98 protein-coding genes and 2 tRNA genes (2 of these 100 running past the window's edge) are annotated in these 115,343 nt (G+C 41.1%); 46 read left to right on the top strand and 54 right to left on the bottom strand.

Features of this window, described 5'->3' with window-relative positions:
* The 7 genes from U0R10_RS02155 to U0R10_RS02125 form a co-directional block, all read left to right on the top strand.
* Window positions 1-1,855 carry the 3' portion of a DUF4116 domain-containing protein gene (locus U0R10_RS02155; protein ID WP_377982043.1) on the top strand. Its footprint begins 236 nt before the window's first position, so 1,855 of the gene's 2,091 nt are visible here — the last part of the coding sequence; its start codon lies off the left edge, out of view; the stop codon is at window positions 1,853-1,855.
* A gap of 147 nt (window positions 1,856-2,002) precedes the next feature.
* Entirely contained in the window at window positions 2,003-2,278 is a 276-nt protein-coding gene (locus U0R10_RS02150; RefSeq protein ID WP_377982042.1) for a hypothetical protein, read from the top strand.
* 20 nt (window positions 2,279-2,298) lie between these two features.
* On the top strand, window positions 2,299-3,090 hold the full coding sequence (locus tag U0R10_RS02145) for a GIY-YIG nuclease family protein (RefSeq protein ID WP_377982041.1): 792 nt from the start codon (window positions 2,299-2,301) through the stop codon (window positions 3,088-3,090).
* Window positions 3,091-3,230: 140 nt separating this feature from the next.
* Window positions 3,231-4,736 carry an ATP-binding protein gene (locus U0R10_RS02140; RefSeq protein WP_377982040.1) on the top strand — a complete coding sequence of 502 codons (1,506 nt, stop codon included), beginning with the start codon at window positions 3,231-3,233 and terminating at the stop codon, window positions 4,734-4,736.
* A gap of 96 nt (window positions 4,737-4,832) precedes the next feature.
* Window positions 4,833-5,528: a hypothetical protein gene (locus tag U0R10_RS02135; RefSeq protein WP_377982039.1), complete on the top strand. Its 696-nt coding sequence runs from the start codon at window positions 4,833-4,835 to the stop codon at window positions 5,526-5,528.
* Between the two features lie 3 nt (window positions 5,529-5,531).
* Entirely contained in the window at window positions 5,532-6,311 is a 780-nt protein-coding gene (locus U0R10_RS02130; RefSeq protein ID WP_377982038.1) for an 8-oxoguanine DNA glycosylase OGG fold protein, read from the top strand.
* Between the two features lie 63 nt (window positions 6,312-6,374).
* On the top strand, window positions 6,375-6,824 hold the full coding sequence (locus tag U0R10_RS02125; protein ID WP_377982037.1) for a hypothetical protein: 450 nt from the start codon (window positions 6,375-6,377) through the stop codon (window positions 6,822-6,824).
* A 234-nt stretch (window positions 6,825-7,058) separates the two neighbouring features.
* Here the strand turns inward: U0R10_RS02125 and U0R10_RS02120 are convergent, their stop codons facing one another.
* From U0R10_RS02120 to U0R10_RS02110, 3 genes are all read right to left on the bottom strand, one after another.
* Window positions 7,059-7,370 carry a hypothetical protein gene (locus tag U0R10_RS02120; RefSeq protein ID WP_377982036.1) on the bottom strand — a complete coding sequence of 104 codons (312 nt, stop codon included), beginning with the start codon at window positions 7,368-7,370 and terminating at the stop codon, window positions 7,059-7,061.
* 3 nt (window positions 7,371-7,373) lie between these two features.
* Window positions 7,374-7,856: a hypothetical protein gene (locus U0R10_RS02115; RefSeq protein WP_377982035.1), complete on the bottom strand. Its 483-nt coding sequence runs from the start codon at window positions 7,854-7,856 to the stop codon at window positions 7,374-7,376.
* Between the two features lie 216 nt (window positions 7,857-8,072).
* Window positions 8,073-8,903: a helix-turn-helix transcriptional regulator gene (locus U0R10_RS02110; RefSeq protein WP_377982034.1), complete on the bottom strand. Its 831-nt coding sequence runs from the start codon at window positions 8,901-8,903 to the stop codon at window positions 8,073-8,075.
* A 125-nt stretch (window positions 8,904-9,028) separates the two neighbouring features.
* On the opposite strand from U0R10_RS02110, the gene U0R10_RS02105 reads away from it, so the two are divergent.
* Entirely contained in the window at window positions 9,029-10,225 is a 1,197-nt protein-coding gene (locus U0R10_RS02105) for an FtsW/RodA/SpoVE family cell cycle protein (protein WP_377982032.1), read from the top strand.
* Window positions 10,226-10,229: 4 nt separating this feature from the next.
* Here the strand turns inward: U0R10_RS02105 and U0R10_RS02100 are convergent, their stop codons facing one another.
* The 6 genes from U0R10_RS02100 to U0R10_RS02075 all read right to left on the bottom strand — a co-directional run bounded on the left by U0R10_RS02100 (window position 10,230) and on the right by U0R10_RS02075 (window position 13,475).
* Entirely contained in the window at window positions 10,230-10,499 is a 270-nt protein-coding gene (locus tag U0R10_RS02100; RefSeq protein ID WP_377982031.1) for a hypothetical protein, read from the bottom strand.
* Window positions 10,500-10,570: 71 nt separating this feature from the next.
* Window positions 10,571-10,906, bottom strand: coding sequence for a hypothetical protein (locus U0R10_RS02095; RefSeq protein ID WP_377982030.1), 336 nt, complete (start codon window positions 10,904-10,906; stop codon window positions 10,571-10,573).
* A gap of 138 nt (window positions 10,907-11,044) precedes the next feature.
* The gene (locus U0R10_RS02090) at window positions 11,045-11,314 is read right to left on the bottom strand and encodes a hypothetical protein (RefSeq protein WP_377982029.1); all 270 of its coding nucleotides are present in this window, start codon (window positions 11,312-11,314) and stop codon (window positions 11,045-11,047) included.
* Window positions 11,315-11,438: 124 nt separating this feature from the next.
* A complete protein-coding gene (locus U0R10_RS02085; protein WP_377982027.1) occupies window positions 11,439-12,077 on the bottom strand; it encodes a hypothetical protein in 639 nt (212 codons plus the stop codon).
* A gap of 38 nt (window positions 12,078-12,115) precedes the next feature.
* Complete coding sequence (locus U0R10_RS02080) at window positions 12,116-12,466, bottom strand: hypothetical protein (protein WP_377982026.1); 351 nt, start codon at window positions 12,464-12,466, stop codon at window positions 12,116-12,118.
* Between the two features lies 1 nt (window position 12,467).
* Window positions 12,468-13,475 (bottom strand): gamma-glutamylcyclotransferase family protein, encoded by a 1,008-nt coding sequence (locus U0R10_RS02075; RefSeq protein WP_377982024.1) that lies wholly within the window; start codon window positions 13,473-13,475, stop codon window positions 12,468-12,470.
* 1,151 nt (window positions 13,476-14,626) lie between these two features.
* Here U0R10_RS02075 and U0R10_RS02070 point away from each other — a divergent pair.
* Window positions 14,627-15,358 carry a hypothetical protein gene (locus U0R10_RS02070; RefSeq protein WP_377982023.1) on the top strand — a complete coding sequence of 244 codons (732 nt, stop codon included), beginning with the start codon at window positions 14,627-14,629 and terminating at the stop codon, window positions 15,356-15,358.
* Window positions 15,358-17,811 carry a DGQHR domain-containing protein gene (locus tag U0R10_RS02065; RefSeq protein WP_377982022.1) on the top strand — a complete coding sequence of 818 codons (2,454 nt, stop codon included), beginning with the start codon at window positions 15,358-15,360 and terminating at the stop codon, window positions 17,809-17,811. Before U0R10_RS02070 ends, U0R10_RS02065 begins: the two co-directional genes overlap by 1 nt.
* On the opposite strand, the gene U0R10_RS02060 is transcribed toward U0R10_RS02065, so the two are convergent.
* From U0R10_RS02060 to U0R10_RS02045, 4 genes are read right to left on the bottom strand one after another with little or no spacing between them, the layout of a single operon-like run.
* Entirely contained in the window at window positions 17,808-18,776 is a 969-nt protein-coding gene (locus U0R10_RS02060) for a PD-(D/E)XK motif protein (RefSeq protein WP_377982021.1), read from the bottom strand. The two genes, U0R10_RS02065 and U0R10_RS02060, sit on opposite strands and share 4 nt — an antisense overlap.
* Window position 18,777: 1 nt before the next feature.
* Window positions 18,778-21,804 (bottom strand): Z1 domain-containing protein, encoded by a 3,027-nt coding sequence (locus U0R10_RS02055; protein ID WP_377982020.1) that lies wholly within the window; start codon window positions 21,802-21,804, stop codon window positions 18,778-18,780.
* A gap of 10 nt (window positions 21,805-21,814) precedes the next feature.
* Window positions 21,815-22,210 carry a hypothetical protein gene (locus tag U0R10_RS02050; RefSeq protein ID WP_377982019.1) on the bottom strand — a complete coding sequence of 132 codons (396 nt, stop codon included), beginning with the start codon at window positions 22,208-22,210 and terminating at the stop codon, window positions 21,815-21,817.
* Window positions 22,207-22,836, bottom strand: a complete 630-nt coding sequence (locus tag U0R10_RS02045; protein WP_377982018.1) for a MutH/Sau3AI family endonuclease — start codon at window positions 22,834-22,836, stop codon at window positions 22,207-22,209. The genes U0R10_RS02050 and U0R10_RS02045 overlap by 4 nt, the downstream gene beginning before the upstream one ends.
* Before the next feature lie 185 nt (window positions 22,837-23,021).
* On the opposite strand from U0R10_RS02045, the gene U0R10_RS02040 reads away from it, so the two are divergent.
* Window positions 23,022-24,332, top strand: a complete 1,311-nt coding sequence (locus U0R10_RS02040) for a DNA cytosine methyltransferase (protein ID WP_377982017.1) — start codon at window positions 23,022-23,024, stop codon at window positions 24,330-24,332.
* Window positions 24,333-24,554: 222 nt separating this feature from the next.
* On the opposite strand, the gene U0R10_RS02035 is transcribed toward U0R10_RS02040, so the two are convergent.
* Window positions 24,555-24,628 (bottom strand) — tRNA-Arg (locus tag U0R10_RS02035).
* 289 nt (window positions 24,629-24,917) lie between these two features.
* Between U0R10_RS02035 and U0R10_RS02030 the strand changes: the two genes are divergently transcribed.
* The gene (locus U0R10_RS02030) at window positions 24,918-25,439 is read left to right on the top strand and encodes a hypothetical protein (RefSeq protein ID WP_377982015.1); all 522 of its coding nucleotides are present in this window, start codon (window positions 24,918-24,920) and stop codon (window positions 25,437-25,439) included.
* Window positions 25,440-25,500: 61 nt separating this feature from the next.
* On the opposite strand, the gene U0R10_RS02025 is transcribed toward U0R10_RS02030, so the two are convergent.
* Together U0R10_RS02025 and rpoN are read right to left on the bottom strand one after the other, a co-directional pair.
* Window positions 25,501-25,752, bottom strand: a complete 252-nt coding sequence (locus U0R10_RS02025; RefSeq protein ID WP_377982014.1) for a HigA family addiction module antitoxin — start codon at window positions 25,750-25,752, stop codon at window positions 25,501-25,503.
* A 20-nt stretch (window positions 25,753-25,772) separates the two neighbouring features.
* The gene (gene rpoN, locus U0R10_RS02020) at window positions 25,773-27,209 is read right to left on the bottom strand and encodes an RNA polymerase factor sigma-54 (RefSeq protein WP_377982013.1); all 1,437 of its coding nucleotides are present in this window, start codon (window positions 27,207-27,209) and stop codon (window positions 25,773-25,775) included.
* A gap of 104 nt (window positions 27,210-27,313) precedes the next feature.
* Here rpoN and asnS point away from each other — a divergent pair, with 104 nt between their 5' ends.
* The 5 genes from asnS to U0R10_RS01995 are packed head-to-tail and all read left to right on the top strand — an operon-like array spanning window position 27,314 to window position 32,453.
* Entirely contained in the window at window positions 27,314-28,744 is a 1,431-nt protein-coding gene (gene asnS / locus U0R10_RS02015) for an asparagine--tRNA ligase (protein WP_377982012.1), read from the top strand.
* Between the two features lies 1 nt (window position 28,745).
* Complete coding sequence (locus U0R10_RS02010) at window positions 28,746-29,117, top strand: diacylglycerol kinase family protein (protein ID WP_377982011.1); 372 nt, start codon at window positions 28,746-28,748, stop codon at window positions 29,115-29,117.
* Window positions 29,118-29,120: 3 nt separating this feature from the next.
* Entirely contained in the window at window positions 29,121-29,780 is a 660-nt protein-coding gene (locus tag U0R10_RS02005) for a DUF4290 domain-containing protein (protein ID WP_377982010.1), read from the top strand.
* A gap of 5 nt (window positions 29,781-29,785) precedes the next feature.
* The gene (murA, locus tag U0R10_RS02000) at window positions 29,786-31,093 is read left to right on the top strand and encodes a UDP-N-acetylglucosamine 1-carboxyvinyltransferase (RefSeq protein WP_377982009.1); all 1,308 of its coding nucleotides are present in this window, start codon (window positions 29,786-29,788) and stop codon (window positions 31,091-31,093) included.
* The gene (locus U0R10_RS01995) at window positions 31,071-32,453 is read left to right on the top strand and encodes an MATE family efflux transporter (RefSeq protein WP_377982008.1); all 1,383 of its coding nucleotides are present in this window, start codon (window positions 31,071-31,073) and stop codon (window positions 32,451-32,453) included. The genes murA and U0R10_RS01995 overlap by 23 nt, the downstream gene beginning before the upstream one ends.
* A gap of 202 nt (window positions 32,454-32,655) precedes the next feature.
* Here the strand turns inward: U0R10_RS01995 and lpdA are convergent, their stop codons facing one another.
* The 4 genes from lpdA to U0R10_RS01975 form a co-directional block, all read right to left on the bottom strand.
* Window positions 32,656-34,062 (bottom strand): dihydrolipoyl dehydrogenase, encoded by a 1,407-nt coding sequence (lpdA, locus tag U0R10_RS01990; RefSeq protein WP_377982007.1) that lies wholly within the window; start codon window positions 34,060-34,062, stop codon window positions 32,656-32,658.
* 45 nt (window positions 34,063-34,107) lie between these two features.
* Window positions 34,108-35,637, bottom strand: a complete 1,530-nt coding sequence (gene odhB, locus U0R10_RS01985) for a 2-oxoglutarate dehydrogenase complex dihydrolipoyllysine-residue succinyltransferase (protein WP_377982006.1) — start codon at window positions 35,635-35,637, stop codon at window positions 34,108-34,110.
* A gap of 9 nt (window positions 35,638-35,646) precedes the next feature.
* Window positions 35,647-38,376 carry a 2-oxoglutarate dehydrogenase E1 component gene (locus U0R10_RS01980; RefSeq protein ID WP_377982005.1) on the bottom strand — a complete coding sequence of 910 codons (2,730 nt, stop codon included), beginning with the start codon at window positions 38,374-38,376 and terminating at the stop codon, window positions 35,647-35,649.
* A 249-nt stretch (window positions 38,377-38,625) separates the two neighbouring features.
* A complete protein-coding gene (locus U0R10_RS01975) occupies window positions 38,626-39,501 on the bottom strand; it encodes a type IX secretion system membrane protein PorP/SprF (protein ID WP_377982004.1) in 876 nt (291 codons plus the stop codon).
* Window positions 39,502-39,590: 89 nt separating this feature from the next.
* Here U0R10_RS01975 and htpG point away from each other — a divergent pair, with 89 nt between their 5' ends.
* Window positions 39,591-41,411, top strand: a complete 1,821-nt coding sequence (htpG, locus tag U0R10_RS01970; protein ID WP_377982003.1) for a molecular chaperone HtpG — start codon at window positions 39,591-39,593, stop codon at window positions 41,409-41,411.
* Window positions 41,412-41,582: 171 nt separating this feature from the next.
* Here the strand turns inward: htpG and U0R10_RS01965 are convergent, their stop codons facing one another.
* Window positions 41,583-41,960: a T9SS type A sorting domain-containing protein gene (locus U0R10_RS01965; RefSeq protein ID WP_377982002.1), complete on the bottom strand. Its 378-nt coding sequence runs from the start codon at window positions 41,958-41,960 to the stop codon at window positions 41,583-41,585.
* Window positions 41,961-42,053: 93 nt separating this feature from the next.
* Window positions 42,054-43,577 (bottom strand): OstA-like protein, encoded by a 1,524-nt coding sequence (locus U0R10_RS01960; protein ID WP_377982001.1) that lies wholly within the window; start codon window positions 43,575-43,577, stop codon window positions 42,054-42,056.
* 32 nt (window positions 43,578-43,609) lie between these two features.
* Between U0R10_RS01960 and tilS the strand changes: the two genes are divergently transcribed.
* Window positions 43,610-44,932: a tRNA lysidine(34) synthetase TilS gene (gene tilS / locus U0R10_RS01955; protein ID WP_377982000.1), complete on the top strand. Its 1,323-nt coding sequence runs from the start codon at window positions 43,610-43,612 to the stop codon at window positions 44,930-44,932.
* Window positions 44,933-45,019: 87 nt separating this feature from the next.
* Here tilS and porD read toward each other — a convergent pair whose 3' ends face one another.
* Genes porD through U0R10_RS01915 form a run of 8 tightly spaced genes read right to left on the bottom strand, consistent with a single transcriptional unit; the run spans window position 45,020 to window position 52,763 of the window.
* Entirely contained in the window at window positions 45,020-45,928 is a 909-nt protein-coding gene (gene porD / locus U0R10_RS01950) for a type IX secretion system protein PorD (protein WP_377981999.1), read from the bottom strand.
* Between the two features lie 22 nt (window positions 45,929-45,950).
* A complete protein-coding gene (locus tag U0R10_RS01945) occupies window positions 45,951-46,277 on the bottom strand; it encodes a DNA-directed RNA polymerase subunit omega (RefSeq protein WP_377981998.1) in 327 nt (108 codons plus the stop codon).
* A gap of 52 nt (window positions 46,278-46,329) precedes the next feature.
* Complete coding sequence (locus U0R10_RS01940) at window positions 46,330-47,220, bottom strand: outer membrane protein assembly factor BamD (RefSeq protein WP_377981997.1); 891 nt, start codon at window positions 47,218-47,220, stop codon at window positions 46,330-46,332.
* Between the two features lie 19 nt (window positions 47,221-47,239).
* Window positions 47,240-48,994 carry an ABC transporter ATP-binding protein gene (locus U0R10_RS01935; RefSeq protein ID WP_377981996.1) on the bottom strand — a complete coding sequence of 585 codons (1,755 nt, stop codon included), beginning with the start codon at window positions 48,992-48,994 and terminating at the stop codon, window positions 47,240-47,242.
* Window positions 48,991-49,137: a FeoB-associated Cys-rich membrane protein gene (locus U0R10_RS01930; protein WP_377981995.1), complete on the bottom strand. Its 147-nt coding sequence runs from the start codon at window positions 49,135-49,137 to the stop codon at window positions 48,991-48,993. The genes U0R10_RS01935 and U0R10_RS01930 overlap by 4 nt, the downstream gene beginning before the upstream one ends.
* Window positions 49,125-49,925 (bottom strand): inositol monophosphatase family protein, encoded by an 801-nt coding sequence (locus U0R10_RS01925; RefSeq protein ID WP_377981994.1) that lies wholly within the window; start codon window positions 49,923-49,925, stop codon window positions 49,125-49,127. The genes U0R10_RS01930 and U0R10_RS01925 overlap by 13 nt, the downstream gene beginning before the upstream one ends.
* Before the next feature lie 2 nt (window positions 49,926-49,927).
* Complete coding sequence (locus U0R10_RS01920; protein WP_377981993.1) at window positions 49,928-52,012, bottom strand: carboxy terminal-processing peptidase; 2,085 nt, start codon at window positions 52,010-52,012, stop codon at window positions 49,928-49,930.
* Between the two features lies 1 nt (window position 52,013).
* On the bottom strand, window positions 52,014-52,763 hold the full coding sequence (locus U0R10_RS01915) for an FKBP-type peptidyl-prolyl cis-trans isomerase (RefSeq protein ID WP_377981992.1): 750 nt from the start codon (window positions 52,761-52,763) through the stop codon (window positions 52,014-52,016).
* Window positions 52,764-52,987: 224 nt separating this feature from the next.
* On the opposite strand from U0R10_RS01915, the gene atpA reads away from it, so the two are divergent.
* The 6 genes from atpA (at window position 52,988) to U0R10_RS01885 (ending at window position 59,032) form a co-directional block, all read left to right on the top strand.
* Window positions 52,988-54,568, top strand: coding sequence for a F0F1 ATP synthase subunit alpha (gene atpA, locus U0R10_RS01910; protein ID WP_377981991.1), 1,581 nt, complete (start codon window positions 52,988-52,990; stop codon window positions 54,566-54,568).
* 14 nt (window positions 54,569-54,582) lie between these two features.
* Window positions 54,583-55,461, top strand: a complete 879-nt coding sequence (gene atpG, locus U0R10_RS01905; protein WP_377981990.1) for an ATP synthase F1 subunit gamma — start codon at window positions 54,583-54,585, stop codon at window positions 55,459-55,461.
* Between the two features lie 2 nt (window positions 55,462-55,463).
* Entirely contained in the window at window positions 55,464-56,285 is an 822-nt protein-coding gene (locus U0R10_RS01900) for a DUF2911 domain-containing protein (protein ID WP_377981989.1), read from the top strand.
* Window positions 56,286-56,347: 62 nt separating this feature from the next.
* A complete protein-coding gene (hflX, locus tag U0R10_RS01895) occupies window positions 56,348-57,622 on the top strand; it encodes a GTPase HflX (RefSeq protein ID WP_377981988.1) in 1,275 nt (424 codons plus the stop codon).
* A 58-nt stretch (window positions 57,623-57,680) separates the two neighbouring features.
* Window positions 57,681-57,752 (top strand) — tRNA-Arg (locus U0R10_RS01890).
* 149 nt (window positions 57,753-57,901) lie between these two features.
* Window positions 57,902-59,032 carry a GNAT family N-acetyltransferase gene (locus U0R10_RS01885; protein ID WP_377981987.1) on the top strand — a complete coding sequence of 377 codons (1,131 nt, stop codon included), beginning with the start codon at window positions 57,902-57,904 and terminating at the stop codon, window positions 59,030-59,032.
* Here the strand turns inward: U0R10_RS01885 and U0R10_RS01880 are convergent.
* The 4 genes from U0R10_RS01880 to U0R10_RS01865 form a co-directional block, all read right to left on the bottom strand.
* The gene (locus U0R10_RS01880) at window positions 59,029-60,288 is read right to left on the bottom strand and encodes a purple acid phosphatase family protein (protein ID WP_377981986.1); all 1,260 of its coding nucleotides are present in this window, start codon (window positions 60,286-60,288) and stop codon (window positions 59,029-59,031) included. The genes U0R10_RS01885 and U0R10_RS01880 overlap by 4 nt on opposite strands.
* A gap of 11 nt (window positions 60,289-60,299) precedes the next feature.
* Window positions 60,300-61,733, bottom strand: coding sequence for a Gfo/Idh/MocA family protein (locus U0R10_RS01875; RefSeq protein WP_377981985.1), 1,434 nt, complete (start codon window positions 61,731-61,733; stop codon window positions 60,300-60,302).
* A 122-nt stretch (window positions 61,734-61,855) separates the two neighbouring features.
* Window positions 61,856-63,532 (bottom strand): RagB/SusD family nutrient uptake outer membrane protein, encoded by a 1,677-nt coding sequence (locus U0R10_RS01870; protein ID WP_377981984.1) that lies wholly within the window; start codon window positions 63,530-63,532, stop codon window positions 61,856-61,858.
* Window positions 63,533-63,551: 19 nt separating this feature from the next.
* Complete coding sequence (locus U0R10_RS01865; RefSeq protein WP_377981983.1) at window positions 63,552-66,566, bottom strand: SusC/RagA family TonB-linked outer membrane protein; 3,015 nt, start codon at window positions 66,564-66,566, stop codon at window positions 63,552-63,554.
* Window positions 66,567-67,083: 517 nt separating this feature from the next.
* Here U0R10_RS01865 and U0R10_RS01860 point away from each other — a divergent pair.
* Both U0R10_RS01860 and U0R10_RS01855 read left to right on the top strand, forming a co-directional pair.
* Window positions 67,084-67,710: a transcriptional regulator gene (locus U0R10_RS01860; protein WP_377981982.1), complete on the top strand. Its 627-nt coding sequence runs from the start codon at window positions 67,084-67,086 to the stop codon at window positions 67,708-67,710.
* A complete protein-coding gene (locus tag U0R10_RS01855; protein WP_377981981.1) occupies window positions 67,691-68,041 on the top strand; it encodes a hypothetical protein in 351 nt (116 codons plus the stop codon). The genes U0R10_RS01860 and U0R10_RS01855 overlap by 20 nt, the downstream gene beginning before the upstream one ends.
* On the opposite strand, the gene U0R10_RS01850 is transcribed toward U0R10_RS01855, so the two are convergent.
* Complete coding sequence (locus U0R10_RS01850; protein WP_377981980.1) at window positions 68,031-68,726, bottom strand: 6-phosphogluconolactonase; 696 nt, start codon at window positions 68,724-68,726, stop codon at window positions 68,031-68,033. The two genes, U0R10_RS01855 and U0R10_RS01850, sit on opposite strands and share 11 nt — an antisense overlap.
* 92 nt (window positions 68,727-68,818) lie before the next feature.
* On the opposite strand from U0R10_RS01850, the gene U0R10_RS01845 reads away from it, so the two are divergent.
* From U0R10_RS01845 to U0R10_RS01820, 6 genes are read left to right on the top strand one after another with little or no spacing between them, the layout of a single operon-like run.
* Window positions 68,819-69,538, top strand: coding sequence for a hypothetical protein (locus tag U0R10_RS01845; RefSeq protein ID WP_377981979.1), 720 nt, complete (start codon window positions 68,819-68,821; stop codon window positions 69,536-69,538).
* A 13-nt stretch (window positions 69,539-69,551) separates the two neighbouring features.
* Complete coding sequence (locus U0R10_RS01840; RefSeq protein ID WP_377981978.1) at window positions 69,552-74,306, top strand: beta strand repeat-containing protein; 4,755 nt, start codon at window positions 69,552-69,554, stop codon at window positions 74,304-74,306.
* Window positions 74,296-75,081 carry a fibrobacter succinogenes major paralogous domain-containing protein gene (locus U0R10_RS01835; RefSeq protein ID WP_377981977.1) on the top strand — a complete coding sequence of 262 codons (786 nt, stop codon included), beginning with the start codon at window positions 74,296-74,298 and terminating at the stop codon, window positions 75,079-75,081. The genes U0R10_RS01840 and U0R10_RS01835 overlap by 11 nt, the downstream gene beginning before the upstream one ends.
* A 40-nt stretch (window positions 75,082-75,121) precedes the next feature.
* Window positions 75,122-76,204: an efflux RND transporter periplasmic adaptor subunit gene (locus U0R10_RS01830; protein ID WP_377981976.1), complete on the top strand. Its 1,083-nt coding sequence runs from the start codon at window positions 75,122-75,124 to the stop codon at window positions 76,202-76,204.
* The gene (locus U0R10_RS01825; RefSeq protein WP_377981975.1) at window positions 76,204-77,457 is read left to right on the top strand and encodes an ABC transporter permease; all 1,254 of its coding nucleotides are present in this window, start codon (window positions 76,204-76,206) and stop codon (window positions 77,455-77,457) included. Before U0R10_RS01830 ends, U0R10_RS01825 begins: the two co-directional genes overlap by 1 nt.
* 2 nt (window positions 77,458-77,459) lie before the next feature.
* Window positions 77,460-78,149 (top strand): ABC transporter ATP-binding protein, encoded by a 690-nt coding sequence (locus tag U0R10_RS01820; protein ID WP_377981974.1) that lies wholly within the window; start codon window positions 77,460-77,462, stop codon window positions 78,147-78,149.
* Here the strand turns inward: U0R10_RS01820 and U0R10_RS01815 are convergent, their stop codons facing one another.
* The 15 genes from U0R10_RS01815 to U0R10_RS01745 form a co-directional block, all read right to left on the bottom strand.
* A complete protein-coding gene (locus U0R10_RS01815; RefSeq protein WP_377981973.1) occupies window positions 78,150-78,656 on the bottom strand; it encodes a T9SS type A sorting domain-containing protein in 507 nt (168 codons plus the stop codon).
* Window positions 78,657-78,693: 37 nt separating this feature from the next.
* Complete coding sequence (locus U0R10_RS01810; protein WP_377981972.1) at window positions 78,694-79,701, bottom strand: acyltransferase; 1,008 nt, start codon at window positions 79,699-79,701, stop codon at window positions 78,694-78,696.
* Window positions 79,701-81,785, bottom strand: a complete 2,085-nt coding sequence (locus U0R10_RS01805; RefSeq protein WP_377981971.1) for a xanthine dehydrogenase family protein molybdopterin-binding subunit — start codon at window positions 81,783-81,785, stop codon at window positions 79,701-79,703. Before U0R10_RS01805 ends, U0R10_RS01810 begins: the two co-directional genes overlap by 1 nt.
* Window positions 81,782-82,243, bottom strand: coding sequence for a (2Fe-2S)-binding protein (locus tag U0R10_RS01800; protein ID WP_377975026.1), 462 nt, complete (start codon window positions 82,241-82,243; stop codon window positions 81,782-81,784). Before U0R10_RS01800 ends, U0R10_RS01805 begins: the two co-directional genes overlap by 4 nt.
* A gap of 3 nt (window positions 82,244-82,246) precedes the next feature.
* Window positions 82,247-84,805, bottom strand: coding sequence for a 3-keto-disaccharide hydrolase (locus U0R10_RS01795; RefSeq protein WP_377981970.1), 2,559 nt, complete (start codon window positions 84,803-84,805; stop codon window positions 82,247-82,249).
* A gap of 5 nt (window positions 84,806-84,810) precedes the next feature.
* Window positions 84,811-86,067 (bottom strand): Gfo/Idh/MocA family oxidoreductase, encoded by a 1,257-nt coding sequence (locus tag U0R10_RS01790; protein ID WP_377981969.1) that lies wholly within the window; start codon window positions 86,065-86,067, stop codon window positions 84,811-84,813.
* A 76-nt stretch (window positions 86,068-86,143) separates the two neighbouring features.
* Window positions 86,144-86,641, bottom strand: coding sequence for a LutC/YkgG family protein (locus U0R10_RS01785; protein ID WP_377981968.1), 498 nt, complete (start codon window positions 86,639-86,641; stop codon window positions 86,144-86,146).
* A complete protein-coding gene (locus U0R10_RS01780) occupies window positions 86,638-87,981 on the bottom strand; it encodes a lactate utilization protein B (protein WP_377981967.1) in 1,344 nt (447 codons plus the stop codon). The genes U0R10_RS01785 and U0R10_RS01780 overlap by 4 nt, the downstream gene beginning before the upstream one ends.
* Entirely contained in the window at window positions 87,974-88,687 is a 714-nt protein-coding gene (locus U0R10_RS01775; protein ID WP_377981966.1) for a (Fe-S)-binding protein, read from the bottom strand. The genes U0R10_RS01780 and U0R10_RS01775 overlap by 8 nt, the downstream gene beginning before the upstream one ends.
* Before the next feature lies 1 nt (window position 88,688).
* Entirely contained in the window at window positions 88,689-89,972 is a 1,284-nt protein-coding gene (locus tag U0R10_RS01770) for an FGGY-family carbohydrate kinase (RefSeq protein WP_377981965.1), read from the bottom strand.
* A 1-nt stretch (window position 89,973) separates the two neighbouring features.
* On the bottom strand, window positions 89,974-91,233 hold the full coding sequence (locus tag U0R10_RS01765) for a sugar isomerase (protein WP_377981964.1): 1,260 nt from the start codon (window positions 91,231-91,233) through the stop codon (window positions 89,974-89,976).
* Window positions 91,234-91,238: 5 nt separating this feature from the next.
* A complete protein-coding gene (locus tag U0R10_RS01760) occupies window positions 91,239-93,317 on the bottom strand; it encodes a bifunctional aldolase/short-chain dehydrogenase (RefSeq protein ID WP_377981963.1) in 2,079 nt (692 codons plus the stop codon).
* A 72-nt stretch (window positions 93,318-93,389) separates the two neighbouring features.
* Window positions 93,390-95,720, bottom strand: coding sequence for an alpha-L-rhamnosidase-related protein (locus U0R10_RS01755; protein WP_377981962.1), 2,331 nt, complete (start codon window positions 95,718-95,720; stop codon window positions 93,390-93,392).
* Between the two features lie 87 nt (window positions 95,721-95,807).
* On the bottom strand, window positions 95,808-97,130 hold the full coding sequence (locus U0R10_RS01750) for an amidohydrolase (RefSeq protein WP_377981961.1): 1,323 nt from the start codon (window positions 97,128-97,130) through the stop codon (window positions 95,808-95,810).
* Between the two features lie 140 nt (window positions 97,131-97,270).
* Window positions 97,271-98,194 (bottom strand): sugar phosphate isomerase/epimerase family protein, encoded by a 924-nt coding sequence (locus U0R10_RS01745; RefSeq protein WP_377981960.1) that lies wholly within the window; start codon window positions 98,192-98,194, stop codon window positions 97,271-97,273.
* Window positions 98,195-98,269: 75 nt separating this feature from the next.
* On the opposite strand from U0R10_RS01745, the gene U0R10_RS01740 reads away from it, so the two are divergent.
* Entirely contained in the window at window positions 98,270-99,514 is a 1,245-nt protein-coding gene (locus U0R10_RS01740; protein ID WP_377981959.1) for a replication-associated recombination protein A, read from the top strand.
* Here U0R10_RS01740 and U0R10_RS01735 read toward each other — a convergent pair.
* Window positions 99,489-100,142, bottom strand: coding sequence for a thiamine diphosphokinase (locus U0R10_RS01735; protein ID WP_377981958.1), 654 nt, complete (start codon window positions 100,140-100,142; stop codon window positions 99,489-99,491). The genes U0R10_RS01740 and U0R10_RS01735 overlap by 26 nt on opposite strands.
* A gap of 1 nt (window position 100,143) precedes the next feature.
* Complete coding sequence (moaC, locus tag U0R10_RS01730; RefSeq protein ID WP_377981957.1) at window positions 100,144-100,617, bottom strand: cyclic pyranopterin monophosphate synthase MoaC; 474 nt, start codon at window positions 100,615-100,617, stop codon at window positions 100,144-100,146.
* 82 nt (window positions 100,618-100,699) lie between these two features.
* Here moaC and U0R10_RS01725 point away from each other — a divergent pair, with 82 nt between their 5' ends.
* Genes U0R10_RS01725 through U0R10_RS01710 form a run of 4 tightly spaced genes read left to right on the top strand, consistent with a single transcriptional unit; the run spans window position 100,700 to window position 105,091 of the window.
* Window positions 100,700-101,836, top strand: a complete 1,137-nt coding sequence (locus tag U0R10_RS01725) for a molybdopterin molybdotransferase MoeA (protein ID WP_377981956.1) — start codon at window positions 100,700-100,702, stop codon at window positions 101,834-101,836.
* 6 nt (window positions 101,837-101,842) lie between these two features.
* A complete protein-coding gene (locus U0R10_RS01720) occupies window positions 101,843-102,862 on the top strand; it encodes a dipeptide epimerase (RefSeq protein WP_377981955.1) in 1,020 nt (339 codons plus the stop codon).
* A complete protein-coding gene (locus U0R10_RS01715) occupies window positions 102,862-103,857 on the top strand; it encodes a PLP-dependent aminotransferase family protein (protein ID WP_377981954.1) in 996 nt (331 codons plus the stop codon). Before U0R10_RS01720 ends, U0R10_RS01715 begins: the two co-directional genes overlap by 1 nt.
* Window positions 103,844-105,091, top strand: coding sequence for a serine hydrolase (locus U0R10_RS01710; protein WP_377981953.1), 1,248 nt, complete (start codon window positions 103,844-103,846; stop codon window positions 105,089-105,091). Before U0R10_RS01715 ends, U0R10_RS01710 begins: the two co-directional genes overlap by 14 nt.
* Window position 105,092: 1 nt before the next feature.
* Here the strand turns inward: U0R10_RS01710 and lgt are convergent, their stop codons facing one another.
* The gene (lgt, locus tag U0R10_RS01705; RefSeq protein WP_377981952.1) at window positions 105,093-105,932 is read right to left on the bottom strand and encodes a prolipoprotein diacylglyceryl transferase; all 840 of its coding nucleotides are present in this window, start codon (window positions 105,930-105,932) and stop codon (window positions 105,093-105,095) included.
* A 373-nt stretch (window positions 105,933-106,305) separates the two neighbouring features.
* Here lgt and U0R10_RS01700 point away from each other — a divergent pair, with 373 nt between their 5' ends.
* The 8 genes from U0R10_RS01700 (at window position 106,306) to U0R10_RS01665 (ending at window position 114,515) form a co-directional block, all read left to right on the top strand.
* The gene (locus U0R10_RS01700; RefSeq protein ID WP_377981951.1) at window positions 106,306-106,875 is read left to right on the top strand and encodes a hypothetical protein; all 570 of its coding nucleotides are present in this window, start codon (window positions 106,306-106,308) and stop codon (window positions 106,873-106,875) included.
* 69 nt (window positions 106,876-106,944) lie between these two features.
* On the top strand, window positions 106,945-107,688 hold the full coding sequence (locus U0R10_RS01695; RefSeq protein ID WP_377981950.1) for an NIPSNAP family protein: 744 nt from the start codon (window positions 106,945-106,947) through the stop codon (window positions 107,686-107,688).
* 42 nt (window positions 107,689-107,730) lie between these two features.
* A complete protein-coding gene (locus U0R10_RS01690) occupies window positions 107,731-108,636 on the top strand; it encodes a glycoside hydrolase family protein (RefSeq protein ID WP_377981949.1) in 906 nt (301 codons plus the stop codon).
* Between the two features lie 2 nt (window positions 108,637-108,638).
* Window positions 108,639-109,667 (top strand): glycosyltransferase family 2 protein, encoded by a 1,029-nt coding sequence (locus tag U0R10_RS01685; protein ID WP_377981948.1) that lies wholly within the window; start codon window positions 108,639-108,641, stop codon window positions 109,665-109,667.
* 79 nt (window positions 109,668-109,746) lie between these two features.
* Window positions 109,747-112,743 (top strand): PVC-type heme-binding CxxCH protein, encoded by a 2,997-nt coding sequence (locus U0R10_RS01680; RefSeq protein WP_377981947.1) that lies wholly within the window; start codon window positions 109,747-109,749, stop codon window positions 112,741-112,743.
* A gap of 1 nt (window position 112,744) precedes the next feature.
* Window positions 112,745-113,647, top strand: coding sequence for a hydroxypyruvate isomerase family protein (locus U0R10_RS01675; RefSeq protein ID WP_377981946.1), 903 nt, complete (start codon window positions 112,745-112,747; stop codon window positions 113,645-113,647).
* Between the two features lie 45 nt (window positions 113,648-113,692).
* The gene (locus U0R10_RS01670) at window positions 113,693-113,980 is read left to right on the top strand and encodes an autorepressor SdpR family transcription factor (protein WP_377981945.1); all 288 of its coding nucleotides are present in this window, start codon (window positions 113,693-113,695) and stop codon (window positions 113,978-113,980) included.
* A 37-nt stretch (window positions 113,981-114,017) separates the two neighbouring features.
* The gene (locus U0R10_RS01665) at window positions 114,018-114,515 is read left to right on the top strand and encodes a hypothetical protein (RefSeq protein ID WP_377981944.1); all 498 of its coding nucleotides are present in this window, start codon (window positions 114,018-114,020) and stop codon (window positions 114,513-114,515) included.
* Here the strand turns inward: U0R10_RS01665 and U0R10_RS01660 are convergent, their stop codons facing one another.
* Window positions 114,516-115,343, bottom strand: partial view of an MFS transporter gene (locus U0R10_RS01660; protein WP_377981943.1) — the 3' portion only. Its footprint extends 429 nt past the window's final position; only the last 828 of its 1,257 coding nucleotides appear in the window; its start codon lies beyond the right edge, outside the window; it ends in the stop codon at window positions 114,516-114,518.

Raw genomic sequence — 115,343 nt, 5'->3', positions numbered from 1 at the left:
TATACCTGATACATTAATCAATGACCAAGATGTTTTAAAACTCGTTATTCAAAACCTTGGTTCTCTAAAGTATTTATTTGAAAAACTTGATTTGAGTCAAGAATCAAGCCAATTTCATGTTCTTGAAAGTCTAAAAAAGGATGTAAATCGTTTCAATGATATTCCCGATGTATTAAAAAATGATAGAAGTTTTTTTATAAGGGCGGTACAAAGTAATGGTGAAGCAATGCATTATGCAAATGATTCTTTTAAAGATGATGAAGAAATTGTGTCAGAAGCAGTTAAAACAGATGGTAATGCGTTATTTTATGCAACAGTTAGGGTGCAAAAAAATAAATCAATCGCAATGGCAGCTGTTAAAAGTGCTGCGACCGATAAGAATGGTGCGTATCAAATATTTAATAATATACAATATCTTAGAAGTGATAAAGATTTAATTAAAGAAGCAATAAAAAATGGAACTGGTCCGCAAGGTGCTAAAGGAGTTTTTGAATTTATTATAGATGAATATAAAGATAATATCGATTTTGGCATCGAATTATTAAACCTAAATCCTAATTTAATTAAAGATGATAAGTTTATTAATGCATACATAACTCATACCACTTTTATTACATTTTTATTAAATAATTTGATTAATAATTACGATGGTACATTTTCCACAATCCCACAAACAATAGTTTCTAAAAATTCTAGTAACATAGATGTAATTCTTTTAACACTGGAGTTCATTAAAAATCAAAATAGAAATTATTTTCAAAAAACTTTTCAAGTTATTGATCAAAAAATAAAAAATGACCTAGAATTTTTTAAACGTGCCGCTGCTATAAATGGCTTGTTTTTAGAATATGGTGGTGTGAATGTAAAAAATGATTATGAAATTGCTTTAGAAGCTGTTAAAGAAAATGGGATTGCTATATATTTTGCAAGTGAGGAATTACAGAAAAATGAAACTTTGATTTATGCTGCCATAAATAATGGGGCTGGAACTAAAATTTTAAGTAAAGAATTATCTACGAAAGATAATCTTACTGTTGCATTATTGAACCTACCAGACCCCTTTCAAAAAAATTCGAATCAAAGATATTGTTCTATTAGTAATGCAAGTCCAACTTTAAAAGATGATAAAGAGTTCTGTTTATTTGCTGTTAAATCAGACGGTTCAAATGTTCAGTATATTTCTGATAGATTACTTGAAGATTCTGAATTAATTGAAGAAGCCTTTGCAAATTCAAGAGGTTCAAATCTATTCTTTTTAGATCATCGATTAAGTGTTTTTAATGATAAAAAGGAATTAGTTTTAAAAATAATTAAAAATGGAGCAGCACCTTTAGATTATGTTTCAAATAATTTAAAAGATGACATTGATGTAGTAATAAATGCAGTTACAAATAATGGTTCACAACTAAAATTTGCTTCCGATCGACTAAAAGATAATCAACAAATTATATTAAAAGCAATTGAAAATGATTCAAAATACTTTGAATATGCATCAAATAATATTAAATCAAATGTAGAATTCATATCTAATGTAATTATTAACACTAAATATCATATTCGAGGTAGAACTAGCCCAATTTTAATAAGAGAAAATCCAGATGATTATAGGTTCATGCCAAATCTCGAATACATTTTCAAATATTGTTCGGAACAAATTCTATCAAATAAAGAATTGATGATTCAGGCGGTTAAACAAGAAGGTTCACTTCTTGCATTTGCCTCAGAAGTACTGAAATCAGATAAAGAAATTGTTTTGGCAGCCCTACAGAATAGACCTACAAAAGAAATATTAATGTTGGCATCTAAAAAGTTACAAGAAGATTTAGATTTATTAATTTTAACATTAGCGGAATAAAACATGAAGCAGAACTTTGGGCGATGGTTATCTTTTGGTTGTATTGGAAAAGTGCCCATAGATAATTATTTTTTGTATTGAAGAATTATTTTTTTTAAAATTGTTTTATGTAAATTATTCATTTTAAAGTTAAAAAATATAAAAAAAATGTTAGAGCTTAATTTTTTAAACGAACTAATTGGTTCAGAACATGATTGGTTTAAGATAAATGAAATAGAAATTGTAGAAGAAGAGTTCCAAATAAAGCTAGTTGATAAACACAACAAATTAAGTGAAACAGTTGTATATCTAAAAAGAGAAGTTGATGAAAATTGGGGCGGATATCTTTGTTACATAAAAAGTCCAATAAGTAAAACATATTTATTTGAAGAATATCTTGAGACTCCGCAAATGTTTATGGTTGGAATTTCTTCATTATTTTAATTTTAAACAGAAGGAAAGTTATGGCAACATCACAGGATTTATTGGAAATCCAATTTATTAAGGTTGGTAATTGGAGTTTAAACGATAATAATGAGCTTGGTTATTCCATCGATAATTCATCGTCTTTAATAATTAATTTCCCGAATATTTTATATGCTTTTGTTCACGAGATGGAAGTAGGAGATAAATTAATGTATTTAGGAAAAACAACAAAAAGTTTAAAGCAACGATTTAGTGGGTATCTAAAACCTGGTTCTGGACAGCAAACAAATATTCGGGTAAATGATAGGATTATAGATTTGTTGAACAAAGGAAATAAAATTTCAATATATGTTTTTAAAGATATTGAATGCCTACAATGGTCTGGTTATAACTTGAACCTTCCAGCGGCTCTTGAGGATTCTTTGGTTAATAAATTTTCGCCTGAGTGGAATATACATGGTAAAAATAAAATTTTATCTTCAACAGCCGAATTGGAAAATTCAAATATTGCTAATGTTGAAATTGATTCGAGTTCGAACTATGAATTTATATTTGAGATAATATTGGGTGAAACCTATTTTAATAAAGGATTTGTTAACCCCGGTATAAAAGCTGATGAATATTTTGGTGAGCATGATCAAATTGTAACCTTACATTTAAAAAATGGTGAAATCTTAAAATCTAAAATCGATCGAAATGCTAATGCTAATAAAACAACAAGGTTATTTTTTAAATCTGATCTCGTTAATTATTATAAAAAGCATTATGAATTAGGGCAAAAAATCAGTTTTGGCATTATTTCAAAAAACCAATTAGTTATTCTTTCTTAAATACCTTTTATAAATAAAAAAATAAAAGACGACTGTTTCATATCATTCGATAGAAAAATATATATTCAATTATCATTTTTCAAATTGCCACTTTTGGGCAGTCACATATCTTTCCTTTGTGATATTAAAACAAAGAAGATATGTCCAAAGATCATTTACAAGAATCTAATACCCTTATTTTTTTAGAGGAATTAATAAAATTAGACCAAGATGTCCTTGTTGAAGGGGATAATGTTGGGCTAAATTTTAAAGATTTCATTACCAGATTCGCAGGCTCACTTCCTATCAACCCATCTGAGACTTTAGTGTTTCTACTGAGTCTTCATCTGAATAACAAGATATCTTTCTACCTAGATGATGATTCGAGACAAAAAGAAGTTTTAGTTAAATTGAAGCCGGATAAACTTTCTGACTCATCCCTGATAGAATTCTTTTCATTCATGCCAATTTTGGATCGTATGGCAAAAGAAGTGGGTGTTTTAAAAGCCATGCCTTCAGCAGTTGTTGATTTTTTCTTAAATAAATTTTACGAAGAGCCATGTTGTAAAATACTAAAGGAATATAATCTATCAGTGGTTGAGTTATTTGCCTATCTACATTCACTAGGCAATTTTATTTCCTTTAATACTAAGACATTTGAGCTTAACCTTCTAGCTAGATACATGTCCAAAGTATCTTTTTTAGAGTTCTTTCATTACGTTTCAAATGGTTCTTCACTGTTAATAAATGAAAAGCTATGGATTGCAAAACCTGATCGATTTTCTGATGAAGTTAGTGTCAAATTGACTAATAAGAGTTTATCTATATTGTTTCCTGAATGGGAAATAGACCAGGATCCAAGTAAAATCAAGGTTACAAACGATAAATTTCAAGAAGGTTTTGTCCTCTACCAGCCTGAAGAGCTTTCAAATATTCCACTTTACTATAACGCCCAAAATCAAAAGTTTAAAGATAGAATCGATTTAATTCTAAATAATACCACTAAGGATAAGTTATCAGTGAATTCTATAAGTATGATGATATCTGGTTATCCTGGGACTGGTAAAACTGCTTTTGCAAAGAAGCTCTGTAGAGATTTAGGTTTAACATTGATGTATGTTGAGGTTAGTGAAGTTCAAACTAAATTCATTGGAGAGACAGAACAAAATGTTCATAAATTATTTACCCAGTATCGGAAGCTGTGGGAGAAAAGTGAAAAACCTATTGTTTTACTTTTTAATGAATGTGATCAACTATTTGGAAAGAAGATTCAAGTGGAGAAATCATCGGATATGTACTTGAACGCCATCCAATCACAATTATTGAATGAGATGGAGAATTTCACAGGTATCCTTATTGCCACCTGCAACAGTACAGATAATTTTGAAGAAGCTTTTAAGCGACGTTTTTTATTTCATACAGTTTTTGAAAAGCCAGATTTTGAAACACGAAAGAAAATTTGGTTGGGTTTAGATGGCGCTTGGAATAATAACTCAAAAATGCTAGATACAATATCTCAATATGAACTTACGGGTGCTCAAATAGATAATGTACTCAAAAAAATGAGCCTCTTATCAACCATAGATAATTCTGTACAAGATCAATTACTATTTGATTTAATTGAGGAGGAGGACAATATTTTTGTAGGTAATAAAATCGGCTTTTAAGTTCAATTTTGTACTATTTACCTTTAAATAATTATTTACTCAAGGAAAAGATAATTTATCTTAAATTAACTTATTCGATACTTTTAAAATTATTGAATGACAAATATTAAAATCAAATCACTCTATTACCCAGGTTCCGGCGTAGACTTTTCTACTGTTAAGTACTTTATTGAAAACTCTAGTATTGAGACATTTTATTATAGCGATTATTTAAATCGAGATATTAGACCAGAATCGATTCTCAGTCAAATGAGAGAACAATTGAGTGGACATAACATCAAATATATTGCTTCGCTCCATCCATCATATTTTAATCAAACAGATTGGGAGGATTATTGGTGTCAAGAATCAGATGGCCAAACCTTTTCTGGTCGGAAAGAAAACTCATTCATTTCGCTTTTTCGAATCGAGTTTTTAGGTAAAGTTTTTGAGCTATATTATTTTGGTACAGAAGCAATCGAAACTTACCGGGTATTAGTTGAAAATAATATCAACATTGATTTAGTCATTACTCAAGATCATGGTTTGGGAGGACTTTGGACCACTTTTTGCAAAGGCTCTTATTTAGAGGCAATCGCTCGTGTAAATGACAAAATGCCTAGTTATCTATTGGTAGGAGAACATATGCCCGCTTGGGAGGGATATAACAGAATATCAGAACCATTTGGTGTTTTTGGCGTTCATGAGCATCCACGAATTATGTATGAACTAGATTCAAAAAGTGTTGATTTTTTTGAATTCAAAGAAAGATATACTCGGCTTTATAGAAGAAATTTAAACTCAAATAATTAACAAATGAATAACTCAACTGCTTTTTTTCCAGAAATTGATTACAAATATTGGTTGTCTAAGTATGATTGGAATATAGTGTCTTCTATCAAACGTAAAATAACATTAATGCAAAATAAGGGATGTATAAGTACAGAAATAACAACTGCAAATATTTCAAGTGTAATTGAATCAGAAATAGATGATTATTTAAAAAAGAAAAATAACACCAACCTAAAAGATATTTGTGCGCTAATTCAAACATGGGGAGGTTCTTCAGCAAGACAATATTCGCCACTTATTTATGATAGCTGGGAGCTTAACTCTTATGAGGACAAATACTTACATTTCGTGGAGTTGATAATAAAAAATAAGCCAGCAGACGCTTATTCCTATTTAATTAACGGAGGAAAGCCAATTATTAAAGGACTTTCATATTCATTCATTCCTAAACATATTTGTTTTTGGACAGGTAAAGGTGATAGAACTAATGGAACACCAATTTTGGACGATGTTATATCCAAACTAGTCTACTCAGAAAAAAATTCAAGCAAAGTTAATTATAGTGCGTTCTTAACTGGTTTTGAATCTTTTGCTCATTCAAAAGGTATGAAATCCTCAGAAGTTGAAATGGCTTTATTTGCATTCTCAGGATATTATTGGGGAACAGGAAAAACAGCAACTAAATCATTCAATCCTCAAATTGATAATAAATCAAAAGATTTTGAACAGGCTAATCTAATTGCAGAACGTTATCTGGCTAATTTGAAGTCAAAAAGAAATAGAAAAAAAATCTCTGACTTATAAAATGAATGCCACTTTCTGGCAGTCTTATTTAATAACATCGTACTGTTAAACAAAAAGTCATAAATGACATTTCATAGATTTTTACCTGAGAAAGATTCAATCGAGCTTTATATAGGCTTTATAAGAGCTGGTAGTGGCAGATCAGATGTTTTGATTGACTCAAATACTTATTTACAAACAGTTCAAAAACATGAGATGGATATTGAAGCCTACCTAAATGATGTATTAGATAAACTGGGGATTTTTGCTGTGGTAAAAACTAACAGATATTCTCTTCCATACGATAAAGAAATCTCTAATTTTCAGAAGAGACGTGGGCTTAATTATAACACCTTTGATTTGCAACAATTTGTTCGGCAAGTCGTAATGGAATTGTTAACGTTAAATGTAAAAAAGCTCCGCTATTACGTCATTGGAGATCTAATTTTAGAGAAAGATAGTTCAGCGTATGGCTATTCAAATTCAATTTTGGTCAAATTTCGTTACACTATTCATGATCAATTTGAAAATTAAGGCTAAAAAAATAAAGCTGCGTGCCTATCAAAATCAGATTTCCAAATTGCCCACTAATTTGTCAAGAAGCACATCTCCGAGAAAAAAGGATATGATTCATCAATAACATGATGATTCCAGATTAAGAAAAAGGTGTTGAAAGAAGCGTGATTGGCAAAATGAATGTACCGCTACCTTGCATTGATAGATTTAAATCATAGTTACGTTTCGCGAATGTAGCCTTATTTCGCGTTTTCAGAGATTAGTGAAAGTACACGTGTTTTTTTCGCAGGCCAACCAGCCCACTTGCCAAGTCAATCCACGCAGGGGTTCAATAACGGTAAAGTCATCACTGCGCCCATCCGAAAAAGCAAGGCCCTTAGTGATAATCAGTTCCGTCACGTTTTCAATGACATTCCAATTCATCGCCCCGAAACGAATTAAATGTTCGTCCTCCGTGAGTGAGTTCGCAGGCATGTCTAGGCGATATTGCGCTAAGCCACCCGAATATTTGGCATCCAAAATGGATTTGGGAATGATTAGATTAATGAATTCGAGGTGGATCATAATTTAACCTACATAGTGTTGTTCTACTTCCGGAAGTATCTCAAACTCTTCCCCATTCCAAATGGCAAGACCACCTTCTCTACGTTTGGTTTGTTGACCACTTAAGTTTTCGAGTAAATCAGGGATGTAAACGAGTTCGCCCACTTCAATAGCTGCCGGTACGACATAAGCACCCCAGCCCGACCGATTTCTATCCACATCCATGGGAGACCAGGGAATAATCATCTCGTACCCTTCTTGAAGATAACTGTGGATAAAGCTTCGTTGATAAACCTCAATCGTATGCCCCCGCTTATCCTGCAATAGCGCATAGGTATGAAACTTAGCGTTTCGATCGACGTGTTTAAACAACAATTTCACCCCACAACTAATGAGGGAATTCGCTTGATCAAGATCTCGAACGGTAGCGATGTTTCGAAAAGGTTTATCCAACATGGTGTGTGAGTCTAATATTTTTTTGCCCCACATGAATGTGGATACAAGCATTAGGATGACTTTTTAAATGTGAACGAAGACTCTCCGAGGTTTCAAAAACCGTCTCCATGATCTCAGAATCACAACTAGTACACAAACGATTTTTAGTTCCTATCAGGAAACCAAATTCATCCCATTGTTTGTTTAACTGGCATTCCAGTCGTTTAATTAAACGACCTTCCTCATCAAAGAGCTCTTTGGTTTTGGGATTAAATTGCATCATACGTTTTATACTAAAGTTACCTCGCCCGGCATACTGCGAATAATCCGATGCACCGGATCCATCGAATGAACGGTCACATCTAAACGCCAGCTCCCATCCGCCTGCTCCGTTAAGTACTTAACCGTATCCGGATAATCATCCCGCAGCCAAAGCTGCGCACGCATCGATAAACGCAATTGAATCGGGAACGACTCCTCCCCTTCATTGAAACCAAACACATCGGGATTCAACAACTTATGCATCGACGTAAATTGAAAGGAATCTGCCAACACCTCTATCGACCCCATCCGCTCAATCTTGAAATACTTATTCTGCTTCGACTCCACCTCAAACGCACACAAATACTGATAATTCGAGGTAAAACCAATGGGTTCCACGAGGCGGTCGGTAATGGATTCGGAGCTGGCCGACTGGTATTTCAGCAGCCGTAATTGATGCTGAGAAGCGATGGACTCATTAATCTGTGCGACTAATTTGGCCAAATGCCCCGATACAATGTTGTTAGAAAGGATATTGGACACCTCCATCGAAGGCAATTTAGCCTTGATGGAAGCAACCAATGGGTTATTTTTAACAGAAACAGAGAGTACTTCATGAATGAGCTGGGCTTCTTCCTTCGTAAAAGGATCCACGATTTGGTCGCCGCCCAACGAGAATTTATTGTGCATATCCTTCGTCACTTCAAAACCGAGTTCAGCCAATAAATCCAAATACCGGTAGGTAGAACGCTCGGAGACTTCGAGAGATTGGGAAAGCCGACGAATCGTTTTGGCTGGGTACGTTTTCAAGAGTGTAATCAGCTTGAAAACGCGAAGAATGCGGTGTTGATTAAACATAATTACCTGTTAATGAGCTAAAGCTAGGTATATTTTTGATTCACAAGGAACGCATGACTCTATATGACAAAACAAATTATCTAGCGGTGACCTTATTTGACAAAACTATTTATCTATTTCGAATCATGAAGTCGAAAACATCCCCCAGCGAAGCAGTTGCCCCATCAAAAACAGCCTATATCCGCTCACTCATGGCCGGTGATTACCAGCTGTGGTGTATCGTGCTCATCTTAAATGCCATTGGGTTTTTGGTGCAGTTTTCAGCCAAGAGCAAGTACCACCTAGGCGGAGCGATGGAACCCCTCTCCTATTTAGTCAAGAACGGCATTATATTGATTGCCTCCTTACTCATCATGTCGTACATATCGCGTCAAGATTATGTCCGACTGACACGTTTCAACAATCTAGTACTTTTTGCCTCGTGGTTGCTGATTGGTTTTGCGTATGTGTTTGAACCATCCAAAGGCGGTGCGAGCCGGTGGATCGACATCGGACCTATCAGTTTCATGCCGTCCGACATGGCGAAACTTGCCTTGATCATTAGTCTGTCTAAACTATTCGCCACCAAACAAGCTAGCCCAGATGCCTACAGCAAATGGACTTTGGCGACTATTTTATTCCAAGTAGGAACTACGTGTTTCCTTATCATGCTTTCCAATTTCTCTACCAGCATCCTCATTGGCGGCACCAGCTTCGTATTGATGCTGTTTGGACGCGTGCCCTGGCGATCCATTTGGATTGTGGTCAGTGTCATGGTGGGACTGGGTATAGGCGTGGTGGTACTAGGTATAGGCCAAAGAGCCGAAACGGTGCAGAGCCGGATTAAATCCTACATCAAACGTACCGTAGGAAATGAAAAAGGCAAGGAAGAATCGTCCGATAAAGATGAGGGCGAAAACTACCAATTGCATCAAAGCCAAATGGCCATCGCCACAGGCGCCCTGCAACCCCTCGGCCCCGGAAAATCACAGTTTAGGTACTTGCTCTCTCAAGCCGACTCAGACTTTATCTATGCGACCGTGATTGAAGAATATGGAATCATCATGGGCCTATTTCTCCCCTTTGTGTATTTGTGGTTACTCATGCGGGGCATCCGTGTCATTCAGTACAGTGCCAAACCCCTCGGTGGTTTACTCTCCGCCGGGCTCGCGTTCTCCCTGGTGGTACAGGCGTTTATCAATATGTTTGTGTCGGTGGGTGCGATTCCGGTGACAGGCCAACCGATGCCCATGATTTCAGCGGGAGGAACGTCCTTGATATTTACGGCGATTAGTATGGGTTTGATTATGTCGATCAGTAAAGACAAGGAATTGCATGCTTAAATAATCAATCACAAAAATGCACCCCACCCAGAATCTTCCCTGCAGCATCCGCCTCTCGAATTTGTTTAATCAATCCGGGATCATCACTTGGCGAGATAATTACACGACCACCAATAAAGTTTAATCTGGAAGGTAAATTCCGGAACCCTGAATGAGCTAGTATAAAATCGCCTTTAATCACTTCTAGATTGGGAACACTTCCTTCATTAATGGACAAATTGCCATACACATTAAAATCACCACCAATGTGCGTTAAACTAGGTAATTGAATCATAGGACAAAGATTGTGAGGATCTTTGTCACATGGAGTCATTGTGATGATTCTGACCTGAATTGTCAACTAATTTAGCAGATTTTGCCAAAATGCAGATCTTCAATTGGATGATGTAATCGCTCAAATGAATCGTATGAAACACTTACCCAGCGACCATGCTCGAAACGAAAAGTATAGATTGTTCTTGCATGATAATCTGACAAATTATGCATGACTATTTCCAATTTATCTCTTTCTCGAATTTGCAGGTCCACGTCAAATACATCTGTTTCTTGAAGGCGAGTTTCGAGTATTTGTTTATTGGAAGTATAATCCGTAAGTACATAATCAAATGGAATCATCGCCTCCCCCACCACTGGAAATGGATATTTTTTCCCAACACGATAAAGTAACCAATAGTGAGGCAACTCATTGTATGATTTATTGGTGCAGGTACAAAATTTGATTTTATTACTTATTATACACACGTGAACAAAAAAATATTGAACAAAATCATCGAAACAATTAATTTAAAAGTCAAATGAAAAAATTGAATTGAACCTTAACTATCTTTTATTACCCATGGGCGTATAAATTATTTTAACCCATTTTTTATTTTTCTTATTTTTCAACTTTTTGTCATAGCCCTTCAATTGATTTAATTTGTTATTTTTTTTTGATTCTTTTGATTTTGATTTACTAATAAACCAATCAGTCATTTTATCAGGGCTTATATCATTATGCATTTGAATAAAATGAATTGATAACTCCTGAGGTGTGTATATTGATTTATCCTTACAAAATGGACATTCGTATTTAAATATTAATTTTTCCATCCAATTTCTATAATTATAACTTGTATTTAAAGAAGGATTCGGTTTAAATACCACTTAATTTTAAAAATGGTCCAAGGATTTTAAATTTAATTATTTCAGAGATTTATTTCTCTTGAAAAACAGACTACTTTGACCTAATATAAATTAATTTACCTAGACCATGTTTCGCTATTTCATCATAAACATCACCGCTGTAGGTACTCATATGCTTTTTATGTTTATTGAGCAAGCCCACTTTTCTTTTCGCTTCTTTTTGCTCAACTTCTTTACGTTCTTGCGCTTTAATTTCACCCAATCTTTTTTGAAAGAGGGGGAACAGCTTTTTGTATTCTTCATCACTTAATTTTGCTTTACCCTTTATACTTATTTCTTTTTTTGAGCAAATTGTCATCAATTCTAAACGTGTCAAATTCAATTTTATACACAAATTTTCAATGTTAGTGGGGAAAGTTGTTTCATATGTAATTTGAATAAGTGGCTTTGATACCTTTTTCTTCTTTTCTGATTTAGGATATGGATTTCTGATTTTTTCGAGTTGGAACTTCTTTTGTTGTAGTGGAACAACCACACGCTGCTCAGGGTGCTCTTCTAAAATTTTAAATTTCAATAATTCTAAATTCAGCAATGAAAATGCCTTTTTTCTTATCTCTTTATCAGGATAATTAGCCTCGATAGTAAGTTTAAGGAACTCTAATTGCTCCGAATCAAATTGATTTTTTAAGAAAAAATTATGAAGCTCAGGAAATCCTTGAAGCAAATTCATATTAAATGATTTTAAATTATATTATTATTCAAATGGAATTACCACTCACTATTTACCTTGGAAGCTACAGTCAACATGATTTCAATTATATCATCACTATTCTTTAAATCTTCAATTAACAATTCTCCTATACGAGGATAAAATTCATATTTAACTGAGTAATTAAGTTGAGTACTTTTAATTGCCGCAAGTTCTTCTACTAACCAACTTAATGCTGATGCATGTATCGAATAAACAACAATATCCCCACTATAAAATGGCCTATCAGGCTCATCTGTGATAATTAGATTGGCTCCGCCAAAATGCTGAAATTCATTTGGAAATTGTCCTTTAGAAATTTTTGTTTCCAGTTCAAATATGTCTTTAGATTTTAATCCCTGATAATCCATTTTAAATTGTTTTTTGATTTAATAAATTCTTATAATAGCTAGCACTCAAATAATCTTTTGCTTTTAATAAATGATCTAAATAATCTTTTTTAGGAAAAATGCCATCTGCAATTTTATCTTCAAAGGCAAAATACACATATGCAAGAACCTCAATTCCATTGAAATCAAGACTTGTCAATTTTCTAAAGTAGTGTTTTCCTTCAACTCCTTCACATTTATCTAATTTTTCAAGAATTTCAGAATTACTTGCATCAAATTCATATAAAATTCCTTCAACTACAGAATATCTTTTCTGCATAACATTAGCCGCTGCGGATTTGTCAAGTTTTAATTTATTAAATTTTAGCTCATGATTCTTCAATATTGCTCTTCCTAAAATAGAAACATTGGTTGCACCAACTCGATTTTCCAATCTAACTTGGTTCATATTAGATCCATAAGCAAAATAGTATGATGAACAATTTAAAAGTATTTGCCTTATCTTCTTTATACAATTGACCCAAATAACATCTTCCCATTCAGCATTAAGTAAAGCGGACTTATAATTTTCCAAAACCACGATAATTGATTCTAAAAACTTATTAGCATTGATTGTAAAATCATTATAAAGTTGGGCATCATTTTTTCTGGTGATTCGCCAATTACCTGTTGTCTCACCTTGATGAAGGATCCCACAACGAACATGTTTGTAAAATTCGACTGCGTATTTTTTTAGACTTTCAAAAGTTGCCTCACGTTCAAAAAAAGACTCAAATACTTTTTGTGATCTAATACTATCAGTGCGTCCAAGACGAAAATTTTCATAAGACTCAATTAGCAAGCTACAATTAGCTAAAATATTAAATCCATTTTTATATTGAGATTCTACATGAATTAATGGCAGAATATACCTTTCTGATAATCTATCGAAAACAAAATTGGCCAATTCAACCTTATCTTTAGTATGCAAAAAGGCTTCCAATTCCCCTAAAGTTGTTTTACTGTTTAATTTAAAAGTTGACTTATTCATAGTTATTTTTTTGTATAAAAACCAAATGGAACTCAAAATAATAGTTTTATGATAAAAAAAATATAAATGTGAAAGGCTAGTACCAAATTGTAAATTAATGGTGCCTGATTGAAATCCATCTAAATTGCTCGCACTTTAAGAACTTCCGGGTCTCAAGTATTCTTTTTAAAAACTTGATTCCAAAGTAATTCAACTTCAGCATACTTTTCATCCTCAATTTATTGAAGTTCTTGAATAAGCATAAGAACTTTTTGCTGAGCCAAAACATCAAACATAAAACAAAGACAAATAGCAAGAATAATTCAGCGCTTAAGAAACATTTAGATAGGACCGTTTACTAATTATTTTAGAAATATTCCAAATCGCAAATGGCAGTCGCAAATTAAAGAGATTGTGAGATTGTCAAATAAAATAAAATCCCAAATGGCAAGATTTCTCTGACAGTTAAAGTCAAAGTAGGAATATTTAAATCAACAAGAGTGCAAATTTGAGCCAATGAATTGAATAAATGGAAGAAAATCCTAAATTTAACAATACTAACTAGTGGATATAAAAGATAGGTAGTTAAGCGATGTTTTAGTAAAAGTTTTAGAATTATAATACCAAATTCGAAGATTTGATTCTAAAGCTATTGAAAAATTGATTTATCGGTATAATCTGGTTTATTCAATAACAAAAAGTATAATTATAGAATTAGAAGAATTAAGCGGAATAATTAATATAAGTTTCAATTAAAAATAATATTTATATACAAATTATTTTAAATGAAATATGACTTAAATTCAAGTAGATCATTATTGAAGCCTTTTTATGGAGAAAATGATAGAACTCTCAAGTTAGAGACAATCAAAATCATTAGTAAACCTTATACGACCCAAAAACCGTTTCAAGGAATAAATGAAAAATCCTCAAAGCAAACAGTTCAAATTGAAATTCGTCGAGTAACCTTTAAGCTGAAATTATCAAAGTCAAAAGTTCTGAAAATCCTGAAAGATAAGTTAAAGATTGATGGCATAGACCTCCAAAACTTATATTTTTTTTCGTTGAGAAGAAACGTGAAAATAAAAAAAAAGATAATGAACTTGAATTGATTAAAAACAAAAATTTACATTTTAAATAAATCATCATATATACTTGCAGATAGCCAATCAATGAAAAATTCAAATATAGTCGATGAAGAATTTCAAGGATTAGATTTATACGTAGTTGAGAATACATACGTACTTTCAGCATTTTATTCTTTTTCCAATAAAATAAATTCCTTGCACAGATTTTGGATTAGATCTCAAACATTAATCCAGCAGGATTTCTCACAGCAACTAAATAATATTAAGAATTTAGAATCCGAAATATTAAAAAACAAAAATGATATTCCTGATTATATAGATGTTGAAGAATTAATATTTAATCAAAAAGAGTCATTAACTGAAGAATTAAATTTTGATCAAAATTATTTTGTTCAACACATAAGAGCCTCAATAATTGTTTTTACCTTAAGTCTTTTGGAGGATATTTTAAATGAAGTCGCAAATGGCGTAGCTGAAGAATTAAAAATTAAAGTACAAATACCAGAAGGCAATTATTCCACAATAAATAAATATTTGGATTGGCTTAAAATAAATAGCTTGAATATAGATTTAACAGAATCAGAAAAATTAAAAATTGACTTAATAAGAAGAATAAGAAACAACTTTATTCACTCCATCAATAAAAAATTGCCTTATTATTTGCAAAATTCCCTTAAAGAACTGTTTGATGATTATGCGAGAGAAGGGTCAATTACATCAGATAAATTGGTCGAAAAAACATTAGAGCAGGTTTGTCAAATTGTTAAAAAAATTGAAATCGAATACATTAAATTCTATAAAACTTCAAAGAAATAATGGAAATACGATTAGAAGGTAAAATTAAAGCTATTGTTAAAGACTTCGGCTTTATTCACTGTGAAGCCTATAACTTCGATTATTACTTTCACAATTCGAGTTTAACTGAAGATGTGAATTTTCAAATTGGGGATTCTGTTAGTTTTAGCTTAAGAGCAAATAGAGGCCGAGAGGGTAACCACGCCCACCAAATAATAAAAATTGAGAGTTCTAAAAAATACAACGATAAAGTTTATGAGAAACAGAAATTGAAATTTTATTTTGATTCTCGTGATGATATGCTTTTGGGTTTAAAGCACATCAGAGAAAAGCTGACTATTCAAAAATCTAAGTGTCAATCAAATTATAATGAACCAGAGTTTGTAATTGAAGAAATTGATAATCTTTTAAATGTCATTAACGATTTATTCGATGGGCCATCTCCAAATATAAATGATATTTCATTTGAGGAAATTAATCTTTCCACTGACAAGGGATTAACTACAAATAGATATGATAAAAATTATTGGAAAAATTCATTTAATCTTCAAAATTTCGGAAACGATGTTCAGGCAATATCAGCTAGAGAAATAGAGAAAGGCAAGTTTAATGATTTCTCTATTATATGGCATGAATGGAAAAATAACAAAAGACAGGTTTTTAATTCTGGCTACATAAAAGGTTTTTTCAATTATTCATTTTTGGAAAAAGGAGCAACAACTCAAACTTCTGTTTATGACACTCCCCCTCCAGTCGCCAAGTGGAAATTGAATAAAATAGAACAAAAAGGATATTATTTTTTTATAACCTCAGCACCTGTTAGAGAGGTAGCACAATCAAGTTCAGTCCCTGCTTTACCACCTAAATTAGGTGTTTTAGAAACGGTTGAAAGAATATTAGATAAAAATAGAAATAATACAGAATGGCAAAGGGAAATTGATCCAGCCAGGGTAAATAAAATCAAACAATTCATTGGTGAATCCACAAATATAGTAGCGAATACACCTATGTTATTTATTAATGACGAGTCCGCTATTTCAATAAATGGAGATTATTTAGAAATTGATTTTGGCAAATTTTTACAAAAACAAACTTCAGGTGAATTTAACGGTCAATATATAGATCGAAAAGCCCGTGAAGAAAAAGATGAGTTTGGCAATATAGTATATGATGATTACAGGCCATTTTGGATTATTGATGGACAACACAGAGTTAGGGGAATACATTTAAATGAAGATTCACAAGAATTGCAAATTCCTTTAATTGTATTTCCTAGAGACTTTAGTATGTCTAATACAGCTAAAGTATTTGCAGAGATAAATACATTGCAAAAAAAACTCGATCCACTTCATGAGCTTTTTATGCAACATAGGTTTTCTATAGATCATCCAACAAATATTAAAAGAAAATTCAAAGATTATAAATCAGTTTCAAGAGAAGAAGCTGAATTAAATGGGTGGTCATTGGATGATTGGGATCACTCAAGAGCAAATCATTTAGCTTATGAAGTGCTTGCTAAACTTGCAAAGAATGGACCACTAAAAGACAGGGTTCAATTCCTTCCTCAAAATACTGATAGTCAGTCATTTTATATTTCTGCAGACCAATGGGTTAATTATGCGAGAACATTGTTTGAGAGAAAATGTTATAAATACAAGTATGGAATAATAGAAGATTATATAGTTAACCCAACTGAAAATGAAAAATCTTTAGATATTGTTGAGTTTTTTTATTTAGAATTAAATAATTATTTCAAAGCATGGGTTGAAACATGTAACCATAATGAATGGCCAGATAAAAGAAATAGATGGGTTAATGAATCAAAAGGAAAGGCATTAATTCAAAAAAAGACTCACTTTATTTTATTAATTGAATTATATAGTTTGATTAGAGACTTGGCCCAAGAATATAAAATTAAATTTTCTTTGTTTGGCGTCATCAAAGTTGAAGAATTTATGGAAATATTAAAGCCATTTAAATGGGTAGATTGGCAATCAAAAGAGCTAGAAGATACATATCCCGGGAGTGGCGAAAAAGGTAGACGTTCACTAGAAGTTTGGATGGCTGATGCAATTTTAAATAAAGAACAATTTTCTAATTTTGAAATCTTTGATTCAACAATAAAGTCATTACCTGGTAGAGGAATTAATTCAGTTTTAGGAATTCCATCTTTATCAATAGTTTCTAAAAATTTATGGCCCACTAAATCAGAACCAGTCATTTTTAAATCAATTAGACCGTGGAATGCAAGATATGAATCATCTTGGAAGGTATCTGATGATAATCAAGATATAAAAGCTGAAATGAAAATTTCAACTTCAAAACATTTAAGTCCAACTGAAGTAGAATTTGTACTTAAACATGAAAATTATATGGATGATGTTAACTTGAAATATTTAGAAATTAGGGTAGATTGGAAAAATTCTCATACTCAAACTGGCAAAAATATAATATCAATTTCAAAACTAATTTAATTGGCTATATATTTCAATAAATCATTTTTTAAGTTGGAGTTTAAGGAATGGGTTTTTTCTAATATGGAGTTCCATTCTACTTTTGTAATGTCATCTGTCAACAAAGGTTTAGGGACATTTTTAAATTCATATATTTCTAAGGGTTTTAATTCATTTAATTGAAACATAAATTTATCGTTAAAACATACCTTACCTCTTAATTTTAATTTTTCTTCAAATAATAACACCAAATTTTCTGGCAATTTATCGTAAATATTTTCTACTAATTCATTATTGCTTTTACCTGACTCATTTATCGATATGCATAAACTTGCTAGATACCCCTCGACTCCACTTTCATTTGTTACCTGGCTGATGTTTTGAAAATGATGTTGCCTGATATTTTCTGTTGTTGTTTTTACTTCAATTTTTATCTTCTTAGAAGTGAAATTAAAATCAATTATACTTCTAGAACTTATTCCTTCCCAAGCATTTACTAGATTAACTAATGAATTTGGATTATTTGAAATAGTAATTAAAAAATTAAGTAAGTAAAGTTCTCCCCAAGCACCAATAATTTCGAAAAACTCATAATTTTCTTTTAAAGTGATCTGTTCAATTTTATTTAACGCAAGTTCTATTTCACTAATTTTGAATTGATGATTATTTTCAAATCCCTCAAATATTGTGCTGAAAGCAGAACAAAATAAAATCGAATCTATATTGGTATTAGAGTTTATTACTAAGCAGTGCTTCAATTTGTTCTTACTTTTCAAATCTTCTAACTGAGATTTCCATTCTACATTTATGTTTCTGTATGTGTAGTTAAAGGTCCCAAGAGTATTCGTAATCAAAAAGCCAAATTGATTTTCTTGGTTTTTGAAAATCCACAAATTAGTCTCATTTAATTGTCTCAGATTATAAGAATCCTTATTTGAATCTAAACTAACCCACAAGGTGTAAATATTGAGTTTCTCTTTATTCATCTTAAATCAATCGATTAATATTTTCAATGTGTTTTTCACATTCAGTACTATTCTCAATTACTATTTGTAATACATCTCGATTATATCTTGTTGAAAAAATAGGCCCCCCTAGTGGTGTAGCTATGGAAAATGTAATAAGGGGGACTGTCATATCTGCTTTTATAAAGCCCGAATCATTTTCATTAAAAAAAACCTTTTTGCCATTAAATTTACCAATATAATTTGCTTGAATTTTATAAAATATAAATAGGATACCACTTGATTTTGGTCTTCTTAAATTTTTTATTTCATAATTTGCCGAATGAAAATTTTCTGGAAAATCAATTAGAAAATCTCCACAATATTTGATTTTTGATTCTTTTGAACTTTTACCTCCTCTGAAAGCAGACAAAGAATTTGTAGTCGCATTTTTGAAATCTTCTTCAGTTTTAAATTCATTTATTACTCCATTAATTTTTCTAGATCTTTCTCTAGGAATATTATTTTCATCACTATCAAAAATGGCGATATTTATATCTGGGAAATTTCGAGAATCGAATTCTCGCCATTTTTCTAAATATTTCAAATATCTACTTGGCGAAATGTTTAAGGAATCATCTGAAACTTTTAACTTTTGAAAGAAATCCAAAAAATCGTCTATTGGAACCTTTCTATAAACAGTTGCTCTATTATGTTCTATTTTACCAACAATATTTTTCTTTAGTTTATTTAAATAATTTTCAAGTAACGCGTGATTTTCTAAAAAATTCTCATGCTTTAAGTGTTGTAATAGGTCAACGGTTATTCCAGAATATGATTGAGTTCCAGTACCACTATTCCTCATTTTTGAAGGACTGGTACTTTTAAATAATGGACTATTCGATAAGTATAATAGAAGGCATTTGTTAGGGATATTATGAAATATATGGTATTTAAATTGATCCCTTAGTTCTCTATCTGATTCTGAAATATTCTGAAACAATTCAAAAGAATGTTCTTGCATATATACCGTTTGAAGGTCAATAGCGTTTTTTTTGTGGCCAAACCAACGACACATTTGTAGATTGGTGTCACCTAAACTCATAACTTGTGATCTAACAAAAATGGTGGTACTTAAATTTTCAATGGTTAAGCCACGAGACAAAATATTTCCACCAACAATAATAGAAGCTTTTTTAGGGCGATCTTCCCTTAAAGCACTATCGTATTTCAAAATTGTCCCCTCGTCAATGTCTGAATTAATTAAATATAAATATTTATTATCAGTACCATTTATTGTCTTACCCGTAATTATTAATGCATATTTTATAAATACTTGCAAAGAATTTGCTTCTGGTACTTGAAGTTCAAACCTTTTTGATTTTTCTAATTGATTTTGGTAGCATTTTAAAAATGTATTTGATTCGCTATTCCAATTGTTTGCAATTACATCTTGAAATTCATTATTTACTTCTTGCCACAACTTATTAATTAATTCAATGATATGTGTTTGGTTTTCATTTATGTACGCCAAATTAAACATCATGGAGTGGTAAGGAAAGGGTTTGTAGCCCATACCCGTAAATCCTGTAGCATTTAATTCAATTTCTTCAATTTCTTGTATCGTAGGAAGAGACCGTTCAAAGAAGCCTGCTTTTTTACAAGAAAGAAAATGTCTATACCATCTAATCGAACATCCAATAATGAAATCTATTATTGCAATTTTAAATTCAGGGCATGAACTATCTCTGTGTGATTTATTTTCTATTAATTTTATTACGTTTTCTAATTCTATATCAGATAGTTTTTTGTCATTAATAACTTCATTTGAATCAGGTTTATAAATTCCTTTTTTGATTCCATCCTCTTTTTCAATGTGAGGCCATGCATTTTTTCCGATTATAGATATTAGTTGATTAGGGAATTTTTCGAAAAATTCTTCTAATCCTAAGTAACTTGAAGTCTCACCATTAGTGTTTCTATGAGGCTCAAGAAGCCAAATAAAATCTTTAGGATAACCAATTAACTTATGTGGATTTGCACCAATACAAGCTTGAGGTGTCGCAGTATATGCTACATAACAATTTTGAGTTATTGTTTCTCTTATATTACAAAGCAGATTGTGAATTGTACTTCCTTGTCCCCTAATAGATGTATCCTGACTGGCGAAATCAGCTTCATCATCTAAAATCATAGTTTTAAAATCGGTAGCAAAATTATGGTCTACTATTCGACCCTGATTACAAGCTTGTTCTATATCTTTTAAATGAGATAATAGTTTTTTTAAGTTATTTGATTCCTTTTTTATGCAAATTATAATTGTTTCACTCTTGTCCCTTAGCGTCCATAAATCTACGCCATTATGTTGCCCTCTAGCTACTTGACTATAATCGTCTTTTAGAGTTGTGATGCTTCTTATCTTATCTTGAGAATTATTTGAATATCCTCCGTTATTTAAATTAAAAGACTCATTAATTCTTTTTTGAGTTTGATTTCTTAAACTTTCCTTATCTCCTGATAAAACAATAAATAGTCTATATCCTGCCGATTTTGCAAGCCCCATTAATGTCATCATACTAGCAGTTTTACCACTTTGAACCATCCCATATACTAATCCTTGTATATTTTCCTGCCAGTCTTTAGGATTATTACATCTTCCTAAGATGTGCATTGAATGAAGTTCAATTTCTTTCTTAACTTCAAGCGGCATAGCCCCTATAGAGGGAAGAACTATATTTTTATAAAATTTATTTGTTGAAATATTATTTCGATCGTTAATGTTGTTTAGCCACCCAAACTCATTTAAATCACTTAAGGAATAGCTTATTGAATCAGTGTACTCTGAATTAGTATTAACATCCCCAAATTCATTAATTTCTTCTATGTTGAGAGGAATGTATTCTATTGGTTTTGGAAAAATTTCTTCCAATTCATTTGTATCGAAACTCTCAATTGGACCGTAAAATTCATTAATCCAAATCAGAAAATTTTCGTAAGCTGTGACTTCTGGATACAAGAGAAGTAAATTATTCGCTTCTCTTATGAATTGCTTTTTCAATAATTCGTTCATAAGTAATGAATTAAATAAATTTTATTATGTTAGAAAGAATCTCAACGATTTCATTGGATTCCAACTTATTCATTGAATTATTAATATTTGTTCTTAAATCTTTCCCTCCCAATTGTTCAAAAGTTAGTGGAGTTTTGAATTCTCTGTACCATTCATAACTTGCCAAGGACATCTCTTTATTATTTGGACTTTTATAAATAGTTATATTATCTATTTTGGCAATTCCTATAAGCCTGCAATCACCTAAATTCAACTTAATAGTTGTTTTTTTATTTAAATTAAAAATCAATAAATCACCAACTTTAATTTGTTTGCCATTGGGAATACTTGTAGGATAATCATAATGCTTACCCTCTTGATCATTATAAGTTGAATCAGGATTTTGATTTACTATGAAAATATTCATATGTCAAATAATTGATTATAAATGTATTTAGCATTCAACCAAAAACATCGTTTAGGTTGAAAAGTGTTTTGTGGTGTAATTAATACGTCATGATTATTTCTCCCTTTAGTTCTAACATGACAAATAAAATCATTTTTTAAAGTAATAAAATTACTATAGTCTCCGGTTTTGATTACTTCTTTAGTGTGCTCCCAAAATCTACTGGCATATTCTAAATCATCATTACTCATTTTCCAAAAAATGATTTCTTTAAATAACAAATCATCTTTATCATCTTTGTCAGAAGTAAAAATTGCGAATAAAAATTCCTTATTTAATGATTTATATAAACTTGAATCCTCCCAATTTTCTTTTAAGATATCACAATAACTTATCTGACTAAATGACAAACTTTCCTTCAGAATATTATTTTGTATTCTGATAGATTTAATTAAAAAATTTCCTAAAACATCTTTTGGAACTTGATTAATTATTCGTTTGATGATTACACTATTTATGTTCTTAGGGATTCTACCGTTAACAGAAACACCCAATTCAGTTATTAACTGGCTTTGGGTCTTAAATAAGTACTTATTAAAATAATTTGTAAGCACCTCTTTTTGAATTTCAATATCAGAACCTTTCATTTACATTATATATAACAACTATTCAATATAGGAATAATTGATTTAAACTACTCAAAGATTACGTTTATAGAATTCTATTTTTTAGTAATTCTTCTGTTTTTGATATTACTTTATTTATTAGTATTTTTAAAATACTTGATACCTTATCTTGCAATACGCATAAAAAATATTTCAATTTTTGATTAATGAAAAATAAAATTAAGGTCGCTGAATTATTTGCAGGTGTAGGGGGATTTAGAATTGGATTGGAAGGATATAATGGCAATTCAGCTTCATCTGAATATACTGAAAAAATTGATACTATTTTTGAAGTAATTTGGAGTAATCAATTTGAACCATCAACTCCCAAAAAGCAACATGCATCTGAGGTCTATGAAAATAAATTCAAAAAAGGTGAGCATTCCAATGTAGACTTATTTGAGGTTCTTACTAATAATTTTGATACCATTCCTGATCATGAATTACTTGTTGGAGGTTTTCCGTGCCAAGACTATTCTGTAGCTACTACACTAAGAAATTCGAAAGGACTAGAGGGGAAAAAAGGAATGTTATGGTTTTATATTAGGGAAATTTTAGAACGAAAAGGCAAAAATAAACCAAAATACATTTTTCTGGAAAATGTTGACCGTTTACTTATTTCTCCATCTCGCGATAAAGGGAGAGACTTCGCTGTAATTCTAAGTAATTTAAATTCATTAGGATATGCAGTAGAATGGAGGGTAATTAATGCTGCAGAATATGGAATGCCTCAAAGAAGAAAACGTGTTTTTATTTTAGCCTATTTTAAAGGTACGGACATATATAATGAAATTGAAACATCATTTAATTATCCAGAAGGTTGGATTACATCATCTGGCATAATCTCTAGAGCTTTTCCAGTCAATAAACCAAATGAATTATTTCCAACCAGGCCCTTTAATTTACCATCGGAGGAAGAATTATCTTACAAAAATTTCAATGAAAAAAATATTCGAATATTTGAAAACACAGGAATAATGTTGAATGGCAAGGTCTTTACTTTAAAAACCTATCCAGAGGAATTTAAAGGAAAATCCACTGTACTTCAAGATATAATTATTGATGAAAATGAAATAGGGGAAGAATTTTTTATAGAAAATATAGATAAATGGATTGAGTTGAAAGGCAAGAAAAATACGCTTAAAACAAATAAAGATAATATTTCATATAGATATAGTGAAGGAAAAATGGCTTTTCCTGACCCATTAGATAAGGCTTCAAGAACAATTATTACTGGTGAAGGGGGAAAGTCCCCATCGAGATTTAAACATGTAATTAAACAGTCTGATGGTAGATATAGAAGATTAACGCCTATTGAATTAGAAAGGCTCAACATGTTTCCAAAGAACCATACTAAGCTGGAAGGTATTACTGACACTAAACGAGCATTTTTTATGGGAAATGCACTAGTGATTGGTGTTGTTGAGAAAATCGGAAAAGAGTTAGCCAAACGAATTGAAAATAATCCAAAGATTTAATTACTTATCAACCAAGTAATACTATAATCATAAATGACACACAACGATTAATTATTAGAGCGTTATCTTCATGTGATGGATATTTATTTAAAATGACCTGTTTGATAAAAAGGCATTTTTAGATTTAGTCCCAGTCCTCGTTTTTGTCAATAGTAATTATAAATGTTGTAATAACAAAAAACCCTCCTAATTCACATTAGGAGGGTTTTTAATTTTAATCTGTGGTCGCGTAGGGATTCGAACCCCAAACCTTCTCATCCGTAGTGAGATGCTCTATCCAGTTGAGCTACGCAACCATTCCCTTGTTGGGACTGCAAAGGTAGAATTTCTTTGGTAATTTGAAAAGTCTTCCCTCGAAAAAAATTAAAATAATCACTACTTGCCTTGGAATGAAGCACTTCGCTTCGCCCAAATGGTCACATTCCCCCACCCAAATATTCCTCCTTTGGAATAGCTTAGCAAAAACATAGCTACTAGCTGGGCCCGCACAGATACCCTAGGTGTCATGTTCAAATTATCAGTTTTTTGAGTTGGATATCAATTATTTGTTCCTAGGTTAGGCGATTATAACCTAACCCAACTCACATGAAAAATCAACATCACCAAGTGGCGAAAATCATCTTTTTCGCAATCACCATTTCCGCCATGCTAAGCTCATGTACCAAGGACAAAACATTAGCAACCAAAACCAGCTATCCGGAAAACTCCTCCGTATTTAAATCCGTCACCAAAGAAGAATACCTGAATTCCACCCCACTCGAAAGGCGATTCATTGATCAAATCGACGGCGCCGTACATACATTGGATTTATTGAAAAAAAATAATCCCCAACAAGAATATGAGGCAATACTGACCATCGACAAAGATCCCAACAATAAATTCCATAACTCCATCCTGATTGGAATCGTCGAAAAGAAATCAAGTGGAATGCAGACTGACGCTGAACCAGATCCCGTAACCGATGGAAAATGCCACGTGTGCGGATTAAGCTCTGCCTACAACTGCATCAAAGAGGTCGAGAATTTTATGGATGCCAAAAACAAAGATTCCATCTCCGCCACCATCACCCGAACAGCTGATAATTGCGTAGACATCATCTATCATTAAACAACAAGGGTCAACGATAGCTAACGCTAGGGTTGACCCTTTAATTTTTTGAATGATAGTCTTAGTCGTTTAGTAAGGCCTCTAAATCATAATCCTGCTGCAGGTTCAACCAAAATTTGGCAGAATTTCCGAAAAAGGCAGAAAGCCGCAAAGCTGTATCTGCCGTAACACGGCGCTTACCCTTCAAAATTTCAGAAATACGTGATTGAGGAATAAACAATTCCTTCGACAGGCGATAGCCAGAGATACCCAACGGGCTTAAAAAATCCTCCCGCAAGATTTCTCCTGGGTGAATGTTAGCTAATGTTTTCATGTATAGTGGTTATTTAATTTTTACAATTCCCTCCGCAAGCGCGCAACCGCAATCCCCAACTGCTCCCGGTACTTCGCCACGGTACGACGCTTCACAATAAAACCGCGCTCCGATAAGATCCCCTCCAAATCCTCATCCGAATACGGCGCATCATGCGGCTCTCCCGCAATGATCTCCCGCAAAATATTCTTGACCTCCCGGGTAGAGAAATCCTCGCCCGACTCGTGTGTGATGCCCTCCGAGAAAAAATACTTCAAAGGAAACATCCCAAAATCGCTTTGCACCGACTTCGCCGAGACCACCCGCGACACCGTCGAAATGTCCATCGCAATATCCGCCGCAATCTCCTTCATCTTCAACGGCCGTAAACGCGCATCATCCCCCGTCAAGAAAAAATCATACTGCTTCGTCACAATACTTTCCATCGTTTTCATCAAAGTCCCTTGACGCTGTTGGATCGCCTGAATGAACCAGGATGCGGCGTCCAACTTATGTTTGATAAACGTCACCGCTTCCTTAATATCTTTCTGCTGCTTATTCCCCTTCTCATACGTTTGCAACATCTCCTGAAACGACTTGCTCACCCGCAATTCAGGGGCGTTTTTGCCATTTAATTTGATGTCCAACTTCCCATCTACCTGCGTCACAATAAAATCCGGCTGTAAAAATTGAGCCACCTCACCCGCCTCCGTGCCACCTGGTTTGGGATTCAAACGCGTAATAACTGCAATAGCTTGTTTCAAGGCCGCTTCATCCACGCCTAATTTTTGCTGCAAGGCAGCATAATGACGTTTGGAGAAATCATCGAAATAGGTGTCAATTAACTGAATCGCTAAGGCATGTGCTCCCTCCTCACCTACAGAATGACGATGCAACTGCAAAGACAAACACTCCTGCAAATCACGCGCCCCAATGCCCGCCGGATCTAATTGTTGGACCTTCATCAGCACCGCTTCCACCTCCGCATAATCGGTTTCAAAGCCCACCGTAAACGCTAAATCATTCACGATACTCTCAATGTTCCGACGTAAATACCCATCATCCTCCAACGACCCAATGATCTGTTCGGCAATCAACTGCTCCCGCTCACCCGACACCACAAAGCCTATCTGCATCAATAAAAACTCCTCTGCACTCGGCACAGTCGCCATCGGCCGCTCCCGGATCTCCTCATTCGGATCATAGGAATCCCCCGCCATCTTATACCCCGCATAATCATCTTGTAAATAATCCCCGATCTCCAATTCCTCCCGCTCCAAATCCTCCACGGTCTCCCGTTCGCCCTCCTCCTCAAATCGCTCCGAATCCACACCCTCCTCTAATGCAGGATTTTGCTCCAATTCCTCCTCCACACGCGCCGCCAATTCCGCCGTCGGAATTTGCAATAACTTGATCAACTGGATCTGCTGCGGTGAAAGTTTCTGCTGCTGCGACAGCTTGATGGATAATCCCTGCATATAACGCTGTATTTAAAAACAAAAATAAATGAAATAATTCGGTAATTGTGCGTATTTTTGAGGCTTATTGTGACCAAATAAACGGCACTACGAGATTCTATCGCATGCAAATTAAAGAAATACTTTCATTATCCCCGAGTAATCAAACCATAACCGCCAAAGGTTGGGTACGTACCAAACGCGTTTCTTCCAACGTTGCCTTCGTCGCCCTAAACGACGGATCAACCATCCATAATATTCAAGGTGTTATTGCCGACGGGACCGTAGCCGAAGAAACCCTTCGCCTCGTAACCACCGGCGCTTGCATCGCCCTCACCGGAATCCTCATCCCCTCTCAAGGACAAGGACAATCCGTTGAAATTCAAGTAACTGATATTCAGGTATACGGCACCGCCGACCCAGAGAAATATCCCTTACAACCGAAAAAACATTCACTCGAGTTCTTGCGTGAGATTGCGCACTTAAGACCGCGTACCAACACGTTTTCGGCCATTTTACGCGTCCGACATGCCTTAGCATTCGCCGTGCACTCGTATTTCAATGACAAAGGTTTCTTCTATTTACATACACCCATCATTACGGGATCAGATGCAGAAGGCGCTGGTGAGATGTTCCGCGTGACGACATTGCCTACCACGAATCCACCGATGACCGAAGACGGCAAGGTAGATTTCAAAGAAGATTTCTTTGGTAAGGAGACGAATTTGACGGTTTCGGGACAGCTGGAAGGAGAGCTTGGAGCGATGGCCTTATCGAAGGTGTATACCTTCGGTCCTACGTTCCGTGCGGAAAACTCGAACACCACGCGTCACTTGGCTGAGTTCTGGATGATCGAACCGGAAGTGGCCTTTAATGAATTAGAAGATAACATGAATTTGGCGGAGGACTTCACCAAATACTGCATCAAATACGCGCTAGACCACTGCGCAGACGATATCGCCTTCCTCGAAAAACGTTTACTAGAGGAAGAGAAAAACAAGAAAAAAGAAGAGCAATCTGAACTTAGCTTAACGGAGAAGTTACGCTTTGTGACGGAAAATGATTTTGAACGCTTAACCTACACGGAAGCAATCAACATCCTCTTGCAATCCAAAACCCACAAACAAGGTAAGTTTCAGTACCCTGTTGAATGGGGCATCGACTTGCAGTCGGAGCACGAGCGCTGGTTAGTCGAAAAACACTTCAAAAAGCCTGTTATCCTAACCAATTACCCGAAAGACATCAAGGCATTCTACATGAAATTGGACGAAGACGGCAAGACCGTGCGTGCGATGGACGTATTATTCCCAGGTATCGGGGAGATCATCGGTGGATCACAGCGGGAAGATGATTACGCGAAATTATTGCAACGCACGAAGGATGTGGGCATTGAGGAAGAATCGATTTGGTGGTATTTAGAAACTCGCCAATTTGGCTCTGCGCCGCATGCTGGCTTCGGCTTAGGCTTCGAGCGTTTAGTTTTATTTGTGACGGGCATGTCGAACATTCGCGACGTGATTCCGTTCCCACGTACGCCTAAATCGGCTGAATTTTAAGATGTTTAAACAAGCATTCAAAAGTATTGGGCATGCCTTCGATGGAATTGTAGATCTCATCAAGCAGGAGAATAATGCCAAAATCCACTTGATTTCAACGATTCTAGTCATTTTCGTAGGCATCAAACTAGACTTCATTGCCCTGGAATGGGTATGGATTAGTTTAGCGATTGCCGGGGTTTGGGTCATGGAATTGATCAATACGGCCTTAGAAAGATTAACCGATTTAGTGTCGCCGGGAGAAAATCCTTTGGCGAAAAAGATAAAAGATTACGCGGCAGGCGCCGTTTTAGTTATGGCCATTTGGGCTGTATTTATTTTCGCGCTGATTGCCATTCCACACCTTTGGGTTTGGCTTACATTTTCTAGCTAGTATATGAAAGAATACGGATCAAGCGTACAAAAATTAGTGAACTACATCATGACGATCGAGGACCGTGAACAACGCACGAAATATGCGTTTATAATGGTCGAGCTCATGAAACAGATTCACCCGAACATGAAGGATAATCAACAAGATTATTCGAAAAAGTTATGGGATGATTTGTATATCATGTCCAACTTCGCGTTGGATGTACAAGGGCCCTTCCCTCCTCCTTCACCAGAATCAGTGGGAAAAGCGCCGCGTAAGGTCGCGTATAACCAGCACCATTTGAAGTTCAAACACTATGGCCGCAATGTGGAATTGTTAATTCTGCGTGCCATCGCGGAGGAGAAATTAGAGGACAAAAAAATTCTAGTGGCCTACATTGCGCGTTTGATGAAAGGCTTCTACGTGACGTGGAACAAAGACTCGGTGGACGATTCGGTTATTTGGCAGAACATCAAAGAAATGTCGGAAAACCTATTGGGCAGCATCGTAGATGAACTTTCGCAAGAGACCTTAGGCCATGCCAAAGTCGCGAATAACGCCCGCAATGCCTATAACGCGCCGGAATATCCGAACAATAACAACAACCGGAACAATAACTTCCGGAAGAACAACAACTTCAGAAATAACAACAACAACCGAAATAATTTCCGTAAAAATAAGTAAGCACTATGGCATCATTTAAAGTAACCGGTGGCCGCCGGATGAAAGGGGAAATCACTCCGCAAGGAGCGAAAAACGAAGCATTGCAAATTTTGTGTGCCGTGGTTTTAACAGCTGAACCTGTCACCATCCACAACATTCCAAACATTCGCGACGTCAATCAACTCATTGATTTACTGGGTGATATGGGCGTGAGCATGCGTCGTTTGTCTGAATCTAGTATCGAATTCGATGCATCGCAGGTGAACATCGACTACCTAGAATCAGATACCTACAAGAAAAAAGCGGCTGCGTTACGTGGTTCGGTGATGTTATTAGGGCCAACCTTAGCTCGCTTCAAAAAGGGACGTATTCCTTCCCCAGGTGGAGATAAAATTGGACGTCGGCGTTTAGACACCCACTTTTTCGGCTTCATGAAATTAGGTGCCAAATTCAATTACAGCCCCGAAGACGGTGGTATTTACGAAGTAGATGCATCGCAATTGCAAGGTGCGTACATGTTATTGGACGAAGCTTCGGTAACAGGAACAGCAAATATTTTGATGGCTGCCGTATTAGCTAAAGGCAAAACAACCATTTACAACGCTGCTTGTGAGCCGTATTTACAGCAATTGAGCAAGATGTTGAACCGGATGGGTGCGAAAATCACCGGCATCGGATCGAACATGTTGGTGATCGACGGCGTAGACGTCCTTCACGGAACGGAGCATACGATGCTACCGGATATGATTGAGATTGGTTCGTTCATCGGCATGGCCGTGATGACGCAATCGGAAATCACGATCAAAAACTGCCAAATCCCAGAATTAGGCATCATTCCAGAGGTATTCAAGAAATTAGGTATCAAAATGGAATTCCGTGGTGATGATATTTTCATCCCATCACAGGAACATTACGAATTGGAAAACTTCATCGATGGATCGATGTTGACCATTTCCGATCACCCATGGCCTGGCTTCACGCCCGACTTGTTATCCATCATTTTAGTAACTGCTATCCAAGCGAAAGGAACGGTATTGATTCACCAAAAAATGTTTGAATCCCGTTTATTCTTTGTCGATCGTTTGATTGAGATGGGTGCGCAGATTATCCTGTGTGATCCACACCGTGCCACGGTGGTTGGCTTTGATCGCAAACAAACCTTGAAAGGCATTCGCATGTCATCTCCGGATATTCGTGCGGGCGTTTCGTTATTAATTGCGGCGATGTCGGCAAACGGCACTTCCATCATCGATAACATCGAGCAAATTGACCGGGGTTACCAAAACATCGATACGCGTTTAAATGCGATCGGTGCGGAAATCGTACGTATTTAAGATGGCGTTTCAGGCGAAGATTAAGCAGACGGTCAAATTGGCCATTCCCATTGTCGTGGGCCAGCTCGGCGTCATGCTCATGGGTTTAGCCGATACGATTCAGGTAGGACAAATGTCAACCGGCGCTGCTGAAAGTCTAGGTGCTTCCGGCATGGCGGGAAGTATTTTCTTTACCATAGCGATCGTAGGTTTAATCTGCATGCAGATTGTCGCGCCCATGATTTCCAAAGCGGAGGCGGAAGGTGATTTCACGGAATGCGGGAATTTGTTACGTGCCAATATCCGTGTGGCTGTTTTCTTAGCGGTGATTACCATTGTGTTGATAGGCGTGGCGGGCATGAATTATGATTTGTTCCAGCAGACGGCGGCCAACAAAGCCTTAACCCTTCCCTATTTAGCATTAATAGCCATTTCGGTCATACCAATCTTTTTATTTTCGGCCTTAAAAAGCTTTACGGATGGTTTACAGAAAACCTCGGTGGCGATGTACATCACATTGGGTGCGCTGATTTTCAACGTCATCTTCAATCATATTTTCATTAATGGCCTTGGCCCGATTCCCGCGATGGGATTATTGGGGGCTGGGATTGCAACGTTGTTGGCCCGCATCTTAATGGTCAGTTCTTTAGCCATTTACGTATTCAAAATCGCTGATTTCAGCAAGTATCTAGCTAAAAAGCATGTACATGCAGAGGCCAATGTCCTCGAAAAAACGATCTTGAAAATCGGCATTCCATCCGGCATGCAGGGTTTCTTTGAGATTGCAACCTTTGGTATGGCCGTGGTCATGATGGGCTGGATTTCCGTGACGGCGCAGGCGGCACATATTGTGGCCATCAACATGGCGTCGTTGACCTACATGATGGCCACCGGCATCGCGGCGGCGGGAGGAATTTTGGTGGGCGCGGACATCGGCGAGCGGAATCGTCCAGGCATTTTCACTTCGGGAAACGCGGCATTGGTGCTATCCATTGTATTCATGGGCGTATGCGCGTTGGTCTTTTTCTTTGGTAAAGATATTTTAGTACGTGGCTATACCCAAGAAGCCTCGGTAATTGCGATCGCAGTAACACTTGTCGTTTGGGGCGCGATCTTTCAATTATTTGACGGTATTCAAGCGGTTTCATTGGGTTTATTGCGTGGACTTCAGGATGTCAACATCCCTACCGGAATCACCATTTTCTCTTATTGGGGCATCGGCATTCCACTCTCCTACTACATCGGGATTTACCAGGGCGTAGGCGCTGTGGGCATCTGGATGGGCCTAACAGCTAGTTTGGTTTGCTCGTCGGTCTTGCTTTCGTGGCGGTTTTATGCACGAGCGAAGACGATAGATTTGGAGGCTTTGACGGTGGAGTAGACTGTAGAGGTAAGAGGTAAGAGGTAAGAGGTGAGAGGTAAGAGGTGAGAGGTTTCTTTATTCTAATCAAAAAAAATAGTGCCAACCGCAGCCAGCACTATCTAAATTCAAAAAATCTCTTACTTCTTACCTCTTAATTCTCACCTCTTATTACCTCTTACTTCTTACCTCTTACCTCTCACCTCTTATTACCTCTCACCTCTTAACTGTGTATCGACCTCTTCGCCGTCGCAGCCAGACAAGCTTCTTTCAAAGCTTCTGTATACGTCGGGTGCGCGTGTGACATACGCGCCACATCTTCTGCCGAAGCACGGTATTCCATCGCGACCACCGCTTCCGCGATGATATCCGCCGCACGAGCGCCGATGATGTGAACACCTAAGATTTCATCTGTTGTGGCATCTGCCAAAACTTTCGCCAAACCATCCACATCGCCCGATGCAATTGAACGACCCAAAGCCTTGAACGGGAATGAACCTTCTTTGTAAGCGATACCTGCCGCTTTCAATTCTTGTTCCGTCTTCCCTACCGAAGCCACTTCTGGCCAGGTGTAGACAACGCCTGGAATTAAATTATAATTGATATGTGGCTTTTGGCCTGCTATCACTTCGGCAACTAAAGTTCCTTCTTCCTCTGCTTTATGAGCCAGCATCGCTCCACGAACCACGTCACCAATCGCGTAAATACCCGGAACCGATGTTTGAAGTGTATGCTCATCTACCGCGATCCGTCCGCGTTCATCGGCCGTTAAACCCGCCGCAGCTAAGTTCAAACCATCGGTGTACGGTCGGCGACCAATACATACCAAGCAATAATCTCCTTTAATCTCGACTTCCTTACCCGACGCATCTTGTGCTTTCACCGTCACTTCTTTCCCCTTCACGGATGCACCCGTCACTTTGTGGGACAAGTAAAAATCAGCGCCTAATTTGGCAATCGACTTTTGCAATTCCTTGCCCATCGTCTTATCCATCGTGGCAATCATGCTATCCGCAAATTCCACAAAGGAAACTTTTGATCCTAAACGTGCGTAAACAGAACCTAATTCAGCGCCGATTACCCCCGCTCCGATCACGATTAAATGCTTCGGAACTTCCTTCATTTTCAAGGCTTCGGTCGACGTGATAATACGCTCTTTATCCACCGGAATGAACGGAAGGATCGTTGGCTTAGAACCCGTCGCAATCACAATATTCTTTCCAGCAATCACCTCCGAAGAACCATCTTCTTTGGTCACTTTAACTGTTTTCGCTGAATCAAATGATCCCAAACCATGAAACGTAGTGATCTTGTTTTTCTTCATCAAATACGCAATACCTGCATTCAAATTCGAAACCACACCCGCTTTGCGCTTGATCATTTGGTCCATATTGACCTTTGGTTTTGAAATATCAATTCCATGATCTTGGAAGGTATGCACCGCATTGTGGTAGTGCTCAGACGAGTCCAACAATGCTTTCGAAGGTATACATCCCACGTTCAAACACGTTCCACCCATCACGGCATATTTCTCCACGATGGCCACTTTGAAACCCAATTGGGCCGAACGGATAGCCGAAACATATCCTCCTGGACCCGAACCAATTACGACAACATCAAATTCTTGCATAAGGCGATTGAAAGCGAATAGGCCCCGCAAGGCCTATTCTAGTCATTAAATATCTAATAATAAACGAGCTGGATCCTCCAATAGTTGCTTCAAGCGAACTAAGAAACTCACAGACTCCCGGCCATCGATGATGCGGTGATCATACGATAATGCCAAATACATGATCGGACGAATAACGATTTGACCGTCCACAACCACTGCGCGCTCTACAATATTGTGCATACCTAAGATCGCAACTTGCGGCGCATTGATGATTGGCGTAGAAAGCATCGAACCAAATACCCCACCATTCGTGATCGTAAATGTACCGCCACTCATTTCTTCCAAACTCAATTTATTCTCACGTGCTTTTCCCGCTAAACGAACCACTTCAGATTCGATGCCCGCTAATGACAAGTTCTCTGCCGAGCGAATCACCGGAACAACTAATCCTTTTGGTGCAGAAACCGCAATCGAAATATCGCAATAATCGTGGAACACGATTTCATCGCCATCGATCTTCGCATTCACCGAAGGATATTCCTTCAAGGCCACGCAAACCGCTTTCGTGAAGAAGGACATAAAGCCTAATCCCACGCCATGTTTCTCCTTGAATTTATCTTTGTATTTTCCACGTAAATCCATGACCGGCTTCATGTCTACCTCGTTGAAGGTTGTCAACATGGCCGTCTCATTTTTCACAGCTACCAAACGACGGGCAACTGTTTTACGCAATGAACTCATTTTCTCACGACGCGTTCCGCCTTGTGCTACCGCTGGTGCAGCAGCCGGAGCTGCCGGTGCAGCCGCCGCTGGTTTCGAAGCTGCTACGGCATCTTCTTTCGTGATACGTCCACCCACACCTGAACCCGCAACCGAAGCTGCCGCAATTCCTTTTTCATCTAATATTTTTGCTGCTGCTGGAGATGGATGACCTGCTGCATACGTTGCATCTGAAGAAGCTACTGCTGCTGGAGCCGCTGCTGCTGGAGCTGGAGCCGCCGCTGGTGCTGCTGCTACGGAACCACCTACGGTGATTTTCGCCAACAAGCCTCCAATCGGAACAACAGAACCTGGCTGCGCAATCACCTCTAACACACCGGCTGATTCAGCTGGCAATTCGAAGGTCGCTTTGTCCGACTCTAATTCGCAAAGAACTTCATCTAATGAAACAACATCCCCTGTTTTCTTATTCCAAACTGAAACGGTTACTTCTGAAATCGACTCTCCTACTGCGGGAACTTTAACTTCCAATACGGTCGTTGGCCCTGCTGCTGGAGCTGGAGCCGGAGCTGCTGCGGGTGCAGGAGCTACCACTGCTGCGGGAGCGGCGTCTGCTACGGTAACCGATGCTGTCGCACCGCCTGCCTCAATCGTGCAAATCACTGCACCGATCGGCAACACATCGCCTTCTTTTGCCACAATGTGCAAAATACCTTCAGCCTCAGCTGGCAATTCAAATGTGGCTTTGTCCGACTCTAGTTCGCACAACACCTCATCCAATTTCACGTGATCGCCTTCTTTTTTGTTCCAAGTGGCAACCGTTACTTCCGTGATTGACTCGCCCACCGCGGGCACTTTCATTTCTATAGCCATAATATTCGATTATTCAAATGCTCTGTTTATCAATGCTGCCTGCTCCTCTCCATGCACCTTCAAGAATCCTGTCGCCGGTGAGGCCGATTTCTTACGTGCGACTAATTTGGCAAAACGTGACCAACCAAACTCACGAATCACATACGACCAATAGCCCATGTTTTCCGGTTCTTCTTGCACGTAGAAAATTTCTGCCGATTTGTATTTCGCCAATTCCGCTTCTACTTGTTTCGTTGGGAATGGATGCAATTGCTCCAAACGGATAATCGCCACATCCTTACGCTTATCTTTTTCTTGACGATCCAATAAGTCAAAATATACTTTACCTGAACAGATCAACACGCGTTTCACTTTCGCTTTATCTGCGTAGTCATCTCCAATCACCTCTTGGAATGAACCTTTCGTAAAGGCATCCAATTTCGAAACGACTTTCGGATGACGGAAAATTGACTTCGGTGACATCACCACGAGTGGCTTGCGGAACTCCCAAGTTAATTGGCGGCGCAACGCATGGAATATATTGGCTGGTGTTGTCAAATTCGCAATCACCATATTATTCTCAGCTGCTAATTGCAAGAAACGCTCAGGACGTGCATTCGAGTGCTCCGGTCCTTGACCTTCGTAGCCGTGTGGCAATAACATCACCAAACCATTTTGTGTCCCCCACTTCGATTCATGAGACGAAACAAACTGATCGATCATGGTTTGAGCCCCATTGGCAAAATCACCAAACTGCGCTTCCCAGATTACTAAGGAATTAGGATTCGCTAACGCATAACCAAACTCATAACCTAATACGCCGTATTCCGACAATAATGAGTTATAGATTTGTGCTTGCTCCTGCTTATCCGAAATATGATTTAACGAACTGTAATTTTCATTTGTATTGGCATCGTGCAATACCGCATGGCGGTGTGAGAACGTACCCCGTTGGACATCTTGTCCCGACAAGCGAACCGCTTTGCCTTCCACTAATAAAGAACCATAAGCTAATAACTCAGCTGTGGCCCAGTTTAATTCACCCTTTTCGAAGTATACTTTACGATCAGCAATGACCTTTTCAATTTGCTTCAAGGCCACAAAACCTTTTGGCAACGTCGTGATCGCTTTGGCTACTTGGTCTACTACCGCTTGAGAAATGGCTGTTTTAGGCGATTTTTCGAAGTCTTTTTCGGTTGAGTAACGCAATGCCGACCACGCATTATCTAATTTCAAAGGAATATAAGGAGGGCGAACTTTTTGTTTAACTAAATCCAAGCGCGCTTGTAGCTCTGCCTTGAATTCAGCATCCATTTGCTCCGCTAATTTCGCCTCAATTTCACCCTGCTTGATTAATTTCTGAATGTAAATTTCGCGTGGATTGGGGTGATTGGTGATGTTGGCATACAACGTAGGCTGCGTGAAACGCGGCTCATCGGACTCATTGTGACCATTCCGACGGTAACAAACCATGTCCACGAAAACATCACGGCCAAACTCCTGACGGAATTCAGCAGCGATACGCGACACGAAAACCACCGCTTCTGGATCATCTCCATTCACGTGGAATACGGGTGCGTCGATAATCTTCGCTACATCCGTGCAATAAATCGCAGAACGTGCATCTTCAAAATCGGTTGTAAATCCTACTTGGTTATTGATCACAAAGTGGATCGTTCCACCCGTTGAATAGCCTTTCAATTTCGCCATTTGCGTCACTTCGTACACGATACCTTGTCCGGCAACCGCTGCATCTCCGTGAATCAAAATCGGCATCACTTTCGAATAATCACCATGATAATGGGCATCCGCACTCGCGCGACAGAAACCTTCTACTAATGGATTTACCGCTTCTAAGTGCGATGGATTAGGCGCTAATTTCAATGAAATTTCGCTACCGTTTGGTGAAATATGCTTCGAAGAATACCCCAAGTGGTATTTTACGTCGCCATCCCCATGAATTTCATCAGGCACATTTCCTTCGAAACCATCAAAGATCGATTCGTACGATTTGTGCATAATGTTGGCCAACACGTTCAAACGACCGCGGTGCGCCATACCAATCATGGCTTCCTTCACCCCTAAGTCGGCCGAGGTATTAATAATCGCATCCAAACCTGGGATCGTAGATTCACCACCTTCCAGTCCGAAGCGCTTTTGGCCTAAATATTTTGTTCCTAAGAAATTCTCGAAAACGACTGCTTCGTTTAATTTCTCCAGGATATGTTTTTTCTTTTCAATGGAAGGATTGAATGCCAAAGCTTCCTTTTCAATCTTGTTGCGCAACCATTCTTTCGTCGCTACCTCACGGATATAGGAATATTCAAACCCGATCGTACCAGCATAGATCTTATGTAGGGCGTCTTGAATTTGACGCAACGTCGCTGGCCCAATTGCCAAGAACGTACCTGCCTGAAAAACGGTATCTAAATCCGCATCGGAAAGAGCGTAATCAGTTAATGCCAAACGAGGCTGACGATCCTTGCGCTCGCGCACCGGATTCGTTTTGGATAATAAGTGCCCACGTGAACGGAATGCCTTGATTAATGAAATCACGGCCATCTCTTTTTGCACATGGGAAGAATCTGCTGAACCAGCACCGGCAGGCGCACCTTCACCTAACCAGGTTTGTGAAAAATCGAATCCCTTAAAGAAATCTCTCCAAGAGCTGTCTACGGAATTGGGGTCTTGTTTGTAAGCTTCATACAAGTCGGCAATGACCTGTGTATCTGCATTCGCTACGTAGGAAAATGGATCCATAATGTAAAATTCTAGCCGAGAACTAGAAAAAGTTTCAAACGTTGATGTTTTGGTTTAGCGTAATTATTTCTGTCCGAAAAAATCTTCGCAATTTACTATACTCTTTTTTAATTATTCCCAAAAAATTGGGGTTTTTTACCTTATAAAGGCACAAATTTCTTTCGAAAAAATCCTATTTGAACGTGTTGAAAAAAAATCTTTAATTATTCCAACTTTATCTCACCAAAGTCAAAATATTCCTACAATTACTCATGGTCTAAACTCGGCAATTTTACCATTACCGGTATCGATCTCATAGCGTATAAAGATTTGATGAAAACCGGAGGCTACTCCGGAGCTCATGGGCGTGGTCAAGGCTACTTGTTTTCCTAGTAAATCATAGGCATAGCCCACGCGAAAATTTCGTCCGAGAGCAACTTCAGCACTCAGCAGTAACGCCGCATCGCCGAATTCCGATCCTGTTCCTTGATACCACAGACCCGCACCCACTTTTTCATGGTACCATACCGTGGCGTGTGCATCGACTTTGAGGTCACCCGATCCGAGGCGTACCAGCGAACCGAATTTGGTCGTAAAGGAATTATCTAAATTCATGGTATAGGTCGCCCGTACATAAGTGGGAGCCTCGCGGGTGGGTTTGCTAATACCTACCACCAATTGATCATGGGTATATATCAGCCCCAGTCCAAAGCTGCTGCGCAGGACGGCAGTACCTGTTTTATCCAAAATGGGATATTGATCTATCCCTACTTGTCCTCCAAAACGCAGGGTATTTCCCCTTCCCCACTCCATGGCGTAAGATCCGACGGCCGACAAGCCCAAGTTGGCCGCTAGTCCGCCTTGTGGCAACAAATAGGATTGGTCCGTATTATAGGCCAAAAACCCAATCCCGCCTTTTCCTTGTGCGATGGGCATGTCAAAACTGAAATACTGTTGGGAAGATCCCCCCAAATTTTGTTGGAACAGCGGTTTTTTGCGATAAATACCGGTTATAGAAGCCACACCCCGTAGTCCGGCTTCCGCAGGATTAATCCCAAGGGGAATAAATGGATACACCATCCGAAGGGATTCTTGTTGGCCTAACGCCACCTGCACCATCAACACGAGGAAAATAACTTTTTTCATAAAATCTGACAATATGACATTTCCGTTTGGCTTGGAATATCATTTGATAACTAGGAATTCAAATTTATGATTTTTAATCTCAATTAAACATGAAAGAAACAGGTAACATCTCCATTCACACCGAGAATATTTTTCCCATCATCAAAAAATTTCTCTATTCGGACCACGAGATTTTCCTTCGTGAGTTGGTATCCAATGCGGTAGACGCCACCCAAAAAATCAAACGCTTGAGTTCTATTGGTGAATTCAACGGCGAATTGGGTGAGTTAAAAGTTCAGGTAAGCTTCGACAAAGACAAAAAGACAATCACCATTTCAGATAATGGAATTGGTATGACGGCCGAAGAAATTAAGAAATACATCAATCAAATTGCCTTCTCTGGCGCCACTGAATTTGTGGAGAAATACAAAGATCAGGGAGATGACAAAGGTATCATCGGTCATTTTGGCTTAGGATTCTATTCTGCCTTTATGGTTGCCAAAGAAGTTGAAATCATTTCTAAATCCTACCAAGATGGTTCTGAGGCGGCGCGTTGGATTTGCGACGGTTCGACCGAATATTCCATTGCATCAGCGAAAAAGAAGACACGCGGAACGGACATCATTTTGCACATTGCGGAAGATTCAGAGGAGTTTTTAGAAGAATATCGATTGAAATCAATCTTAGAAAAGTATGGTAAATTCTTACCGATGCCGATTGAGTTTCAAGAGAAAATCATCAATAACCCAAGTCCGATTTGGACGAAATCACCATCCGATTTAACGGATGAGGATTACTTACAATTCTATGATGAATTGTACCCGATGCAAGAGAAACCTTTGTTTTGGATTCACTTGAATGTGGACTACCCATTCAACTTAACCGGTATTTTGTACTTCCCGAAAGTGAAGAACGAGATGCAATTGCAGCGGGAAAAGATCCAGTTGTACAGTCGGCAAGTATTCATCACCGACGAAGTCAAAGACATCGTCCCTGAATTCTTGATGTTGTTGCATGGGGTCATCGACTCCCCAGATATTCCACTAAACGTATCGCGCTCATTCTTGCAGGCGGATTCGAATGTAAAGAAAATCAACTCGTACATCACGAAGAAAGTAGCAGATAAATTGGCCGAATTATTCAAGGCAGATCGCGCGGCGTTTGAGGAGAAATTTGCCAACATTGGCCTATTTATCAAATACGGTATGATTTCGGACGAGAAATTCATGGAGAAAGCCAAAGATTTCTGTTTGGTGCAAGATACCGCTGGCAAATATTTCACGCTAGATGAATATGCAGAGGAGGTACAAGCGGCGCAGACCGACAAAGACGGCAACAAAGTGTATTTATATACCACGGATGAGCAACAACAAGATGCCTTTATTCAATCCGCCACACAAAAAGGCTATTCCGTGATCCGTCTAGATTCGTTGATCGACAGTCACTTCATTCAAGCGATGGAGGCCAAATTAGAAAAAACACAATGGAAACGCGTAGATGCGGATCGCATTGAAAAGTTGATCGACACAGGTATTAATCTAGAGGCGATTTTGAGCGAGACGCAGAAAGAATCGGTTAAAAAAGTATTCGAAGAGACCTTGAATGACAAGCAAAAAGTTGTTTCGGTGGAAGCGATGTCGCCGGATGAATTACCTGCAATTGTGACGCAAAATGAGTTCATGCGCCGCATGAGTGAAATGTCGAAGAATGGTGGTGGTGGAGGTATGAGCATGTTTGGTGCGATGCCTACGACCTACAACATTACGGTCAATGCGAATCACCCGTTGATCAGCAAATTAGCTGAGCTTACTTCGGAGGATGAGCAAAAAGCGTTAGCGAAGCAAATCTCGGATTTGGCGCTCTTGTCGCAGAATTTATTGACGGGTGCTGATTTGACGGCGTTTATTAAGCGCACGATCGCCAAGCAATAGTCTAGACGCTAGACGTTAGACGTTGGACGTTAGACGCTTGAAATTAGACGCTAGACGTCAGACTTTGGACGTTAGACTTTGGATGTTAGAAAAATTGTCAGGTCTAATGTCCAATGTCTGACGTCCAACGTCCAATAAAAAATCCCTGGCCGAAAGACCAGGGATTTTTTATTACATTCCCTTACGAACGATGAGTTTCTTGGTGGCGACGGATCGACCATCAATCGTCAATTGGTACATATACATACCGTTATTGAAATCACGCATCGGGATTCGTGCGGAACGCTGATCGCGCTCTAACGTAATTTCTTTTATTTCTTGGCCTAAAATGTTGTAGAAAGTAAGCTTAACATCTTGCACACCCGCATTGATTTGAAAATCAATTTCTGCATAATCAACGGCCGGGTTGGGATATAAATGAGAAACTTGTACGCGATCATTCACAAACAAATAATTCTCACCTGACTTAGACACTTGCGCCTGTGCGGGCTTCGCTGCGGTCAACAGACCTAGCACCAATAATCCCAAAAGTAAAAAGCGTTTGTTCATCGTTGAATTTCTTAAACGAAAATAGGGATACTTTATTGCAAGTCAAACTAAGAAATGGCCAAACAGCCAATTACAAGGACAAATGGCCGAATTTTAAGGTTTTTTAACATAGCGAACCCGATCCAAGACCATCGGCAAGGTAATAATCTCCTTGGCACGCCAGTTGAACCCATCGAGATATTCCAGTTCTTCCTTCCACTCTTTCGGCGGAGCAAATTTGGCTTCAGGCTTTGTGATAAAAGCAATCCGTTTGACTTTATTATCATCAAAAAATATGTTCATTCGGCTGCATTCGACTCGATTCAATCCTGTGGTGACTTGTTTATCATCCATCACATAATAGACACTTTCCCCATTTCCATCTACCTGCACGCGCTTCAGTTTGGAGTCATCTGCAAAATGTACCCAGACTTTCCGGCCTTTGATTTGATTGTAATGCGCCACGGAATCTTTTGTAATGATAAACGAATGACCTCTTAAACGCATCTCGCGCAGCTTTTGATTCGTCATAAACAAGGACATCGAATCGGCTTGCATCTGCGAGCCATTAGCCCAGAGAATTGGTTTTTGGTAAAAATGAATGGTCGAATCCTTCACATCGTAGCCAAGCGAATCACATTTCCCCGAAAGGTCCGATTTATATATGAGCACATTTTTATATGCAAACAACTTCCGAATCGAATCTTTCTCGATGCTGACAGAAACCAAAGTGTCCGCCGTTAGATATAAAGTATCCTTCTCCAATATATTTTTCATCAGCGCGTGGCCATACACACGAGTCACACCCGTTTTCCCCGCGTAGCGCCCATGATCTCCCGTTAAAATCACTTTTTCCTTTTGGCTCAAAAACTCCACTTTTCCGCGTGCCACCCCGATCTGGGTTGGGCTGTCATAGAAAAGGGTGTCTGCCGACAAGATATATTCGGCGGTACGGGCAGTAGACCGACCAGTAAAATTGGAAACTTTGGTTTGCGTATTGTAAAAACCGGCTGTCGTCAAAACCGTATCTTTTTTGGTAATGATCTCCGTAGGACAAATGAAATAGGCCTCTTTGGAAGCGGTGTTATAACGCAAGGAATCTGCCCGAACGGCGCTGCCATCTTTGTCAACAACCTTCACTTTCTCCTTGAAAAGAAAGTTTTTGGTGACCGTATTATAGAAGCCTTCGCGACTCGTCAATGTCGATTTTTTATCAACAATCTTCGCTCCTGTATGGTAAATCGCCATGCGGGAATTGAGGTCATAATCTAGTTTATTGGTCGTTAAAATGATGGTGTGATCGTCCAACTTCACACGCCCAGTGATAAAGGCCTGTCGGCTATCGCCATTATAAATCGCCGTATCCCCATTGATAGTCACCGTGTCCGCCTGTATGATTTTAACATGCCCATACGCCTCAACATTGTTCGTGCTACTATTCAAAACTGCCTGATCGCAACTCACTAAGGTCGTTCCTTGACGTAATTGGACGTGTCCAATCAACGTTTTGCGCATGATTAAGTCTTGTTGGATCCCGTTCAAACTATCTGCCCGAATGACTTCCAATTGACTTTGCGCCTGCAGGATTGCAGGGAACATCAACAAGAAAAGCAGGAATATTCGGTATCTTTGCTGCATAGTAAAGTTTGAACGCGCAATTTACCAATTTTATGCTGGAAGATTTCATCCAATTTATCCAAAAAGAGAATTTATTTACACCGGAAGATAAAATCCTAGTGGCCGTAAGTGGCGGGATTGACTCCATGGTTTTGGCTAAATTATTTGCGCAGGCCAAATTTAATTTTGGCATCGCGCACGTGAATTTCAGCTTGCGCGGCGAAGAGTCAATCGCAGATGAGGTGTTCGTCAAAAAATTCGCCAAAACCCTCAAAGTCCCGTATCATTCCATCGTATTTGACACCAAGGCTTTCGCTGAAAAAGAAAAGATTTCAACCCAAATGGCTGCGCGTTTATTGCGTTATAATTGGTTCGAAGAAATTAGACAACAGGAAGGCTACGCCTACATTGCCACGGCACACCATCTGATGGATAGCGCGGAAACAGTGCTTATAAATTTAACGCGCGGGAGCGGATTGGCCGGTTTTCATGGCATACCCCTTAAACATGGGTACGTGATTCGGCCGTTGGCGTTTGCCACACAAGAGCAAATCTATGATTTGGTGGTCGAGAATCGGATGGCTTGGCGGGAGGATTCGTCCAACGAGTCAACGAAGTATCAGCGGAATTTCATTCGCCATGAAATCGTTCCCAAGTTTCAGGAAATGAATCCGGTGTTCGACCAAACATTAGCGCAAACAAGTGCGCGGATACGTGCAGTAGAAGATTGGATATCGGATGAATTTAACGCCTGGAAATTAGCTAATTGCACCACAGACACTTCGAATAATCAATTCGTCAAACTGGCTGAATTATCTTCCAAAGAAAAAGTGATGCAGCAACGCTGGTTGCAAGGCTTACATTTTCATCCGGATCAAATTGAACAGATCATCCAGCATCCTGCCGACAAAGTGGGCAAGATATTCGAATCACCTTTATATACCTTGAATATCGATCGGGCGCAATGGGTGATTTCACCTAAAGATCAATCCGAGTTCAAGCCAATTCTCATACAAGAAGAGGATGAAGATATCCAGGTTGGCAATCAGATGCTTCACATTTATGTGGAGGAAAAAACACCTGATTTCAAAGTGCCCACTGACCCGAACATTGCTTGTTTAGATGCAGATAGCCTAACATTTCCGTTGGAGATTCGAAAAGCACAAGAAGGTGATTGGTTCTGCCCTCTTGGGATGAATAGCAAAAAATTGATTTCTGATTTTTTGACGGACAAAAAGGTTCCGGTGAATTTGAAGAAGACGACCAATTTATTAGTCAGTAAAGGTTCGGTGGCTTGGATCGTAGGGCAGCGGATTGATAACCGATTTAAGGTAAGTGATAAGACCGAAACGGTCATGATTTTCGAGATCAAATAAACCCCACGTCACCTACCTTTGGCAAACCTTGGAGGATTGCCAAAGGTAAGGGGGAAAAAGCACTTTGGGGAAGAAAAAACTGATATTCTATCGAATCAGTTTCCGATACATTTCCGTACGAATCGGATCCAATAAACTCAAATACGCAAAGGCCTGTTGGCGCTCCGAAGGCGTAGCCTCATCCATAATGGAATAAATCTCATCCGATTTGGAATCGAAAAACACGCGAATGGACGCAGCACCAGGGCGAACTTGATTAATCTGACGAATCTGCATCAGCAACTCTAAAATCCCTTTCCGCGCCTCATCGGGCTTATCCTTAAACGTATCTAAATGCAAGCGGTGGTAAGTATAATAAACCTCACGCAAGCCTTGCATTTGTTGGTTCAGTAAACCCTCCGCAATCGCAACCCGCGATCGTATATCATTCATGGTTCCCCAGCCAGAACCTGAGTTTTGGGCGAGGTTGGTTAGATTCGTCAACTTCTGAACAAAAAAATCACCGCCACGTAAACCCATCGAATCGTAATGATACGCTAGGGATAGATTCGCGTAATAGGCCAACATCGAACTAAAATTATCCATATAACTATTATCGTTATAGGTAATCGGCGTTCCCGTCAGGTATTTGAAATTAAAATTCTTGTCGATGACATTCAAAATCACCGTCTCATACGACGTACCAAAAACAGGTCGCAATACTTGCAAACGAGCATTTGCTTCGAAGTCTCCTTGTGAACTCGCTTTGGTCAATAATAAATTAAGATTGACCTTAATCTTTTCCTCAGAGGAAAAAATGTCATTTGACCAGCGTCTACTCGATAAAAATTCTTGGATGGTACGCTGTAGCTCCGTGTAAATTTGAGATGTGCCGCGTTGTTGGTCGAGCTGAATTTGCTCGGTATTGATGGTAACAGAAACTTGTAGTTCTTGGGCGCTAAGCACCCAAGAACTCAAGCATAAAATACTTACTAGAAGAGCGCGAAAAGATTTCATATTGAAATCAAACGAAGAAAAATTAGTTTTCGTCTGTTGCTTCCTCGCGTGCTCGGTAATCAATTTTGTCGCCTAAAAACTCGTCAATCGCTAAAGCGCTTGGTTTCGGCATACGCTCATAATATTTTGAAATTTCGATCTGCTCGCGGTTTTCGAAAATCTCTTCCAAATTATCAACAGAAGAAGCAAATTCCGACAATTTGCCAGACAATTCCTCTTTCATTTTGCTTGAAATCTGACGAGCACGTTGGCCAATAATCGAAATCGACTCATACGTATTCCCCGTCTTAATAGCAATTTTATCTACATCACGCGTAATGATGGATGGATTTGTTTGGTTCTTAGACATCTCTTTAATTTTAAATTAAGGTTGCAAAAATAAGGTATTTTTTCGAATAATACTACTGTGGACTCGTCGTCACTTTAGACGTATTGGAACGCTCTTTCTCCAGCAAAGCTTTCTGCTCTGCCTCCAAAGCCGTTAATCGAGCCACTTCTTTTAAACTCTTGTCGTACATTTTTTCCGACAACTTTAAATAGGCACTATTGGGATATTTATCAATCAACTCTAAATAGAATTTAGCCGCATCACCAAATCGCTCCCGCTGGCGCGACTCAATCGTACTCTCCGCCAAATCAAACTGCGCAATTACCTTTAAATAAGCAATCTCCTCGCTGTAATCGGAATCTGGAAAATCCTTTTGGAAGTTCGAAATCTCAATAACCGAAGATTTTAACGACATAATATTAAACGGAGAAGTCTTGTAATACAACTTCGCCTTCTCATACGCCTTCTGCTCCAGCTTTTTTCGCAAATCCTTGATCATCTGCGTACATTCATCCTTGTACTTCGTTTCTGGAAAATTATTCAAATAACCCTGCAACTCATTAATCGCCGCTAAGGTACCCGTTTGGTCTAAATTGAAGTTGGGCGAGTCTTTGTATAACGAAAATGCCGACATATAAATCGCTTCTTCCGCGAATTCACTCCGAGAGAAAACCTCTGAAAATTTCTTGAAGTGGGTATTCGCAACTGCATAATTGCCCAAATTGAAGTCACAGTACGCTTGATAAAAAGTAGCCATTTCCTGGGTTGAATCACCCTTTAACACAGGCAAAATTTCATCAAACAAAATTCCTGCCTTATCAAACTCCTTCTTCTTGTAGTAATCCATCGCAGCCTTATATTTAACCGGCACGCTGGCACTCTTTCTGAATTTCTCAAACTTACCGCATGAACTCAACCCGATCACCGCGATAAAACCAATCAATAAATATTTTTTCAACTTCATAAGCGCGCAAAGATAAGGATTAATTACGACTAAATTGTAAATGATACAACGTCGCATACAAGCCTCCTTGTTTCAATAATTCATCATGATTTCCCCGCTCCTTTATTTCCCCTTTATCCATCACCAATATCTGATCCGCATTCCGGATAGTCGACAATCGATGCGCAATCACCACGGCCGTCCTACCCTTCATTAAGGTCGCAATGGCTTGTTGGATCATCACCTCCGACTCCGAATCCACCGAAGAAGTCGCCTCATCCAAAACAATGATCTTCGGATTGCGGACCATTGCCCGCACAAACGAAATCAATTGGCGCTGCCCCACACTCAAAGTCGCCCCACGCTCCATCACTTCATACGCATAGCCACCCGGCAAGGTCATGATAAAATCATGTACACCCACTGCTTTTGCCGCTTCTTCCATCTTCTCCTGCGTAATACTTTCGTCACCCAAATGAATATTGTAAGCAATCGACGAACTGAACAAAAACACATCCTGCAATACGACTGCGATATTCTCACGCAAACTTTCAATCTCATAATCAGGCAAGGCAACCCCGTCAATCTGAATAACACCATCCTGGCAATCATACATCCGGGCCAATAAGCCAATAATAGACGATTTTCCGGCACCAGTTGCTCCCACAATCGCCATGGTCTTACCGGCTGGAACCTCAAAACTTACATTTTTAACCACCCACTCCGGCTCTTGATAAGCAAAACTCACCTGCTTAAATTGAATTTTGCCTTTTAAATGATCCGCCAAAATGGCCCCATTATTTTGAATGTAATCGGTCGAATCCAATAACGTTAAAATCCGCTCTGTGGATACAATTCCCATCTGTAACGTATTAAAGCGATCTGCCAACATACGTATCGGGCGGAAAAACAAATTGATAAACATAATGAACGCCGTCAAGGTCCCCACCGTAATTTCCTCACGCAAAATGTAAGTAGACGCCATCCAAACCACAAAACCTGAACCCACCGCAGAGATCACATCCGCCACGGGAAAATAAACTGAATAAGCTAAAATCCCCTTAATGTTCGCATCACGATGCGCTTGGTTGATGATATTGAATTTAGCCAGCTCCCGCTTTTCTGCATGAAACAACTGCACAATCATCATACCCGATATATGTTCCTGCACAAAGGAATTCAAATTAGCTACCGCCAAACGAACCTCATTAAACGATTTTTTGATGTATTCCTTAAAGACATAGGTCGAGAAAAACATAAACGGAACGGTTGCCAAAATCACACAAGTCAATCGCCAATCCGTATAAAACATTACCCCAATAATCAGGAACAACTGCAATAAATCCCCCGCAATCGAAGCTAATCCCTCCGAAAACACGTCGTTCAACGTCTCGATATCTGAAACCGTCCGAGTCACCAATCGGCCGATCGGGGTGGCGTCAAAAAACGCTAAACGCAAATGCACGATTTTGGCATATAACTGTACCCGAATATCTCGGATAACCGTTTGACCTAAAAAACCTGCTAAATAACTGGTGGAAAATTGCAAGGAGGTTTGTACCAACAGCACAAGAATCATCAGCATAAATTGCTGCATCAACTCAGCCATGTGACCCAGACTCACATAATTATCTAATGTAAATCGAATCATCAGCGGAATCACCGGTGAAACACCCGCTGTCCCTAAAATCAATACGACTAAAAACCAAAAGCGAAATTTATACGGCTGAATAAAGCCGTAGATGCGGCGGATAATTTGCCAGTCAACAATCTTGCCAATCTCTTTTTCTTTCATTTATTCTCTGTTGGCAACGCTGCACACGTCCCACAGCCTTTGGCGCACTGGCCGGCCGACTTACCCCAAAACTGTTGATAGACCATGCGGCCTAAAAATCCCAATGCTCCAATAAATATCAACGCAATAACTAGGGTTTCCATTTCGATTGCAGTATGTGTAAAAATTCATCAAATATAGGCCCAGCCCCAATAATCTCCCCCTCAAAAATCACCTCATTCCCTCCCGAAAAATTCGTCACTTTACCTCCCGCCTCTTCTATAATAATCTTCCCTGCTGCCACATCCCAAGGTTTCAAATTCGCCTCGAAAAAACCTTCAAAACGTCCGCAGGCCGTATATGCCAAATCGATTGCCGCAGCACCCATCCGACGTAAACCATGACTTTTCTGCATCAGTTCCTTTAACAAAGCTAAATATTGATCCTGATAAGAAAAATCATAATACGGAAAACCTGTGGCCAATAAACTACGACCTACCTGATTTTGATCTGAAACGCGAATCGGGCGATCATTCAAAAAAGCCCCAGTTCCTTTCGCCGCATAAAATAATTCATCTCGGTTAGGCTCATAAATTAAGCCTAAAATCGGCTGCTTATTGTAAATCAAACCCACCGAAACCGCGTAAATGGGCAAGCGATGTAAAAAATTCGTGGTACCATCTAGTGGGTCAATCACCCAATAATAGCCATCTCCCACCTCGCTATAATCTGAGGCCGATTCTTCAGCAACAAATCCAGCTTCCGGAAAAATCTTTCCCAAGCCCTCTTTTAGCCGTTTTTCAGCCGACTGGTCCACAAAAGACACTAAATCATTCGTTCCCTTATATTGTATGTCCTCCTGCCCGATGTCATTCACCATCGACTGTATCCAGTGCCCCGTTTCCAAGACAACCGGCTTCGACAAAGCTAGCAAGTTGGCCAGATCCAACATATCTATTTAGGCTGTAAGGCCAACCAATCCGCAAGGATTTGTTGGGTTTCTTTTAAATATGCGTCTTTAGCATGTTTATCTGCCGACTTATCTTTCTTATCCTTTTCGGCAGCCGTTTCTTCCGCACCACCACCTAAGGCGTCCATCACCGCCTGTGACTCATCTGGCTTTTTCTTCTGCTCATCCAATTCCTTCTTCCGCTTTTCCATGTTCAATGAAATAGAATTCGTTTCTTTGATTTTTTTCCAACGGTCAAAATCGGCACGTAACTTGATCAAATCAGGTTTCGTTTTTAGACGTGTTGTAAATGCCGCTTGCAATTTGGCTAATGCAGGTGCTATTACGTGATTCGTAGGCTGATACGTCGTAGACGGAATCATATCCCAAGGCAAAGCACTTGGCTGTGAACTTTCACCAAACTCCTCGGCAGAGAATGCGGATGGCAACGCAAAATCAGGACTAACACCCTTATGCTGCGTCGAGCTACCATTAATTCGGTAGAATTTCTCCAAGGTAATTTTCAATTGACCCGCTGGCTCCTTGCCATCACCGATGTAATTATCCAAATCCACCACAGATTGCACCGTTCCTTTTCCATAGGATTGCTCACCTACCACAATACCTCGTTTGTAATCTTGAATCGCTGCAGCGAAAATCTCCGAGGCAGAAGCTGAGAATCTATTGATCATCACAACCAAAGGACCATTATACACTTGCTCGATATCACGATCTACTTCTTGCGAAATCTTCCCATCAGCCTGCTTACGCTGAACCACGGGACCTTTGGTGATAAACAAACCTGTTAAATCTACTGACTCAATTAATGAACCACCGCCATTATTGCGCAAATCAATGATGACACCATCTACGCCAGATTGCTTAAATTCAGTCAAGAATTTCCGCACATCCGAAGTAGTTGAATTAAAATCAGCCTCACGCTTACGGGCCCCATCAAAATCGCGGTAGAACATCGGAATGGTGATCAAACCAATCTTGACGTTTTTATCTCCTTGCTTGTAATTCAACACCTCTTGTTTCGCTTTTTGCTCTTCGATTTTAATTTTCTCCCGCACAATGCGTACTTCCGAAGTAGGAGAACCGGTCACCCCGTTCGCGGCTAAAATCTTCAAACGAACTACGGTACCTTTGGGCCCACGGATAAGTTTGACGGCATCGTCGGTAAACCAACCGATCACATCGACAAAAGCACCACCGTCTCCTTGCGCTACACCCACGATCCGGTCTTTGGGATTGATTAATTTACTGCGGAATGCTGGACCGCCAGGAATCAAATCCTGAATCGTCACATAATCACCTTCTAAACGAAGCGTGGCACCGATGCCCTCAAAACTTTGGGCCATATCCTTGTTGAATTCTTCGGCCGTTTTCGGAATCATATACGACGTATGCGGATCGATACTTTCCGTGTAGGCATTCATAAAGACTTGAAAAACATCTTCCGAACGGGTGCGCGCCATGTATTTGGCAGAACGCGCATACCGCTCCTTCAATTCCCGAATAGCGGTAGTATCTGCTTTGCCCCCAATTTTCCAATCGAGCAATTGACGCTTTAAATCTTTGCGCCAATAATTATTTAGCTCATCAGCCGTTTCCGCCCACTTGGCTTTCTCGCGATCAGGCTGATACGTCTCATCCGTCGTAAATTCAACCGGCTGTTTCATGAGCTGTTCGATGTAGGCATAGCGCTCTAACATCCGCTTTTGATACCGGTTATACATCTGAAAAGCAGATGTCAAATCGCCCATATTCAATTGCTCATCGATCGTAAAACGGTATTTCTCCATTTCAGCCACATCGGATGCCAAAAAGAATACTTTATTGGGATCAAGGTCTTTGATATAGGCATCAAAAATCTTCGACGACAAGGAATCATTCACAGGAATCTTCCGATAATGGTAATTGCTCAAGATACCAAACACTAAACGCTCGACCTTTTTTTGTATCTCCGTTGGCTGCAAGTCACCCTGCTGGTACGTTGCCTTTACCTGCGTATCCTGCGTTTTCCCATGCAAGAAAACAACTACCAATAAAGACAAAGGAATTAAAATCGGAAGTATCCTTTTCATGTTATTCTTTTTCGATCGCTAATAATTCTACTTCAAAAATTAGGGCTGAGTATGGCTTGATTGTTTGACCACCACCACGAATTCCGTAAGCCAATTCTTGAGGAATGTATAATTTGAATTTTGAGCCAACAGGCATTAATTGAAGTGCTTCTACCCAACCCGGAATTACACCTGAAACAGGGAAAGAAACCGGCTCGCCACGTTGCACGGAAGAATCAAAAATTTCTCCGTTGATCAACGTCCCATGGTAATGTGTTTTTACTTTATCTGCGGCTGTTGGCTTCGGACCATCACCCATCTTAATCACTTTATATTGCAAACCAGAAGCGGTAGTAATCACAGAATCTTTCAATTTGTTCGCCGCTAAGAATTTTTCGCCTTCGATGCGATTCGGCTCGTATTGCTTGGCTTGCTCTGCCGCTTGAGCTTGTTGGTTTTTCATCATGAAATTATTCATCACACTTTGACATTCTTGCTCGCTGATTAATAGTTTCCCACCTGATGTCACAGAGGCGAACCCTTTAGCCACCATATCAGGATTTAATGTCACTTTTTGTGATTTGAAATTTTGAGCAACTAATACACCTACAGCATAGGAAACCGAGTCGATTGCCGAATTAAACTGCTTAACCGGAACTTTTGTTACGGAAACGGTCAATTTCGGTTTCGTTTTCGGTTTTGTTTGGGCAAAAGAAGAAAAAGTTAGTAATGAAGCGGCTGTTAGGTAGGCCAAAGGTTTTAAAAAGTTCATATAGATCTGATTTGATTCAAAAACAAAGTCTCGAAGATACACGAAAATTGCGGCTCGCTCAACAAAATTAACGGCATTTAACAAGCGGAAATTATCTGCAGAAAAAACAATCTAAAAAAAGTCTTATGAATACGCTCTTTTTTTGCCAAAGTTATGGGAATATTGAAATTTACTGCCTAATTTTGCATCCGAAATTTTGTAGTTAAAAAACATAAAAATTTAGTATGGCATCAGTAAGACCAGATGAGGTTTCAGCAATTTTAAGAGAGCAGTTATCTCAAGCGAAAACTCAAGCAGAATTAGAAGAAATAGGCACCGTACTCCAAGTGGGTGATGGTGTGGCTCGTATTTATGGCCTTTCCAATGTACAAGCAGGTGAATTGATCGTTTTTGAAAACGGTTTGAAAGCCTTAGCCTTGAACTTAGAGGAGGACAATGTAGGAGCTGTACTTTTGGGCGATTCTAGCCAAATCAAAGAAGGCGATACGGTAAAACGTACGAACTTAATTGCCTCTGTTCAAGTAGGAGATGGTATTTTAGGTCGTGTGGTAAACACGTTAGGTGAGCCGATCGACGGAAATGGTCCCATTACTGGAAAGCTATATGAAATGCCATTGGAGCGTAAAGCACCGGGTGTAATTTTCCGTCAGCCAGTTACTGAGCCTTTACAATCAGGTATCAAAGCAATTGATGCGATGATTCCGGTAGGCCGTGGCCAACGGGAATTAGTGATCGGTGATCGTCAAACAGGAAAAACAGCTGTTTGTATTGATACGATCATCAACCAAAAAGAATTTTATGACAAAGGTGAGCCGGTATTCTGTATCTATGTAGCCATTGGTCAAAAAGCATCTACCGTTAAGCAAATCGAGCAAACGCTTCGTAAAGCTGGCGCGATGGAGTATACAGTTATTGTTTCTGCATCTGCAGGCGATCCTGCACCGATGCAATTCTACGCACCATTTACAGGTGCTGCGATCGGAGAATTCTTCCGTGATACAGGTCGTCCTGCATTAGTAGTTTATGATGATTTATCGAAGCAAGCGGTAGCTTACCGTGAAGTTTCTTTATTGTTACGTCGTCCACCAGGACGCGAGGCGTATCCAGGTGACGTTTTCTACCTACACTCCCGTTTATTGGAGCGTGCGGCGAAAATCAACAACTCGGATGAAATCGCGCGCAACATGAATGACTTGCCTGAGTCGATCAAAGGTATTGTCAAAGGTGGCGGTAGCTTAACAGCTCTTCCGATCATTGAAACACAAGCAGGTGACGTTTCGGCATACATTCCTACCAACGTAATTTCGATTACAGATGGTCAGATCTTCTTAGAAACAAACTTGTTTAATGCGGGTATTCGTCCAGCGATCAACGTAGGTATCTCGGTATCTCGTGTAGGTGGTAACGCGCAAATCAAGTCGATGAAGAAAGTAGCGGGTACATTGAAATTAGATCAAGCACAATTCCGTGAGCTAGAGGCTTTCGCGAAGTTTGGTTCTGACTTAGATGCGTCGACGAAATTAACGATCGAACGTGGTCGCCGTAACTTGGAGATGTTGAAGCAACCACAATTTGCTCCGCAACGTGTAGAAGATCAGGTGGCTATGATTTACTTAGCTACGACTGGCAACTTAGACAACGTTCCTGTGGATAAAGTGCGTGAATTCGAGAAAGATTTCATTCAAGTATTACGTGCAACAGAAAAAGCAACTTTAGACGCTTTAGGTCAAGGTAAATTTGATGATACATTGACCGCAACATTGAAGCGTGTAGGAAATGAAGTAGCAGCTAAATACGCAGTTTAATAAATTAGAATCGTATGGCTTCGTTAAAAGAAGTAAGAAATAGAATTGTTTCCGTAAACTCGACGCAACAAATCACCAAAGCCATGAAGATGGTTTCGGCGGCGAAGTTGCGCCGTGCGACAGATGCAATTACCCAAATGCGTCCCTACGCAAAAAAATTAGCCGAAATGATTGCCACTGTTTCTGCCAAAACAGAAGCGGGTCAAGATAATGCATACACCAAAGTTCGCCCGATCTCCAAGGTATTGGTGATCGTCGTAACATCTGATCGTGGATTGTGTGGTGCATTTAATGCCAATATTGGTAAGGCAACGATCGCGTTAATCCAAGAGAAATATGCTGCTTTACATGCGGCTGGCCAAGTTGAGGTGTTGACCTTAGGTAAAAAAGGTGCGGAATATTTAGGTCGTCGTGGCTATAAATTAAATACTGCACACACAGAAATTTTCTCTGGTTTGAATTTTGGTAAAGTACGTGTCGTAGGTGATGAGATTTTAGCTGACTTTGCTGCTGGTAAATATGATGTGGTTGATTTGATTTTTAACGAATTCAAAAACGTAGCTACGCAAATCATTCGTACAGAACAATTACTTCCGTTACAGGAAAATGCTGATACGGCTACTGCTTCAAGTGTAGATTATATCTTCGAACCATCTGAAGAGCAAATCATCAACGAACTTATTCCAAAGTCGGTGAAATTATCCATCTTCCGCTCCCTACTTGAGTCCAATGCTTCTGAGCATGGTGCACGTATGACGGCGATGGACAAAGCGACAGATAACGCGGGTGAATTGATCAAAGCATTGAAATTAGAATATAACCGTTCACGTCAGGCAGCGATCACGAAGGAAATCCTTGAGATTGTAGGTGGTGCTGAAGCTTTATCCGCATAATTATGAAACACGTATTTGCATTTATCTTTGTTTTAGTGGCGGCGCAAGCGATGGCGCAAGGTATCAAAATGCCTGCACCTAGTCCTGGCCAAACCATCAAACAAGACTTTTCATTATCCGCGATCGAAGTGAACTATTCACGTCCAGTGATCAAGGGTCGTACGATTTTTGGCGACATTGTTCCCTTCGGAAAATTATGGAGAGCTGGGGCGAATAACCCAACGAAGGTAACTTTTGGCGAAGATGTGAAGGTTGCCGGAAAAGAGTTAAAAGCGGGTGCTTACCAATTAATGATTATTCCTTCGGCTAAAAGCTGGGAAATCATTTTCAACAAAGGGACAAACGGCGTTTTCAATTACCATCCAGAGGAAGATGTTTTAAAGGTATCTGTACCTACAACGGCTCTTTCGTCGAGTGTTGAATCCTTTACGATTCAATTTGGTCAGGTGATTGCCAACAAATGTGAGATTCAAATCCTTTGGGAAAAAACAAGTGTATCGATTCCAGTAGAAACGGAGATTGATGCAAAAATTGCAGCCTCGATTGACAAAGCGATGAGTGTAGATACCAAACCTTATTTTGAGTCGGCATCATACTATTTCGAAACAGGACGTGACTTGAAAAAAGCATTGGAGTGGGCAACAAAAGCAGCGGATGCAAATCCATCAGCTTATTGGGTGATGCATTTAAAAGCGAAGATTCAAGCGAAGATGGGAGATAAAGTGGGCGCGAAAGCGACTGCATTAAAATCTATCGAATTAGCCAAAGCAGGAAAAAATGAAGACTATGTAAGTTTAAATCAAAAATTGATTGATGGCTTATAGTGGGAACTTAAATGAGCTAGAAAGCCTTTCTTAATCGGAAAGGCTTTTTTTAGCTTAAAATTATGAAGGAAGAAAACGGATTTAGTACCGATCAGGAGCAAGAAACGGCCGTATTAGTCGCGGTGACTACCCAAAAACAAAACCCGGTTCAAACGGCGGAGTATTTGGCGGAGTTAGCGTTCTTAGCGTCGACGTCGGGTGTATTAACCTTAGCCAGCTTTACCCAAAATTTAGCGAAGCCTGATAACCGGACATACGTGGGTAAGGGAAAGCTGGAAGAGATTATTTCGTATGTCATTGCCAAAGACGTGGACATGCTCATTTTTGATGATGATTTAAGTCCATCGCAAGTACGGAATATCGAGTATGAAATTTCGCTATTGGGCAAAGAGATGAAAGTCTTGGATCGCAGTTTATTGATTCTGAATATTTTTGCGCAGCGTGCCAAAACCGTTCAAGCGAAAACACAAGTAGAGCTAGCACAGTATCAATACATGTTGCCACGTTTGACCCGTATGTGGTCTCACCTTTCGAAGCAACGAGGCGGTGTGGGTATGCGTGGTCCGGGTGAGAAAGAATTGGAAACGGATAGACGTATTGCGAATGATCGCATTGCGTTCTTGAAGGATAAGCTGGAGAACATCGACAAACAATCGTCGACACAGCGGAAGCACCGCGACCGCATGGTTCGTGTGTCCTTAGTGGGCTACACGAACGTAGGTAAGTCGACATTGATGCAAAAATTAGCCAAAGTGGATGTTTTTGCGGAGAATAAACTATTTGCAACCGTGGATTCCACGGTGCGTAAAGTGGTTTGGGATAGCATTCCATTCTTATTAACAGATACGGTAGGATTCATTCGTAAACTCCCTACCCTACTCATTGAATCCTTTAAATCTACGTTGGACGAAGTCCGCGAGGCCGACATTTTGTTGCATGTCGTAGACATTTCACATCCAAACTTTGAGGAGCAGATTGAGGTGGTGCAAGGAATTTTGAATGAGATGGGTGCGGGTGATAAGCCAACGATCCTCGTGTTCAATAAAATTGACCTATATAACGTCGAAGATGTCTTCTTTGAGGGAGCAGCGGTAGATGAAGATGGCAATCCGGAGTTAACCAAAATGGAACGCGTGACACGTTTCTTAAAGCAATCACATTGGCAAACGAATACCCCGAAAACGGTATTTATTTCGGCGGAACAACGGTCTAATTTGGCGGAATTGCGCGGAATGGTGATGGAAATTATTAAGGAAAAACACTTTCAGATATTCCCCAACTGGCTGGACACCAATCACTTGATGGGATATAATGATGGAGTTGTGCCGGAGAGTTGAGAGGTGAGAGGTGAGAGGTGAGAAGTGAGAAGTGAGATTAAGAGGTAAGAGTAGTATTGGCGCTGTAGTTCAACGGATAGAATAGGCGTTTCCTAAACGCTAGATGCGGGTTCGATTCCCGCCGGGGCCACAGATTAGACGCTGGACGTTAGACGTTAGACTTTATAAATTTAAAACAGATTTTGAAAATACACTTACATCTAACGTCTCACGTCCAACGTCTACCCCTTTGGAACAAAAAGACTGCCTTCGCCGTTTACCTTTTGAAAACAATATTTTTTGACCTACCAATACCGTATTTTCGAGTCCACCGCTACCCTTCCAACTAACTGGAACGACGTAGCCGCACAAAGTTTATTTCTTCAAACGACATACTTGCGCGTCTTAGAAAATTCAGCGCCAACTAACATTCACTGTCAATTCATTGGCGTATATCAAGCAGATGCATTAATGGCTACAGCGATGCTGCAGCATCTCGATTTAGGAAAATTAGCAGGGTTCGGAAATCGCGATCACGGACTTTTAACCATCGCCCGAAACTTCCTCTTCAAACGCTATGCATCAAAACTTGCGATCATTGGGAATAATATGTTGACAGGCCAACACGCCATTTCGTTTAGACTGGAGGCCAACCAAGCCGAAGTGATTGCTGGCCTAAAAGACTTTGTTGACGCACTCCATCCAGCACCACATCTCACTATTTTAAAAGATTTCGAGCCGATTGACGCTACGATGTTTGACCAAGTAGCCTTTCAAAAAAGCCTTAAATTCAGCTCCCAACCCAACATGTTTATCGAGCTACGTTCCGAATGGAAGAACGAGGCCGACTACCTTAATGCACTCACCAAAAAATACCGAGACCAATACAAACGCGCTCGTAAAAAAGCATCCGGAATCGAGAAGCGACAGTTAAGCCTGGCAGAAATTGAACAATTAGAAAACGAGATTTATATACTGTACCGTCACGTCGCAGACCACGCGCCATTCAACACCTTTTTCCTAGCGAAAAATCACTTCTACTCGCTGAAAAAAGAATTGGGGGCCGACTTCCGGTTTTTTGCCTATTTTGAAAACGGCGAATTAATCGGGTTTAATACCCTCATTCACCATGATGAGATTCTAGAAACCTACTTCCTCGGCTATGACGACAAAATCCAAAAAGAAAAAATGCTCTACCTCAATATGCTATACGATATGATTGGGTGCAGTATTCATAATGGATTTAAACGCATCAACTTTGGACGAACGGCGATGGAAATCAAAAGCTCCATTGGCGCTAAACCCGAACAATTATTCGGCTGGATGCAACACAAAAATCATTGGATCAATAAAAACTTAGGATTCTTTTTCAATCTACTTGAACCTGAGGCCCAATGGACCGTACGTAATCCTTTTAAAGAGTTAGATTAAGGCTTTTTGATCACAAATTCGTCACCCACTACCCCATCCGATTGAATCCATTTTAGGTTGAACGTCCGCTTGTCCACATCCAAGATGACAGATCCGCCAATTTTATTATTGGTATACACGGACGACTTCATAGGAAAACCCGGACGCTGACCGCCCACTTTTCCTCCCGATCCATTCACGACATAAATCACCCCTTGGCCCTTTGGACCTACGACATACTGATTAGGCGAAGTAGACGTTGCCACCACGTGTGTCGCCGCATCAAACGTATCATTCACGCCCCAATGTCCACGCATCGGATAACTGCGTTCATACACATGACTATGTCCCGCAATAACTAAGTCAACCTTATATTGCTCAAAAAGTGGATTAACATGCTCACGCAAATGCTTCATATCCAACTCCGTATCCGAATCATGTGATCCTTTGGAATAAGGAGGCTTGTGAAAATACACCACCACCCAAGGCAATTTATTAGCCGCCAAATCCGCCTTCAACCATTCATATTGCATGCCTTTTCCATCCATGAGCTGCAATCCAGTCACATCGCGCATCTCGGTATCCAAGGCGACTAAATGCACAGGGCCATAATTCACAGAGTAATAGGACTCCGCATGGGAAGGCAAACCACCTGCCTCACCCTGAATGGGCATATTAAATATCTTGAAATACGGAGGAACCGTCGGATCATGCTTGCCCGCATAATCATGATTTCCCGGTGACGGATAAATAGGTAAATTTTGCAAAAATGCGGTTTGATACACATCAAATACATTTTTTTGATACTCTTCATCCTTGCCGTTATTATAAGCATTATCGCCCAACCAAATCCACGCATCCGGACGATCACCACGCGTATAAGTCTCAATTGAATTCATGACAGCCTTTTGACTAGCTGAACCATCTCCAAAATCACCCAAAGCCCAAATACGTACTTTTTTAGTTGAACCAAAAGCGGGCGCCGTTACGACATAACGATCCGCTGTAAATGATTTTGAATCAATCTGATACGCATACTTCGTAGCAGGTTTTAAATGTTGTAAGGATACCACATGATCAATTACCCGATTCGTATCTACAGCAGTAAGCACCTTGCCTGATGCACGGTAATACACCAAACTCGCAACCGGAGTATCCGTACGCCAATGCACCATAACAGACGTTGGCGTGACCGATTGCAAATAAGGCCCACGAACAATTTGCGCTTTTTGTGCCCAAGCGAATTGAGCACAAAAAAGCAAAAACAATAACCGCATATAATTAAATTTTAAACTCCTAAACTCCAACCTTCCCGATACGTACGCTTCACAAATTGATTCGCCGCATCGAAATTGGTCACGCGCATGTTCTCATTATCCCATAACAATTTGGTATTCGAACCTGGATAATGCATCCCTTTGCCCGTTGGCCTAGGGAACGGCATATCCGCCACGCGAATTGCCAAATTAGCCATTAAGATTGCTTCGGTCAACGGACCTGCTAACTCAAATGGAGAACTCATTTGCTTATTACCATAACCTGCAATTGCTCCTTCTACCCACTGCGCGTAGTGACCTTCCGCACTGCCTGGAACACGTTCCAGTTTTTGCTTAACCTTCACTTCTTCATTTCTAGAAAGAGGTAATAAACGCGGATTAGCGGCATATTCACTCGCCATCATCTTGCCTTTGGTGCCAATAAACAAGATACCTGAGTTCCCATCACCAAACATTTCATCCGGTCCTAACTCTTTAGGTCTCTCTGGTTTAATACCACCATCCATCCAATGCATGGTTACCGGACCTTTCGTCTTTTTCGTTTTCGGGAATGTCAATGTCGCATGACTTGAAGGAGGGCAGCTATCTGGGAAAACACCCCGCTGACCAAATGCCGTAAAGACACTACCTACACTTGCCTGTACATCCGAAGCATATTTCAAACCTAATACACGGAACGGAGCTTCCATTAAATGGCAACCTAAATCACCTAACGCACCCGTACCATAATCCCACCATCCGCGCCATGAGCCCGGAATCAAATTGTCTACATAATCTTTATAAGGAGCTGTACCCAACCACAAATCCCAATCCAATCCCGAAGGAACGGGAGGCTTAGCTTTAGACCACGGAATACCCTGTGGCCAGATCGGACGATTTGTCCAAATTTGAACCGTATGTACATCGCCGATAATCCCTGCATCATACCATTCGACTAATTGACGTACGCCATCACCGGAAGAACCCTGATTACCCATCTGGGTAACCACTTTATATTTGTCGGCAGCAGCTGTCAACATCCGTGCCTCATAAATATCGTGTGTCATCGGTTTTTGCACATAGACGTGCTTCCCTAATTGCATCGCTGCCATCGCCTGAACAGCGTGGTTATGATCGGGGGTAGAAACGGAAACTGCGTCGAAATTTTTCGATTCAACTTCCATCAATTTCCGCCAATCTTTGTAATATTTTGCTTTGGGATAAGCAGCTACTGAGTCTTTGGCTTGTCGGTCATCTACATCACACAAAAAGGCAATTTCTGCCTTCCCGCTCTCATAGAATTTTCTCAAATCGGACTTCCCTTTTCCACCCACACCAATTCCCGCTACGATCAGTTTGTCACTCGGAGCGAGAAAACCTTTTCCGCCCAATACATGTCTTGGAACAATAAAAAAACTGGATGCCAAGGCGCTTTTCTCCAAAAAGCTTCGTCTAGATACGCTCATATGTCAATAGTTTAATAGGTTTTTGTTGGCCTAATTTAAAGATAATTAACTAGTATTCAGTTTCTTGATGAAAAAAAAACGCTACCATTCCAGTAGCGTTTTTTATCACAAAGGTTCAAAAACTAGTAACCTGCGTTTTGCTTCAGATAACCTGTTAAGTTAGATGCACCATCAATCGCCGTTTGTGGGATTGGGAAAATGCGCTTATTCTTATTTTTATCTGTTTTCTCAGTCCAGCTGTCCTCATACTTTTCGAAACGAATTAAATCCGTACGACGTTGCATTTCCCAGTAGAACTCAAAACCACGCTCACGCAATAACAAATCTAAGTTGATGCTTGAAAGCGCAGTCGCAGGCGAATTAGCTGTACGTGATAAACGTACTTTATTTACATCTGCCAATGCAGCCGCAGCATCATTTGACTTACGTAATTTAGCCTCCGCACGCATTAAATAAACATCCGCTAAACGTACAATCATGATATCCGCTTCGCCGAAGTTACGGCCGGATGCCGACTTGTTCGAGAACTCGTATTTCAACACACGGAAACCAGAGCTGTAATCACTTCCTTCTGTTGTAAAGTCAACTTTTTCTGCATGAACTACCATAGGATTTCCTTTTCCACGGGAATTAGCAATTCTACCCACTTGCAATGATTTTCCATCCGCACACTTAACAAAAGCTCCACTACGCAAAATCAATCCGTATTGTTGGCCACGTAAAATTCCACGGTCAATTTTATACGTAGCTGGATCTACACATTGATTATCTTCCTTCTTTACATTTTGCTTGTAAAAACGAGGATCTGCAACTGCTGGATCAGTGGAACCATACGCAGAAACCCATGTCTGATAAAAAGTAGGTGTGATGGCCGGACCATCTGTACCATTTGCCGCAGGAAATGCTGGTAATGGACGCTGATCATTCGCTAATGAGAAATAAGCCAAACGGTTATGTCCATTCAATTCTGCACGCTGGTCAACCGCAAAAATCAACTCCTTATTTCCATGATTTGCATTACCGAAAATTTCCCAATAATCCGTTGACAACGCGTATTGGCCAGAGTTAATGATCTTATCAGTATACTCAACCACTTTATCCATATCCTCAGCCTTGTGCGTTGGCGTACCATATACGTCACGCCATACCGCAGCATTTAGATGCAAACGAGCTAGCAAACCCCAAGCGCCACCTTTCGTTAAGCGACCTGGACCTGCTGTTGTGGTCAATAATGGCTCAACGGCCAATAATTCACTTTTGATGTATGCGATGGCTGCCTCTCCACGAAGAATCGTCGTCACCTCACTTAAATCATCCTTTTGAAAGGCTAATCCAAATAAATCCAACATCACCATGTTGTAATAAGCACGCATACCTCTTGCCTCAGCTAAATACAATTTGGCATTGCCATCTGTATTCAATTTCAAGGAATTGATTGCTGTTACTGATCTAGAAATACCAGCTAAAACAGCATTCCACGTATTTCGTACGTTAGGATCCGTACTGGTCGTCTCGTGCTTGTGCAAAGACAAATAAATTCCATTATCACCCCAATCCGTTCCTCCACGGTATGGCAAAATCGCCTCATCCGTTGAGATTTCTTGCAATGCAAACATGGTTGTATGTTGGAAGATCGTTGGCAATAATGCATATACCGGAGCAATCATTCCATCCGCTGCTTGCTTATCAGTCAAATTCGCAGCATTGTATTCATCTAATACAATTTCATTCAAATCGGAGCAACCTACTAAGGTTGTCATCCCTACCATTAACATGGCTATATTTCTAAACTTTTTCATTTCTATGTAGCTATTCAAATTAGAATGTAAGATTTAAACCAACAATCAGCGATTTCGCCTTTGGATAACTTAGGTAGTCAATACCGTAAGATAATACCCCGTTAATTGAGTTATCCTTGTTTACTTCTGGATCATATCCATCGTACTTTGTTTTCACCCACAGGTTTTGACCTGTAACGGATAAACGTGCACTGGAGATAAATTTGCTGATTCCCAACTTGGCCGTTGGCAATTGATAACCCAAGGTCATGTTGTTTAAACGTAAGAATGCGCCATCTTTCAAAAAGCGCGTAGATACCGGCGCAGCGTTGTTGATAGACTCTTTCGCATCTGCATAAGCTGCTGGCGTTACGTTCGTATTTTTTGAGATTCTCAACTTGTAAAAAGATGCATTGGCAGTATTATCGTAGATTTTATTGCCAGATACCCCGTTAAATTGCATCGAAAAGTCAAATCCTTTGTAAGAAGCATTTCCGAAGAAATTGTACATAGTCGTAGGCAACGCTGTTCCTGCCGCAATCCGATCCTTATCAGTCACAATTCCGTCACCGTCTTGATCTTTGTACTTACTAATTCCTTTGTCATCAAAACCAATGAATTCACGTAAGAAGAATGTACCGATTGGCTGACCGTTGATATATCCGTTGATAGTCGCTGAAGTCAAACCTGAACCTGAAGCAGATCCTGAAGGAATAACGGTGTATGGAGAACCTGTCACTTCATTATTAATCAACGTTAAGTTACCACCCACATTGAATTTAATGCCTGATTTAGTTTCGAATTTATAATCCAAATCCAATTCCACACCGCTGTTGACAATTTCCATATTCGCCACATTCGTCCAAACTGAACTTGCTGGCTGAACTGGATCTGCTGGAATAACCTCCAAAAGCATGTTGGTAGATATCTTTCTAAACGCATCAACTGATCCAGATAGCGCGCCATTTAAGAAAGCAAAATCTAAACCTAAGTTCATCTGCGTTGAAACCTCCCACTGAATATCCGGATTCGCTAAACGCGAATAGGTAATACCTGCCGGGAATGAAGCAGATTCATCCAATGGATAAGAGGTGGTTCCGCCCACCGTGGCCGTAAATAACGGCTGTGTAATTTTTGGTGGAATTTCTTGGTTACCTGTTTGTCCCCAACCTCCACGTAATTTCAAATTGCTAATCGAAGAATTTTTCAAGAAAGGTTCTTCAGAAATACGCCATCCTAAGGAGAATGAAGGGAAAATACCGTATTTATTGTTGGAACCAAATTTGGACGAACCATCAGCACGCACCGTGGCAGTTGCCAAATATTTATCTTGATAATCGTAATTCAAACGTGTATAAAATGATTGCAATTCATTAATGAATGCATTACCCGCTGGTCTGTTCGTGGCAAGCGTTAACTCTTGTCCGATGCCTGGATTGTAAATTGGCTCCGTAGGAACAATTGGAAAACGATTAATGCTAAACGTACGCCACTGGTATTCAATTTTTTGAAATGAATGGCCAACTAAAGCAGCAAAACTATGATCGCCTAAATCTAGGTTATATGTCAAATAGTTTTCAATCAACTGATTCATGTTGCTCGTGTTATAGGTATCTAAGCGACCGTCAATTTTTGGAACGTTACTAGCTAAGGTCTGTACATCACGTACGGAGGTCGAATTATCGTAACCGAAGTTCATGCGATAGACTAAACCTTTAGTCAATTTCACAGAAGGTGAAATATTTGCGATAAAACGATTCGTGGTATTCACATCCTTGAACAATTGTAACGTTGTTAATGGATTGGATTGACTGATAAACGTTGCAGGAGTTTTACCATCCTGTGCATACGTAGGCAACGTAGGGTTATTTGAAATGGCTGTTCCCAATAAGCTCTCGATAGCAGGACGCTCATTAACCGTATTGGAGAATGAAATATTCGCATCTAAGTTCAAACGATCATCCCAGAATTTTTGATTCACATTCATGCGGCCTGTTAAACGGTCCAACTGATTGTTTTTCAAAATACCTTGTTGCATTTGTGCACCAAAAGCAGCGTAGTAGGTTAATTTATTAGCACCACCACCTAAACTTAAATTATAGTTTTTGGTCATCGCTTGGCGCGTAATTTCTTTTTGCCAATCCGTCTCTGAGCCAAAATCTTCTAGCGTACCGCTATTTGCCACTACTTGCTTTTTGAATTCACTCGCAGATAGGACAGGTAAAGGACGTGTGATGGAGCTAACGCCAACTGTTGACGAGAACTCTATTTTAGACGTTCCTGCTTTTCCTTTTTTTGTCGTCACCAAAATAACCCCATTAGCACCGCGAGAGCCATAAATAGCTGTTGCCGAAGCATCTTTCAATACGTCGATGGTCTCAATATCTTGTGGGTTAATGAAGTTTAATGGATTTCCACCACCTGTAGATGAGTTATCTAACGCTAATCCGTCGATGACAAACAAAGGCGTAGATCCTGTACGAATTCCACCAGGTCCACGAATCGTGATTCCTTGTGATCCACCAGGCTCACCTGTTGCTGAAGTTACATTGACACCCGCTACTTTACCTTGCAATAATTGCTCTGGCGAGTTGATGATACCTTTATTGAATGCCGCGCTTCCAACAGACTTCACAGAACCTGTCACGTCGGTTTTCTTTTGCGTACCATAACCGATCACGACTACTTGCTCTAAGTCAGATGCATTTGCCGACAAAGACACGTTGATGGTTGATTGCTTCCCTACAGTAACTGTTTTGGTGGCATAGCCAACAAATTTAAATTCCAGTACGGTATTTTCAGAAGAAATGGCAATTGAATACTGGCCATTCGCATCAGCCGTAGTTCCTTTGGTCGAACCTTTGATGGAAACGGATCCTCCAGCTAGGGGTTCTTGCGTAGTGGCATCGGTCAATTTACCGGTAATTTTAGATCCTTGTCCGTAAACCACATTGGTTTGCAAACAGAGTAACAGAATTGCGCTAGTTAATAGAAAAACCGCATGACGGCTTTGTGTCATTAACTTGTGCGCACAAGTGCGTACGAGTAGTCTCATAAATGGGTTGATTAATTTGGTTAAAGGGCAAATTTATATTGGTATAATGGTCACTAGATTACATTCATGTTAAGCTAATGTTATCTAATTAATTCTCCGAATTTTACTATTTTATTTTAGGTAACCAAAATTTAACTAGAAAAAATAGCCAACGGAATCATAATCTTGACAAGTGGGTAACGTATCAAACGACTAATTTTCCTTCAGTTGCTTCACGAATATCAGCTATCGTAACTCCCGGAGCGCATTCAATTAATTTAAATCCCCCTTCAGGTATTATGTATCAAATTTAGGATAAGGCGTGTGGGGGTTTTACATGGGTGAAGGGGGTGCAGGCTAGTAAACATACCGAAAATAAGCTGGATAAGTTAATTAGATCAAGTTATTGATAATTAACCCACTAGGCTATATATGAATAGGACGGCTGCCAACAAGTTTCTAAACTTACAAAATAACCGAATTAATTATTCGCTTTTAAATACGAATTTTATATATTTCGTCTAAATAAACGAAATATATGATAGCGATACTAACAGGAGATATGATTGCGTCCAGAAAACAATTCGATACGAATCTTTGGCTTTTGCCACTTAAAGCATGGTTGGCCCTTCATTTCGGAGAACAAGGAATCGCCTGGGATATTTATCGGGGAGATAGCTTCCAACTAAAGCTTAGTCGGCCAGCTGAAGCATTAAAGACCGCCATCCAAATAAAATCCATGCTTAAACAGACCAAAGGTATAGATGTGCGCATTGCCATTGGCATCGGAAATGAGAACTATACGAGCCAAAAGATTATGGAGTCACAAGGTTCCGCCTTTATTCGTTCGGGGGAATTAGTGGACAAGTTAAAGAAGAGAAAACAGTCCATGGCGATAAGCACAGGGAATGAAAACCTAGATGATGAAGTAAACTTAATCATTCGGTTGCTCCTCCTAACGCTTGATCATTGGTCCCCGGCTGAGGCTAGCTTAGCTAGCCTCATATTCGCTAAAACACAACCGATACACGTATATGCACAAACATTGGGCATATCAATTTCGACAACGAGTGAGCGAAAAAAACGTGCTCACTTACAAGAAATAATCGACGTTGAACAATTTATACGGTCGAAAATAGAAAGCTATGAACAAGGAATGGGTTGAGATTATTTTGGGCATGTTGTTCGTAAGCTATCCAAGTGCCTTGCTTGTCCGCAAACTCATGTGGAGATGGTCACAAGAAATCAAACAACATGCAAATGAATCCCTACACCAAGCCGGTACTTACATCGGCATTTTAGAACGGTTATTTGTCTATGTGTTTATTATCAAAGGACATTGGGAAGTCGTCGGATTTTTATTGACTGCTAAATCAATATTTAGATTTGGTGATTTATCGAATGCAAAAGACCGAAAACTAACCGAATACATATTAATTGGAACGATGCTAAGTTTCGGCTTGGCTACATTTGCTGGCCTGCTCATCACAAACTAACCGTCGTATAACACTCCACATTCGGGTGCAACCACAAGAATGAAGCTGGACAATCCGTCGTGATTTGCTTCGTCATAATCTGATTGAATGCCGCTTCCTTACCGTTTCCTGTCACCAAGAAAATAATCTTTTTCGATTGTAAGATTTCCTCCATGCCCACACATAAACCAAATGCCGGTTCAGCACCCTGCGATAACGCTGGATCATGCTGGATCGTTGATTCTGCCAAAGTAGCTTTATGAAATTTGGCATTCAAAAATGCCGCTGGCTCATTAAATGCGATATGCCCATTTTTACCTAAACCCAAAATACAAATATCAAACGGACCTTCCTGCGCAATAACTCCTTGCATCCGTAGGCATTCTGAATCCGTATCCGCCATATTTGTATCAAATCCGAAATACCTCGTTTCAGGTATGGCCAAAGGTCCCAATAAATGCTTATGTAAATAAGATTCGCACGAATCTGGATGCTCCGAAGGAATGATTCCCCACTCATCCATTTTCATGACACGCATCTGTGTAAAATCCGCCGCATGTTTCGCCATTTCCGCATACATGCCTGTGGGCGATCCACCGGTGGCAGCACAAAAAAACAAAGATGGATTTGCGCGCACAGAACTCAAAATACTCGCGCTGGCCAATTGGCTCAATTCCGCATAATCATTCGCAGTCGTAACTTTCATGTCAATTTTGTCTCAATTATAAGTTTATATCTTTTTTACACGCTAAAATTCGCTAATTTCGAATTACCAACCTAGTTCTAAAATATACATTAATGATTTTACCCTCCCCAGCCACATGGACTCATGTAGTCTATGTAGGTCTTTTCTGGCTATTCGCCATTTATCCTCCCCTATTAGCTCAAAATTGGACCATCCAAACAGGAACCAATATTACTCAATATCAATTTACCAATTCCAGCGGAACGCAATTAGCCTCCATTCGTCCATCTGCAGGTAGACATTTGGAAATTGGCTATCAAAAAATACTCCTAGACACCTCCAAACTACTCTTAAAAACCAATGGGGCTGCTGTCTATTTTGCTAATCACAGTACGCAAGCCAAATTGCTTAGTATGCTTCGATTAGGAATAAATGTTTCCTCTGACCAATTCAATGCCCTAGGAAACGCTGGAATAAGTCAATTTGCTTATCAAACAGAATTTATTGGGATCGGTTTGCAAGGGGGTGTTCAACTACCCATTAGCAAAAAAATGGCATTCGAGGCGATGGGTAAAGGGAATGTACATTCCTTAATTCATGGGAATCAAGTAATCAACACCCAAAATTTAGACCTAACGAAGGATGCCCAATTCAATGGCTTACAGGTATTAGTAGGCTACTTGGTTCAATTTAACTATCGGATCAATTCATTCGTGGGACTTCACCTAGGTTATCAATCCATGCAAAGTATGGGGGTAAGCGCCGTAAATAACACCCAATTGGCCTTCAAACCCCAATCCGTGTTTGTTGGCATCCGCCTTTTCCCTAACTAAATCTACCTAAGCCATGAAAAATATAATATGTACGTTCATTTTGCTATTTCTTGGATGGAACAGCTGGGCGCAAAATACGGGCATCAACTACCAAGCGGTCATCTTGAATCCGAATCCCGTTGAAATTCCGGGAACATTTATTCAAAATCAAGCATTGGCACAAGCTAAAATCACCATCCGATTTACGATCAAGTCGGGAAATACAACCGAATTTGAAGAGGTCCATCAGACAACAACCGATGATTTTGGTTTAGTCAATTTAACGATTGGCACTGGTGAGGCACAGGCAAGCAATGCCAAATACCGACAATGGGATGCGATCATTTGGGATGCCCAAATTAAATCGTTGGTCGTTGCCGTTAAATTTGAGAATGCGGCCAACTTCCTCGAAATGAGTAATCAGGCTTTCAACTATTCGCCATATGCGCTATATGCGGCATCTGTTGCGTATGCCAATGTGCAAAATGCACCCAAAAAATTGTCTCACTTTGAGAATGATCCGGGTTACTTAATTAAACAAGATTTAAAACCTTTGGAAGAAAAGATTACGGCCAATGAAACACAAACCTCGAGTCAATTTGCCTTGATGGAAACGCAAAGACTAAGTTTGGAGAAACGGATCAACACGCAAGATTCACGTCTGGAAATTCAAGAAAATGGATTGATTGCTACAAATAAAAACAATGCGACCATTCAAAATCAAGTGAATCAAAATTACACATCGTTGACGAATCAGCTGAATGACCAACGGGCACAAACGGCCAATCAGTTTAATAGTTTGGGCGGGTCTTATGAATCGCTGAGCAACAAATCCACGGCCACAGACTTAGGAAATGGCAGTCCGAGTCATCAGACCTATCCGAGCCAACAAGCCGTTAAGACCTATGTAGATCAGGCCATTAGCCAAGTGGTTGTTTCCGGTGCACCCGATGCGACAACCCTAGCTCCCGGAAAGGTGCAGCTTACCGGAGATCTCGCCGGCACCGCGACAAATCCTACCGTGCCAGGACTTTCACAAAAAGAAATTTTAAGTAATAAAACGGTTGACATTACCGCAGATGGCACTTCAGACACTAAATACCCATCGGCGAAAGCGGTAAAAATCTATGTGGATCAAGCCACATTGGGCACAGCTTTAGCGGCCGATTTAAATGCGAAGGCCGATAAAAATTCACCCATTTTCACAGGCTCACCACAATTACCCACGACAACGATTGCAGTCACGCAAGGAAATGGCACGAACTCAACCCAAGTTGCTACAACGGCATTTGTGCAGAATTCAATTGCTTCGCTCTCGGTGAATGATGCGTCTATAAGTGCCAAAGGCATCATCCAATTAGGGGGTGATTTAGGAGGATCTGCGGCGGCACCGACCGTAACTGGATTGGCAGGTAAAGAAATTTCGAGTAATAAGTCCAATGACATCAATGCTGACGCACTTTCCACGACCAAGTACCCTTCTGTCAAAATGATCAAAGATTACGTCGATGGTCAAATTAGCAGTGGCGGGGTGTCTGATGCCAGTACAAGTATCAAAGGAATTATCCAATTAGCGGGAGATTTGAGCGGCACATCTGCCTCACCTTCCGTCGCAAGTAATGCGATCACAACCGCTAAAATCTTGAATGGCGCCGTAACCGATGCCAAGATTGATCAAGTCAGTGGCTCGAAAATCACGGGTAACATTCCTGGCCATGCAGTCAATGTCACAGGAACTGTCAGCCCTTCAAATGGCGGAAGTGGGACATCAGGAACATTGACTGGCTTTTTATATGGCAATGGAACTTCGGCATATACTGCGTCAACCAGTATACCTGTGGCACAAATAACAGGTGCGGAAACCATTTCAAATAAATCAACGGCGACGGATTTAGGAAATTCTACTCCGAGTGATACTTATTATGCGAGTCAAAAAGCAGTTAAAACTTATGTGGATTTAGCGGTTAGTGGCTCCGTAGGTGGGGCGACTTTGACGGCCTTGGATTTAAAAGAAAATACGGCCAACAAATCAGATGCTGCTTTGGGGACGAGTACGACCTTATTCCCAACTCAAAATGCGGTAAAGACGTATGTGGATGCGAAATTTGGGGTAGCAAATTATATTACCTTTAGTAATTTACCCTTAATGGCAAACGGTACGGTTTTAGGTAATTTCAGTGGATCTACGGCAAGCCCATCCGCCTTAAACACATCGGGAAGCGGCAATTTAGTTCGAGCTTCCAATCCAACGATTACCAGTCCTGTCTTAAATGGAACGATGTCGGGATCAACGATTATTGGCGTAGCCAATGGAGGATTAGGAACAAACACCATGAGTTCCGGTTATGTCAAAGCAGGCAATCCATTCTTTTCCATCAGTGCGATACCTGTGAGCGACGTGACTGGCGCGGTGCAAAAGGTGAATGGCATCACGCCAGATGGTAGTGGAAATGTGGCTATTCTATATGGAAGAACGTATACTGGAATCTATAATGGAGGCGTTTTTACAGCCGTAGGCTCCCCTACAAACAGTGACATTTACATCGTTTCGGCGGATCCGACAGCAAGCAATAATGGTCGTACTTTTATTTACGACGGTGCAATCTGGAATGAAATAAGTACAGATCAAGCGGCGCTGGATGCGCGCTACGTTCGGCTTTCTGGCGGAAACATGGGAGGTAATTTAAGTTTTGGAATAGGCAAAAAAGTGATTTTACAAGATGCCCCGTCATCAGATACGGATGCTGTTAATAAGGCTTATGTGGATAATACTGTTAGTACAGGTGGTACACCGGATGCTTCATCTACCGTTGCGGGTAAAATTAAATTATTAGGTGATATCACAGGAACGGCAACAAGTCCCAGCATCGCAGCGAATGCCATTAGTACGTTAAAAATTGCAGACGGAGCTGTGACAGATGCTAAAATATCAGGTATTTTATCCGCAGCCAAAGGAGGAACAGGAGTCGATAACTCAGGAAAAACAGTGACGCTGGGAGGGAATTTGGTAGTGAATGGAGCATTTGCCACCAACTTAACTGTCTCGGCAGCCACGTCCTTGAATTTACCTATTTCTGGAACCTTGAGTACCTTAGCTGGATCAGAAGATTTAAGCAATAAATCCATTAATGGGGTACGACCAGGTAGCTTAGGAACTGGCTTTAATTTAGTCGGTGGGACAATTTCAAAAACACTGACTGTAGCCAATGATGCATCCATCATCGGTTCAAACACAGGTGACCAAACCATCTCATTAAGTGGTGATGTGACCGGTTCCGGCACAGGTGCGATTTCCGCAACGTTAGCGAATAGCGGCGTCGTGGCTGGAGACTTTGGCAGCGCCCTCGCTATTCCAGTGATTTCAGTGGATGCCAAGGGACGTATCACATCCATTGCGACCCAAGCCGTTTCCGCTACAAATCCTGCAGGTACGGCACTGACAGAAGGTAAAGTATGGATTGGAAATGGATCGAACACGGCGGTAGCACAGGCTATTTCAGGAGATGTTATTTTGTCAAACTCTGGCGTTATTTCTGTGGGAACTGGCAAAATCACGAATGGCATGTTGGCAGGCTCCATCGACCTCAGCTCGAAAGTAACTAACGTTTTACCTGTTGCTAACGGGGGAACGGGACTCAATACGTTATTAAGTCAAGGTATATTAGTCGGCAATGGAACGAGTAGTATCAATTCACTTTCGGGCACGACGGCTGGAGATTTAGTTAGTTATTCGGGAACTGCGTGGGTAGCTGCTCAGCCAACGGCCGCGGATGCTACACATCCTGGAATTATGACGACCGGAGCACAAACGCTTGCGGGGGCCAAAACCTTTGCGAGTGTCATTACGAGTGGAAACATGTTGGTTGGTGGCAATCTAGAACTTACAGGCTCTCAAACAAATAGTGCATTAACCGCATCCAAAGTAATCTTTACGGATGCCTCGAAAGCATTAACATCCACAGGAACTGTCGGTGTGGGCCAAGGAGGAACGGGAGCTTCTACACTAACAAGCGCTGCCTTACTCGTGGGAGCTGGAACATCTGCTGTCACAGCTATTAGTCCAGGTACGGACGGGCAAATTTTAGTCTCGCGTTCGGGAGTCTGGGGGGCGGAAAATGCATCACCGGCGGTAACGCTTGGAAATGTAAATGGCATTTCGACGGCTAAAGCACTAACAATAACCGCAGGTGGCGAAATAAGTCTTAGTCCAGCAGATGGCACAAATCCTGGAATTATGACGACCGGAGCACAAACGCTTGCGGGGGCCAAAACCTTTGCGAGTGTCATAACGAGTGGAAACATGTCGGTTGGTGGCAATCTAGAACTTACAGGCTCTCAAACAAATAGTGCATTAACCGCATCCAAAGTAATCTTTACGGATGCCTCCAAAGCATTAACATCCACAGGAACTGTCGGTGTGGGCCAAGGAGGAACGGGAGCTACCACCCTAATGAGTGGGGCACTGCTCGTTGGCAATGGAACTGCCGCAATCACCAGCCTGGCTCCAAGCACATCTGGTTATATTCTTAAAGTGGTAGGATCTACCTGGACGGTTTCGGCGCCAGAAACAGAGGTGAATGATCAATTCACAGCGACTGCAGGCTTACTTACATTTACCTTGACGCAAACTCCAGCAGCTAATTCTAAGGTACAAATGTTTATTAATGGGGTACGCACCGACAAAACCGCGTATACATTAGCGACTAATGTCATTACCTATATCCCTGCAAATAATAGCAGTTTCACTTTGGTTGCTGGCGACCGTATCCAATTCGATTATGCCTATTAAAATACTCATTTTATTGATTTTTGGGTCCCAAATGATATTTGGCCAGGCAGTTACCCTAGAAGGAAAAATCACAAATTCACGAAGTGAATTTGTCAACAAAGCAGGTAAGCGCTTTACGCTTGATGGCGTGTTACCTTCTGGGAAAATAGATGCGCTACCTCCCTGCACGAATCTGCGAGTTGTCCATGTGGCAGGAACGGGAAGAGTCGCACCAGTAGACAAAACGATCACCTATAAACTCGCCTATTCGAGTATTACGGGTACAAATAAATGTTGGCTTCTTCAAAATCTTGGCTCCTCAAATCAACCAGTTAGTGCTACGGACAATTCTGAAAATGCGGCTGGCTGGTATTGGCAATTTGGCAGTAAACAAGGGTATCGATTTACAACGACACGTACACCTACGTCAACATCAACCGTATGGGCTGGTCGACTGGTATCAAATGAGGATTGGCCTGCTTCTCAAGATCCCTGCACCATCGAATTGGGTACCGGCTGGCGTTTGCCAACTTATCAAGAATGGAGAACAATCTCCATCAATTATAACTATGAAGCCCAAGTATTTGCTTCTGATATCAAATTACATAATGCGGGTTGGCTTCAACAAACAAACGGCTCCCTTCAAGAACGAGGATTAACCACACATTACTGGAGTAAAGACAGCGATACCGATGTAAACGCTAGAGGCTTTGTCATCCCAACAGCAGGTGGTGTATCTACTACGTCAACGAATAATAAAGACGCCGGATTTAGCATTCGCTGTATTCGCGACTAATATCATTTTTTCTATTGCGCGAAAAGTTTAATTTAGCAAAATGAAATTAAACCATACACTCATTTTTGCTGGTCTCTGGCTACTCATGGCCTGTTCCAAAAAAGAAGAAAGCATTTCACCTACGACAGGCAGCATCACCGAATCTATATACGCGTCAGGCACGATTAAATCAGCCGATCAATACCAAGCTTTTGTTTCTGTGAGTGGCATCATCGAAGAAATTTATGTGCAAGAAGGCCAAGCAGTTGAGGTAGGCACACCCTTATTGCGCGTGTCAAATGAGACGCAAAAGTTCAATTTAGATAACGCTAAATTGGCCGCCAACTACAATGATCAGGCCAATAACCAAGGAAAACTAGTTGAAGCAGAAGCCATCGTTCAAACCTCGAAAGCAAAACTGAAATTAGATTCCAGTTTATTTACGCGCCAAAAAGCCCTCTGGGCACAGCAAGTTGGCACCCGCATCGCCTACGAACAAGCTGAATTAAACTACCAAAGTTCGAAGGCTAATTTTGTTTCGGCCCAACAGCGCTTGACTGATTTGCGCCGACAAATCAATTTTAGTTCAGCACAGACAAAGAAAAACGTACAGATTTCAGCGAGACAATCCGAAGATTTTATATTAAAAAGTCAAGTGAAAGGGACCGTTTTCAACTTACTAAAAGAGAAAGGAGAACTCGTAAGCCCACAAACACCAATTGCCGTTTTAGGAAATACACAGAACTACATACTTGAACTGCAAGTAGATGAGAATGACATCTTCCATGTACAATTAGGTCAAAAAGTTGCGCTCACCTTTGACGCCTATAAAAACCAAGTTTTTGAAGCAAAAGTGACTAAAATTGCTTCCATCATGAACGAGCGCAATAAAACTTTTCTCGTAGAAGCGAGCTTCACAAAAGCACCTGAAAAACTGTATCCAAATGTCACGTTTGAAGCGAACATCATACTCCGAACGAAACAGAACGCCCTAATTCTACCGCGCAACTACTTGAAAAATGATTCCCTAGTTACCCTAGCAGATGGGACCATACGTACTGTTAAACTGGGAATAACCGATTTCCAAAAAGCAGAAATTCTAAGCGGACTAAGTTCCAAAGACCAAGTAATTAAGCCCCAGTAATGAACTTAAAATTAATTGTTCAAGTATCGATTTCATTACTGCTCGCCCGCTGGAAACAAACACTGATCGCCGCGGTAGGTGTGACGTTCTCCATTGCGATGTTTGTCACGTTGCTTGGATTCATGAATGGTTTGAATGATTTACTGGACGGTTTAATCATGAACCGAACCGCGCACATTCGGCTATACCATGACATCAATGTATCCAAAAACCAGCCAATCGACTTAATGATGCCCCATACGGCCAACTTTGTTAATTCAATAAAGCCTAAAAACCAACGGCTCGAATTGTACAATAGCGCGCAAATTATGCATGCCATCAAGCAAGATGAGCGCGTTTTAGGCGTTGCCCCAAAAATTAATGCACAAGTATTTTACAACGTGGGGACCATTGACCTAACCGGAGTCATCAATGGCATCGATCCCGATGAAGAAAATCGGCTATTCATGTTCAGTGATTATGTCACTCGTGGCAACTACTTGGACCTAAAAAACATACCCAATAGCATCATTTTGGGCAAAGGCGTAGCAGATAAAATGGCCGCGAACATCGGCGACGTCGTTCAAGTAACAACCAGTAAAGGCGAACGCTTGCAACTCAAGGTCGTCGGCTACTTCCAATCAGGCCTACAAGATTTAGACAAAGTGCAAAGCTATTGTTCGATTAGCACCACACAAAAACTATTGGGTGTTTCAAACAATTATATCACCGACGTACAAGTAAAGTTAAAGGACATCTTGCAAGCACCAGCCATGGCGAAAGAGTATCAACGCTATTACGAGACAGACGCCATTGATATCCAACAAGCAAACTCACAATTTGAAACGGGAAGTTCAGTCCGTAGTATTATCTCCTATGCAGTGGGCGTCACCTTATTGATCGTCGCGGGATTTGGTATTTACAATATCCTGAACATGATGATTTATGAAAAAATGGATTCAATTGCCATCATGAAGGCCATTGGTTTTTCAGGAAAAGATGTGAACCTTATCTTCATCTTCATTGCGTTAAGTATTGGTATTTTTGGCGGAATCTTAGGTTTATTGGTGGGCTTTGGGATGTCCAATATCATCGATAACATCCCATTTAACACAGAATCCTTACCCACCATCAAAACTTATCCCATTAATTATAATCCAGCATTTTATATCATTGGGGGTATATTTTCCATTGTCACCACCTATTTTGCCGGCTATTTCCCCTCGCGTAAAGCCAGTAAGATCGACCCTGTCATCATCATTCGCGGAAAATAAGCATGGCACATATTCACAAAGAAGTTTTACGGGCTACCAACATCACCAAATACTTTCATGATCCCATGACGGTGAAGGTGTTAGACAACATCAACTTCAGTTTGAATCAAAGTGAATTCGTTTCGGTAATCGGTAAATCTGGATGTGGAAAGTCGACGCTTTTGTATATCCTTTCGACGATGGACACCGACTATGAAGGCGAATTGTTCATCGACAACGTAGCCATGACGAATAAATCCGAAAAGGAGTTAGCGCGTGTTCGCAATGAAAAAATCGGATTTGTATTCCAGTTTCACTACTTACTGAATGAATTCAATGTCCTCAAAAACGTGATGTTACCCGGCCTTAAACTAGGAAAATACAGTGAATCCGAGGTAGAGCACCGAGCCTATGAAAAGTTGAAGGTGTTAGGTATTTCAAACGAGGCGCTCAAAATGCCCAACCAATTATCAGGTGGTCAAAAACAACGCGTGGCCATTGCACGTGCATTAATCAATGATCCGTTGTTGATTATGGGTGACGAACCAACTGGAAATTTGGATAAGAAAAATAGTGAAATCGTATTCAAAACCTTTGAGGAATTAGCTCAAGAATTCCATCAAACCCTATTAATTGTGACTCACGACAATGAATTTGCCAATAAAACATCACGCATCATTGAGATGCAGGATGGCAAAATCATCAACCAATAATTATTCCTTTACGATACTTGCCACAAAAGGCTTACCCATCGTTTGCACTACGTGCAAGACATACTTTGCGGGACGAAAATTCTGAAAATCAGTTAGATTAATCTCGGTAATTCCCTCAGCATACGTGGCTTCCCACATAACACTTCCCATGATATCGTAGATGACCAAATAGGTTTTTGACGTACTTTTCTCAGAGAATTGAATGCGTAACTTATCCACAAATGGATTAGGAAAAACGGTGTATGAAATCGGATTTTCAACGGCCGTTTGTACCTTCAACCCTGATTTTTGAATACTTCGTGCGAGTAAATTCGGCTGTTTAAATCCTTGGCGGATCGTAATGCCCGACTTGACCGTTGTCCCTGTCACGACACTTGACTGACCAATCACGTGGGAATAATATCGGCCGTTTACCAACTTAGTTACTCCGCCAGAGGAGATGGTTGAATTTTGAGACCAAGCTAGTTGGCCTACCAAAACAAACACAAATGATAATAATAGTTTCATATTTAGAACCAATAGGCGCGAAAGGTACGAAAAATCCTTAGCCTGCAAGGTATTTCATCCCAGGGATTTTGCGCAAAACCCAAACTATCGCGCCAGAAATCAATAAACAGGTAAAGGCTGTCAGGGGAATCCCAATACTTGGGTGCCACATCGCCCCGTAAATCTTGATTTTAACTAAGTAAAATAATACGATGATGTGAATTAAATAGATGCCATAACTGTACGAACTGACCCAATCTCGAAAGCGAGCTGTTCCTGGAATCGTACCCTCATAGGACTTAAATAGCATAAACAAGCCAGCCGTAGACATGACCACACTCGGCGAAAAATTGGCATATAACAACCCATAAAACTTTCCATCTTCGAGCGATTGCACATACGTGCCTTGCATGGTCCAAAGCGTACCAATCAAAAACAAAGACCAAGCCAATATTCGCGAAAATGAATGTTTAGCTAAATAAAAACCCAGGACTAAATAACCTAAATAGCCCGTAAAATAGGGCAATTTGACCGGGAGGCTCAATCCAGGAAAATGTGGATTGTCGAACAAAATAGTCACCAGCCACATACCTAGAAAGAATTGCAGATGACTTTCAGGCGCCTGACGTACCCAAGCACCGATAATGGGTATAAACAGGTATACACCCACAATCATGTAGATGTACCAAAAATGATACGATGCTCCGTCAAAAAATTGATTAAAAATCCACGTTAAACTTTGCGGTCGGCCACTCTGACGAACTTGCCAATTGAACACCGTGAAAATGATATTGTAAAAAAGAAAAGGAACGATAATACGCAGAAAGCTCTTCTTGAAAAACGAGCCTATCTCCTCCTCTCTGGGCAGCAATAATGCTCCAGAGAGCATCACAAAAATAGGTACTGCATACCGAAAACCCCCATTATATAGGTTGGCAAACCACCAGGCGGAATCTGGTATTTTCCCAAAGTTCAATAAGACATTTGCGGCCGAATGGATCAGCAAAACCGCAAGGGTTGCTGTGACACGCAGATTATCTAGATATTGAACTTTGGGAATGGCCATCAATAGAATGGTTGTTTATAAAAACGTTTTTTGGTTGCCGCATAAATCGCATTGGCGATTGAACCACCTGTAGGTGGCAATGCCGGCTCTCCCAATCCCGTTGGGCTTATGCCATTATCCACAAAATACGCATCAATTTTTGGAATTTCATTTCCACGAATCATGCGATACGCATTAAAGTTGGTTGGACTGGTCACACCCGCCTGAAAATTTAATTTAGCAAACATCGCATGGCCCATGCCATCGATGATCGCACCTTTGACCTGGTTCTCCGAACCACTTAAATTAATAACCTCGCCACAATCCGTCACAGCAGTTACGTGCGTCACCTGTGGTTTTCCATTTTTCACTTGTACCTCAGCTACTTGTGCCACGTAAGAGAAATGCGAATAATACACACTGAATCCTTGGTGCACCCCTGGTTTTTTCTTCCATTGAGACTTCTCAGCTACTTGCTTGATCACCTCAGCAAAGCGGTCAGCCTCATAGGTAATTTTACCCACTGGATTTGATTTGACACGAGCTAATAAATCCAAGCGCATTTGAATCGGATCTTTTCCAGCAGCTTCAGCTACTTCATCCAGAAATGCCTGCTCCGCAAATCCCAAGAAATTGGTAATTGGCGCACGCCATGGACCCGTAGTTACGGCAGATTTCTGATCTACAGATTCGATTAACACATGGTCAATTGCCCCTACGGGGAAGTTGTCCTGACGGGTTGAATTACCTGCATTCAAACCTACTCCACGTAGATAAAACGAAGTTATATTTCCTTTGGCATCGATACCTGCTTTGAAATGGTAGCGAACAGCTGGTCGGTAAATTCCACCCCCCATATCATCTTCACGTGTCCACATAACCAAGACTGGCTTTTTAATGATGCTCGATAATTCAGCAGCTTCCAAGGCAAAGTCATTATTTAAGCGCCGACCGAAACCACCGCCCATTTTGGTTAACTCAACCTGTACCGTATTTTCAGGAACACCTAACAACGTGGCCACTGCTTTTTGAGCTGGCTGCGGTACCTGCGTAGGACCCGCTAATAAAACCGAACCCGGCTTAACATCCGCAAAAAAGTTCATCGGCTCCATCGGGCTATGCGCAATAAATGGACACTCATACGTTGCCTCAATGACTTTGGCTGCTTCCGAAATGGCCTTCGCAAAATCCCCATCTTTCCGTTGGACCGTCGCCTTATCCGACTTCATCCCCGCATCAAACCACGCTTGATGCGTATCATTTCCCTCCAAAGGCGTATCCGAACCATACGAACATGTCAAATTCTGACGCGCCTGCATGATTTCGTAAGTACTTGTACCCACAATGGCCACCTTATTTTTAAAGGAAACAACGTCAATAATACCAGGCATTTTCTTCACATCTTCCGCAGAGAACGATTTCAATGTGGCCCCAAAAGGCGGACGGACGATCTGTGCAAAAACCATTCCTGGCTTCCGAACATCAATGCCAAAAACAGGTTTACCTGTAACAATATCTTTATTATCCACGCCACGAACCCGCGTACCAATGATCTTATAATCTTTGCGATCTTTGAACGTAACGGTAGCAGGAACGGGTAATTTAGAAGCTTCCGCTGCTAACGAACCATACGAGGCTTTCTGACCTGAAGGGCCTAACACAAATCCTTTGGATGTTTTGCAAACACTTGCGTCTACCTTCCATTGATTTGCAGCTGCTTGCACCATCATTTGGCGTACACTAGCACCCGCTTTGCGTAAACGCTCCCACGAATGTTTTAAGGCCCCAGAACCACCGGTCAACTGGCGTTCAAAATTCTGTGTATCTAAATTTGCCTGTAAGACTTCTACTTGCTTCCAATCCACATCTAATTCTTCAGCCACAACCACAGGAAAAGCCGTTTTAATCCCTTGTCCAATTTCTGGATTTGGTGAGTATAAGCGAATTTTTCCCAGCGCATCTATGCTCAAAAAAGCATTAAATCGACCTGGCTCTGAAGCTATTGCCATCCCAGCTCCCTTGGATTCAAACCAATCAAATCCGAGGGTAAACACACTCGTAAAGAGTGCCGTTTGTTGGATAAAATTTCTACGTGTCGTTTTCATTTCTTGACTTTTTTAGAGGCTAATGCGACTGCTTCCTGGATGCGGTGGTAGGTTCCGCACCGACAAATATTTCCGGCCATACCGTCAACAATTTCTTGTTTCGAAGGGTGTGGATTTTTCTTCAATAAAGCGGCTGCCGTCATGATTTGACCCGCTTGGCAATAGCCACATTGCGCCACATCTAGTTCGTCCCAAGCTTCTTGAATCGGGTGTTTTCCTGCAGGATCTAATCCTTCGATGGTGGTGATTTGAGCGTTGCCAACGGCCGAAATTGGTAATACGCAAGAGCGCATAGGCTCTCCATTTACCCAAACCGTACAGGCACCGCATTGCGCGATACCGCAACCAAACTTTGTTCCTAAAAGCCCCACATGATCACGCAAAGCCCACAAAAGTGGGGTGTTGGAATCAATATCCAAGCTTACTTTTTTTCGATTAATCGTCAATGTGATTGCCATGACTTATTTTTTCTTTTTAATGATTTCTTTAATTCGAATGTTCCGAAATTTCAACGGAGACCCATGACCTAAAAACCCAATATGGCCTGTTTTGTTTAACAAACCTGGATGTTCTTTGTGATCCGGCGTTCCATCTTTAATGGCCTGAACAATGTCGCCATCGGTAATAACTTCTCCATTTAGAATAACCTTAATACGATTTCCCTCTGCAATCACTTCCTGCTCATTCCATTCCCCTACTGGCTTCAAGAAACCTTGTTTTGAAGGTATGATTCCATAAACAGAACCATGGTATTGATAAGGTTGTAATTTGGCATAGATGGGAGACGTATTATCCAAAATCTGTAACTCCATCCCGACGTAGGCAGCGTCACCTTCTAATGGCGTACGGATACCTAAGCCGTTGTTTGCGCCAGGTGTCAACTGGAAATCAAACTTCATGTGGAAATCACCATATTCTTTTTTGGTGTACAAATTTCCTTTGCCGCCACGTTTCGGATCCACCACTAATTCGCCGTTGACCGGGTAATAATCCGTCGTATTTCCAGTCCAATTAAAGAGCGAAGAACCATCGAAAAGTGGCTCAAAACCAACTTCCTCAGGTGTATATACAGGCTGTGGAGTCAATTCCTTCACGTAAATATTTCTGTACACAATGTGATTTCCGTGCGCTTGTAATTCAATCGCATCCTTGATGAAAATAGGGATTTTACGATCCCAGTAGTTTTCCAAAATCACATTGTCAACGACTAATTCACCATTCAAGAAAACAGATACGCGTTCTCCACGCATGATCACGCGAAACGTGTTCCATTCGCCAACAGGATTGTCGGCCACTTTTAATGGATTCTTCGGATTAATTTGATTGTTGTACAAACCTCCTGAACCCACTTGTGCTCCCACACGCGTTAATGCCGTATCCCAAATCTGAACTTGCGGAGAACCACGGAGGTAAAGTCCCGCATCGCCTTCTTTCTCAATTTTCCAATCAATCGTTAATTCAAAATCTTGGTAATCTTTAACCGAACACAAATTGTCGCCATGACCCGTGAAGTGTAACTCCTCCCCTTGCGCCATCCAACCTTTGCGCATAATCGAATCCGCCTTGATTTGCTTCATGGCCAACGTATCCGCAGAAGTCTTACGGCGTTTGACAGGATTATCTACTAAACCTTTCCAACCACGTAAATCGGTGCTATTGTACATCGTATAAAAACCACGACCAGGATTGCTTTTCATCACTTGATCACGCATCGCGGCATCCGAAATTTGCCACTGGTTTTCAAGTGTCCACTCCTTAGTCATTTGACCTTGAAATGCAGGATTAGCCACATAAAGTGCGGCCAACCCATCTACGATAATTTGCTTAACATTCGGTTCTTTCAATCCCAAATACAACGTCCGTATGGCGGATAAAGAATTACATTTCGCTAATCCCTTATAGATCTGCTCCCGTGTATCCAAGTTTTGGGTTAAATCCAGCGCATTGCGGTAACGTAAAACTTGTTGGTCTACATTCGCAAATGCACGACCATTAATGCGCACAAATGCCTTCAACGCTTCTTCATCTTTCTTTCCCAAAGCATACAACCAGTCCAAATTGGCAACTTCCTGAACGAAAGGCACCCAATTATTTTTGTGTGGAGATGCTAAGGCAAAGGCTGTAATTTTACTGTTGCGAGTACCGTCTTTCTTAATCAATAACGTCATGCAATTTTGAAGGGCCTTGATTTCATTCGGCAACTGGGCAATGGATAATTTCTCAGCAATCAGATCAAAATCTTTCAATTCAACCCAAAAAGTCAATGCCTCAAATCCAGCCGCACGTTGCGGATGATTCGATTGCACGGCCCGCCAAACAAACGTTTTTACTTCTGGCCACTGGCGATCACTTCCGTAGGTCAATAACACCGTTTTTTGTGCAGTTGACGCCTGCTCGTAGGCACCAAGCTTAGCTTTTAAGAATTCATTGGCCGCTAGCGTGGTCGTCAAGTCGGCAATTTTTTGCGCATCCACCTGATTCGACTTTAACATATCCCAAACAGCAGGAAGTCCTTTTGCCCCTTGTACTTGCAATTGGGAAATAATCTGTTCCGTTTTGAAATTCGAATTTTGAATAAGAGGCAAGGCCCAAGCGGCTTTGTATGTACCCACCGCACGAACAAATGCTCTTTGATGCGCGGCATCCCAGGTTTTAATGCTGATGTTTGTACGCGGCTTAGCTAATAATTGCTTTAAAATAAATGCGGTAACCTGTGGTTTCGCCGTTGGATATTTGCCAACTAAAATGCTTTCATCTTGCTTGGCAATCAATCCAATCAGTTCGCATTGCGTCGCTTCGGGAAGGTCATCTCGAAGAAATGCTTTTAATTCAGCCGGATTTTTTGCGTTGGCTAATATGAAAGCTTCTGTCGCCTGCGTAGGTTCGTACATGCCTTTGCTGGCATATGCTGCCGCTTTTAAGGCAGGTGTAGCTCCTTGGGTTCGAAAATTAAGTTGCTGCTCGCGGGAGGATTGCGCGAAGGTTTGCCAACTAACCAATACTAATAGTAAATATTTCATGTCGTTTAGAGGATATAAGGTGCGCGCATCGGTTGATTGATGAGACTATTTGCTTCAGGATCGCCGATAAATTCTTGTTTCACGGAGTCAAATTTAAGATTGCGGTGCAAGCGCATGGCAATCAAACCCATATTGATGAGTGTACACGACCGGTGGCCATTCTCCTCATTCAAGGCAAATTGCGTTCTGTTTTTCACCGAATCAACGAAATCAATTTGTTGGGCCGGAGGCTCTGGAAACTCAGCTAATTTGCGTTCCAAATCTGGGATGTCTGACTTGAAATTGCGGTATAATTTTCCTTTGGGCCCTTCGATGTAGGCTACTTTTTCATCTTTTGCCTCGCCGTCAAGAACGATTTGGCATCCATCTGCATAGGTATAGGTAATGCGATTAAAGATTCCCACGGCGTCTTTATCTTGCACGGGGGCGTCTACCTCAACATATACTGGACTTTCGTTGTCTTTACCCAACATATACTGAATAGGGTCCATGTAGTGCTGACCCATATCACCTAGCGCGCCACCATCATAATCCCAGTAACCCCGGAAAGTTTGGTGGGTACGATGCACGTTATATGGTTTGTAAGGCGCAGGTCCGAGCCAAGCGTCGTAGTCTAATTCAGGAGGAACGGGTTGTGGCGTCAAATCTGTTTTGCCCACCCAGTAGAATTTCCAGTCGAAACCGGTGTGTTTACTTACGGTAAATTTCAGTGGCCAACCGAGTAGTCCAGAATCGACTAGTTTTTTCATCGGTTTCACCGGGCAATTCAAGCCGTAAAAATTACTTTCAAATCGGAACCAGGTGTTTAATCGGAAAATCCGACCATGCTGTTGGACCGCTTCCTTTAATCTTTGACCTTCTCCAATCGTCCGGGTCATTGGTTTTTCACACCAAACATCTTTACCTGCCCTAGCTGCATCTGCGGCCATGATTCCATGCCAATGCGGCGGGGTAGCCACGTGGACAATGTCCACCTCGGGCAGTTGGATCATCTCCCGGTAGTCGGAGAAAGCTTTCACGCCTTTCTCCACTTTATCTAGACCGAGTTGTAGGTTTTTCTTGTCGACGTCACATAAAGCAACGACGCGTGTGCCTGCGTATGGAATATGTCCGCGGCCCATACCGCCGGTTCCGATGATTGCTTTGGTGAGTTGGTCTGAAGGGGCCAGAAAGCCTTTTCCGAGCACGTGGCGTGGCACAATACTAAATGCCGCTAAGGAAAGGACGGATTGACCTAGGAATTTTCTTCTTGAAACTGACATAATTGAATAGGTTTTGCGATCCTAATATAGGAAAATTTTCCGATGACACTGCCGGGGTCTACGACCTAATCAGCGATTAATTTCGGATCACAACGGTTAAACTGCGCGCGCCGTGCGCGCCAATTACGAGCGATTGCTCAATATCAGCGGTCTTCGATGGACCAGCAAGAAACAAACCAAATCCTGATTTTACTTTTCCAAGTTCCTCATACGCTGCGTGCATGTGTGGAACGATTTTTTTAACGTTGATCACTAAATGTTGGCAAATAAACGGCGCCACGCGATGCGGCATCGCTTCCTCTGTCAACCAAATTGCTCCATTTTCTGCGACCCCAAACTCCCCATCGATCTCCAACACTTCGATTTCGGCTAAACTCAAACCATCCAACGTTTTGTCGTAGCGCCTTCGGCCAGGGAATATTTCTTCTAACTCCGACGATGTAACGACGCGCGCACCCACGACAGCCAATGATGCTTGAAAATCAAAATCCTCCGACGCTCCTTGAAAAGCACCCGGATGTTTAATCGGCTCAAGTGGCTCAATTTTCCCTAAAATTTGATCTCTTGCGCTCATCGTTTCTTATACCATTCTTGGAAACTTTCCTTAGGTGCCTCAGGCATTTCGCGTTGTTTGTACCAAGGATTTAAACTCGTGTTTAATAAAGCCGAAAAACGACGCAACAGCGACCCTCCAATTCGGTAAATCGCCGGATTTGCTAACGTGAAAGCCATTAATTTCATTCCAATCGTTTTTCCTGCAGGCGCTAATCCCGCCTCCATTAAGTCCTGACGCCAAAACCACAATTGCTCGTGGATATTAATCTTGACTGGACAAACATTCGAACATGAACCACACAAGGTCGACGCGAATGGTAAATCTGCATTCGCTTTTTTGTCAATATTTGGAGCCAAAATAGACCCAATAGGTCCAGCAACCGGTTGGTGATAACTATGTCCCCCACTCCTTCGGTACACCGGACACGTATTAAAACAAGCCGCGCAGCGGATACATTTTAAAGAGTTCTTGTATTTCGGATCAGCGAGCTGACGCGTCCGACCGTTATCCAATAACACGATATGCATCTCTTGTCCTTCGCGTGGTTTGTGAAAGTGCGATGAATAAGTCGTGATTAATTGACCCGTAGCGCTGCGTGCGAGCAAACGCAAAAACACGGCTAAATCTGCTCGTTTCGGGATAATCTTTTCGATTCCCGTGCAAGCGATATGGACTTTGGCTAAATGCGCACCCATGTCCGCATTCCCTTCATTCGTGCAAACCACAAATTCACCCGTTTCTGCTACCGCAAAATTCACGCCCGTAATCGCCACCTCAGACGCCAAAAAGTGCCCTCTGAGATGTTGGCGAGCCGCTTCGGTTAAGAATTGTGGATCTTTATTGCCTTTTGGCGTACCTAAATGTTGGTGAAAGGTTTCCCCCACATCCTCCTTCTTCAAGTGAATCGCGGGCAATACAATATGGCTAGGCGCTTCGTTTCTAAATTGAACGATGCGTTCGCCTAAATCGGTATCTACTACATCGATGCCTTTGGACGCCAAATAGTCATTCAGATGGCATTCTTCGGTCAACATAGATTTACTTTTGACAATCGTTTTGGATCCTTGCGCGGCGATGATACTATGCACAATCGCATTGTGTTCCGCGGCATCCGCTGCCCAATGGACCTTGATGCCGTTAGCTATCGCTTTGGCCTCAAAAGCTTGTAAATATTCACCTAGATTCGCTAGTGTATGATCTTTAATTTGCGAAGCATGTTCACGCATAGCCTCCCATTCAGGTAAAACCTTGGAAGCCTTATCGCGCTTGGCACGCACAAACCACAAGGTTTCATCATGCCAGTCGGTCCGCTCAGCGTCCGAAATAAATTTCTCCGAAGCTTCCGAGTGACTAAGCATGATTTAAAATTTCTACAATGTGTTTCACTTGAACCGTTGAGCCTTGTCGGCGCAATATCCCCTCCATGTGCATCAAACACGAGGTATCTGCCCCCACAATATATTCTACTGCATTCGCATCGTGTTCTTTGATGCGATCCTGACCCATTTTAACCGAAACAGCTTCTTCGGTCACACAGAAAGTTCCACCGAAACCACAACATTCATCGGCACGTTCCGGCTTCGAAATTTGAATTCCATCCACCAGACTTAATAAATCTTCTAATTTTGAGAAGGGCTTTTCGTTGCGCTCCGACATGGAGCTTAAACGTAAACCACGCTGCCCGTGGCAACTCTGGTGCAATCCGACGCGATATGGAAATTTTGCCGACAAGCTTGAGATCTTCAAGACATCCGTCAAAAACTCACAAATCTCATAAACGGATGACCTTATTTTCTCCGAAGGATGATGCTCCTTCAAATGCAATACACAGGAGCCTGATGGCCCCACGATGTAATCGAATCCTTCAAAATTTTGGGTAAAATTCGCGTCGCAACCTGCCGTTGATGAGGCAAATCCAGAATTGGCCATCGGTTGGCCGCAACAAGTTTGTTCTGTAGGAACGACTACTTCGCAGCCTAGTTTCTCCAACAATTCCAAACTCGCCACCGCAACTTGCGGATAGAATTGGTCAATATAACATGGAACAAACAGGGCAACGCGCATCCTAATATCGTTTCAATTGAATTAAATTCTTGGGGGTCTCCCCGGCATAAACCATCAAAGCTGCACCTAAAGCACTTGCTTGGGCGACTTCTGCGGCATAAACTTCTAATGTTGAAAAGGCATGTGCCAACAAGCGCATGTACCATTCATTTTTACTAAAACCGCCATCCACTAGCAATTGTTTGACCGGTGCATCTTTCAACAACAGGTTCAAACTAAAGATTTGTTGGCCCACCAAATCTACCATGAATTGGTCATACGCCGAAGCCAAATCTGGAAAATCATGTAAATCACGCGAGGCAAATGCTGATTCAAATACGGAAGATGCTTTTGGTTTTAATTCATACACCTCGTCTGAAAATTTCAAATCGGTAAATGAACCACCGAAATGCTTTTCCATCCGAGCCACCTGCTCCTCGTGAAAATGCCCACCAAATAAGCGAGAGGCCTTTACAGGCTTTCCATTGGGTTGCAGATAACACAAGACGTCATTCGCTAATTCATCCGAAGTCAAAGGAGATTCGTTGAACGGATGCATGGCAATGCACCAGGTCCCGGTTGATAAAAGCACAAAATCGTCTGAAATGCACCGTAAATAAGGCACTAAGGCCGCCGAGGAATCATGCATTCCGAGACCGTAATGAATCCCGTCAATTTCTAAGCTAGGCTCGCTAGAAATAGGAGCTAATTTATCTTCAATAAGGGAGACCCAGGGATGGTATTGACCTTGGTCGAAATCCCATAAAGCTGTATGGCAACCGATAGATGTGATTTCTGAAAAAAACTTGCCCGTAAATAAAGAAGCAAGGTAATTAGGTAAATGTAAGGCTTGAAACACTTCCGGCCAAAAAGGCTTCAAAGTTGATCCGTATACTTGTAAACCCGAATTCAGATTACCTAAAATAGGCGATGCGGTTTTACGAGCAAATTCTGGCTCACCTCCAAATTCGGCATAAGGAAAAGGCGAGGTCACAGGTTTTAGATAATTATACAATGGCGCAACAGGCTCCCCCGTACGATCCACATACACAAACGAGGCGCCATAAGCGGAGAAATTCAAACCGATTAGCTCGAATTCAGGCATTTGACATAGTTCCGTAAACGTGTCAACAATCCATTGTTGGAGCGCAGCTAAATCCTCGCATGCAAAGCCATCCTCATCCGTTATCTCTGCAAAATGCTGCTGCTTCTCAAACACAATCTGAAATGCCGTATCCCAGAGAAAAACCTTTTTATTGGTTTTCCCAATGTCAAATACCGCAATGACAGGTGTTCTCAAACTCATATTACAATCCCGTCGCTACTGTTTTCGCACCGCGAGCCTTGATTAATTGCCCGCGCATTTTTTCCTGGCGGAACAAAGCAATCGGATCCAACGCGCCGCCTAATTCCAAGCGTGCCTGCGCCACTAAAGCACGCACATCCGTACGGAATACCGCTTGTAAAATCTCTTGACAACGCACCACATCATTCGCTTCACGGGCTGCCTCTAACGCTTTTCGATCGACTAATAAAGCTTGCGCATAAGCAATTTGAATTGCCTCCACAGATTGCAATAAATCTTCTAAGGGATCTTTTACATTGTGCGAGGCGTCGATCATCCAACCTAGGTCTTTGGCATGATTCATTCCTTTTGCGTCCATCCCGTCCACTAATTCATTGAAGATCAAGAACAACTGATACGGTTTGATTGACCCAGCTGTCAAATCATCATCGCCGTATTTCGAATCGTTGAAGTGGAAACCACCTAATTTACCTTCCATCAAAAGAATCGAAACGATTTGCTCAATGTTGGCATTAGGTAAATGATGCCCTAAATCCACCAAGGTTTTCGCCTGCGGTCCCAATTTATTCACCATCGAATACGACGCACCCCAGTCACCCACGGTCGTCGAATAGAAGTTGGGCTCATAGGCTTTGTATTCCAAATACAAAGACCAGTCGGCCGGCAACGCCGCATAAATCTCCCGCAAACTATCTACCGTACGCTCATAAGCATGACGGAAGTTCAGTTGGCCAGGAAAACAAGAACCATCTGACAACCAGACAGTTAAGGCCTTTGACCCAAGCTCCACTCCATGCTTAATCACCTCAATATTATGATCAACCGCCTGTTTCCGAGTTGCCGCAGAAACGTGTTGCAAAGATCCAAACTTATAAGAATGCGCTTGATCCGCTTGATCTTGAAAAGTGTTTGAATTCACCGCGTCGAAAGCCAAACCGTGTTGGGCTGCGAGCGTACGTATCGCCGCAGGATCCGTAGGGATATCCCAAGGAATATGTAAAGAAATGGCACCGGATGACTGATTCAGGGCATGCAATAAACCCACATCCGCGATTTTTTCTTCCAGATTACGCGGTTCGCCTCCTCCGGAAAAACGGCCGAAACGAGTACCACCTGTGCCTAGGGCCCAAGAAGGAATCGCGATTTGAAAGTCCTTTAACTTCTGTAAAATCCCGGCTGGCAAATTCACCTCGGATTTTAAAAAATCTAAGCGGCGATTGTGACCAGCCAATAAAGCATCGTTGTGGTTCGAAATATTCATGGTTCTTATCTTAAAAATCCTGCAGCAACACCACCATCCACGTTCAAGGCATTTCCCGTTGACTTATTTAATAAGCCTCCTACGAATGCAAAACATGCGTTGGCAATATCATCCGGCAAAATAGATTCATTTAATAGGGTACGTTTCGCATAATACGCTGGCAATTCAGCCACCGTGATTCCGTATGCTTTGGCGCGGCCTTCGGCCCAGCCGCCTGCCCAGATATTGGAATCAGCGATGACCGCGTCTGGATTCACCGTATTCACGCGAATGTGATCCGGTCCTAATTCGGCGGCCAACAAACGGGTCATGTGTGCCTGCGCTGCTTTTGCACTGCCGTAACCGACATTATTCGGTCCAGCCACAAACGCATTTTTCGACACAATATTAACAATGTCTCCACCCAATCCCTGCTTGCGCATCACGGCAATCGCCGCTTGCGAAACCAAGTATTGTCCCTTCACTAGAATGTCATACAACTTATCCCAGTCGGCCTGCGTATGTTCCAAAATCCCTTTCGAGATCGAAATCCCTGCATTATTCACAATCAAATCCACTCCACCAAAATCCAAGCAAGCCTGCGTCATCGCCGCCTCAATCGATTCTTGATTGGTCACATCCGCTATCACGGTAGAAACGACATCTTTCCCGAATAAGCCAACAAACTCTGCTTTCGCCTCCGCTAAACGATCCGCGTTCACGTCATTTAAAATCACGCAAGCGCCTTCCTGAGCCATCTTTTTGGCAATCGCCTTTCCGATTCCCCCACCAGATCCTGTCACAAATGCCACACGACCTGATAAGGCTTTTGGCTTTGGCATGCGCTGCAATTTAGCTTCCTCCAACAACCAATATTCAATATCAAAAGCCTCCTGACGAGGCAAAGAAGTATAGGATGAAATCGCCTCCGCACCACGCATCACGTTGATGGCATTGGTATAAAACTCAGCAGCAACGCGAGCCGTTTGTTTGTCTTTGGCAAAGGTAAACATCCCCACACCCGGGTATAAAATCACGACCGGATTCGGGTCTCGCATCGCAGGAGAATTCGCGTGTTTGCACGAATCGTAATAGGATCCATACATCTGGCGGTAATCTTCAAACAAAGGCGTCAAGGCCTCCACGGAAACATCCGATCCCAAAACCAAAGGCGAAATTTTCGTCCGCAAGAAGTGATCGGGACAAGAAGTTCCTAACGGTGCCAAACGATCTAAATCATTCGAATTGATGAATTGCAACACACGCTCATCGTCTGAGAAATGACCGACCATCTGCACATGCGATGAACAGAATCCGCGTAAAACAGGTGCTAATGCAGCGGCTTTTGCAGCGCGTTCCTCCGCAGCAAACGAAGACATCCGTGATCCGCCAAAAACCGTAGCCGTTTTCGATTCAATGTATTCTGCACACTTTTCAATGACCTCTAGGGTATTCACGTAACATTCGTATGACGTATCACCCCAGGTAAATAATCCATGCGAGCCCAACATGATGCCGCGTAATTGCACACCGCGTGAAGCTGCTTCGTCTAAGCAGGCTTTTAATTGCAAGCCTAAATCGAAGCCGGGGCGTTGCCAGCCTACCCAGCCGATTAATCCGCCGAAAAGATCTTTGGTTATTTGCTCCCCATCCTTTGAGGCAGCAATCGCAATCGCCGCATCGGGATGTAAATGGTCAATATGTTTGAAAGGCAAGAAGCCGTGTAAAGGCGTATCAATCGAAGGCGCTTTGGACGACAAATCAAAAATGCAATGGTTGAACAATTCCACCATCTCATCTTCGTGCTCCAATCCGCGGTAGACATTCGTTAATGATCGTAAACGATCCACGTACAAGGCCGCGCAGCCTGACTTTTTCAAGGTGCCGATATCGCCACCGGAACCTTTGATCCACATCACTTCCGTTTCAGAACCTGTTAAAGGATCTTTATCCTGCAATTTGACCGAGGTATTGCCTCCGCCGTAATTCGTGATGCGTAAATCTGCTCCTAAAATGTTAGAACGGTAGATGAATTGGTCAACTTCATTCCCTGCGAGTGCAGCCGCTTTGGCATCATCCCAGAGATAAGATACGTGTTTGTACATGGTTATTAATTTTTCTTAAAACTACAGAGGTAAAAGCGCCTAACCGTCCTATCCGTGATAGGGATAGTCAAATTATTTTTTTGTTGTTATATTATTTTTTCCAGGTTTTAATGGGTATTTCTTTCCTTGCCAAACAAAGCTTCCACTCACCGTTCCCGGTAAGGTAATCGATGCGCTGCCCGGTTTGTAAATAACTTGTATTTCACCCTGCGGATGTGGCACAATACCCTCTATTTGCGTGAGCTCCCCTAAATGTGGTTCAATTTTTACTTTGGCAAAAGCAGGCGCATCCGAATCCACTCCCAATACGATACGGAAAAATTCAATGTTCGGACTGGAGCCCCAAGCATGACAATCTGATCGAGACGTGGAAATATCGGATGTTTCTGCCCATGTCGTTAATCCCATGTCGATGTTTTCTTTCCAAATAGACAGCCATTTCAAATAGTCGTTTCCTTTCCCTGCTTTGGCCAAAGCTAGATGCAAGTAATACTTAAAATAGATGGTCGTCTCCGCCATATTTTTATCTGCTATCAATTTATCCGCTACACCAGCAGCCTGCATCCCCGCCAAAATCGCCAAGGAATTAGCATGCTGCGAATATTTATCGTGCACCTCAGTATCTGCATACAAGCCTCGCGAGGCATCCCAATATAGGGCGCGCAAGACAGGTTTCAAGGCCTTTACTTTCGCCTCGTATGTAGCAGCCATCTCCGGAAAGCCAAAATAGCGTTCTAATTCCGCTGCATTCTGCAAGACCCAGATATACTGAAAATCAATCACAGCTGAACGACCCGTAGGTCCCACCGGTGCGATTCCCCTCGGCCAAGCATTCACCCAATCCGAGAACGTCCAGTACGGAATTTTCTGCAAGGTTCCATCCGCGCCTTCGAAACGGGCAAAATAATCGAGGATACCTCGCATGCCGGCCATCTTGTTTTTCAAGAATTGAGGATCTTTTCCGTAGCGTAAATAATCATGCAACATCCCGATGTACCACAAAGAGAATGTGGGGATTTGTTGGTGCAAATCAGTTGGGTACCGACTCAACGTAATCCCTTCCGCAATACGTGAGTGATCCATGTGATCCAAAGCTTGACGTACCAATCGCTCATCTCCCGCGTAATACATACTTACAAGTGCTTGAATCCGTGCATCGCCGATGTACTGCAATTGTTCGTAATATGGACAATCCATATACGTTTCCATCGCACATAAACGCGCGGTACGGAAACCCACATCGAGCAATTGAGGAATTAAGGGATTATCCGTTTTCAAAGAAGCCTTCGCCTGAAAAGGGAATCCCGTGAACACACTTTTGAAATCCTGCAAAGTTAAGGCCTCCGCCTCTGTCTTCACGGTCAAACGCACATAACGAAACGTGCGATAGGTCATCGTTTCATAGGTATGCGCAGCGCCGTCAGCAATCAGACTGTCCTTGCGCCCTAGCCAATATTTATTTTCGATATCATTTCGATTGCCCTTGTGGTTACTATTTTTAGTCGTTGTACTCAAAGGCTTCATTTCGTAAAGTCCCTCGGCATAAGTCAATCCAATTTTGGCATCTTTTCCACCAGTAAAAGTTAACTGTGGATACGCATTGGTTAAGACCCCTTGATCAATCCAAAGATCTATGGAGCTATTGGCAGCAACCGTCATCGATTTTCCGTGAATCAAATCGCCTTCCCCTTTGCGGATGGAAGCAAATCGTTGCGTGGTTAATTCCATCGCCGGAATGGCAGATGGATATAACATCCAACCGCGGGCATCGATAGACGCACCTTTCGTCAATCCAGGACCTAAAGATTTCGCAGAAATGAACGATGACCAACCTTTACTATATTCCTGTAATTCGCCTGCCCCAGCCACGTAATAACCTGGAACACGAACAGCCAGTGGACTCACGCCCATATTTTTAGCTACCTTCCAATCCATGCTCGTATTAAAAACAGCTTGGGCTGCTTCGTCGGCCTGCAGAATAAATCCCGTGGCATAGGAGATTTGGGCTTCCGACTTTCCTTTACCCTCATTCCAAACCAAGGCCTCCAATGTATTTTCCCCAGCTTTCAAATAGGGCGCAATGTCAAGTGTTTCAAAATTCCAGAAATACAAATCCCCGCGAGCTGGACCTGCGGATACCCAGGTGCCATTTACGTACAACTTATACCGATTATCTCCGGAAACGTGAATGAGACATTTCGCAGGTTTTTCAGACAGTGAAACCGATTTCTGAAATTTAAATACGCCGTAGTCTTTTAAGCCTTGCAGCGAATAAACACTGTTGGCATTTTCTGCATACGTAATCCATGAAGCCTTCCAAGGTTTATTCCAAAGCTCAGGTTTGATATTTTGGGCGTTGGCCAAAGGGCCTGCCAGGAGCAAGAATAGGATGAGTTTTTTCATAGGTTTACCTTTTACATAATAAACCCCAGGCTTAAGCCCGGGGTTATAAATTTTAATAACCCCAGGTTTTAACCTGGGGAGTATAGACTATTTCTTTTTCTTCGGCTGAGCCATATCCATATAGTCCACGACCAAGCTACTCAGGGCTTTCACGCCAACTTGGAAATGGCCTTCATCTAAATAAAAATCAGGTGTATGATGGCCCGCAACTTCATTGAATTTTTTGTTATCGGGACGTGTTCCCAAAAAGAAGAATATTCCAGGAACTTTTTGTTGGAAGAATGAGAAATCTTCTGCACCCGTATGAGCCGGAATAACACGTACGCGATCTTTTCCATTTACTCCTTGTAAGGTGGGTAACATTTTTTCAACTAATTCGGGATTGTTGTAGGTCACCGGATATCCTGTCCCGATCGTCACATCTGCCTTTCCCCCACCACTTTCCGCAATGTTTGTTGCAATGTCATTGATTCGTTGGTGCACTAACTTACGTTGCTCCACCCCAAACGTCCGAATCGTTCCAATCATATGGGATGATTCGGGTATGATATTTTGGCGAATACCACTGTGAATAGCTCCGACCGTTACAATGGCAGGATCTTCTGTGATATTTACGGAACGCGAAACAATGGTTTGCAATCCCATCACGATTTGAGAAGAAATGACAATCGGGTCAATTCCCGTCCAAGGACTTGCGCCATGCGCTTGCTTGCCTTTGACTTTAATGTCCAATTGGTCTACAGCTGCCATGGTTGCCCCTGGCTTGTATTCAATAACTCCATTGTCGGAAGTAGCCGTTACATGTAATCCAAAAATGACATCTACCTTGGGATTCTCCAATACACCTTCTTTCACCATCAACTCAGCACCCGAAAGAATCATTTCCCCTTTGTCATTGTACACGCCTTCCTCAGCTGGCTGGAAAATAAACTTAACCGTTCCAGCTAAATTAGCTTTCTCGGAAGCTAAAATTTCAGCTACGGCCATCAAAATAGCCACGTGCGAATCGTGCCCACAGGCATGCATCACACCTGTTTTTTGGCCATTGAATTCCGCTGTAACCTTAGACTTGAACGGTAAATCGCCACGCTCTGTAACTGGCAATCCATCCATATCAGCGCGTAAAGCAACGACTGGACCAGGCTTTCCGCCTTTTAAAACACCAACCACTCCCGTGTAAGCAACCTTTTCTTGCACTTCAATACCCAAAGAACGTAAATGCGCTGCCACAATGCCTGCCGTACGTACTTCTTGATTACCCAATTCTGGATGTTCGTGAAAGTCCCGACGCCAAGCGATTACCTTGTCTTTCAAGGCATCCGCTTTTTGAGCAATAATTGGTTTTAATGCGGATTGTGCTGAGGCAAAAAATGGTGCTGCCAATAAGGCGATGAGGATTAGTTTTTTCATTCGTAATCTTTCTTTTTTTTAAAACCCCCAGGCTAAAGCTTGGGGTTATTAATTTCACTTAAATACCCTAGGCTTTAGCCTAGGGTATTTTTTAACCTCAGGCTTCAGTCTGAGGACTTGGGAAAACGCCCAAAATCGACCTATTTATACCCCCAGCCACGCATGATGCCAATATTTTCCTTCATGCAATCCAATGGCTTTAATCCTTGGTATGATTCTTGCTCGATGATAAAATGCTTGGTGCCTCCTTCTTTATCGCCCAACTTCACTAATGCTTTTACATCGATTTGGCCTGAACCTTTTCCTAACACGGTTGATTCAAATTTTTCATGTCCCGCAGCTGATGGAACTTCATCCTTCACGTGCATTGACACAAAACGACCTGGGAATTTTTTCATTACTTCAGATGGTACACCACCACCGTTAATCATATTACCTATGTCTAATTGTTGGGCCACTAACGTAGGATCCGTGTTATTCAACATGATATCGTATAGTAACTCACCATCCAATTTCTCAGAGAATTCGAAATCATGGTTATGATAGCCAAAACGCATTCCTGATTTTTGGCATAATTCACCCGACTTATTGAAAATCTCCATGTATTTCAACAAAAGATTTTTATCCTTACGAATACCCATGTCGATCGATGGGCTAATGACCAATTCTTGGCCCATGATAGCTGCATCTTCAACCGTGTATTTCCATAAATCGGTGAAATCATTTTTGGCATTATCCCAATGGGCCTTACCCATAACCGTGTGACCAGAAGGCATTTTGATACCTAAATCGTCCAGGCGCTTTTTGAATTCTTTGGCTTCCCAACCGTAAAACTTACGGTTGATGTAATTCGCATGTTCTACATATTTGTAGCCCATTTCTGCCAACGCATTTAGCGTTCCTTGTGGATCTTTGCGCATTTCGTCACGCACAGAATACAATTGAACACCTACTAATTTCTTGTATTTTACTGCGGCTAAACTTTGCAACACGGGAGAAGCAAAGGCCATTGCACCTAGCCCAAAGGCTGAATTGCGCAAAAAGGAACGTCTAGATGTATTCATAAAATGATAGGTTTATTTTGAACTCCAAGCTACTCAATCTATTTCTATTTTACAAAAATCAAGTAACTTCGAAACATGATGCAACCACTCGCAGAGCGCATGCGCCCCACTACATTGGATGATTACATTGGCCAGGAAAAGGTCATTGGGGCACAAGCACCTTTACGAAAAGCCATTGAGGCAGGTCATCTTCCCTCTTGCATTCTTTGGGGTCCTCCCGGAGTAGGCAAAACAACGCTGGCAACCTTACTAGCCAGCGCCCTTAAACGCACCATTTACACCCTTTCAGCCGTTTCATCAGGTGTCAAGGATGTCCGCGAAACATTGGAGTTAGCGAAAAAGAACCGGATGTTTGAAGCGCAATCGCCGATTCTTTTTATCGATGAGATTCACCGTTTTTCGAAGTCCCAACAAGATTCTTTATTGAACGCGGTCGAAAAAGGCATCGTCACCTTAGTGGGCGCAACCACAGAAAACCCATCCTTTGAGGTTATTTCGGCCCTTTTGTCTCGTTGTCAAGTGTATGTATTGGAGGCATTGAATGACGTGCATTTACGCCAACTCATCGACAAAGCAATTAGCACAGACAAATTATTCACGAACAAATCCATCACGCTCACAGAAACGGATGCTTTATTTCATTTCTCAGGTGGAGATGGACGGAAGCTTTTGAATCTGTTTGAACTGCTCGTAACCACCGAAGGTGGAAATACGCTTGATGTCACTAATTCCCTTGTGACCGAACGCTTGCAAAAAAACCTCGCGCAATACGACAAGGACGGCGAACAACATTACGATATCATTTCCGCATTCATCAAATCAATACGCGGCTCCGATCCAGATGCTTCCGTATACTGGTTGGCACGCATGCTCGCCGGCGGCGAGTCGCTTGAGTTTATCGGTCGGCGCTTATTAATCCTTGCCTCCGAGGACATTGGCCTAGCCAATCCCAATGCATTATTGTTAGCGCAATCTTGCTTCGATTCCATCCGCGTCATCGGTAACCCTGAATCGCGGATCATTCTTTCGCAAACGGTCATCTATTTAGCCACCTCGCCTAAAAGCAATTCGGCGTACAATGCCATCAATCAAGCGATGGCCTATGTGGAGCAGACGGGAGATTTACCCGTGCCATTGCATTTACGCAATGCGCCCACACGTATGATGAAGGATTTGAATTATGGTGCTGATTATAAATATCCGCATGATTTTCCAGGACATTGGGTGGAACAGAATTACTTTCCAGAGGTTCCTTCGCGACCCGTGTTTTACCATCCGTCCGAACAGGACAAAATCAATCGTGGCACTCCATCAAAATAAGTGATCCACTTGCGTACGAAATCTTAACGATTCCATCTTGCTTCGTTTCATTACTTGAACTTGTTTGCGTTCCTAAACTTAACAAGGGATGATTCAAATCGTATAAAAGTCCAGCAGATGTTACCTGATGGGCCTCACCATAAGGGATGAGTGAAATGGGCGTTTTCGCCAGATACCATTTCTCAAATGTTGGCGGCAATAAATAAGATGTCGAATAATCATCGAAGAAAACAATCTTCAATTGCCGACCGTACCTTACCATCGAATGAAAATTATTCAACGTATGATCCATCCGTTTCCCCGATGCCCAAACTACATTAACTGCCGGATAGCCTTCGGCCAATAAATATTCAAATGCCTTCTCTAAATCTGTTAAATTTTGATCCGGCGTATGTACTTTTTTCAACGGGTAATGACTGAAATCTTCGGAATTTGCATGGTCAAAATCACCCAACCATACATCCACTTTAATGCCTAACGAAATCACTCGCTCCAATGCCCCATCTAACACAATGACTGTGGGAGACCACTCAAGCAACTGATCCAATATATCCATCGAACACGCCTCCCCATTCGCAATAATCAGCGCAGGTTCTTGTTTATCGCGAATGATATGATGTGACGACATATTAGGCGTTGAAATCGGACTTACCACCCGACTTGGAAATCAATTTGGTTTCTTTAATGACGATGCCTTTGGAAACGGATTTACACATGTCGTATACGGTTAAGGCGGCGACTGAGGCGCCAACAAGCGCTTCCATTTCGACACCGGTTTTAGCCTCAAGCCGACAAATACATGTGATGATAATTTGATCAACGAGCACTTCTGTTTCAAATTTACAGGAATCTAATCCGAGCGGATGGCATAATGGAATTAAATCAGAGGTCTTTTTTGCCGCCATGGTACCGGCAATTATGGCGGTTTGAAGGATACTACCTTTTTTATTTTGCCAACCGGCTGCTTCGAAATGTTGGACAATTTCCGCGCCTAAGTACACAATGGATTGAGCTTTGGCTTCACGTACCGTTTCATTTTTGGCACTAACATCCACCATGCCTGGGGTGCCATCCGCTTGTAGGTGAGAAAAATCAATGGACATATTCATTTCAAATTTAGCACACGAAAATACGGTAGATTTGGCAATTTTTAGCGAAATTTATCAAATACGTAAACCAACAAACATGATTAGCCCTATTGAAGCGATTGCCCTTTTAAAAAACATCACCATCCCTTTCCGAACAGAAAAATTACCCTTAGCGAAAACCTTGGGCATGAACTTAGCTGAAAAAATTGTGGCTGACCGTGATTTCCCACCCTTTGACCGCGTGATGATGGATGGTATCGCAGTAAAAGATATTTCGGCGCCAACCTGGAAAATAGAAGGTATTCTGTTTGCGGGTGAACCGGTTAAAGCGATTAAAAAAATAGATGGTGCCTTGGAAATTATGACCGGCGCTACGGCCCCTAAAGGAACAGAGGCAATCATTAAAATTGAGGATCTCAGCATCGAGAAAAAAATAGCTACCTACATTGGCAAAACGCCATTAACGAAAGGTCAATTCATTCATACACAAGGTATGGACGCGAAAGAAGGCACGATATTGGTCAAAAAACGGACGAAAATTGGCCCTATTGAAATTGCCATTGCTGCAACCGTAGGCAAAGCACATATTGAAGTTGAATCGAAACCCCATGTACATATTTTCTCCACAGGAGATGAGATAGTTGGCCTACATGAAACACCTGCTGTGCATCAAATTCGTAGCTCGAATGTCATGATGATGAAGTCAGTCTTATTATCGAAAGGGTTTAAGGCTAACTCTAGTCATTTACCGGATTCGGCTGAAAAAATTAAGGCCAACCTTGACAAGGTTTTAGAATCGAATGACATCATTTTATTATCGGGTGGTGTTTCCGCAGGCAAAAAAGATTTTATTCCCGAGGTTTTAACTTATGCAGGATTTGAAACAATTTTTCATAAAATTGCACAGAAACCAGGCAGACCGATGTTGGTGGCCACCCGCCCAGACGGCAAAGTGGTCTTTGCTTTTCCGGGTAACCCGATTTCGACATTAACTTGTTTTTGGGTCTACTTTTTACCTTGGGTATCAGGTGATTTTCCTGAGTACGCAGAAAAAGAGATTAAATTCTTACCGAAACCTTCTGCTGAATTAGACCAATGGATTCCGGTGGAAAACGGTGAAACATTGGCACATAATGGTTCAGGAGACTTGATCAACTGGTCTAAAGCAGATGGCTTAGTTTGGCAAAAAGCAGGACAAAAAGACAACAAACTGCCCTTTATTCCACTAAAATAAACGCATATGGAACTGAAGCTTCATCAATTCGACTTGCCGCTTAAACATACGTTCACGATTACACATGAATCGCGTGACGTCCAGCCTACCCTCATTGTGGAGTTGACTTGGCATGGCAAAAGTGGATTTGGTGAAGCAACAGAAACACCCTACTACGGGGTCACCATGGAAAAAATGGTGGCGCAGGTGGAAAGTATTCGACACCTTTTGCCGCATGATATTCTCCCGCATCCAACCGATTTTTGGAAGATGCTATCTAAAACCTTATTGGACGATCACCCCTTTGCATTATGTGCCTTAGACGTCGCATATTGGGATTTATGGGGTAAAACGCATGATAAACCATTGTATGAAATTTGGGGATTGGACATCTCAAAAAATCCAATCACCGACTATACGATTGGTATGGATACGCTGGAAAAAATGGTTGCCAAAATGCGTGAAATGCCATTCCCACTGTATAAAGTCAAGTTAGGCACGGACGATGATTTAGAGATTGTCGAGGCTTTACGAAAAGAAACGGATGCTGTTTTTCGAGTTGATGCTAATACGGCTTGGACGCCCGAGCAAACCATTTATTTTGCGCCAGAGTTAGAAAAATTGGGTGTTGAATTTATTGAACAACCTTTGAAAGCAGACAATTGGGAGGGAATGAGGAAAGTTTTCAAGGAATCCGTTTTGCCGATCATTGCGGATGAGTCTTGCATTTTGGAAGAAGATGTAGCCAAATGTGCCGGATTTTTCCATGGGGTAAATATCAAACTCATGAAATGTGGTGGTTTATCACCAGCGTTGCGCATGATCAAAGAAGCCAAAAGCCTCGGACTTAAGGTTATGGTGGGTTGCATGACTGAATCAACGATCGGTTGCTCTGCGATTGCGCACTTATTGCCCTTATTGGACTATGTCGACATGGACGGATGTTTATTAGTGGACGATCAAATCTCCCGCGGTATCACCATAGATTACGGAACGGTTAGCTACGCGAAGGCAGCTGGAACGGGTGCTGAATTAATCCGAAAATAATGTCCTACCAAATCAACGAAAATCACATACCGGAGCGCCTTGTTTCTTTCGAGGGGAAGGAATACCGTTGGCTTGGAGGCACAAACTACCTAAACATCGGCACCCATCCCCTATTTCAAGAAAAATTACAGGAAGGGATTCGAATTTTAAGTCAAAATTGGGGTAGCTCTCGACTGAATAATTACCGCATGGATGTGTGGCAAAATTTAGAAGAGGTGTTAGCCAAACGCTTTCAGGTGGAGGCCGCTGCGCTGTGTAGCTCAGGCCTATTGGCCGGTCAAACAGCCATGCAATACATCATGCAAAAACATCCAGATGCAGTTATTTCATTAGCCCCCAAAACACATCCTGCTTTGTGGCGCCATCCACTTATGCCTTCGTCAGGTGCCTTTGCTGATTGGGAAAAAGAGGCGCAAATACTCGGTATGGATGGTATAGGTTCACCGTGGGTGGAAGAATTTTTAACGGGATTTGAAGAAAACTTGTTGGCAAACCAGACCTTGATTGTGGATGAAACGCACCGACTAGGAATTGTTCCCATACAAATACAAACACCGGCTCAATTGATTCAAACTAGCTCATTATCCAAGGCTTTTGGCATACCAGCAGGAATCATTTTGGGAAAAAGCAAGGATATTGAAGCCATCAAACAAGACCCTTTTTGGATTGGGGCATCGCCGGCAAATCCTGCTTATGTGTATGCCTGTTTGCATGCCCAGGAAGCATACGATGAACGAATGGTTCAATCAAGTGAACTAGCGAAAGCATTTACCAAAAGTGCTTCGCATGTAGATTTTGTACCCAATTATCCCGCATTCAGTTCAAATGATCCGGCGCTTTTTGACCATTTAAAATCACATGGATTTTTGTGCAATCAGTTCGCATATCCAGATCCCAAGTCGGCGCCCCTATGTCGAGCCATACTGCCTTCATGTTTGAAAATGCAGGATATTGACGAACTAACTCAAGCCCTCAGCACCTATGAAAATGCTTAAAGGACTCATTCTACTAACATTACTTTCAAATACATGCATTCAGGCACAAGACCAGGTTATTGAACAGTTATTGAAGGCCAATCCAAGCTATTTCAAACATTTGACAGATAATCCTTCTAAATACCGGTTACAGATTTTATACACGCAAATTGACCGAGATGCGTCCAATCAAGCAACATTTACGACGCATGCATATCGGGTAGATGCGAATGAATATTTCTATCCGGCGAGTACGGTGAAATTGGCTGCAAGTGTGCTGGCATTAGAGAAAATAAACAAACTAAAAATCGACAAAGCGACGACGTTTCAAACGCTGAAAAACCGACCAACGCAGCTAGAAGTTTTACGCGACACAAGCGCGGCAAATGGGTTGCCGAGCATCGAACAATACATTAAAAAGATTTTATTGGTTTCCGATAACGAAGCATACAATCGCTTGTATGAATTTTTGGGGCAAAAGAATTTCAATAAAACGATGGCCTCCAAAGGTTTTGAAGGCGTTCGATTCACACATCGTTTACAGACATCTATTCCCTTACTAGAAAATCAATACACGAATCCGGTGCAATTTGTGAATGATCAAGGAAAGGTTATTTGGCGACAAAAAGAACAGTTTAACAAGCAGCAAATTCAAGCGCCTAATCCAATGCAAACCAGTATAGGAAAAGGTGTGATGAATGATTCTGGTCGCGTGATATTGCACCCTGTTACGTTTGGGTTTAAAAATGCGTTCCCCTTAGAGGCCCAACATGATTTCTTGAAACGATTAATGTTCCCTGGGTCCTTCGCTGCAAAAGATCGATTCGAATTAAATGACGAAGATTATCGCTTCCTGTATCGATATATGGCGGAATACCCCACAGAATCCAAAAAGCCATCATATTCAGCCGACAGTACCATCGGACCGGCCTATTGCAAGTTTATTTTATATGGTGGGGATAAACATGCACAGCTTAATCCGGATGTGCGCATTTTCAATAAAGTGGGTGATGCCTATGGATTCTTATTGGACAATGCCTATTTCGTAGATTTCAAGCATAAGGTAGAATTTATGGTCACGGCCACCATCTATTGCAATGAAGATGAAATATTGAATGATGATAAATACGAATATGATTCTGTCGGATTTCCGTTCTTTAAACACCTGGGAGAGGTGATTTACCAACATGAGTTAAATCGGCCTAAAGCAAATCTCCCGAACCTAGATTATCTAAAATTTACGTATTCCGATTAAATCACGTTTGTTGATTAGCCTTTTTATACGAATAAGCTAACACGAGGACGCCAAAAAGCACGGCGGGAATAGAAAGAATTTGGCCCATATTTAGCGTCAAATTATTTTCAAAAGTGCTTTGATTTTCTTTCAGGAACTCGTAAAAAAAACGGAGCGAAAAGAGTACAATCATGAAATAGCCGGTCATCAGTCCGTCTTGCGTCGCTTGCTTCTTTTTCGACCAAAACCACATCAAAACGAAGAAAATAACGAGGCAGGAAAGCGCCTCATAGAGCTGAGATGGATGGCGAGCCAACACCAGACTGGGGTCTCCGTACGGATTAAACTCGGTATCTTTTAAAAATTTAAATCCCCAAGGAAGTTCGGTGGGTTTACCGATAATCTCCGAATTCATCAAATTTCCCATCCGAATACAGAAGCCAGCAAAAGCGACTGCTGGTACCATACGATCTGTGATGTATAAATAAGACATCCCTTGATGCTTTCGGGCATAGATATAAAAGGCGGTAAATAAACCAATTCCTGCACCGTGGGAGGCTAAACCTGAAAATGGCGGTGTAATCATTTGCACAAAAAAGCGAACGGGATCAGCTTGCAACAACGGAAATTCATAGAAAAAATAATGTCCTGCGCGCGCACCTACGATCGTGGCAATCATGGTGTACATGAGTAATTGATCTGCCTGTTCGGTCGATCTACCCTCCTGTTTAAACATGTAGCTGACAATTTGGAATCCGGCTAAAAAGGCAGTAGCAAAAAACAATCCATACCAGCGTACTGGGAAACCAAATAAATCGATTATGGTAGGATCGGGACTCCAAGAAATAGATGCAAACAACATGAACGTATGGTTTAGACGCTCAAAATTAACGGAAAATTTAGGATTTAGTGCCCTACTTTTTTAACGATTACCTGAATTGTCTTTTTAATGACTTTGGCTGGATATAAGCGAGTGGGCAATCCTAAGGCCAGGACAGATTGACTGAGTAAGAAAAAGGTAGCGACAAGAAGTAATGCTTTGACTTTCATAGCTGTTGATAATTTCGAATGCAAAACTATAAAAAATTATAGTACTTTGCAATACAAGGTACTGTGTTTGTTGAATTATTTTTTTAAATCGGCAAACAAGATGCATGAACCTCCTGAATGGTTGCATACTTGTTCCTTGCGAAAAATCTTGCGGATGTGCGCCTTTTACACTTATTTTGAGGCTTATGCAAGAGATCGAGCCTTCCTTTCAATGGGAATCCATATACAATGCGGCACATGATAAAAAATCGCCATTTTATGGGCGATCCTATTCACAAACGGAATATGAGCATGACATCTATGGGTACTACATTCATCCTTTATGGGATGAAATAGATTCTGAGACACTGTATTGCAAGATTCTGTATAGCGATTACCAAATGCAATTCAGCATCATTGAGATGTTTGGTGAATGGAATGACACTCTACACAATGACATTATGCTGTTCAAACGCCAAGTGATTGATCATTTGCTCGCCGCCGGCATCAAGTATTTTATCTTATTGGGCGAAAATGTATTCAACTTTCATGGCAGTTTTGAGGATGACTATTATGCAGAATGGTTTGAGGAGGTAGAGGATGGTTGGATTGCGGCCTTACAATTTGCACCCTTTGTGGAGGAGGAATGGAAAAAATACCACGTAGATTATTACATAAATTTTGGAGGAAATTTAAACGTACCCCAATGGCGCACATTGAAACCGGAGGTGCTTTTTGCGGGAGTCCAACATATTTTAGCGCGTCGGTTAAACTAAAATTGTGACCTACAGGACAATAATTTACCAATCAAATCCTAACTTGAGAACTCAAGCTTTTAACAACCTATGAAAAAACTAACTCTATTACTGATGCTCGCTGTTTCCTTTGGCACGTTAGCTAAAAAACCAGATTCTCGTTACTATGAAATGCGTATTTATTATTGCCACCCTGGGCGTTTGGATGCGTTGATTAGTCGGTTTACCAACCACACCACCAAAATTTTCGAAAAACACGGCATGACCAATGTGGGGTATTGGATTCCCAATAACAACACCGAAAATACCTTATACTACATCCTTTCTTACCCAAGTCAGGTAGCACGTGACTCCTCTTGGAAGCAGTTTAGCCGCGATCCAGAATGGAAAGAAGTCGCTAAGAAATCGGAAGAAAGTGGCAAGATTGTTGCCAAAGTGACAAGTATTTTCATGCAAGCGACTGATTTTAGTCCAAAAATCAAGCCATCGAAAGGTGCCGCAGATCGGACATTTGAAATGCGTACCTATACCGCTATGCCGGATAAATTACCTAATTTATTAGCACGCTTCCGTAATCACACGTTGAAGCTTTTTAAAAAACACGGTATGGAGAACATTGCTTACTTTACTACGCTTCCTAAGGATGGATCTCCAAGCAAATTATTGTATTTATTAGCCCACAAGAGTGAGGCTGCCGGAAAAGCTAGCTTCGATGCCTTTCGTTTAGACCCGAATTGGATTCAAGTGCGCGATGCCTCTGAAAAAGAAGGGAAAATTGTCGAGAAGGTAGAATCTATCTACATGAGCCCGACGAATTTCTCAACTATACGATAAAATCCTATCTTTGCGCGTGGAATTAACATCCACGCGCAATCTATGGAATGGATTAAAAAAGGGAATATTTTCAATGCTTGCCATGCCCAAGTACCCATTGTAGATACATATCACGATGGTTTTTGGCGGGTGTATTATTCCAAAAGAGAAAATCGTGGCCCCAGCAAACCCTACTTTTTCGACGTAGAAGCTGGCAATCCGTCGAACATCCTACGCCACGGTGAAGGTCCCATTTTAGAACCAGGAGAACGAGGAAGCTTTGATTGGGCGGGTGTCATGCCCACCGAAATTTGGCAAGTTGGCCAGTTAAAATACCTTTATTACATCGGCTGGGCCAACCGCATCGATGTTCCCTACCACAATAATCTTGGATTAGCTGTCAGCAAAGACGGTGGTCAAACCTGGGAAAAATTCTCAACTGGTCCTGTTTTTGCCACTTCCCATCGCGAACCGGGCTATGTAGGCACCATCTCGATTATCGAAAAAGATAATCTGTACTACGGCTACTATTTATCTTGCCGCAAATGGGAAGAATTAAATGGGCGCATTGAACCTATATACGATATTAAAATTGCCACTTCTGAAAATCTGATCGATTGGACTCCGCTGAACATCACTGCCATCGGCCTAGAAGATGGCGAAGGAGGTATCTCCAAAGCATCTGTATTAGCTTTAAATGGCCAATATTATCTTTGGTATGCTATACGAAAATCAACGAATTATCGTGAGGATCCGGCCAACTCATATCGGATTAAGTGCGCAGTTAGCAGTGATTTAATTGTTTGGACTAAAATAGAAACTTCCGGACTTGATATCTCACCTGAGAGCACTTGGGAAAATATAATGGTTGAATATCCACATGTATTTACGCATAACGAATCTACCTATATGTTTTATAATGGAAATGGATTTGGAGAAACAGGCATCGGTTTTGCCGAATTATCGTAGGTATGAATTATAGTTATTTAGACAAAGACCTATTCGGTCATCCGAATTTACCGGAGCAACCCAAATTAAGCATTTGCCTAATTACCTATAAGCACGCAGATTACATTCGTACATGTTTGGATAATATCTTAAGCCAACAAGTCAATTTTAGTTATGAAATCATTCTTGGTGAAGATCATTCACCGGATGATACGGCAGCGATTGTTACTGAATATGCGAATTTGCATCCAACAAAAATTAAGGCATTTATACGACCTGAAAATGTAGGTGGCAAGACCAATTTTCTACATTGCTTTTTACAATGCCGCGGTGAATATGTCATCTTTATTGAAGGAGATGATTATTGGACAGATAATACCAAATTGCAGCAACAAGTTGATTTTTTGGATGCTCAGCCACAAGCCTCTGCATGTTTTCATAATGCTGAAATTGTATATGAAGATTCCAGTGGGCGTCTGAACGAATTCATCAATGGGCCCGACCAAGCGCTATGGACCCATACGCCTGATTTAATCGGAGAAAAAGAAGCTTGGTTTATGGCGACAGCCAGTGTCATGATGCGCCGCAAATTTGTATCCAGCTTGCCTGATTGGTTTGTAACCTGCAAAAGCGGCGACATTCCTATGTATGTTATTTTAGCCGAACAAGGCCCCATCGGGTACATCGACAAATGCATGTCCGTTTACCGCAAAAATTTAGGTGGACAAAGCTTCACCGACAATACGCAATCGAAAGCATTCATTGACAACCGAATCTTCATGTATTCAAAAATCAATGAATACACCCAGTTTAAATACAATGAACTGATTCGTAAAATTTTGGGAGCGTACCATCTTTTATTGATCAATTGTTCTGAAAATAAATCAGCTCCTTGGAAAAAAGTCTATCATCTTTTTGTAGCCTTTTATATGTTCAATGAACTAAGTTTTAGAAAATTCAAATGGCTCGTTAGAGACAACCTGTTGACAACAGACGCGACCTTGTCATACCTCGAATTCCGAAGCAAAATAAACCAGCTACTTAGAAAATAAGTTGGCCCATCTCCTATTTGGAATTTTGCACAAAAAAAAGCAATTTTAGTGCATAGCTCTTAGCTAAAACCTTTTCTCTATGAAACTAAAATTAACGCGACAGTTGATCGCGGTTTCCTGCATAGGCATGCTGGGCATTAGTGCATTCCAAGTAAATAAAACGCCAACTGCAGCGAAAAGCCTCCTAGACTCACTGAATCAATTTCACGCTGGCTTAGTTGTCCATCCAGACGTTCAAATCACGACATTTGCCACCGAGCCGATGCTGAAGAATCCCACCAATATGGACATCGATTCCAAGGGAAGGGTTTGGATTACAGAAGCCTATAATTACCGACCAGCCATTAGCGGCAATCCCACAAACCCCAAAGGTGATCGTATCTTAATTTTAGAAGACACCAATGGCGATGGTGTAGCAGATTCTCAGAAAATATTTTATCAATCCCCCGAGCTAAATGCTCCTCTAGGCATCGCAGTGCTTGATTCCATGGTGATTGTATCACAGAGTCCATACATGTGGAAAATGTTTGATGATAATCGTGATGGAGTTGCCGACCGCAAAGAAATACTATTTCAAGGCATTGGTGGCGAACAGCACGATCATGGCGCGCATGCCTTCACCTTTGGACCTGATGGTAAATTATATTTCAATTTTGGTAATGAGGGAAAGCAATTACTAGATGCCAAAGGCAAACCCGTCCTTGATCAAGATGGAGATGCCATCGGACCCGCGAAGTACAAGCAAGGTATGGTGTTTCGTTGTAACCTGGACGGATCGCAAGTCGAATGCCTAGGACACAATTTTAGAAATAACTTTGAAGTGGCTGTTGACTCCTATGGAGCGCTTTGGCAATCCGACAATGATGATGACGGCAACAAAGGAGTACGTATAAATGCCGTATTCGAGCATGGAAACTATGGCTATACGGATGAACTGACCGGAGCAGGGTGGTCGGCAAACCGGACCAATATCGAATCTGAAATTCCCTTACGCCACTGGCATTTAAATGACCCCGGTTCCATGCCGAATTTATTACAAACTGGATCAGGGTCGCCCACGGGAATGCTCATCTATGAAGGAAATTTATTGCCCCCTGTATTTCAAGGCCAAATGCTTCATGCGGACGCAGGACCCAATGTCGTTCGCGCCTATCCTGTCAAACCGAAAGGGGCTGGATTTGAAGCTAGTATAGTTAACCTGATTGATGGTTCGAAAGATCAATGGTTTCGTCCAGCCGACGTAACCATAGCTCCGGATGGGTCCATTTTTGTCGCAGATTGGTATGATCCAGGCGTAGGCGGACATCAGGCAGGGGACCAAACGAAAGGAAGAATTTACCGCATTGCACCCAAAGGACACGCATATCGCGTACCCAAACTAGATTTAACGACACCAGCTGGAGCATTGGCAGCATTGAACAGTCCAAATTTAGCTACTCGTTATCTTGGCTACCAAAAATTAAAGCAATTAGCTTTAGCTGGTTTGGAAGAAGCATACGCAACGGAGCAAAATCCTCGCTTGAAAGCGCGTGCGCTTTGGTTGTTGATTCAAGGCCCACAAGGTGCAAAATATCTTGAAAAAGCAATTCAGGATTCAAATCCCGACTTCCGCATGTTAGGTATTCGTGCGATGAAACGGATGCCCTTCACAGGGTGGTTGGCACATGCCCAAAAACTACAAAATGACGCTAATCCACAAGTAAGACGCGAATTAGCTATTGCCTTACGTCACATTTCAGCACCCGAAGCGGATGCACTTTGGACCAATTTGGCCTTGCAATATGAGGGTGGCGACCGCTGGTATTTAGAGGCTTTAGGTATTGGAGCAGATGGAAATTGGGACCAACGGTTCAATGCCTATGCTGCTGCTAACCAGTTAAATCGGGATGTCGTTTGGCGTGCCCGTACCACGAAATCTGTGCCCCACTTAATCGCTTATGTGCGTGAAGCGAAACCTTTAACTGAAAAATTACGCTATTTCCGAGCCTTTGATTTTGTACCGGGAAATGAAAAATCAGTACAATTGATGCAGCTGATCAATGAGTCCATGCAAAAGGAACCTGCACTAGCGATGGTTGCTTTACGGCATATTTCAGCTGAATACATCCAACAAAATCCCGCTGCACGTAAGACAGTCATTGGCATGTTGGCAAAGGTAGAAGGAAATGAATATTTGGAATTGATTGAAAAATACAATTTAACTGAAATGGCTCCTAGCCTACTTCAAGATTTATTGAAAGGTAAAAACAGTCGATCAACAGCCAAAGCAATCTATTCCTTAAACAGCGGCGCACTGATTCAACAAAAATTCAAAACGGGTACTGTCGCTCAAAAAAGAGCCATTATTGAAGGAATTCGTTGGCAAGGAAACAAGGAAAGTCTTAACCTACTTTTTAGCGTGGTGAAGCAACCAAGCTACGAGCTTTCAGTTCGTCGGGATGCAGCACGCGGATTAGGCAATTCCTATCCGAATGGAGAAGACTTAGTTTTGAAATCGTTGAAAAACAAAGAAATACCACAGGATTTGATTCCTTCGGTGGTTGAGTCCGTGAGTAAGGCGTGGCGGAAAGGTGTACGCTTGGAGGCAAACGGATATTTAATCGGAGCACTCGCACAAACAAAAACAAAACACCCCCCATTAAATGATTTATTGACCCAAAGAGGCGTAATTGCTTCAGGTAAAAAGGTATTTGTTGATCAGTGTTCGATGTGTCACCAGGTTGATAATGAAGGCATCGATTTTGGCCCAAAATTATCTGAAATAGGCTCAAAATTATCCCGTGAAGGCATGTATATGTCGGTGCTTCACCCGAATGCCGGCATTGGTTTTGGCTATGAAACATTTGAACTGATCACTAAAAAGGGAGATACGTATCAAGGAATCATTGTCTCTCGAAATGAGACAGACATTATCATGCGACTACCGGGAGGTCTTTCGCAAAGCTTTAAAACGTCCGCATTAAAATCAGTTAAGCAATTACCGAACTCCATGATGCCAGAAGGCTTGGCAGATGGTATGGCTACGCAAGAGTTAGTTGACCTCATGGAATACTTAAACACACTAAAGAAAAAATAAGATGGATCGCAGAACATTTTCACAACTACTGAGTGCTGGGCTTTTTACGGCTGGCATTCAAACATCCGCAAAAGCAAAGTCGGCAGGACAAGCGCCATTTAACTTAAAATATGCCCCCCATTTTGGCATGTTTCAACAGCACGCTGGAAAAGATGAAATTGACCAGTTAAAATTCATGTATGATATGGGCTTTCGGGCGCTGGAAGATAATGACATGATGGGCCGGCCAGTTGAAACGCAAGTAAAAATTGGCGAAACTCTAGCACGCCTCGGTATGGATATGGGTGTATTTGTGATCAAATTTGATGGATTTTTCGATAAATCACACATGACCACGGGTGACAAAGCATGGACAGATACGTTTCTTCAGGCCTGCCACAAAGCTGTTGAAACCGCTAAGCGTGTTAATGCCAAATGGGCAACGGTGGTTCCCGGCAATTTCAGTCGGCAATTACCCATGGGCATTCAAACGGGTAATGTCATCGAAGTACTTAAGCGTGGTGCTGAAATCTTAGAACCTCATCGCTTGACCATGGTGTTAGAACCACTAAGTGATAATCCAGATTTATTTTTACGCTATTCAGATCAAACGTATAGTATTTGTAAGGGCGTAGGAAGCCCATCATGCAAAATCTTATTTGACATTTACCACATGCAACGCAATGAGGGTAATTTAATCGCGAATATGAATCGGTGTTGGGACGAAATTGCCTACATCCAAATTGGCGATAACCCAGGGCGTAAAGAACCAGGAACCGGCGAGGTTAATTATCAAAACATCTTTAAGCATTTGAAAACAAAAGGATTTCAAGGCGTATTAGGTATGGAACATGGTAATTTTCATCCGGGAAAAGAGGGCGAATTAAAATTAATTGAGGCTTACCGCAAGGCGGACCTTGTCTAAATCAGATTTTATTTAGATATTAGCCTAATTATTTAATAAACTCCCATGGAAGCAGCATTCAAAGCCATAAATGACCAAACGAGGCGAGAGATTTTACAATTATTGGTGGAAGGCCCGCGCAACGCAGGTGAAATTGCTAAGCAATTTCAAATGACGAAGCCCAGCATATCGCATCATTTGGATTTACTCAAACAAGCTTCATTGATTTTAGCTGAGAAAAAAGGCCAATTCATCCTTTATTCACTAAATAAAGAGGGATTTGCCCAAATTCATCACTGGTTTCAAGGCTTTGCCACCCACTTTGAATTCCCTAAACCAAAAATCAGATTATAAAATAAAAACGGTATTTTTGCCCAAAATATAGATACGTATGTGCGCTCAACTTGCCCCATCATTTTCATTTCTTGCTTCAGAAATTCCATCTGATTTTATCGGCCTAGGCGTAATTCAATTACCGCCGCGCAATTTCTTTCAATCAATAGGTGATTATTTTGCGGAAAAATCAGGGAAACAACGTATTTCTTTCATGGCGATTGGGGCACATGAAATCAAAAAAATCCATACCCAAGGTTCGAGTATCCTCGAGTCAACCAGTATCCCTAAAAATCTAATTGAATCCATTTCATTCCGAGAAGATAAAACGTCTGACGGATTAGTGGGCATCACGCATGTAGACGTCGTTGAATGTATTTCCGTGGACAAAAAAGGAAACAAAAAAATAAAGTCGCATTACTTTAAATTGATGCCCGCTTTACTAGGCGAAAACACAGCACCCATTCAAAATTTAACTGAAATAACTACAGCACACAGCTCAAAAAAGGCAATTATCGAGACATTAACTGCTTGGGAAACGGCTATAGAGGCCTAATTATTCCATCTCTTTTTGTACATCTAAATCCAACAAATCCTTGGATTTATACGCCACAATTGAGACCAAGACGAGCGTCGCACAAGCGCCCAAAATCACGGAGGAAACCGTGCCAAAAAACTTAGCGGCCACCCCCGATTCAAAAGCACCCATTTCATTCGAGGTACTCACAAAAACACCATTGACCGATGACACGCGTCCCCGCATCTCATCCGGCGTAAATACACGTAATACTGTTTGGCGAATCACCACACTGATCGAATCAAAGGCTCCCGTAAAAAATAGGGCAACAACCGAAATCCAGAAATTAGTTGAAAAGCCAAAAACAAATGTAGCCACCCCAAATCCAGCAATGGCCAATAATAAATTTCGCCACGCATGCTTTAGCGGTGGAAAATAAAGCATCATCAACATGGTCAACACGGCTCCCACTGATGGTGCTGCCCGAAGTACCCCCAAACCCTCCGCTCCTACATGTAAAATATCTTCCGCATACACCGGTAAAATCGCAATAACTCCACCAAATAACACCGAAAACAAATCGAGTGAAATCGCATACAAGATGATTTTAGTCTTAAATACATACGTGATCCCCTCTCGCAAACTCAGCCAAATTGAATCATGCTGCTTGTTTTTAGGTGGAATAGGCCGACTATCTATAAAAAACAAGCAAGCCATCACGATCAACAAAAACACAATTACCGTTATCAACGAGCCCGCTAAACCTGCATAGGCATACAAAAATCCAGCAGCACCCGGTCCTAAAATCGAACCCAATTGCCAAAACGAACTATTCCACGTAGCGGCATTCGCAAACACTTCCTTAGG

Origin of the sequence: Aquirufa avitistagni, from assembly GCF_042715545.1 — a bacterium.
GTDB lineage: Bacteria > Bacteroidota > Bacteroidia > Cytophagales > Spirosomataceae > Aquirufa > Aquirufa avitistagni.
This window is presented reverse-complemented; position numbering and strand designations above follow the sequence as displayed.

What these genes read in the sequence shown, in the direction of transcription:
- U0R10_RS01875 (WP_377981985.1), bottom strand. Translation starts at nt 61,733, where the DNA reads ATGAGCGTATCTAGACGAAGCTTTTTGGAGAAAAGCGCCTTGGCATCC.
- tilS (WP_377982000.1), top strand. Translation starts at nt 43,610, where the DNA reads ATGCTGGAAGATTTCATCCAATTTATCCAAAAAGAGAATTTATTTACA.
- atpA (WP_377981991.1), top strand. Translation starts at nt 52,988, where the DNA reads ATGGCATCAGTAAGACCAGATGAGGTTTCAGCAATTTTAAGAGAGCAG.
- murA (WP_377982009.1), top strand. Translation starts at nt 29,786, where the DNA reads ATGGCATCATTTAAAGTAACCGGTGGCCGCCGGATGAAAGGGGAAATC.
- U0R10_RS01750 (WP_377981961.1), bottom strand. Translation starts at nt 97,130, where the DNA reads ATGAAAAAACTAATCCTCATCGCCTTATTGGCAGCACCATTTTTTGCC.
- lpdA (WP_377982007.1), bottom strand. Translation starts at nt 34,062, where the DNA reads ATGCAAGAATTTGATGTTGTCGTAATTGGTTCGGGTCCAGGAGGATAT.
- U0R10_RS01925 (WP_377981994.1), bottom strand. Translation starts at nt 49,925, where the DNA reads ATGTTGGATCTGGCCAACTTGCTAGCTTTGTCGAAGCCGGTTGTCTTG.
- U0R10_RS02040 (WP_377982017.1), top strand. Translation starts at nt 23,022, where the DNA reads ATGAAAAATAAAATTAAGGTCGCTGAATTATTTGCAGGTGTAGGGGGA.
- U0R10_RS01695 (WP_377981950.1), top strand. Translation starts at nt 106,945, where the DNA reads ATGAAAAAACTAACTCTATTACTGATGCTCGCTGTTTCCTTTGGCACG.
- U0R10_RS01965 (WP_377982002.1), bottom strand. Translation starts at nt 41,960, where the DNA reads ATGAACAAACGCTTTTTACTTTTGGGATTATTGGTGCTAGGTCTGTTG.
- U0R10_RS01770 (WP_377981965.1), bottom strand. Translation starts at nt 89,972, where the DNA reads ATGAGTTTGAGAACACCTGTCATTGCGGTATTTGACATTGGGAAAACC.
- U0R10_RS01745 (WP_377981960.1), bottom strand. Translation starts at nt 98,194, where the DNA reads ATGAATACATCTAGACGTTCCTTTTTGCGCAATTCAGCCTTTGGGCTA.
- U0R10_RS02055 (WP_377982020.1), bottom strand. Translation starts at nt 21,804, where the DNA reads ATGAACGAATTATTGAAAAAGCAATTCATAAGAGAAGCGAATAATTTA.
- U0R10_RS01835 (WP_377981977.1), top strand. Translation starts at nt 74,296, where the DNA reads ATGCCTATTAAAATACTCATTTTATTGATTTTTGGGTCCCAAATGATA.
- U0R10_RS02065 (WP_377982022.1), top strand. Translation starts at nt 15,358, where the DNA reads ATGGAAATACGATTAGAAGGTAAAATTAAAGCTATTGTTAAAGACTTC.
- U0R10_RS01740 (WP_377981959.1), top strand. Translation starts at nt 98,270, where the DNA reads ATGATGCAACCACTCGCAGAGCGCATGCGCCCCACTACATTGGATGAT.
- U0R10_RS02005 (WP_377982010.1), top strand. Translation starts at nt 29,121, where the DNA reads ATGAAAGAATACGGATCAAGCGTACAAAAATTAGTGAACTACATCATG.
- U0R10_RS02110 (WP_377982034.1), bottom strand. Translation starts at nt 8,903, where the DNA reads ATGTTTAATCAACACCGCATTCTTCGCGTTTTCAAGCTGATTACACTC.
- U0R10_RS01690 (WP_377981949.1), top strand. Translation starts at nt 107,731, where the DNA reads ATGGAATGGATTAAAAAAGGGAATATTTTCAATGCTTGCCATGCCCAA.
- U0R10_RS01765 (WP_377981964.1), bottom strand. Translation starts at nt 91,233, where the DNA reads ATGAATATTTCGAACCACAACGATGCTTTATTGGCTGGTCACAATCGC.
- U0R10_RS02080 (WP_377982026.1), bottom strand. Translation starts at nt 12,466, where the DNA reads ATGGATTATCAGGGATTAAAATCTAAAGACATATTTGAACTGGAAACA.
- U0R10_RS01800 (WP_377975026.1), bottom strand. Translation starts at nt 82,243, where the DNA reads ATGGCAATCACATTGACGATTAATCGAAAAAAAGTAAGCTTGGATATT.
- U0R10_RS01720 (WP_377981955.1), top strand. Translation starts at nt 101,843, where the DNA reads ATGGAACTGAAGCTTCATCAATTCGACTTGCCGCTTAAACATACGTTC.
- U0R10_RS02090 (WP_377982029.1), bottom strand. Translation starts at nt 11,314, where the DNA reads ATGGAAAAATTAATATTTAAATACGAATGTCCATTTTGTAAGGATAAA.
- htpG (WP_377982003.1), top strand. Translation starts at nt 39,591, where the DNA reads ATGAAAGAAACAGGTAACATCTCCATTCACACCGAGAATATTTTTCCC.
- asnS (WP_377982012.1), top strand. Translation starts at nt 27,314, where the DNA reads ATGCAAATTAAAGAAATACTTTCATTATCCCCGAGTAATCAAACCATA.
- U0R10_RS02045 (WP_377982018.1), bottom strand. Translation starts at nt 22,836, where the DNA reads ATGAAAGGTTCTGATATTGAAATTCAAAAAGAGGTGCTTACAAATTAT.
- U0R10_RS01920 (WP_377981993.1), bottom strand. Translation starts at nt 52,012, where the DNA reads ATGAAAAGGATACTTCCGATTTTAATTCCTTTGTCTTTATTGGTAGTT.
- U0R10_RS01840 (WP_377981978.1), top strand. Translation starts at nt 69,552, where the DNA reads ATGAAAAATATAATATGTACGTTCATTTTGCTATTTCTTGGATGGAAC.
- hflX (WP_377981988.1), top strand. Translation starts at nt 56,348, where the DNA reads ATGAAGGAAGAAAACGGATTTAGTACCGATCAGGAGCAAGAAACGGCC.
- U0R10_RS01815 (WP_377981973.1), bottom strand. Translation starts at nt 78,656, where the DNA reads ATGAAACTATTATTATCATTTGTGTTTGTTTTGGTAGGCCAACTAGCT.
- U0R10_RS01850 (WP_377981980.1), bottom strand. Translation starts at nt 68,726, where the DNA reads ATGAAAGTTACGACTGCGAATGATTATGCGGAATTGAGCCAATTGGCC.
- U0R10_RS01960 (WP_377982001.1), bottom strand. Translation starts at nt 43,577, where the DNA reads ATGCAGCAAAGATACCGAATATTCCTGCTTTTCTTGTTGATGTTCCCT.
- U0R10_RS02070 (WP_377982023.1), top strand. Translation starts at nt 14,627, where the DNA reads ATGAAAAATTCAAATATAGTCGATGAAGAATTTCAAGGATTAGATTTA.
- U0R10_RS01860 (WP_377981982.1), top strand. Translation starts at nt 67,084, where the DNA reads ATGATAGCGATACTAACAGGAGATATGATTGCGTCCAGAAAACAATTC.
- U0R10_RS01760 (WP_377981963.1), bottom strand. Translation starts at nt 93,317, where the DNA reads ATGTACAAACACGTATCTTATCTCTGGGATGATGCCAAAGCGGCTGCA.
- U0R10_RS02100 (WP_377982031.1), bottom strand. Translation starts at nt 10,499, where the DNA reads ATGATTCAATTACCTAGTTTAACGCACATTGGTGGTGATTTTAATGTG.
- odhB (WP_377982006.1), bottom strand. Translation starts at nt 35,637, where the DNA reads ATGGCTATAGAAATGAAAGTGCCCGCGGTGGGCGAGTCAATCACGGAA.
- U0R10_RS02050 (WP_377982019.1), bottom strand. Translation starts at nt 22,210, where the DNA reads ATGAATATTTTCATAGTAAATCAAAATCCTGATTCAACTTATAATGAT.
- rpoN (WP_377982013.1), bottom strand. Translation starts at nt 27,209, where the DNA reads ATGCAGGGATTATCCATCAAGCTGTCGCAGCAGCAGAAACTTTCACCG.
- U0R10_RS02010 (WP_377982011.1), top strand. Translation starts at nt 28,746, where the DNA reads ATGTTTAAACAAGCATTCAAAAGTATTGGGCATGCCTTCGATGGAATT.
- U0R10_RS01880 (WP_377981986.1), bottom strand. Translation starts at nt 60,288, where the DNA reads ATGCGGTTATTGTTTTTGCTTTTTTGTGCTCAATTCGCTTGGGCACAA.
- U0R10_RS02140 (WP_377982040.1), top strand. Translation starts at nt 3,231, where the DNA reads ATGTCCAAAGATCATTTACAAGAATCTAATACCCTTATTTTTTTAGAG.
- U0R10_RS01980 (WP_377982005.1), bottom strand. Translation starts at nt 38,376, where the DNA reads ATGGATCCATTTTCCTACGTAGCGAATGCAGATACACAGGTCATTGCC.
- U0R10_RS01845 (WP_377981979.1), top strand. Translation starts at nt 68,819, where the DNA reads ATGATTTTACCCTCCCCAGCCACATGGACTCATGTAGTCTATGTAGGT.
- U0R10_RS01810 (WP_377981972.1), bottom strand. Translation starts at nt 79,701, where the DNA reads ATGGCCATTCCCAAAGTTCAATATCTAGATAATCTGCGTGTCACAGCA.
- U0R10_RS02125 (WP_377982037.1), top strand. Translation starts at nt 6,375, where the DNA reads ATGACATTTCATAGATTTTTACCTGAGAAAGATTCAATCGAGCTTTAT.
- U0R10_RS01700 (WP_377981951.1), top strand. Translation starts at nt 106,306, where the DNA reads ATGCAAGAGATCGAGCCTTCCTTTCAATGGGAATCCATATACAATGCG.
- U0R10_RS01675 (WP_377981946.1), top strand. Translation starts at nt 112,745, where the DNA reads ATGGATCGCAGAACATTTTCACAACTACTGAGTGCTGGGCTTTTTACG.
- U0R10_RS02060 (WP_377982021.1), bottom strand. Translation starts at nt 18,776, where the DNA reads ATGAATAAAGAGAAACTCAATATTTACACCTTGTGGGTTAGTTTAGAT.
- U0R10_RS01935 (WP_377981996.1), bottom strand. Translation starts at nt 48,994, where the DNA reads ATGAAAGAAAAAGAGATTGGCAAGATTGTTGACTGGCAAATTATCCGC.
- U0R10_RS02130 (WP_377982038.1), top strand. Translation starts at nt 5,532, where the DNA reads ATGAATAACTCAACTGCTTTTTTTCCAGAAATTGATTACAAATATTGG.
- U0R10_RS01735 (WP_377981958.1), bottom strand. Translation starts at nt 100,142, where the DNA reads ATGTCGTCACATCATATCATTCGCGATAAACAAGAACCTGCGCTGATT.
- U0R10_RS02120 (WP_377982036.1), bottom strand. Translation starts at nt 7,370, where the DNA reads ATGATCCACCTCGAATTCATTAATCTAATCATTCCCAAATCCATTTTG.
- U0R10_RS01930 (WP_377981995.1), bottom strand. Translation starts at nt 49,137, where the DNA reads ATGGAAACCCTAGTTATTGCGTTGATATTTATTGGAGCATTGGGATTT.
- U0R10_RS01900 (WP_377981989.1), top strand. Translation starts at nt 55,464, where the DNA reads ATGAAACACGTATTTGCATTTATCTTTGTTTTAGTGGCGGCGCAAGCG.
- U0R10_RS02135 (WP_377982039.1), top strand. Translation starts at nt 4,833, where the DNA reads ATGACAAATATTAAAATCAAATCACTCTATTACCCAGGTTCCGGCGTA.
- U0R10_RS01785 (WP_377981968.1), bottom strand. Translation starts at nt 86,641, where the DNA reads ATGAGCGCAAGAGATCAAATTTTAGGGAAAATTGAGCCACTTGAGCCG.
- U0R10_RS01940 (WP_377981997.1), bottom strand. Translation starts at nt 47,220, where the DNA reads ATGAAGTTGAAAAAATATTTATTGATTGGTTTTATCGCGGTGATCGGG.
- U0R10_RS01685 (WP_377981948.1), top strand. Translation starts at nt 108,639, where the DNA reads ATGAATTATAGTTATTTAGACAAAGACCTATTCGGTCATCCGAATTTA.
- U0R10_RS01855 (WP_377981981.1), top strand. Translation starts at nt 67,691, where the DNA reads ATGAACAAGGAATGGGTTGAGATTATTTTGGGCATGTTGTTCGTAAGC.
- U0R10_RS02105 (WP_377982032.1), top strand. Translation starts at nt 9,029, where the DNA reads ATGAAGTCGAAAACATCCCCCAGCGAAGCAGTTGCCCCATCAAAAACA.
- porD (WP_377981999.1), bottom strand. Translation starts at nt 45,928, where the DNA reads ATGAAATCTTTTCGCGCTCTTCTAGTAAGTATTTTATGCTTGAGTTCT.
- U0R10_RS01870 (WP_377981984.1), bottom strand. Translation starts at nt 63,532, where the DNA reads ATGAAAAAGTTTAGAAATATAGCCATGTTAATGGTAGGGATGACAACC.
- U0R10_RS01825 (WP_377981975.1), top strand. Translation starts at nt 76,204, where the DNA reads ATGAACTTAAAATTAATTGTTCAAGTATCGATTTCATTACTGCTCGCC.
- U0R10_RS02150 (WP_377982042.1), top strand. Translation starts at nt 2,003, where the DNA reads ATGTTAGAGCTTAATTTTTTAAACGAACTAATTGGTTCAGAACATGAT.
- U0R10_RS02075 (WP_377982024.1), bottom strand. Translation starts at nt 13,475, where the DNA reads ATGAATAAGTCAACTTTTAAATTAAACAGTAAAACAACTTTAGGGGAA.
- U0R10_RS01790 (WP_377981969.1), bottom strand. Translation starts at nt 86,067, where the DNA reads ATGTCAGTTTCAAGAAGAAAATTCCTAGGTCAATCCGTCCTTTCCTTA.
- U0R10_RS02145 (WP_377982041.1), top strand. Translation starts at nt 2,299, where the DNA reads ATGGCAACATCACAGGATTTATTGGAAATCCAATTTATTAAGGTTGGT.
- U0R10_RS01975 (WP_377982004.1), bottom strand. Translation starts at nt 39,501, where the DNA reads ATGAAAAAAGTTATTTTCCTCGTGTTGATGGTGCAGGTGGCGTTAGGC.
- atpG (WP_377981990.1), top strand. Translation starts at nt 54,583, where the DNA reads ATGGCTTCGTTAAAAGAAGTAAGAAATAGAATTGTTTCCGTAAACTCG.
- U0R10_RS01665 (WP_377981944.1), top strand. Translation starts at nt 114,018, where the DNA reads ATGTGCGCTCAACTTGCCCCATCATTTTCATTTCTTGCTTCAGAAATT.
- U0R10_RS01680 (WP_377981947.1), top strand. Translation starts at nt 109,747, where the DNA reads ATGAAACTAAAATTAACGCGACAGTTGATCGCGGTTTCCTGCATAGGC.
- U0R10_RS01670 (WP_377981945.1), top strand. Translation starts at nt 113,693, where the DNA reads ATGGAAGCAGCATTCAAAGCCATAAATGACCAAACGAGGCGAGAGATT.
- U0R10_RS02030 (WP_377982015.1), top strand. Translation starts at nt 24,918, where the DNA reads ATGAAAAATCAACATCACCAAGTGGCGAAAATCATCTTTTTCGCAATC.
- U0R10_RS01775 (WP_377981966.1), bottom strand. Translation starts at nt 88,687, where the DNA reads ATGCGCGTTGCCCTGTTTGTTCCATGTTATATTGACCAATTCTATCCG.
- U0R10_RS01710 (WP_377981953.1), top strand. Translation starts at nt 103,844, where the DNA reads ATGAAAATGCTTAAAGGACTCATTCTACTAACATTACTTTCAAATACA.
- U0R10_RS01725 (WP_377981956.1), top strand. Translation starts at nt 100,700, where the DNA reads ATGATTAGCCCTATTGAAGCGATTGCCCTTTTAAAAAACATCACCATC.
- U0R10_RS01945 (WP_377981998.1), bottom strand. Translation starts at nt 46,277, where the DNA reads ATGTCTAAGAACCAAACAAATCCATCCATCATTACGCGTGATGTAGAT.
- moaC (WP_377981957.1), bottom strand. Translation starts at nt 100,617, where the DNA reads ATGTCCATTGATTTTTCTCACCTACAAGCGGATGGCACCCCAGGCATG.
- U0R10_RS01795 (WP_377981970.1), bottom strand. Translation starts at nt 84,805, where the DNA reads ATGAAATATTTACTATTAGTATTGGTTAGTTGGCAAACCTTCGCGCAA.
- U0R10_RS01820 (WP_377981974.1), top strand. Translation starts at nt 77,460, where the DNA reads ATGGCACATATTCACAAAGAAGTTTTACGGGCTACCAACATCACCAAA.
- U0R10_RS02025 (WP_377982014.1), bottom strand. Translation starts at nt 25,752, where the DNA reads ATGAAAACATTAGCTAACATTCACCCAGGAGAAATCTTGCGGGAGGAT.
- U0R10_RS01915 (WP_377981992.1), bottom strand. Translation starts at nt 52,763, where the DNA reads ATGAACTTTTTAAAACCTTTGGCCTACCTAACAGCCGCTTCATTACTA.
- U0R10_RS01865 (WP_377981983.1), bottom strand. Translation starts at nt 66,566, where the DNA reads ATGAGACTACTCGTACGCACTTGTGCGCACAAGTTAATGACACAAAGC.
- U0R10_RS01805 (WP_377981971.1), bottom strand. Translation starts at nt 81,785, where the DNA reads ATGAAAACGACACGTAGAAATTTTATCCAACAAACGGCACTCTTTACG.
- U0R10_RS02085 (WP_377982027.1), bottom strand. Translation starts at nt 12,077, where the DNA reads ATGAATTTGCTTCAAGGATTTCCTGAGCTTCATAATTTTTTCTTAAAA.
- U0R10_RS01755 (WP_377981962.1), bottom strand. Translation starts at nt 95,720, where the DNA reads ATGAAAAAACTCATCCTATTCTTGCTCCTGGCAGGCCCTTTGGCCAAC.
- U0R10_RS01780 (WP_377981967.1), bottom strand. Translation starts at nt 87,981, where the DNA reads ATGCTTAGTCACTCGGAAGCTTCGGAGAAATTTATTTCGGACGCTGAG.
- U0R10_RS01715 (WP_377981954.1), top strand. Translation starts at nt 102,862, where the DNA reads ATGTCCTACCAAATCAACGAAAATCACATACCGGAGCGCCTTGTTTCT.
- U0R10_RS01830 (WP_377981976.1), top strand. Translation starts at nt 75,122, where the DNA reads ATGAAATTAAACCATACACTCATTTTTGCTGGTCTCTGGCTACTCATG.
- U0R10_RS02115 (WP_377982035.1), bottom strand. Translation starts at nt 7,856, where the DNA reads ATGCTTGTATCCACATTCATGTGGGGCAAAAAAATATTAGACTCACAC.
- lgt (WP_377981952.1), bottom strand. Translation starts at nt 105,932, where the DNA reads ATGTTGTTTGCATCTATTTCTTGGAGTCCCGATCCTACCATAATCGAT.